This is a genomic window from Arthrobacter sp. TmtSoilC77, from assembly GCF_059739415.1.
This window is the reverse complement of the sequence record NZ_AP046050.1, coordinates 450,017-565,359: the sequence shown is the minus strand read 5'-3', so window position 1 is coordinate 565,359 and position 115,343 is coordinate 450,017. Positions and strand designations below refer to the sequence as shown.

The 115,343-nt window shown below is 62.4% G+C and carries 103 protein-coding genes (2 of these 103 running past the window's edge); 39 read left to right on the top strand and 64 right to left on the bottom strand.

The window, feature by feature from the left end; translation table 11 throughout:
* The 9 genes in view from AC6I99_RS02740 to AC6I99_RS02700 are tightly spaced (at most 58 nt apart) and all read right to left on the bottom strand, a layout consistent with a single transcriptional unit that may run on beyond the window.
* Positions 1-524 carry the 5' portion of a nuclear transport factor 2 family protein gene (locus AC6I99_RS02740; protein ID WP_224094053.1) on the bottom strand. 247 nt of this gene lie to the left of the window's left edge, so 524 of the gene's 771 nt are visible here — the first part of the coding sequence; it begins with the start codon at positions 522-524; its stop codon lies off the left edge, out of view.
* A 10-nt stretch (positions 525-534) separates the two neighbouring features.
* On the bottom strand, positions 535-1,560 hold the full coding sequence (locus tag AC6I99_RS02735; protein ID WP_497946783.1) for a sugar phosphate isomerase/epimerase family protein: 1,026 nt from the start codon (positions 1,558-1,560) through the stop codon (positions 535-537).
* A gap of 18 nt (positions 1,561-1,578) precedes the next feature.
* Positions 1,579-2,682 carry a sugar phosphate isomerase/epimerase family protein gene (locus AC6I99_RS02730; RefSeq protein WP_497960147.1) on the bottom strand — a complete coding sequence of 368 codons (1,104 nt, stop codon included), beginning with the start codon at positions 2,680-2,682 and terminating at the stop codon, positions 1,579-1,581.
* Positions 2,679-3,074, bottom strand: a complete 396-nt coding sequence (locus AC6I99_RS02725) for a C-glycoside deglycosidase beta subunit domain-containing protein (RefSeq protein ID WP_497960146.1) — start codon at positions 3,072-3,074, stop codon at positions 2,679-2,681. The genes AC6I99_RS02730 and AC6I99_RS02725 overlap by 4 nt, the downstream gene beginning before the upstream one ends.
* 52 nt (positions 3,075-3,126) lie before the next feature.
* Entirely contained in the window at positions 3,127-4,737 is a 1,611-nt protein-coding gene (gene carA, locus AC6I99_RS02720; RefSeq protein ID WP_497960144.1) for a c-glycoside 3-oxidase CarA, read from the bottom strand.
* Complete coding sequence (locus tag AC6I99_RS02715; RefSeq protein ID WP_224094047.1) at positions 4,734-5,510, bottom strand: TIM barrel protein; 777 nt, start codon at positions 5,508-5,510, stop codon at positions 4,734-4,736. The genes carA and AC6I99_RS02715 overlap by 4 nt, the downstream gene beginning before the upstream one ends.
* Positions 5,511-5,568: 58 nt before the next feature.
* Positions 5,569-6,405 (bottom strand): carbohydrate ABC transporter permease, encoded by an 837-nt coding sequence (locus AC6I99_RS02710; RefSeq protein WP_224094046.1) that lies wholly within the window; start codon positions 6,403-6,405, stop codon positions 5,569-5,571.
* Positions 6,406-6,407: 2 nt separating this feature from the next.
* Positions 6,408-7,367 (bottom strand): carbohydrate ABC transporter permease, encoded by a 960-nt coding sequence (locus tag AC6I99_RS02705; RefSeq protein ID WP_224094044.1) that lies wholly within the window; start codon positions 7,365-7,367, stop codon positions 6,408-6,410.
* Between the two features lie 58 nt (positions 7,368-7,425).
* Entirely contained in the window at positions 7,426-8,712 is a 1,287-nt protein-coding gene (locus AC6I99_RS02700; protein ID WP_224094043.1) for an ABC transporter substrate-binding protein, read from the bottom strand.
* A 257-nt stretch (positions 8,713-8,969) separates the two neighbouring features.
* On the opposite strand from AC6I99_RS02700, the gene AC6I99_RS02695 reads away from it, so the two are divergent.
* The gene (locus AC6I99_RS02695; RefSeq protein ID WP_224094042.1) at positions 8,970-9,911 is read left to right on the top strand and encodes a LysR family transcriptional regulator; all 942 of its coding nucleotides are present in this window, start codon (positions 8,970-8,972) and stop codon (positions 9,909-9,911) included.
* A gap of 42 nt (positions 9,912-9,953) precedes the next feature.
* Here AC6I99_RS02695 and AC6I99_RS02690 read toward each other — a convergent pair whose 3' ends face one another.
* The 4 genes from AC6I99_RS02690 to AC6I99_RS02675 all read right to left on the bottom strand — a co-directional run bounded on the left by AC6I99_RS02690 (position 9,954) and on the right by AC6I99_RS02675 (position 14,393).
* Entirely contained in the window at positions 9,954-11,432 is a 1,479-nt protein-coding gene (locus tag AC6I99_RS02690; protein WP_497960142.1) for a C-glycoside deglycosidase beta subunit domain-containing protein, read from the bottom strand.
* A 26-nt stretch (positions 11,433-11,458) separates the two neighbouring features.
* Complete coding sequence (locus AC6I99_RS02685) at positions 11,459-12,754, bottom strand: C-glycoside deglycosidase beta subunit domain-containing protein (RefSeq protein ID WP_497960140.1); 1,296 nt, start codon at positions 12,752-12,754, stop codon at positions 11,459-11,461.
* A gap of 91 nt (positions 12,755-12,845) precedes the next feature.
* Positions 12,846-13,769, bottom strand: a complete 924-nt coding sequence (locus AC6I99_RS02680; protein ID WP_497960138.1) for an NADP-dependent oxidoreductase — start codon at positions 13,767-13,769, stop codon at positions 12,846-12,848.
* 51 nt (positions 13,770-13,820) lie between these two features.
* The gene (locus tag AC6I99_RS02675) at positions 13,821-14,393 is read right to left on the bottom strand and encodes a TetR/AcrR family transcriptional regulator (protein WP_497960137.1); all 573 of its coding nucleotides are present in this window, start codon (positions 14,391-14,393) and stop codon (positions 13,821-13,823) included.
* A 98-nt stretch (positions 14,394-14,491) separates the two neighbouring features.
* Here AC6I99_RS02675 and AC6I99_RS02670 point away from each other — a divergent pair, with 98 nt between their 5' ends.
* Positions 14,492-15,769: an MFS transporter gene (locus AC6I99_RS02670; protein ID WP_497960135.1), complete on the top strand. Its 1,278-nt coding sequence runs from the start codon at positions 14,492-14,494 to the stop codon at positions 15,767-15,769.
* A gap of 196 nt (positions 15,770-15,965) precedes the next feature.
* Positions 15,966-16,397 (top strand): YybH family protein, encoded by a 432-nt coding sequence (locus AC6I99_RS02665; protein ID WP_497960133.1) that lies wholly within the window; start codon positions 15,966-15,968, stop codon positions 16,395-16,397.
* Here the strand turns inward: AC6I99_RS02665 and AC6I99_RS02660 are convergent.
* The 7 genes from AC6I99_RS02660 to AC6I99_RS02630 form a co-directional block, all read right to left on the bottom strand.
* Positions 16,394-17,788 carry an MFS transporter gene (locus tag AC6I99_RS02660; RefSeq protein WP_497961911.1) on the bottom strand — a complete coding sequence of 465 codons (1,395 nt, stop codon included), beginning with the start codon at positions 17,786-17,788 and terminating at the stop codon, positions 16,394-16,396. The two genes, AC6I99_RS02665 and AC6I99_RS02660, sit on opposite strands and share 4 nt — an antisense overlap.
* A gap of 280 nt (positions 17,789-18,068) precedes the next feature.
* Complete coding sequence (locus AC6I99_RS02655; protein ID WP_224094034.1) at positions 18,069-19,358, bottom strand: adenylosuccinate synthase; 1,290 nt, start codon at positions 19,356-19,358, stop codon at positions 18,069-18,071.
* Between the two features lie 226 nt (positions 19,359-19,584).
* Positions 19,585-20,118, bottom strand: coding sequence for a hypothetical protein (locus AC6I99_RS02650; RefSeq protein ID WP_497960132.1), 534 nt, complete (start codon positions 20,116-20,118; stop codon positions 19,585-19,587).
* Positions 20,115-20,801: a hypothetical protein gene (locus AC6I99_RS02645; protein ID WP_497960128.1), complete on the bottom strand. Its 687-nt coding sequence runs from the start codon at positions 20,799-20,801 to the stop codon at positions 20,115-20,117. The genes AC6I99_RS02650 and AC6I99_RS02645 overlap by 4 nt, the downstream gene beginning before the upstream one ends.
* Positions 20,788-21,327, bottom strand: coding sequence for a signal peptidase I (locus tag AC6I99_RS02640; protein ID WP_497960127.1), 540 nt, complete (start codon positions 21,325-21,327; stop codon positions 20,788-20,790). The genes AC6I99_RS02645 and AC6I99_RS02640 overlap by 14 nt, the downstream gene beginning before the upstream one ends.
* Positions 21,324-21,983 carry a SipW-dependent-type signal peptide-containing protein gene (locus AC6I99_RS02635; RefSeq protein WP_497960125.1) on the bottom strand — a complete coding sequence of 220 codons (660 nt, stop codon included), beginning with the start codon at positions 21,981-21,983 and terminating at the stop codon, positions 21,324-21,326. The genes AC6I99_RS02640 and AC6I99_RS02635 overlap by 4 nt, the downstream gene beginning before the upstream one ends.
* Before the next feature lie 3 nt (positions 21,984-21,986).
* Positions 21,987-22,604: a SipW-dependent-type signal peptide-containing protein gene (locus AC6I99_RS02630; protein ID WP_497960123.1), complete on the bottom strand. Its 618-nt coding sequence runs from the start codon at positions 22,602-22,604 to the stop codon at positions 21,987-21,989.
* A 384-nt stretch (positions 22,605-22,988) separates the two neighbouring features.
* On the opposite strand from AC6I99_RS02630, the gene AC6I99_RS02625 reads away from it, so the two are divergent.
* Positions 22,989-23,621 carry a uracil-DNA glycosylase family protein gene (locus AC6I99_RS02625; RefSeq protein WP_224094028.1) on the top strand — a complete coding sequence of 211 codons (633 nt, stop codon included), beginning with the start codon at positions 22,989-22,991 and terminating at the stop codon, positions 23,619-23,621.
* A gap of 368 nt (positions 23,622-23,989) precedes the next feature.
* Here the strand turns inward: AC6I99_RS02625 and AC6I99_RS02620 are convergent, their stop codons facing one another.
* The 5 genes from AC6I99_RS02620 to AC6I99_RS02600 form a co-directional block, all read right to left on the bottom strand.
* Positions 23,990-24,412: a DUF3151 domain-containing protein gene (locus AC6I99_RS02620; RefSeq protein WP_224094027.1), complete on the bottom strand. Its 423-nt coding sequence runs from the start codon at positions 24,410-24,412 to the stop codon at positions 23,990-23,992.
* Positions 24,412-25,431 carry a class II fructose-bisphosphate aldolase gene (gene fbaA, locus AC6I99_RS02615; RefSeq protein WP_224166240.1) on the bottom strand — a complete coding sequence of 340 codons (1,020 nt, stop codon included), beginning with the start codon at positions 25,429-25,431 and terminating at the stop codon, positions 24,412-24,414. Before fbaA ends, AC6I99_RS02620 begins: the two co-directional genes overlap by 1 nt.
* A gap of 178 nt (positions 25,432-25,609) precedes the next feature.
* Positions 25,610-26,542: a putative endonuclease domain-containing protein gene (locus tag AC6I99_RS02610; protein WP_497960121.1), complete on the bottom strand. Its 933-nt coding sequence runs from the start codon at positions 26,540-26,542 to the stop codon at positions 25,610-25,612.
* Positions 26,543-26,674: 132 nt separating this feature from the next.
* The gene (locus AC6I99_RS02605; RefSeq protein WP_224094022.1) at positions 26,675-27,361 is read right to left on the bottom strand and encodes a TrmH family RNA methyltransferase; all 687 of its coding nucleotides are present in this window, start codon (positions 27,359-27,361) and stop codon (positions 26,675-26,677) included.
* A gap of 77 nt (positions 27,362-27,438) precedes the next feature.
* Positions 27,439-28,755 carry a hypothetical protein gene (locus AC6I99_RS02600; RefSeq protein WP_497960119.1) on the bottom strand — a complete coding sequence of 439 codons (1,317 nt, stop codon included), beginning with the start codon at positions 28,753-28,755 and terminating at the stop codon, positions 27,439-27,441.
* 301 nt (positions 28,756-29,056) lie between these two features.
* Here AC6I99_RS02600 and AC6I99_RS02595 point away from each other — a divergent pair, with 301 nt between their 5' ends.
* Together AC6I99_RS02595 and AC6I99_RS02590 are read left to right on the top strand one after the other, a co-directional pair.
* A complete protein-coding gene (locus tag AC6I99_RS02595; protein WP_223935648.1) occupies positions 29,057-29,887 on the top strand; it encodes an HAD-IIA family hydrolase in 831 nt (276 codons plus the stop codon).
* Positions 29,888-29,905: 18 nt separating this feature from the next.
* Complete coding sequence (locus AC6I99_RS02590; protein ID WP_497946794.1) at positions 29,906-30,658, top strand: tyrosine-protein phosphatase; 753 nt, start codon at positions 29,906-29,908, stop codon at positions 30,656-30,658.
* 72 nt (positions 30,659-30,730) lie between these two features.
* Here AC6I99_RS02590 and AC6I99_RS02585 read toward each other — a convergent pair whose 3' ends face one another.
* From AC6I99_RS02585 to AC6I99_RS02570, 4 genes are all read right to left on the bottom strand, one after another.
* Positions 30,731-31,867: a thioesterase domain-containing protein gene (locus AC6I99_RS02585; protein WP_497946795.1), complete on the bottom strand. Its 1,137-nt coding sequence runs from the start codon at positions 31,865-31,867 to the stop codon at positions 30,731-30,733.
* A gap of 105 nt (positions 31,868-31,972) precedes the next feature.
* Positions 31,973-32,557, bottom strand: a complete 585-nt coding sequence (gene pyrE / locus AC6I99_RS02580; protein ID WP_216922127.1) for an orotate phosphoribosyltransferase — start codon at positions 32,555-32,557, stop codon at positions 31,973-31,975.
* Between the two features lie 36 nt (positions 32,558-32,593).
* Positions 32,594-33,850 (bottom strand): FAD-dependent oxidoreductase, encoded by a 1,257-nt coding sequence (locus AC6I99_RS02575; RefSeq protein ID WP_497946796.1) that lies wholly within the window; start codon positions 33,848-33,850, stop codon positions 32,594-32,596.
* Complete coding sequence (locus AC6I99_RS02570; protein ID WP_224094010.1) at positions 33,843-35,126, bottom strand: MFS transporter; 1,284 nt, start codon at positions 35,124-35,126, stop codon at positions 33,843-33,845. Before AC6I99_RS02570 ends, AC6I99_RS02575 begins: the two co-directional genes overlap by 8 nt.
* 48 nt (positions 35,127-35,174) lie before the next feature.
* Between AC6I99_RS02570 and AC6I99_RS02565 the strand changes: the two genes are divergently transcribed.
* The 4 genes from AC6I99_RS02565 (at position 35,175) to AC6I99_RS02550 (ending at position 38,822) form a co-directional block, all read left to right on the top strand.
* Positions 35,175-35,996, top strand: a complete 822-nt coding sequence (locus AC6I99_RS02565) for an IclR family transcriptional regulator (protein WP_497946797.1) — start codon at positions 35,175-35,177, stop codon at positions 35,994-35,996.
* Positions 35,997-36,091: 95 nt separating this feature from the next.
* The gene (locus AC6I99_RS02560; protein WP_497960117.1) at positions 36,092-37,231 is read left to right on the top strand and encodes a cupin domain-containing protein; all 1,140 of its coding nucleotides are present in this window, start codon (positions 36,092-36,094) and stop codon (positions 37,229-37,231) included.
* Positions 37,231-38,055 carry a fumarylacetoacetate hydrolase family protein gene (locus AC6I99_RS02555; RefSeq protein ID WP_309929597.1) on the top strand — a complete coding sequence of 275 codons (825 nt, stop codon included), beginning with the start codon at positions 37,231-37,233 and terminating at the stop codon, positions 38,053-38,055. The genes AC6I99_RS02560 and AC6I99_RS02555 overlap by 1 nt, the downstream gene beginning before the upstream one ends.
* The gene (locus AC6I99_RS02550; RefSeq protein WP_497946800.1) at positions 38,055-38,822 is read left to right on the top strand and encodes a maleylpyruvate isomerase family mycothiol-dependent enzyme; all 768 of its coding nucleotides are present in this window, start codon (positions 38,055-38,057) and stop codon (positions 38,820-38,822) included. Before AC6I99_RS02555 ends, AC6I99_RS02550 begins: the two co-directional genes overlap by 1 nt.
* Here AC6I99_RS02550 and AC6I99_RS02545 read toward each other — a convergent pair whose 3' ends face one another.
* From AC6I99_RS02545 to AC6I99_RS02465, 17 genes are all read right to left on the bottom strand, one after another.
* A complete protein-coding gene (locus AC6I99_RS02545; RefSeq protein WP_497946801.1) occupies positions 38,823-39,836 on the bottom strand; it encodes a LacI family DNA-binding transcriptional regulator in 1,014 nt (337 codons plus the stop codon).
* Positions 39,837-39,992: 156 nt separating this feature from the next.
* Positions 39,993-41,276, bottom strand: coding sequence for a multiple monosaccharide ABC transporter permease (gene mmsB / locus AC6I99_RS02540; RefSeq protein ID WP_497946802.1), 1,284 nt, complete (start codon positions 41,274-41,276; stop codon positions 39,993-39,995).
* A gap of 5 nt (positions 41,277-41,281) precedes the next feature.
* Positions 41,282-42,811 carry a multiple monosaccharide ABC transporter ATP-binding protein gene (mmsA, locus tag AC6I99_RS02535; protein WP_223935636.1) on the bottom strand — a complete coding sequence of 510 codons (1,530 nt, stop codon included), beginning with the start codon at positions 42,809-42,811 and terminating at the stop codon, positions 41,282-41,284.
* Positions 42,812-42,955: 144 nt separating this feature from the next.
* A complete protein-coding gene (chvE, locus tag AC6I99_RS02530; protein ID WP_224166225.1) occupies positions 42,956-44,080 on the bottom strand; it encodes a multiple monosaccharide ABC transporter substrate-binding protein in 1,125 nt (374 codons plus the stop codon).
* A gap of 371 nt (positions 44,081-44,451) precedes the next feature.
* Positions 44,452-46,737, bottom strand: coding sequence for a gluconokinase, GntK/IdnK-type (locus tag AC6I99_RS02525; RefSeq protein ID WP_497946803.1), 2,286 nt, complete (start codon positions 46,735-46,737; stop codon positions 44,452-44,454).
* Positions 46,727-47,956, bottom strand: a complete 1,230-nt coding sequence (gene manD, locus AC6I99_RS02520; RefSeq protein WP_224093992.1) for a D-mannonate dehydratase ManD — start codon at positions 47,954-47,956, stop codon at positions 46,727-46,729. Before manD ends, AC6I99_RS02525 begins: the two co-directional genes overlap by 11 nt.
* Positions 47,957-48,110: 154 nt before the next feature.
* Positions 48,111-49,475, bottom strand: a complete 1,365-nt coding sequence (locus AC6I99_RS02515) for a mannitol dehydrogenase family protein (protein WP_497946804.1) — start codon at positions 49,473-49,475, stop codon at positions 48,111-48,113.
* Positions 49,472-50,878: a glucuronate isomerase gene (gene uxaC / locus AC6I99_RS02510; protein WP_497946805.1), complete on the bottom strand. Its 1,407-nt coding sequence runs from the start codon at positions 50,876-50,878 to the stop codon at positions 49,472-49,474. Before uxaC ends, AC6I99_RS02515 begins: the two co-directional genes overlap by 4 nt.
* A 92-nt stretch (positions 50,879-50,970) precedes the next feature.
* Positions 50,971-52,017 (bottom strand): LacI family DNA-binding transcriptional regulator, encoded by a 1,047-nt coding sequence (locus AC6I99_RS02505; protein WP_497946806.1) that lies wholly within the window; start codon positions 52,015-52,017, stop codon positions 50,971-50,973.
* A gap of 239 nt (positions 52,018-52,256) precedes the next feature.
* A complete protein-coding gene (locus tag AC6I99_RS02500; RefSeq protein WP_497946807.1) occupies positions 52,257-53,423 on the bottom strand; it encodes a Gfo/Idh/MocA family protein in 1,167 nt (388 codons plus the stop codon).
* Positions 53,424-53,447: 24 nt separating this feature from the next.
* Complete coding sequence (locus tag AC6I99_RS02495) at positions 53,448-54,308, bottom strand: sugar phosphate isomerase/epimerase family protein (RefSeq protein ID WP_497946808.1); 861 nt, start codon at positions 54,306-54,308, stop codon at positions 53,448-53,450.
* A 62-nt stretch (positions 54,309-54,370) separates the two neighbouring features.
* The gene (locus tag AC6I99_RS02490) at positions 54,371-55,246 is read right to left on the bottom strand and encodes an ATP-binding cassette domain-containing protein (protein WP_497946809.1); all 876 of its coding nucleotides are present in this window, start codon (positions 55,244-55,246) and stop codon (positions 54,371-54,373) included.
* A complete protein-coding gene (locus AC6I99_RS02485; protein ID WP_497946810.1) occupies positions 55,243-57,132 on the bottom strand; it encodes a dipeptide/oligopeptide/nickel ABC transporter permease/ATP-binding protein in 1,890 nt (629 codons plus the stop codon). The genes AC6I99_RS02490 and AC6I99_RS02485 overlap by 4 nt, the downstream gene beginning before the upstream one ends.
* Positions 57,129-58,070 carry an ABC transporter permease gene (locus AC6I99_RS02480; protein ID WP_224093987.1) on the bottom strand — a complete coding sequence of 314 codons (942 nt, stop codon included), beginning with the start codon at positions 58,068-58,070 and terminating at the stop codon, positions 57,129-57,131. Before AC6I99_RS02480 ends, AC6I99_RS02485 begins: the two co-directional genes overlap by 4 nt.
* A 6-nt stretch (positions 58,071-58,076) precedes the next feature.
* Positions 58,077-59,612 carry an ABC transporter substrate-binding protein gene (locus AC6I99_RS02475; protein WP_224093979.1) on the bottom strand — a complete coding sequence of 512 codons (1,536 nt, stop codon included), beginning with the start codon at positions 59,610-59,612 and terminating at the stop codon, positions 58,077-58,079.
* A 236-nt stretch (positions 59,613-59,848) separates the two neighbouring features.
* Positions 59,849-60,856, bottom strand: a complete 1,008-nt coding sequence (locus tag AC6I99_RS02470; RefSeq protein ID WP_497946811.1) for a Gfo/Idh/MocA family protein — start codon at positions 60,854-60,856, stop codon at positions 59,849-59,851.
* Between the two features lie 50 nt (positions 60,857-60,906).
* On the bottom strand, positions 60,907-61,752 hold the full coding sequence (locus AC6I99_RS02465; RefSeq protein WP_497946812.1) for a sugar phosphate isomerase/epimerase family protein: 846 nt from the start codon (positions 61,750-61,752) through the stop codon (positions 60,907-60,909).
* A gap of 212 nt (positions 61,753-61,964) precedes the next feature.
* Here AC6I99_RS02465 and AC6I99_RS02460 point away from each other — a divergent pair, with 212 nt between their 5' ends.
* A complete protein-coding gene (locus AC6I99_RS02460; RefSeq protein WP_309929571.1) occupies positions 61,965-62,984 on the top strand; it encodes a LacI family DNA-binding transcriptional regulator in 1,020 nt (339 codons plus the stop codon).
* A gap of 508 nt (positions 62,985-63,492) precedes the next feature.
* Here the strand turns inward: AC6I99_RS02460 and nadE are convergent.
* The gene (nadE, locus tag AC6I99_RS02455) at positions 63,493-64,314 is read right to left on the bottom strand and encodes an NAD(+) synthase (RefSeq protein WP_497946814.1); all 822 of its coding nucleotides are present in this window, start codon (positions 64,312-64,314) and stop codon (positions 63,493-63,495) included.
* Between the two features lie 197 nt (positions 64,315-64,511).
* The gene (locus AC6I99_RS02450) at positions 64,512-65,228 is read right to left on the bottom strand and encodes a FadR/GntR family transcriptional regulator (protein ID WP_497946815.1); all 717 of its coding nucleotides are present in this window, start codon (positions 65,226-65,228) and stop codon (positions 64,512-64,514) included.
* 285 nt (positions 65,229-65,513) lie between these two features.
* Between AC6I99_RS02450 and eat the strand changes: the two genes are divergently transcribed.
* The 13 genes from eat (at position 65,514) to AC6I99_RS02385 (ending at position 80,365) form a co-directional block, all read left to right on the top strand.
* Positions 65,514-66,944, top strand: a complete 1,431-nt coding sequence (gene eat / locus AC6I99_RS02445) for an ethanolamine permease (protein ID WP_497946816.1) — start codon at positions 65,514-65,516, stop codon at positions 66,942-66,944.
* Between the two features lie 50 nt (positions 66,945-66,994).
* Positions 66,995-68,377 (top strand): glutamine synthetase family protein, encoded by a 1,383-nt coding sequence (locus AC6I99_RS02440; protein ID WP_497946817.1) that lies wholly within the window; start codon positions 66,995-66,997, stop codon positions 68,375-68,377.
* Positions 68,358-69,128 (top strand): gamma-glutamyl-gamma-aminobutyrate hydrolase family protein, encoded by a 771-nt coding sequence (locus tag AC6I99_RS02435; RefSeq protein ID WP_497960114.1) that lies wholly within the window; start codon positions 68,358-68,360, stop codon positions 69,126-69,128. The genes AC6I99_RS02440 and AC6I99_RS02435 overlap by 20 nt, the downstream gene beginning before the upstream one ends.
* Positions 69,125-70,495, top strand: coding sequence for an aldehyde dehydrogenase family protein (locus tag AC6I99_RS02430; RefSeq protein ID WP_497960113.1), 1,371 nt, complete (start codon positions 69,125-69,127; stop codon positions 70,493-70,495). The genes AC6I99_RS02435 and AC6I99_RS02430 overlap by 4 nt, the downstream gene beginning before the upstream one ends.
* A gap of 31 nt (positions 70,496-70,526) precedes the next feature.
* Complete coding sequence (locus tag AC6I99_RS02425) at positions 70,527-71,309, top strand: 3-oxoacyl-ACP reductase (RefSeq protein ID WP_224093969.1); 783 nt, start codon at positions 70,527-70,529, stop codon at positions 71,307-71,309.
* Between the two features lie 302 nt (positions 71,310-71,611).
* Positions 71,612-72,280: a PadR family transcriptional regulator gene (locus AC6I99_RS02420; RefSeq protein ID WP_497960111.1), complete on the top strand. Its 669-nt coding sequence runs from the start codon at positions 71,612-71,614 to the stop codon at positions 72,278-72,280.
* 90 nt (positions 72,281-72,370) lie between these two features.
* Positions 72,371-73,129, top strand: coding sequence for a MerR family transcriptional regulator (locus AC6I99_RS02415; RefSeq protein WP_497960108.1), 759 nt, complete (start codon positions 72,371-72,373; stop codon positions 73,127-73,129).
* A gap of 44 nt (positions 73,130-73,173) precedes the next feature.
* Entirely contained in the window at positions 73,174-73,776 is a 603-nt protein-coding gene (locus AC6I99_RS02410) for a TetR/AcrR family transcriptional regulator (protein WP_497960107.1), read from the top strand.
* Between the two features lie 108 nt (positions 73,777-73,884).
* Positions 73,885-74,721 (top strand): sulfurtransferase, encoded by an 837-nt coding sequence (locus tag AC6I99_RS02405; protein WP_497960106.1) that lies wholly within the window; start codon positions 73,885-73,887, stop codon positions 74,719-74,721.
* 84 nt (positions 74,722-74,805) lie between these two features.
* Entirely contained in the window at positions 74,806-74,964 is a 159-nt protein-coding gene (locus tag AC6I99_RS02400; protein WP_497960104.1) for a hypothetical protein, read from the top strand.
* Between the two features lie 234 nt (positions 74,965-75,198).
* Positions 75,199-76,710, top strand: a complete 1,512-nt coding sequence (locus AC6I99_RS02395; RefSeq protein ID WP_497960101.1) for an aldehyde dehydrogenase family protein — start codon at positions 75,199-75,201, stop codon at positions 76,708-76,710.
* Positions 76,711-78,351 carry a GMC family oxidoreductase gene (locus AC6I99_RS02390; protein ID WP_497960100.1) on the top strand — a complete coding sequence of 547 codons (1,641 nt, stop codon included), beginning with the start codon at positions 76,711-76,713 and terminating at the stop codon, positions 78,349-78,351. It begins immediately after the preceding gene.
* Positions 78,352-78,730: 379 nt separating this feature from the next.
* Positions 78,731-80,365 carry an APC family permease gene (locus AC6I99_RS02385; protein ID WP_224166204.1) on the top strand — a complete coding sequence of 545 codons (1,635 nt, stop codon included), beginning with the start codon at positions 78,731-78,733 and terminating at the stop codon, positions 80,363-80,365.
* A 69-nt stretch (positions 80,366-80,434) separates the two neighbouring features.
* Here the strand turns inward: AC6I99_RS02385 and AC6I99_RS02380 are convergent, their stop codons facing one another.
* On the bottom strand, positions 80,435-81,655 hold the full coding sequence (locus AC6I99_RS02380) for an acyl-CoA dehydrogenase family protein (RefSeq protein WP_497960096.1): 1,221 nt from the start codon (positions 81,653-81,655) through the stop codon (positions 80,435-80,437).
* A 137-nt stretch (positions 81,656-81,792) separates the two neighbouring features.
* Here AC6I99_RS02380 and AC6I99_RS02375 point away from each other — a divergent pair, with 137 nt between their 5' ends.
* The 3 genes from AC6I99_RS02375 to AC6I99_RS02365 all read left to right on the top strand — a co-directional run bounded on the left by AC6I99_RS02375 (position 81,793) and on the right by AC6I99_RS02365 (position 85,063).
* Positions 81,793-83,511: an AMP-binding protein gene (locus tag AC6I99_RS02375; protein ID WP_497960094.1), complete on the top strand. Its 1,719-nt coding sequence runs from the start codon at positions 81,793-81,795 to the stop codon at positions 83,509-83,511.
* A 24-nt stretch (positions 83,512-83,535) separates the two neighbouring features.
* Positions 83,536-84,045 (top strand): MarR family winged helix-turn-helix transcriptional regulator, encoded by a 510-nt coding sequence (locus AC6I99_RS02370; RefSeq protein ID WP_224095074.1) that lies wholly within the window; start codon positions 83,536-83,538, stop codon positions 84,043-84,045.
* A gap of 115 nt (positions 84,046-84,160) precedes the next feature.
* The gene (locus tag AC6I99_RS02365; RefSeq protein WP_497960092.1) at positions 84,161-85,063 is read left to right on the top strand and encodes a hypothetical protein; all 903 of its coding nucleotides are present in this window, start codon (positions 84,161-84,163) and stop codon (positions 85,061-85,063) included.
* A gap of 447 nt (positions 85,064-85,510) precedes the next feature.
* Here the strand turns inward: AC6I99_RS02365 and AC6I99_RS02360 are convergent, their stop codons facing one another.
* Positions 85,511-86,782: an FG-GAP repeat domain-containing protein gene (locus tag AC6I99_RS02360; protein ID WP_497960088.1), complete on the bottom strand. Its 1,272-nt coding sequence runs from the start codon at positions 86,780-86,782 to the stop codon at positions 85,511-85,513.
* Positions 86,783-87,038: 256 nt separating this feature from the next.
* On the opposite strand from AC6I99_RS02360, the gene AC6I99_RS02355 reads away from it, so the two are divergent.
* The gene (locus AC6I99_RS02355; protein ID WP_497960087.1) at positions 87,039-87,716 is read left to right on the top strand and encodes a TenA family protein; all 678 of its coding nucleotides are present in this window, start codon (positions 87,039-87,041) and stop codon (positions 87,714-87,716) included.
* A gap of 241 nt (positions 87,717-87,957) precedes the next feature.
* On the opposite strand, the gene AC6I99_RS02350 is transcribed toward AC6I99_RS02355, so the two are convergent.
* From AC6I99_RS02350 to AC6I99_RS02320, 7 genes are all read right to left on the bottom strand, one after another.
* A complete protein-coding gene (locus AC6I99_RS02350; protein ID WP_224095062.1) occupies positions 87,958-88,254 on the bottom strand; it encodes a DUF4190 domain-containing protein in 297 nt (98 codons plus the stop codon).
* A 129-nt stretch (positions 88,255-88,383) separates the two neighbouring features.
* Entirely contained in the window at positions 88,384-89,163 is a 780-nt protein-coding gene (locus AC6I99_RS02345; protein WP_497960084.1) for an enoyl-CoA hydratase, read from the bottom strand.
* 39 nt (positions 89,164-89,202) lie between these two features.
* Positions 89,203-90,126 carry a 3-hydroxyisobutyrate dehydrogenase gene (mmsB, locus tag AC6I99_RS02340; protein ID WP_224095060.1) on the bottom strand — a complete coding sequence of 308 codons (924 nt, stop codon included), beginning with the start codon at positions 90,124-90,126 and terminating at the stop codon, positions 89,203-89,205.
* 71 nt (positions 90,127-90,197) lie between these two features.
* A complete protein-coding gene (locus tag AC6I99_RS02335) occupies positions 90,198-91,268 on the bottom strand; it encodes an enoyl-CoA hydratase/isomerase family protein (protein WP_309929530.1) in 1,071 nt (356 codons plus the stop codon).
* Complete coding sequence (locus AC6I99_RS02330; RefSeq protein ID WP_224167443.1) at positions 91,268-92,767, bottom strand: CoA-acylating methylmalonate-semialdehyde dehydrogenase; 1,500 nt, start codon at positions 92,765-92,767, stop codon at positions 91,268-91,270. Before AC6I99_RS02330 ends, AC6I99_RS02335 begins: the two co-directional genes overlap by 1 nt.
* Positions 92,768-92,935: 168 nt before the next feature.
* A complete protein-coding gene (locus AC6I99_RS02325) occupies positions 92,936-94,333 on the bottom strand; it encodes a cryptochrome/photolyase family protein (RefSeq protein WP_497960081.1) in 1,398 nt (465 codons plus the stop codon).
* 93 nt (positions 94,334-94,426) lie between these two features.
* Positions 94,427-94,768 (bottom strand): hypothetical protein, encoded by a 342-nt coding sequence (locus tag AC6I99_RS02320; protein WP_497960078.1) that lies wholly within the window; start codon positions 94,766-94,768, stop codon positions 94,427-94,429.
* 300 nt (positions 94,769-95,068) lie between these two features.
* Here AC6I99_RS02320 and AC6I99_RS02315 point away from each other — a divergent pair, with 300 nt between their 5' ends.
* Complete coding sequence (locus tag AC6I99_RS02315) at positions 95,069-97,228, top strand: amylo-alpha-1,6-glucosidase (RefSeq protein WP_224095054.1); 2,160 nt, start codon at positions 95,069-95,071, stop codon at positions 97,226-97,228.
* A gap of 131 nt (positions 97,229-97,359) precedes the next feature.
* Here the strand turns inward: AC6I99_RS02315 and hxlA are convergent, their stop codons facing one another.
* Both hxlA and hxlB read right to left on the bottom strand, forming a co-directional pair.
* A complete protein-coding gene (gene hxlA / locus AC6I99_RS02310) occupies positions 97,360-97,983 on the bottom strand; it encodes a 3-hexulose-6-phosphate synthase (RefSeq protein WP_224095053.1) in 624 nt (207 codons plus the stop codon).
* 110 nt (positions 97,984-98,093) lie between these two features.
* Positions 98,094-98,684, bottom strand: a complete 591-nt coding sequence (hxlB, locus tag AC6I99_RS02305) for a 6-phospho-3-hexuloisomerase (RefSeq protein ID WP_497960074.1) — start codon at positions 98,682-98,684, stop codon at positions 98,094-98,096.
* Between the two features lie 148 nt (positions 98,685-98,832).
* Here hxlB and AC6I99_RS02300 point away from each other — a divergent pair, with 148 nt between their 5' ends.
* Entirely contained in the window at positions 98,833-100,125 is a 1,293-nt protein-coding gene (locus AC6I99_RS02300; protein ID WP_497960072.1) for a helix-turn-helix transcriptional regulator, read from the top strand.
* Between the two features lie 8 nt (positions 100,126-100,133).
* On the opposite strand, the gene AC6I99_RS02295 is transcribed toward AC6I99_RS02300, so the two are convergent.
* The 5 genes from AC6I99_RS02295 to AC6I99_RS02275 all read right to left on the bottom strand — a co-directional run bounded on the left by AC6I99_RS02295 (position 100,134) and on the right by AC6I99_RS02275 (position 103,917).
* Positions 100,134-100,757 carry an MBL fold metallo-hydrolase gene (locus tag AC6I99_RS02295; RefSeq protein WP_497960070.1) on the bottom strand — a complete coding sequence of 208 codons (624 nt, stop codon included), beginning with the start codon at positions 100,755-100,757 and terminating at the stop codon, positions 100,134-100,136.
* Entirely contained in the window at positions 100,757-101,860 is a 1,104-nt protein-coding gene (locus AC6I99_RS02290) for an S-(hydroxymethyl)mycothiol dehydrogenase (protein WP_309929523.1), read from the bottom strand. Before AC6I99_RS02290 ends, AC6I99_RS02295 begins: the two co-directional genes overlap by 1 nt.
* A 65-nt stretch (positions 101,861-101,925) precedes the next feature.
* Positions 101,926-102,150, bottom strand: coding sequence for a hypothetical protein (locus tag AC6I99_RS02285; protein WP_216922220.1), 225 nt, complete (start codon positions 102,148-102,150; stop codon positions 101,926-101,928).
* A gap of 6 nt (positions 102,151-102,156) precedes the next feature.
* Positions 102,157-103,071 (bottom strand): pyridoxal 5'-phosphate synthase lyase subunit PdxS, encoded by a 915-nt coding sequence (pdxS, locus tag AC6I99_RS02280; protein WP_309929518.1) that lies wholly within the window; start codon positions 103,069-103,071, stop codon positions 102,157-102,159.
* Positions 103,072-103,236: 165 nt separating this feature from the next.
* Positions 103,237-103,917: a GntR family transcriptional regulator gene (locus AC6I99_RS02275; RefSeq protein ID WP_224095049.1), complete on the bottom strand. Its 681-nt coding sequence runs from the start codon at positions 103,915-103,917 to the stop codon at positions 103,237-103,239.
* A 120-nt stretch (positions 103,918-104,037) separates the two neighbouring features.
* On the opposite strand from AC6I99_RS02275, the gene purU reads away from it, so the two are divergent.
* The 9 genes from purU to AC6I99_RS02230 form a co-directional block, all read left to right on the top strand.
* Entirely contained in the window at positions 104,038-104,952 is a 915-nt protein-coding gene (purU, locus tag AC6I99_RS02270; protein ID WP_497960068.1) for a formyltetrahydrofolate deformylase, read from the top strand.
* Positions 104,953-105,002: 50 nt separating this feature from the next.
* Complete coding sequence (locus AC6I99_RS02265) at positions 105,003-107,495, top strand: GcvT family protein (RefSeq protein ID WP_224095045.1); 2,493 nt, start codon at positions 105,003-105,005, stop codon at positions 107,493-107,495.
* A gap of 124 nt (positions 107,496-107,619) precedes the next feature.
* Positions 107,620-108,246 carry a cyclodeaminase/cyclohydrolase family protein gene (locus tag AC6I99_RS02260; protein ID WP_224095043.1) on the top strand — a complete coding sequence of 209 codons (627 nt, stop codon included), beginning with the start codon at positions 107,620-107,622 and terminating at the stop codon, positions 108,244-108,246.
* Entirely contained in the window at positions 108,243-109,133 is an 891-nt protein-coding gene (locus tag AC6I99_RS02255; protein ID WP_497960065.1) for a bifunctional 5,10-methylenetetrahydrofolate dehydrogenase/5,10-methenyltetrahydrofolate cyclohydrolase, read from the top strand. Before AC6I99_RS02260 ends, AC6I99_RS02255 begins: the two co-directional genes overlap by 4 nt.
* Positions 109,134-109,135: 2 nt before the next feature.
* A complete protein-coding gene (locus tag AC6I99_RS02250; RefSeq protein WP_497960063.1) occupies positions 109,136-109,975 on the top strand; it encodes a methylenetetrahydrofolate reductase in 840 nt (279 codons plus the stop codon).
* On the top strand, positions 109,930-112,248 hold the full coding sequence (locus AC6I99_RS02245) for an FdhF/YdeP family oxidoreductase (protein WP_497960060.1): 2,319 nt from the start codon (positions 109,930-109,932) through the stop codon (positions 112,246-112,248). The genes AC6I99_RS02250 and AC6I99_RS02245 overlap by 46 nt, the downstream gene beginning before the upstream one ends.
* A 148-nt stretch (positions 112,249-112,396) precedes the next feature.
* On the top strand, positions 112,397-112,819 hold the full coding sequence (locus tag AC6I99_RS02240; RefSeq protein ID WP_223947734.1) for a GlcG/HbpS family heme-binding protein: 423 nt from the start codon (positions 112,397-112,399) through the stop codon (positions 112,817-112,819).
* Positions 112,820-112,960: 141 nt separating this feature from the next.
* Positions 112,961-114,178: a formaldehyde dehydrogenase, glutathione-independent gene (gene fdhA, locus AC6I99_RS02235; RefSeq protein ID WP_224095036.1), complete on the top strand. Its 1,218-nt coding sequence runs from the start codon at positions 112,961-112,963 to the stop codon at positions 114,176-114,178.
* Positions 114,179-114,204: 26 nt separating this feature from the next.
* Positions 114,205-115,343, top strand: partial view of a molybdopterin molybdotransferase MoeA gene (locus AC6I99_RS02230; protein ID WP_497960057.1) — the 5' portion only. 172 nt of this gene lie beyond the right edge of the window; the window shows 1,139 of its 1,311 coding nt (coding positions 1-1,139); its start codon is at positions 114,205-114,207; the stop codon falls past the right edge of the window.

Below are 115,343 nucleotides of genomic sequence, written 5' to 3'. Positions count from 1 at the left end.
CAGATCTTCCATTCACCGTCCTGGCGGAGGAAGTCCACGGCGTACTTGCACCAAACCCAGTGGGCCCAGACCTTCTTGCCTTGTACTTCGCCTGGCGAGTACATGTAGTCCGGACTTTCCTTTGCCACCTCGGGATCCGTCAGCCCGGATTCGTTGCCGGTCATGATCCATACGCCCTTGGCGGTTTCGCCGTCGCCCGCGACTTCGATGACCGGGGTTGTGGTGTAGTGCAGGATCAGCTTTCCTACGGGATTCGGGCGGTTCCGGTGGTAGCGGATGACACTTTCGTAGTCCGTGTACTGGCCCGCGTTGGTGTACCTGGCGCGGATTCCGGGAGTTCCCGGCTTTACCCACAGGGGAATGATCTGCTCGTCCTGGAATGCGTTGTGCAGGTACATGTAGCGGTTGAAGAGGTTCTCGATCTCGCCGCGGTCGTTCGCGCGGCGTGCCAAGCGCCGGGCTTCCTGCAGTTCCATCCGGAGCTGCTGGATCTCCGCGCTGAGGTCCGTATCGATTGCTGGCATGGATGCCTCCCTAGGCCGGTACTACGGAGTCTTCAATGGCGCGCCGCATGAGTGCGTGCTGCTTCTTGACAAGGTCGATCGGGTCCGATTCGCCGAGGTCGGCAAAGGCGTGGCCCTCCCATTCGCTGGACAGGAAGCCTCTGTAGCCGCCCTTGACGAACTGGCGGACAATGCGCGGAATGTCCATGGCCGGCTCATTGCCGTTCTCGTCAATGTCGTAGAACTTGGCGTGCACGTGGAACATTTGCGGCATGATGTCCAGCCATTCCTCGGGTGCCACCAGGCCATGCATGTTGAACGCCAGGCGGGTGAACGGCCCCAGGTTTGCGGGATCGAAGTTGTTGGAGCGGAGGTAGTCCTCGAATTCCTGGTTGCGTTCCTGCATCGGCAGCGGCTTTCGCCAGATGTCCTGCATGACTGCGAAGTGCTCTTCCGGCAGCCCCATTTGCGTGAGCGTCCGGAACAGCGTGGGCGACAGGCTGTGCATGGTCGAACTGAAGTCAGCCGTGAAACCAAGGCGGTCGCTGCCGAGTTCGTCGTACATCTCCCGGATCTGGAGGATCTTGGGATCGTTCGGACCCTGGGGTGCGTGGATTTCGTAGCCGAGCTTCTGGTCGTACTTCTCAGCGAGGGGCAGCAGTCGGCGCAGCAGTTCCTTGCCTGCCGAACGGATGACGATCCTGTGGAAGCCGAGCGTGTTCGCGGTCTTCAGCTGACGCGCAAAGAAGTCGAATTCCTCGTCGGGAGTCATGTCCCGGTCCTTGCGGCGGCCCATGTCCAGGTTGGTTCCCACAGCGCTGGGGGTCAGCCCGTACCTGTCCATGCTGTCGCGCCAGAGCTTGACGAAGTCGTCGTCGACATCAGGGTAGGTGCGCAGCATCTGCGCGATATTGAATTCGACGCCGGGACCGAGCCCTTCGTCGGCCACGGCCTTGATGAGCGTCTCGGGAGTGTAAAGGCCTGCTGCAAATTCAGAGGTCAGTGAGTAGAGGGTGATGCCAAGCTCGATGCCCGAGCCTGCGATGCCTGTAGACATGGTGGTTATCCGTTCTTATCAGCCGAGGACCGGCTGGGTGAGGTGGCTGTTGAGGATGCTGCGGGCTTCGGCAGGATCCGTGATGATCCTCGAACCGGCGTTGGCAGCGGCTGAACGCTGGATGGCCTGTTCGCCACGGATGATCTCGAAGGGGTCCTGCCAGTTGTTCCAGTGCCACCCCTCGTATTCGCTGGAAATCGCGCCGGAGTAGCCGTTCTCGACGAGCAGGCGGACGAGGTCGCGGACGGGAACGGAAGGTTCCTCGCCGTTCTCGTCGATGCCGAAGAACTTGCCGTGCACGTGGCGGACGAACGGCATGATTTCCAGCCAGGTATCAATGGGGGCCGGGCCAAAGAGGCCGGTTCCATTGATCGCGAAGTCGATGCCCAGGTCCGGACGACCGTTGCGGGCGGCCAGGCCAATGAAGGCTCCGAAACGTTCGCCGTGGGCCTTCTCGGTGGTGGGTGGGCCTTCTGCGTAGAAGCCGTTCCACATGGCCACAACCTGCTGGAGCAGCTCTTCGGAGGCGCCCCGGCGCCGGTAGGCCTCAAGGAGCGACGGCGCGAAGCCGCTGACCGTGGCACCCCAGTCGGCCGTGAAGCCAAGGAGCGGGGAGCCCAACTTGTCGAAGCGGTCGCGCAACGCAAGGATCAGTTCGTGGGCACCGTGCTGGTGTGCGTGGACTTCAAGCGCCAGGGTGACACCGTACTTTTCGGCCACCGGCAACAGGCTTTCCATGGCATCGGGCGTCAGGGAGATTTGGACGCGGGCGATCGGGAAGCCCAGCCTGGAGGCGACCTCGATTTGCTTGCGCATGTACTCCACAAGCTCGTCGTGGTTCATGAGGCGGTCCCTGCGGATGCCCGTGTCAACGTTGACGGCCAGTGAGGTGGGAAGCAGTTCCACTTCGGAAACGAGATCACGGAAGTGGCCTACGAACGAGTCATCGATCCGGTCCGGGAAGCCCCGCAGGCTTGAGAATCCAATGATTTCAAGACCTGGCCCAAAACCCTCTGCGGCTACCTTGCGGATCAGGCCGTCAAGGTCGTACTGCCGGCTATGGAAAGCGCGGGTGAAGCTGTAAAGGGTAACGCCCTGAATGGGGGTGCCGAGGCCGGTCATCGCTGTCCTACCTTCATGGTCTTGGTGTCGTTCTCTTCGATGTGCAACACGCCGTGGTCAGTGGTGATGTAGGGGATGTAGAGCTTGAGGTCCACCCGTACTTCGTGGTCCGCCTCCGAATCCGTCAGGGGCAGCTCGCCAGACAGAACTGCCGAATCCAGCGGAAACCACCACTCATCCGTCTCCTCCACCAGCTCGCCAAAGCTGAACGTGCGGTTGTTCATGGTCCAGCGCAACGACTCCTCGGGAGCGGCCACACCGTCGATGGTGAGCGCGGCCCCGGCAATGCAGGAACCCGGCAGGGCCCGGTACCACGGGATACGGACTTCGACGGCGGTTCGGTCGCCTTCAGTGGTGAGCGTTCCCTGCTCGATCATGCGGTCGGCAATCATGGGATCTCCTTGTCTTGCTGCGGGGCTTGAGGCTTCCGCAGCGACTTCTTCCTTATTTAGTAATTCTATTGTCTGATTCTGACATAAGTAAAGAGTTATCCAGCTCTTCGGCGATTTTGCGGGCTCCACGCACGGCAAGGGCGACAGCGGTCAGCGTTGGATTACAGGCCGTCGCAGTAGGAATAACCCCGTTGCCGGCAACGAAAAGCCCCGCGGCTCCCCAGACTTCGCTATCCGGAGAGCAAACACTTTCCCCGTCGTCTGCACGGCCCATGCGCGTCGAGCCCTGATAGTGCAGTGATGCGCCCGGCGGCAGCGCGAAGGGACGTTCGTCCAAGGGATGTCCCACTGCCTTCCCGAGCCGCACAATCTCCGCCTTTGCCCGCTCGATCACCTCATGGTCGCGCTCCGTCAGGCGGTAATGGATGCGCATGGCCGGCATTCCGTAAGCGTCCCGGACGTCATCATCAAAGGCCACGCGATCCTCGCGCTGTAGATCCTTGGCGCAGAACAGCCCCAGGCCAACGATCGAACCGGGCACCACGGGATCGTCGTCAGCCAATGGCACCGGCGAGGCATCCAACTGCATAATCTGGCCGTGGAAAGGGACATCATCGGTGTACGGAACCCAGGCCACGCCGCTTTGCTGCGTGAGCCCGCCGCGGCCTTGCGCAGCTTCCTCCTGCGGCGCTTCCTCCCGCGGCGCTTCCTCCCGGGCAGCTTCCTCCTGCGCAGGGGCCGTGAGGCCTTCCAGTCGACTGGCAAATACCACCTGCGGTTGATCATTGAGGTAGCGGCCCAGTGCCTTCGGCCGGATACCCGAAGCCCAGAGCAGCTGGGGGGTCCGCAGCGCATCCGCCGCAACCACCACGAAGCGCGCCGCGACCGTATGGCTCCCGCCAGTCCGGCGGTCCTGGACTTCGACGCCCGCAACCCTGCCGCCGTCGAGCATTACTTTGGTGACCAGCGACTCGTCGAAGAGTTCAAAGCGCGGATTCTGCCGGGTTGCCTCGCCCATGACGACGTCGGCACCTGACCACATGAGGCGGCCGTCGGCTTCGCGGTGGACCGCAAGGGGCATGGGCTGGACGCGCAGGGCGGGCTCACGTCCCTCGTCGACCACAGCCGCCAACCGCCCGCGGACGAGATCCGAGAAGGGAGCGCCGTCAAAGGCGTGGGTGGTGACGCCCAGGAGACGCTCGGCGTCGTCCAGCAATCCGTCCATGTCCTGAATGAAGCTGATGCGCTCCTTGCCGGAAGGGCGGGGGCACGCCGCAGTCCAGTGCGCCCCCATGCCACCGACGTTGCTGGACATTGCGGCAACGGGCATGCCGTCCTCGCCGGGGAAGGCATAGCCCTCACTGAGCAAGTAGGTTCCTGGCCGCGCCCTGCGTTCGCCGCTTTTCACGGCACCTGGCGAGTTCACGGTCGCCGCGCCCGCGCCCGGGCCTTCGGAAGCAAGCTGCGCGGCGGCGCGAACATGCTCATCAGCGATGTTCTTCACATGTGCGCCCGGAGGATTGCTGACGGTTGGGCCCACCTCGAACATTGCGATGGTAGCCTCAGGCGCTTCCTCGCTCAGGATTCGCGCATAGGTGGACGCCGTAGGACCGCTGCCGACGATTACAACGTCAACCGCCGAGGGATAGGACCGCTGACTCACCGGGCGGCCACCAATTCCTGAATGCGTCGGACGGACTTCGCGGAATCGATGGTTGGGTAGTATTCGAGTCCGATCGGCCCGCTGTACCCGCTGGCCTCCAGGTCTCCCAGCCGCGCGTTCCAATCGATCGAACCGGAACCCGGCTCGCCACGGCCCGGGGCGTCCGCGATTTGAACGTATTTGATGAGGTCGCCCGCATTGGCCAGTTCCGCGGCCACATCCTCGCCTTCAACGGTGGAGTGGTAGAGGTCGTACAGGACTCCGAACCCGGGCGAATTCACGCCGCGCGCAATGTAGACGGCCTCCGACGTCCGGTCCAGGAGGGCCCCGGGATGGTCCACGCGCACGTTGACGGGTTCCAGGACCAAGGTGATGCCGGACCCCTGGATGTGGTTCACGCCCTTGGTGAAGATCTCGATGAGCTCATCGAGTTGGTCCTGTCGCTTGCGGCCGCCAAAGCCTGTTCCGCTTCCAACCACAATGCGTGGGCAGCCAAGCTGGCGCGCAACCTCGACGCCGGCATCGAGTCCCTCGTAGAAGGGTTCGTGGTTTTTGGGAGGGATCATGAACTGCATCCGCGGCTCCGCCAGCTGTGCGGTGAGCTGCACTCCGGTCTCCTCCAAGGCAGCCTTGAGTGCGGGGATGTCCTTGCCCGTTGGACCCCACATCTCAACGGCATCGAATCCCGCCGCTGCCGCCGCACGCACACGATCAGCGGCACTTTCGCCTGCTTCAGCGAACAAAAGGTCGATATTCGGCGCAAGTTTAAACATGGTTATCTCCTGGAAGTAAGGGGTGTTTTCTAAAACATGGGGTGGTGGACGGCGCCCGTTAGCCCTTCAGGCCACCGGAGAAGCCTTGGATGAAGCGCTTCTGGGCGAAGAGGAACAACGCGAGGATGGGAATCATGGACACGATCACGATCGCGAAGATGGAGTTCCACTGCGAGACCAGGGAGCCGATGAAGTAGTACATTGCCACAGGCAGCGTCTGGTTGCTGGAGCCACCCAGGAAGATCAGCGAAGTGAAGAAGTCGTTCCACACGATCAGTCCGGCGAAGATGGTCACCGTGCCCGTGGCCGGAGCCATCATCGGGAAAACTACCTTGGAGAACACCTGCGTTTTGCTGGCGCCGTCAATGGTGGCCGCTTCTTCGTAATCCGTGCCCAGGCCGCGGAAGAAGTTGGAGTACAGGAAGATGGACAGGGGCAGGAGCATGCCCGTGTACAGGACGATCAGGCCCCAGGCCGAGCCCGTAAGACCCAGGGAACGCGCGCCCATGTACAGCGGAACCGCCCCCAACTGGCCTGGCAGGATGATGGCGATCAGGAACAGGTAGTAGGCGCCCTTGCTCCAACGGCGGGTAGACCGTGAAATGACGTACCCAGTGATGGACCCAAGGGCGATCAAGCCAAGGATGCTGCCGGTGGTGATGATGACACTGTTCACCAGGCCAAGCACCACATTTGAATTGCCTTGGGCCGTCAGGACGGCGGTGAAGTTGCTGAAGTCAGGGCTCGACGGCGGTGCCAGCGGCGAGGTCGTGTAGATCTCACCATCGGACTTCAGTGCAGTGGTCACCAGGAAGTAGAACGGGGAAAGAAAGAGGAGGGCCAATGCCCACAGACCGATTTCGCGGAGAACGGTGAGTTTTGTGTAGCGGAACATTGTTAGTCCTCGGGGTTCGATCGCGTCAGCCGCTGCTGGATTACGGCGAAGAACAGGATGATGACGGCCAGCACCAGGGCCAGGGCGGCGCCGCCGCCGAAGTTGCCGAGCGCAAATGCCTGCTTGTAGACCTGCGTGGCAAGGGTTTCAGTGGCGCCTGCCGGGCCTCCGCCGGTGAGTGCCATGATGGGGTCGAAGACCCGGAGCCCCTGAACAATGCCCAGGGTTGATGCGATGGCTACGGCCGGACGGATAGCTGGAAGGGTGACGTTCCAGAAGCGCTGCCACATGTTGGCGCCGTCGATGGCCGCGGCCTCCTCGATTTCCACGGGAACGCCTGCCAGGCCTGCCATGAAGATCACCATGGCGAAACCGGTGCTGCCCCAGACCAGGACAATCAGTACTGTCCAGATGGCCCATTGCGGGTCCGCCAACCACGGCTTGGCCAGGTCACCAGCGCCGATCGAGGCGAGGAAGACATTGATGGGACCGTCGAAATCGAAGATGTACTTCCAGATGTAGGCCGTTGCCAGCGGGCTGAGGACCACGGGCATGAAGAACAACGTGCGCAGTACATACCGTGTCTTTATTACCCGGTTCAGGCCCAGGGCGATGAAGAGGCCGGCAACGTTGCTGATAAATACGGAGGAAAAGGCCAGGAAGAGGGTATTCAGCAAGGCCCCGAGCTTGGTCGGATCCTTGAAGATTGCCTCGAAGTTTGCCAGGCCAACCACTTTGAAGGAGCCGATACCGGTCCAGTTGGTGAAGGCGAAGTAGCCGCCAATTCCGGTGGCTACGTAGTGGATGGCGATGACGAGGGCGATCCCGGGGAGCGCCCACCACCAGTGGCCGAACTGCAGGGACCCACCCCGGGAACGGACCTTTCGGGCCGCTCCCGGGTTTCGCCTGCCTCGCCGGGAAGCGTCAGCTGCTTCGGTTTTCGATTGCATCGTCGCAGTCATGGTAATCCTTGCTCGTCCCTTTGAGTCGTCGGAACTTCGGTGGGGTTCTTATCCGGTCTTAGCCCCAGGCCGCATCCATGGCCTGCAGCACCTGGTCAACCGACTTCTGGCCTGTCAGGAGACCCTGAACACCCGTTGCGAGGGCATCGTAGACAGAGGAGTTCGGCCACTGGCTGTTGGGAAGCGGACCGTACTTGCCGTCCTTGATGAGGTCCCCGACGTTCTTGTAAGCGCCGGATGCGTAGTCGTAGCTGTCCAAACCGCTAACGGGGAGTGCGCCATCAATCTCCGCGAACGCCTTGGTCTGTTCAGGTTCGGCAGCCCAATCAAGGAAGGCCTTGGCAGCATCCTTGTTCTTGGAAGCGGCATTGATGGAGAAGGAGTAGTTCGCGCTGGCATAAACGAAGCCCTTGTCGGAGCTCTGCTCGGACGGAAGCGCGCGGACTGCAAAGTCGGAATTGGCCGCTGCCGTCTTGAGCTGCTTCCACGAAGGAGCAGGGATGAATCCGGCAAGGGAAGAGCCACTAGCGAGCCCCTTGGTGATGGCGTCGAAGCCGGCGCCCGCTGCGCCCTTCTGGAAGCAACCTGCTTCGTTGAGCTTGACGACGGCCTGCAGCGCGTCCTTCCAGCCTTGGGAGTCGGCGAAGGTGGTTTCCTTACTCACACGCTTTTCGTTCCACTTGGGATCCTCAGCGTAAACCCGGGAGGCCGCCAGGGACATGGCCATCAGGCCGGTGTTGGGTGCGGCTGAGCCGGCCAGGGCAAAGAATGACTTGCCGGAAGAACTGAGCGAGGAGCACTGCTTTTCCAGGGACGAGAAGTCGCTGGGGAAATCGGAAACACCGGAGGCCTTGGCTGCGGTCTCGTTGGTCACGAGCCCGACGACGGTCATTTCGGCAGCCTGCCCGTAGACTTTGCCATCCTTGCCGAACAAGGCTTCACTGCCCACAGGAACCAACTTCTTGGCCGAATCATCCAGGGGTTCCAGGAAGTTTGCATCGACCAGCGGAAGGATGCTTCGGCCTGTTCCCGATCCGGGCGACGTCACAATGACGTCCGAGGCGTTGCCGGCCTGCAGCTGTGTGCGGACGGTCTGGTCGTAGGAATCGTTCGGCTGCGCATTGAACGTGATCTTCACGTCCGGGTGCGCTGCCATGTACTGCTCGCCAAGCTTCTGGAACGGGCTCTCAATGGTGTTGGAGGTAGCGAACGTCAAGGAGAACTCCTTGGAACCTCCCGCGCTGCCGGCGGTGGTAGAGCCTGAGCAGCCTGTCAGTGCAAGTGCAGCAGCGGTTGGGATGACGAGAACGCCGAGCTTCAGTCCTCGAAAGCGGTGCTGTGTCATTTTCAGCCTTTCTGACTTCTTTGTCTTATCGGGAGCGCCGTGACCCCCGTCAATCATCAGTATGCACGGCATTTGCCAGAAAGACACATAAGTATTTCGAATGCCGCACATAAGTACGGCTGTTTCGGGTAAAGGCATGACCCTCGTATCTCTGTGAGGCCCTTCAGGTCCACAGCGGAAACGTCATCAGGGCCGTGGATACACTGGTCCTGCTACGCCTTCTGTTTCCCAAGGCCCCGACTCAAAGGATTGCCGTCGTGACGGACCACGCCCTGCTTTCCAGGCTCGACCTCAACCTGCTGACGTCCCTGGATGCCCTCATTACCGAACGCAGCGTGACCCGTGCGGCCGAGCGCCTCCATTTGAGCCAGCCAGCCTTGAGTGCTTCATTGGCCCGCCTCAGGAACCACTTTGGCGATCCGATCCTTGCCCGCCGGGGGAACACCTACGAGCTAACCCCGTTCGCCCTAAGGCTGGCCGAGCACACCACATTGGCCCTCGACGCCGCCCGCCGCGTCTTCGAGAGCCAAGCCAGCTGGGAACCGAATGAATCGGCGCGGGAGTTTTCCATCTATGGATCGGACTACGGTTTCACCACGGTTGGGCGGGTTGTTTCGGAACTCGCAGCGGAGCGCGCCCCTGGAGTCCGCTTCCGGTTCATGCTTCACAATCCCGTGGTAGTCGAGGACGCTGCCAACCGCTTGAGGGCGGCAGACGGCATGGTGATTCCCCACGGGATCCTCACGGGCCTCCCGTTCGTGGATTTGTGGCGCGACGATTGGCTTGCCGTGGTTTCAGAAACCAACCAAGAAGTGGGCGAGGAGGTCTCCATGGACAACATCGCCAACTTGCCGTGGGTCATGACCTATCAGTCGCGCTCAGCATTCACGTCCGCCGAGCGCCAAATTCAGCAGTTGGGCATTGAGCCGCGCGTGGAAGTAGTAGTGGAGAGTTTCCAGGCACTTCCCCACTTCGTCGCAGGAACAAACAGGATCGGGCTCATCCAGGCAGCCCTTGCCCCCATTGCCCGTCGCTTGGGCGGCGTCCGGATCCTGCCGCTGCCGTTTCCGGCAACACCGCTGGTCAACGCCCTGTGGTGGCATCCGGTCCACAACGCCGACTCCGAGCACATTTGGATGCGCGGCCTCTTCGAAGAAGCCGCCGCGATCGTCGCTGCCGAAACCGAGCCCAAAGCGTAGAGCCCGGCCGGAGAACCGGCCGGGCTGCAGGGAGCTCGCGCGTCAGACCTTGGCCACCGCGGCACGCATGCTGCGCCTGATGAGGTTATGCTGCTTCCGAACCAGCAGTAAGGGATCCACCTCACCCAACTCGGCGAAGGCATGCCCTTCCCATTCACTGGACCAATAGCCCCGGTACCCACCTTCCACAAACACGCGTACGAGTTCCGGGTAATCGATGGCAGGTTCGTTGCCGTCGTCGTCGATGTCGTAGAACTTCGCATGCACGTGCATGATCTGCGGCATGATGTCCGCCCAATCGCCCGGGCTGACATGTCCGTGCATGTTGAAAGCGAGGTGCGCGAAGGAGCCGAGCCGGGCGGGATCAAAGTCCCGGCTCCGGAGGTACCCGATGAACTCTTCCTGGCGCTCCCGCATTGAGGCATCCGTGGACCAGATGGCCTGCAGGCGCTCCAGCGCTTCTTCATCGAGTCCGGCCCGCGAGACGGCCCGCAACAATGTTGGAGACATGCTGTGCATGGTGGAAGAGAAATCGGCCACGAAGCCCAGCAAAGGAGAATCCAATTCGTCGTAAACGTCCCGGACTTTCATGATCTCGGGGGAATTCGGACCCAAGGGAGCATGAATCTCGTACGCCAGCTTGAGCTCCAATTGTTCGGCAAGAGGGAGCAGGCGGCGCAGCAGCTCCGGCTTGGCACTCTGGATCCGGACCAGCGGGAATCCCAGCTTCTTTGCCCCGCGGAAGAGCGTCTCCGTAAATTCGTATTCTTCGTCCGGGGTCATATCGCGGTCCCGCCGGCGGCCCATGTCCAGGTTGGCACCGAAGGAGCTGGCGTCAAAGCCGTGTTTATCGAAGGCTGCATGCCAGGACTTGGCGAAGTCATCGCTCACTGTGGGGTAAGTGGGCAGCACCTGTGAAGCGACAATTTCGATGCCGGGTCCGATTCCGAGCTCCGCCACCCTGTTCAGCAACCCATCGAAGTCGTACCATCCTGCCCGGAACTCCGCACTCGCCGAGTAGAGGGTCAACCCCAAGGAGAACGGATCCTCGTCCGCTTTCGGCGGCGGTGGCGTGACCGGCGTCGTGGTTTCAGGTGCGGGTGCGTCGCGGTCCACAACCGTCAGCTCAAGGGCCTGGCTGACGAAGTTGGGCACATACATACCCGGCCCGCCATCCTGTCCAGCCGCGATCTGCATGTATGGAAGGCGCAGCTCACCGAAGATTCGGATGGCGTGCCGCTCCCCCAGTTCCACAGGTACCGGCCGACGCGCAATAAGGCGCGGGTGCTCCTGCAGGAACCACAGGGTTTCAGCTTGCGCCGGAAGTTCCGCCAGGGCGTACGTCTTTCCGCCAAGCTCGAAGGAGAGGTCCTGCTGCGGAACCTCCTCACCGTCCACTGTCAGCTTCAGGGTTGAGACGGATGAGAGCCAGAGGCTCCGGTACCAGGGAAGGGTCAGCGACAAAGCGAGGCCTTCGGGGTGGGCTCGCAAGCTGTCTTCTTGAATCAGTCCGTTGGGCATTTGTTTCTTCTCTTACTTTGGGGTGGTCAGGCGAGTTCGGATGCGATCTTGCGGATCAGCGAATGCTGGCGGCGAACCTGCTCAATTGAGCGCCAGGGGGTCCTCTCGCCCTCGTACTCGCTGGACAAGTAGCCGTTGTATCCAGCGTCGTTCAGGGCCTTGAGGACGGGACGCCACGGAATCTGCTGGTCTTCCAGGTGTTCATCGATGTCGTGGAACTTGGCTTGGACAAACACGACGTACTGCGCGACGTCGGCAAAGTCTGCCGGATCCACTCCGATGCCGTCGAGGAAGGCAGGCCTGGTTTCCCTGGTCTCACCCTCCCGCAACGGGATGGGCCGGTCCTGGAAGATTCCAGTGTCGATCAACAGGCCAAAGTTCTTGGTTCCCGTACGTTCGATGAGGGCAATGTAATCGTCCACCACCGGGTGCTTGATGGGCGTGGGCGAGTGGATTTCGGGGCAGATAACCACCCCCAGTTCATGGGCAAGATCCAGGGAACGCTCCACGGACTCAGTCCAGATGGGGTCCGGGATCAGGTCGCTGGAGACAACTCCGATCTTGGGACGGACGAAACCAAAGCCCAGACGGTTGGCCAGCCTCAGGTCACGCTGCAACGCGGCGGCACCCTCCTGGGCAGTCATGTGCCGGCCGGGATGTAGCCGCGTATCGATCCACGAGCCGTAATTGGTCGGCTCGAGCGAGTACTTCTCCAGCAAGGCGAACCACTGGTCAATCCAGGCGGCCGTGGGCTCCGGATAGTTGGGCACATGGCCCTCCCCCAAAATCTCGACGCCGGTGGCGCCTGTATCTGCCACCGCCGCCAAGGCGGTTTCAAGGTCCAGGACCGTTCCGTAGTCATGCATGAAGCTGTAGAGCGATACGCCATATTGGAACACGCCGCCTCCGCCGCCTTCCGGCGCCAGCGTGATGTGCCGGGAAGCGCGGTGGACAGTTGGCTGATGCTCGATCGGGATGTAGGACATGCGGAGCTTCAACTCGATATGCACATCATGGACCCCTTGCGGGAGGCCTCCCTCCAACGGCACAGTCACCGTTGCGGCTTCCTCCAACTGCCAGCGCACCCCTTCGCTCGCCCAGAGTTCGCGGAGGGTGTATGTCTTCCCGCCCAGGGTCCAGAGCGGAACCTCGGCAGGTACGTCCACATGGTTTCCTACCCTGACGGAGATGCCGTCGATGAGGGAGGCAGCCATGCCGCGATAGGAAGGCATGCGCACCCTGAACTGAAATCCAGTAACGCGGTCACCTTCGTGGACATTGCGGAAGCCAGTGGCTTGAAGGAGGTCTCGTTCAAGAAGCATCTTTGCTCTTTCCTAGGTGGGATAGGAAGAGCATAACCTACTTAGGTATGAATTGAACATAAGTAAGCTTGGATCAAACTGAACTCGCGGACTAAGACCCCACTCTTACTACGATCTTTCCGCGTGTATGTCCCTCCATGTTGAGCCGGAAGGCATCCGCAGCCTTGGCTAAGGGAAGCGTCTCCGCCACCTCTACCCGGATCGCATGTTCATCTACCAGGTCAGCGAGCTGCTGCAGTTCGGCACCGACGGGATTCACCCACATCCAGGTTCCACCATGCGCCTCCACCTCACTGTCTGCAATGGATGCATGCCGGCCTCCTTCGGACAGGACCTTCAGGGTCGCCTCGAGGTTTCCACCCACAAAGTCCGCCACGACATCAACACCATCAGGCTGCAAGGCCCGCACCCTCCCGACAAGCCCTTCACCGTACGCAACAGGTTCCGCGCCAAGCGAGCGGAGAAAGTCGTGGTTCTTTGGGGACGCTGTCGCGATGACCCTCGCGCCGAGCGCCGCGGCGATCTGAACACCGAGGGATCCGACCCCGCCAGAACCGCCATGGATCAAAACCGTCTCGCCTGCTTTGAGCCCGAGACGATTGAGTACCTGGAAAGCCGTGAGCCCGGCCAAAGGAAGTCCGGCCGACTCGTTCCAATCCAGGGAGTCCGGCTTCCTGGCGAGAAGCCGCTCCGGGAGCGCAATGTATTCAGCAAAACTTCCGCCGTGAACGTAGTCCTTGCGGCCATAGGCAATGACCTCATCCCCGGGCTGAAATTGCGGGGCGTCAATTCCCACCGATTCCACAACGCCCGCCACGTCCCAGCCGGGAATGGCCGGGAACTGAAGGTCCATGAAGGAGTCCAGGTAGCCGGCCATGATCTTCCAGTCGACCGGATTTACCGACGCCGCCTTCACCTTCACCAGGACCATGCCTGGACCCACTTTGGGCATCGGCTGATCAGTCAGCTCCAGGACGTCCGGGTTTCCATACTCGCTATAGGTAATTGCCTTCATGGTTAGCGACAACTGCCTGCTCCGCGAGCCTATTCCTATCGGAGCCCAAAGTCAGAGGGCGCGGGGTGCGTTTTCCAGAACCATGGAACCCAGCTCCTTGGCCAACCGGACAGCCCCCGGCTGGGCGTCCAGGTGCGAATTGGACACCGCCCCGTCATAGAGCAGGCGGATGCGCGCTGCGACATCTGCTGGATCGGCAAACCGAGCCTCTTCGCAGAGCGAGAGGATTGCGTCGGAAAGCCAACCGCGGAACGTTTTCAGGGCTTCAGCCTCGACGCTTCCCGGAAGGGCTTCTGCGTTGGCATTGGCAAACGGACAACCTTTGTACCCGGGCGAGGTCACCGCTTCGTGAAGGGAGTCAAAGATGGCCAGCAATTTCGCCGTGGGCTCGTCAAGCCCGGCCTGATGCCTGGCTATGCGTTCGCGCCGTTGACGGTCGCGACCCTCCAAGTAGGCGGCAACGAGATCGTCCTTGCCCGAAAAATTGTAGAAGAGCGAGCCCTTGGCTACGCCTGCCTCTTCGATGAGGCGGTCAATGCCAACGGTGTGGACACCCTCGGCATAAAACAACTTGTCTGCGGCGTCGAGGAGACGCTGCCGAGCCGGAAGTTTGGTGGAGGCCATGCACAAAGCATATCAGACAGATCTGTCTAAAATTTCTTGACTTTATTGCACAGATCTGTCTAACTGGCATTAGACCGTTCTGTCTAAGGAGTCTTCACTTGTCCCGTACATTGTCACCATCCCGCCCTACGCGGCCGCCCCGCACTTTTCCAGCCAAAACGGCTTTCCCCGGGCTTGCGTTGGTCTTCGCCGCATTCTTTTTCGCGGCCGGGGCACCCACGCCATTGCTCTCGCTCCGCCAACAGGAGTGGGGCTTTTCGGCCGGCACCCTTAGCCTTGCCTTCGCCATCTACGCAATAGGCCTGTTGGCAGCGCTGCTGGTGGGAGGCTCACTTTCGGATCACCTTGGCAGGCGCCCCGTCATGCTGATTGCGCTCTACACCGAGCTGATTGCCATGATCGCCTTCATGGTTGCATCCACCATTACCTGGGTAATCATCGCCCGGGCCCTCCAAGGAATCGCCACCGGCATTGCGACCGGCGCATTCAACGCAGCCATCGCAGAGCAGGCACCGTCCCACCTTAAGAAGCTCGCTGGCGGCCTTGCGGGCGCGTCGGTGGCTGGTGGTCTTGGCATTGGAGCCCTCATAACGGGCGCCGCGGTTCAGTTCACAGCGGACGCCAACCTGCTCATTTTCGCCATTCTCACCGGCGTAATGATCCTCGGCATCGTTTTTGTCAGCTTCACCTCCGAAACGGCAGTGAAACGCCCAGGTGCAGTCCGTTCCCTCACCCCGCGCCTGAGCATTCCCGGCAAAATACGCCGAGAGTTCGCCGCAGGCCTCCCCCTTCACATCGCCGGGTGGATGTTTCCAGCCTTCTTCCTTGGCCTCTCGCCAGTGCTGCTCCGGCTCCACTTTGCGCTGGACGGTGGCCTGGTGGCGGGTTTCACCGCTTTCCTTGGCCCGTTCTCAGCCGCGGTGGCAACCTTTGCATTTGGCCGCCATCCTGCCCGACACAGCTCACTGGCCGGGGTCTCCTTCATTCTGCTCGGGATCCTGGCGGTCCTCTTCGGAATCAATGCAACCTGGCTGCCCGCGGTCTGGATCGGGGCAGTACTGGGCGGAATTGGGTTCGGCGGATCGTTCGGTGGACAGATCCGGCTGATCGCACCGCACATTCAGCCGCATCAGCGCGCCGGCGTATTCGCCAGCATTTACGCGGCCGCTTACCTTGCCTTCAGTCTGCCAGTGATCATCGCCGGCCAACTCGCACCCGTGTGGGGCCTCGTGCCAACTTTGCTTGCATACGGAGTGACCCTCTCTGCCTTCGCTGCCGTGGGCATCGTCATCCAAGCGGTGCTGTTGAAGTCTGAGTCCACCCCCAAGCCTGCCCCGGCGCGTTCCACTGTGACGGCCAGCAGCCGGCCGGATTAGTACCTGCCGCCGACTTTGCGGGAGTACGACGGCGGGCGGCGGCTCATCAGCGCAACGCCGCCTGCCGCCGTCGAGCGTTCCAAGCCGGATGCTTCACGTCCGTTGACCGTCCGTTTCCGTTGACTGGCCGTTTCCGTTGACTCGCCGTTGCTGAGGGAGGACGCTGTGAGAAACCCGCCCTTGTGGAGGAGGAACCATGGATCCCCGGGAGGAATTCCTTGCATGGGCTGAACCTGCCCTGCATGCTGCGGAGGCCGCTCTTGTCACTGGGGACCCCTCGCGCCGCATTGAAATGTGGTCCCACCGGGAGCCAGTAAGCCTGTTTGGAGCAGTGGGCGTCTCCACCACAGGGTGGACCCAGCTGGAACCGACATTTCGGCGGGTAGCAGCCCGGCTTGCAGGAGGCCGAGACGTCACGTTGGACGTTATGGCGTTCGACGTCGTGGGAGACATGGCGTACACCGCCGCCATAGTCCGCTTCACCGGCACAATTGACGGAAGCGCTCCCCGCCCGTTCGCTCTTCGAGCCACCAGCGTCTTCCGACGCGAGGAAGGTGAATGGAAAGTCATCCACGAACACACCGACTTCGTCAGCCCGGAAGACACGCTGCCCAGCGACCCGTCCTAATCCTGCGAGGGCGCAACGACGGTCTTGGCAGCTGCCTGGGCCGTAATGGAACTGTCCGCCTTGGAGGGCATCGCGACGACGGCAATGACCGTAAGCACGGCACTCACCAGCACGGCCAGGAAGACAGCGGTGGAAGCGGACACCGTTGTTTGCGGATCGGGGCCGCCGCTGGGGCCGCCTGCGTAAATGGCATTGGCGATCGCACCGTAAACGGCCACACCAATCGAACTACCGATGGAACGGGCAAAAAGATTCGTGCCGGTGACTACCCCGCGTTCGTTCCATTCAACGCTCGACTGCGCCGCGATCAGGCTCGGCGTCGCGACCAACCCGAGTCCCAGGCCAACAATGAAGCAGGCCACGGCCACCAACAACACGTTGGGTGATGAGGCGGTGAGGGCAAGCACGGCAGCGCCGATGACCGTCACGGAAATACCGATCAAAGCCGTCCTTCGGAACCCGATCCGGAGGTAGAACCGGCCAGCCTGGGAAGCGCTGATTGGCCAGCCGATCGTCAAGGCTGCCAAAGCGAGTCCGGCAAACACCGGGGAAGTCGCCAGCGCTCCTTCGAGGAACGTTGGGACGTACGAGGTGAGACCAAGCATGGCTGCGCCGACGCCAAAGGAGATCAACGCCGTCGTCACCAGTAGCCGGCGGGAAACAACCCACGGTGGGAGGACAGGCTCAGCCGCCTTCCTTTCCACGAAGAGGAAGGCGATGAACACCAAGGCCCCGACGGCAAAGACCGTGATGCTTATGGAGGAGTTCCAAGGCCAGGCTTGGCCGCCCTCAAGCGCTCCCAGTATGAGCAGGCTTAGAGAGACCGTTAGGAGCCCTGCTCCCAGGTAGTCGACCCGGTGTTTCGTCCGCTCGACGTTCTCGTGGAATGTGCGGACCAGCATCCATCCCGCCAGAAGACACAGCGGGATGTTGATGAAGAAGATCCAGCGCCAGATGCCAAGCGAGGAAAAAATGCCACCCAGCGTCGGTCCCACCACGGAAGAAACGGCCCAGACGCTCGCGAGGTAGCCTTGGACTTTCGCCCGCTCAGCGAGTGTGTAAATATCCCCGGCGATAGTGATCGACACCGGCTGCACGGCTCCGGCGCCCAGGCCCTGAAGCACACGGAAAGCGATGAGGGCGGGCATGCTCCAAGCCAGCCCGCACAAGATGGAACCCAGGAGGAACAGGCCGATGCCGCTGAGGATGATCGGCTTGCGGCCTACGACGTCAGATAGTTTGGCGTAGACGGGCACGGAGACGGCCTGCGCCAACAGGTACGCCGAAAAGAGCCAGGGAAAAGACGTGAAACCGCCGATGTCATCCACAATCGATGGCACCGCCGTGGCAACTATCGTCGCATCAATGGCCACCAGCCCGGTCGAGAGCATTAGGGCAATGAGGATGGGTCCCCGACGGGAACGGAACCCGACTCCGTCGGCAGTAGTTTCTGTAGTCACTTATCCCGTCCCGTCGTGATCTCGGCGTGTTCGCGAACATAGCTTTCGGCCCCGAATGGCGTAACGGCGAGGGCCGCCGAAATAGTCCCGAGGCACGAACCGGAACGCCCTCCGTCGATCAGCGGAGGGCTGGCAATAACGACGGCGGGCCATCCGCTGGCTCCAACGTGGAACCAGGGGTGACCCGCCGTCGTCGTAAATTCAGAAAAATCTAGTCGTTGATCAGATCGTGAACCACGATGGTCTGGTCCCGGTCAGGGCCGACGCCGATGGCCGAGAAGCGCGTGCCGGAGAGTTTTTCCAAAGCCAGCACGTAGTTGCGGGCGTTCTCCGGAAGGTCTTCGAGCGTGCGGGCGCCCGTGATGTCCTCGGTCCAGCCGTCGAAGTACTCGAAGATCGGCACTGCGTGGTGGAACTCGGTCTGCGTCATGGGCATTTCGTCATGACGGACGCCGTCAACATCGTAGGCAACGCAAACCGGGATCTGCTCGATGCCCGTGAGGACGTCCAGCTTGGTCACGAAGTAGTCCGTGAAGCCGTTGACGCGGGAAGCATGGCGGGCAAGGACGGCGTCGTACCAACCGCAGCGGCGGGGACGGCCGGTGTTCACACCGAACTCGCCACCGGTCTTCTGCAGGTACACACCCATCTCGTCGAACAGTTCCGTGGGGAACGGGCCGGCGCCAACGCGGGTGGTGTAGGCCTTGATGATGCCGATGGAACGGGAAATCCGCGTGGGACCAATGCCCGAGCCAACGGAAGCACCGCCCGCCGTCGGGTTGGATGAGGTGACGAACGGGTACGTGCCGTGGTCAACGTCCAGGAACGTGGCCTGGCCACCTTCCATGAGTACAACCTTGCCCTCGTCCAACGCGTTGTTCAGCTCCAGCGTGCTGTCGATGACCAGCGGGCGCAGGCGCTCAGCGAAGGAGAGGAAGTACTCAACGATCTCATCCACCACGATGTCGCGGCGGTTGTAGACCTTGACCAGGAGTTCGTTCTTCTGGCGCAGCGAACCTTCCACCTTCTGGCGGAGGATGGATTCGTCGAACACGTCCTGGACGCGGATGCCCAGGCGGGCAACCTTGTCCATGTAAGCCGGCCCAATGCCACGACCCGTGGTACCGATGGCACGGCTGCCGAGGAAGCGCTCCGTGACCTTGTCCAGGACCTGGTGGTACGGCGCCACGAGATGCGCATTGGCCGAAACGCGCAGGCGGGACGTGTCCGCTCCACGGGCCTCAAGGCCGTCAATTTCCTGGAAGAGTGCCTCGAGGTTCACCACACAGCCATTGCCAATAATGGGAATGGCATTGGGGCTCAGAATGCCCGCGGGAAGGAGCTTCAGCTCATACTTCTCACCGCCAACCACCACGGTGTGCCCGGCGTTGTTACCGCCGTTGGGCTTGACCACGTAGTCAACACGGCCACCGAGCAGATCGGTAGCTTTGCCTTTGCCTTCGTCGCCCCACTGGGCTCCGACGATCACGATAGCGGGCATGGGATCCTCCCCCATTCTTTCGGGCGAGACCAAGCCGGATGGCCAGGACTCGACGCCGTACATGAGAATGCCCCGACCTACCGGTGCAGCCTGCCGCGGGCGGCGGCGTACGCAAGAGTTTCGGGGCTCTTACCAGCCAAGTTTAGCCGATGGGGCTTCAAACTCTGGCGTCAAGAAGCCTTCCGAGGACGTTTTGCCCAAGTTTTGGAGTACCCGGGATGACCATTCAGAGATTGGTGCAGGATCCTCCGATGCCGGCGACCAGGCCTGCATTGGCCCTGACCGACACGGGCGTGGACTTCCACCCGGCCGCTGAGATGTAGATATCCACTTGAAACTGCGTGTTGAATCCAAGAATGCCGCCGAGGAGTGTGGCCGGAATGTCCGTGGTGTAGCCGGCTGAAGAGCCAGTGGTATTCGCAGTTCCCGGATATCCCTGGAGTGTGGTCACGGTGGATCCTGCCGTGACCAGGTGAACGTCAATGACGGCGTCCGTCAGGTTTGGGTATGTGGCCGGGGGTTTCCAAAAGACCCTGACGTAAGCGCCGGCGCCGAGGAGCGTCGGGTGATATTCGCAAGGCCCATTCAACGTAGCCGGGGGAATCGTGATGGTCCCAAAGCTGCCCCTGCCGAATTCGCTCCGCTGCCAGGACGCATCGGTCATGGGCGGCGGGCTTGAGGCGGAGATGAGCAGGGACGGGAAGATCAGCAGGGACAAGGCTACTGCCACGGAACCGAGCCGACCGGGCCGCTTCTTCATGCCTGAGCACCCCGCAAGCGGGCAAGAGCGAAGCCTGTGGCTACCGCAAGCACGCCCAGCATCGCTGCGCCACCCAGCCTGGCGCCGGTATCGGCCAAGCCAATGGACGACGGCGGCCCGCCCGGACGTGCGGTGACCGCACCGGGGACGGAACCTCCAGCCGCGTCGCCCGAACCAAGAACGCCCAGCACAATCTGTGTGCGGCCACCTTGGAACTCTGCGGGAACGTCCTCCGCGAGCGCCGCGCTCACAAGGATGTGCGACCCGTTGGACCAGGTGCTGCCATCTTTCATGAGGTCGATCCTCAAGCCCTCGGCGAGATGCAGCCCCGTGGGCTCAAGCAAGCTCCGTTCACCGCTCGCGCACATGGCGCCGTTCCATGGCTGTTCACAGGAGCGCAACTGCACGCTGAGGTAGTCCCGGAGCCCCCTGGATTCACCATCCGGGCCTGCAGTTTCGGTCGGCTGGATCCACACTTCCAGCAAACCGGCGCCCTCACCCCGCGCATGCACGTCCACCGCCCAATCCGCTGTCCCACCAGGGGTGAGACGGTGCACCTCCCCGGTCGGACCGGCGTCGAGCTCCAACCAACCGGAAGGTCCTTCCTGCGCGTTGGCTGGTACGGCAGCACACAACAAGAGAGCAAGCAGCCCGGTAAGGGCCCCCAACCTAGGCAGCAGCATGTTGCCCTCTTTTGCGGCGCTGGCCGCGCCGGGATCCGCTTCGAGGCCACAGCACCCAACTCACCAGCGCCGCGACGCAGACCGTGGTTGCGCCCAACACCACCGGGTTGGCCGCTGCAGCCAGGGGATACGCCAGACCGGGGACGGACCAGAGCACAATCCGGACCCGCTCCACGACGTAGGGCGCCGGATCAGCCTCGGCGTTGGCGTCGCCTTTCATGGTGATAGTGCGGGCAGCTCCCTCCGCAGGCCCAACGCTCTGGATCCTGTGCGTGATGGGCAGCTTTCCGGGCCGGTCAACCGTAACAACGTCACCTGTTTTGATCTCGGCAGCCGGAATCTCGCGAACCACGGCCAGCGAACCTGCAGGGATAGTGGGAGACATGGAGCCGGTTTTAAACAGGATCAGGGTGATGTTGAACGCCACCGCGAGAACCACTGCGATAAGGCAGACAGCGCCGCCCGCGGCAGCCAGGTTCAGCAGCGTCTCCCGCAAGCGGCACTCAAACCGGCCAGGCCGGCTCATGAGCTTGAGGTGGCAGTAAACTGCCAGGTCGCGGTTGCTGTCTGCCCCTGCAGCGCATTGTTCGCGCCCGCCGGAAGCGACACTTCAAAGCAGAACTGCGTGGCTTCCCCGGGCAGGGTCGCAGTGGCCGCCGCCAGCGGATTAACGACGCCGACTGCCTGGCCCATGGTCAAGGGTTTGACGCCGTCGCTGCCCACCACGAAATCGGGGCTCCCAGTGAACGACGACGCCTGGCACGTGGTTGACCGCACGACCCGATACCGCAGCGCCGCACCCAGATCCGCAGTTCCAGTCCCGCTGCTGGTCACCACGGGAATCCCGAGCACCACCTCCCCCGCCACGGACTTTGCTTTGGTCCTGATAGCGAACGGCGCATAGAACACCGTGCCGGGGCTCATCGCGGTGGCATTGAACACCAAAGTGGCACCGGGTGAAACGTCGTTGGTGCTCCATGTCCCCAAGGCGTCATAAGGGCTGGTGACATTGGATTCAGTCTGGAAGACGCTTGCGCCGAATGAACTGCTTGCGAAGTCACTGTCCGTCCACGAAGCCAGGGTCACGGAGCTGCCAAGTCCCAATGCCAGGCCTCCCGCAAGCAGTGCACGGATGCGAAGAAGGACCACACCTCGCTTGGTCTTTGCTCGTCGATAGCCCATGGATCACTGCGATTGGGCGGCGAATTCCCAGGTGGTTGTCCCGGTTTGGGATTGGACAAGGCCCGCATCGGCGGTAATCCTGAAGCATAGATTTACCGGCGCCCCAGGGTCCGTGCCGGCTCCCTGCGCGAGCGCGAAAGTGATGCTGCCCGGCGTCGTACCCAACGTTTGGCCGGCCGTCACCAAAGTTGCCGTGACGGGTTCAGTACAGCCGAAGTCATCTGATTGGGTGAGGGAATATGTCAGGCCAGCCAGGGAACCGGTGGATGCTTTGGTTGAGACAGTGACAGTGGCGTCGTAGCTGGACGCAGCATCCAAGCGGACGGCGAATGGTGCGGTGACCACATCTCCGGGCGAGAGATTGGTGGGGCTGGCCGTAAAGCCAAGAGTTGCCGGGCCCGTCACAGGATTCTCGCCAAACGCCGTTCCATCCGTGCTGCCCTGAAGATTGAAGGTGCCCGCCGTAAACGTGCCTTTGGCAAATTCGGAGTCGTTCCACGCGGCCAATGTGATCGCCGCACCAATTCCGAGGACCAAACCACCCGCCAGGATCGCGCGGACCTTTGGAGCCTTGCCGGGACGCTGCCCTGATTCTGGTGACGCTTCTGTTGTTGCAACCACGTTTACCCCCGAGGTAGATGATGCGAATGATGCTCGATCGAAGACTCGTACCTGGCGTCGGAGGTTCCAGAATGGGTCCCCCAAAACCATTAGCCCCAACCCATCATCTGTGCAGGTCAAAGTCAACGACCCTGACCTGCACAGATGGGTTAATGTTCAAGCTCGACAACGCCCCGGAATCCGCCTCCCGCCGTCGAGACGTTCGCCACGCTGCCGGGCAACACGCCGCGTCTCATTTGGGGGCGCGCCGAAACAGGGTGCTCCCGCGCCCATAGTCCGGTAAGGTTAGTTAGCCCCCAACAGCACCCTTTGAGGTTCGGCAGCGGCATGCCCGCGGCCCCTTGGAAAGGTGCGCGCAGTAACACCTAGGAGACCAAACCCCTGATGCAAGACCTGGCGACTGAATCACCCGAAGAACTCCTCTGGAACCGCCGCTACGAACCCCACATCGCCGAGGTCAACGGTCTGTGCGATTCCCTGAAGGAACAGAAGCCAGGCAGCGAGGTCCTCTACATCGACCCCGCCCACAGCATGGATGACTGCCGCATCGTCAGCCTTTTCTCCAACCAGCGCACCAACACCGGCGAGGGTTTCATCACCCCCGGTGACGAAGAAGCAACCACCCGGATGCTCGGCATGCAGTGGCAGCTGGGTCTCCGCCCCGAACTCATGATGCCGTGGAACGCGTACCCCTGGATCGAGCCCAACGAGGAACCGGGCAAGCTGACGCCGGCCAACATCACCGAAGGCCTCAAGCCACTCCTTCGCTTGCTCGCGATCCTGCCGCGTACTTCAGCCCTTGTGGCACACGGCAATGAGGCACACCGCCTTGCCGACCAACTGATGAAGGCCGCCCCTGCCAGCATCGCCCGCCGCGGCTTCAAGACCTTCAAGGTCCGTTCCCTTGGTGGCCGCTCCTTCGCAGGCACACCCGCCCGCCAGCAGGAATACCTTGACGCCATCCATGGCGCCTACGCCGAGGCCATGGCGCGCACGGGCATCCCGCGCAAGGCTTAGCCTCCCCCTTCGTTGCGGGGCCCGCTCTGCGCCCTTGGGACACGCCCAGGCACGCAAAGCAGGCCCCACTACGCACTAACGACGGCGGCCCCCACCTTTTGGTGAGGGCCGCCGTCGTCGTTGGGGTGCTTGTGCTGGGAAGGTGAAGGCGTTAGCCGACCAGCATGCTGCGCAGGTCCCCGTCACGCACACGCCGCTGGTGGTTCCCCTGGGCCGCCCGCGCTTCGCACCCAACTGAGTCGCATTTGTGCGCGTTTAGAAGGCTTAAAACGCGCACAAATGCGACTTACTTGGGTGGGTAACGACGACGGCGACCCTCACCTTTTTGGTGAGGGCCGCCGTCGTCGTTTGCTTTAGTAGCGCAGGCGTTAACTGGCCTCGATCGCTGCCTTGGCCTTCGGGTCTGAGTCGTTCAGGAACTTCTCGATCCGCTCCGGCTCTTCGGCCTCGCCAATTGCAGCTGCGGCACGACCCAGTGCGTAGAGCGCCCGCAGGAAGCCCTGGTTGGGCTCGTGCTCCCACGGGATCGGTCCGACGCCGCGCCAACCGTTGCGGCGCAGCGAGTCCAGCCCCCGGTGATAGCCCACGCGGGCGTAAGCGTAGGAGTCGATGGTGCGGCCCTCAGCCCAGGCTTCCTCGGCCAGGATTGCCCACAGAAGGGACGACGTGGGGTTTTTCTCCACGAGGTCCAGCGCTTCCTTGCCGAGAGCCAGGTGCTGGTAAATCTCGGTTTCGGCGGGCAGGAGCGTGGGCTCCGGCCCCATCAGGTTCTTCCGGAATTCGTCGGACATTAGAAAGTCTTGCCGACCGATCCGAGCTGCTGGGCTGCTTCAACGATGCGCGCGGCCATGCCGGCTTCGGCGGAAGCGCCCCAGACGCGGGGGTCGTAGGTCTTCTTGTTGCCCATTTCGCCGTCGACCTTCAGGACGCCGTCGTAGTTGGAGAACATGTGGCCGGCAACCGGGCGGGTGAACGCGTACTGGGTGTCGGTGTCGATGTTCATCTTGATCACACCGTAGGAAACGGCGTCGGCAATTTCCTGCTCGGTGGAGCCCGAGCCGCCATGGAACACGAGGTCGAACGGGTTGTCCTTGCCGATCTTGGCGCCAACCTCGGACTGGATCTGCTTGAGCAGCTCGGGGCGGAGCTTGACGTTGCCCGGCTTGTATACGCCGTGCACGTTGCCGAAGGTCAGGGCGGTCAGGTAACGGCCGTTTTCGCCGGCACCCAGGGCCTCGATGGTAGCGAGAGCGTCTTCGGTGGTGGTGTAGAGCTTCTCGTTGATTTCGTTCTCAACGCCGTCTTCTTCGCCACCGACGGTGCCGATTTCGACCTCGAGGATGATCTTCGCGGCAGCTGCGCGCTCAAGCAGTTCGCGGCCGATGCGCAGGTTCTCGGAGAGGGTCTCGTGCGAGCCGTCCCACATGTGCGAGTTGAAGATGGGGTCCTTGCCGGCCTTGACGGCTTCCTCGGAAGCCGAGAGCAGCGGAAGAACGAAGTCTGCGAGCTTGTCCTGCGGACAGTGGTCCGTGTGCAGGGCGATGTTGACGTTGTAGTTCTTGGCAACTTCGCGGGCGAACGCGGCGAAACCGAGGGAACCGGCAACCATGTCCTTGACCGAAGCGCCGGACCAGTAGGCTGCGCCACCGGTGGAAACCTGGATGATGCCGTCGGATTCGGCCTCGGCGAAACCGCGGATCGCAGCGTTCAGAGTCTGCGACGACGTCACGTTGACCGCGGGGAAAGCGAATCCGCCAGCCTTTGCGCGGTCGATCATCTCGGAGTAAATCTCTGGGGTTGCAATGGGCATGGTGACTCCTATGCTGAATTCGTCTGTGGGTTGGTAACCCTGGAGTAGACCGCTTACGGCTAGCTCCCATCCTAGCGATATCCGCCGGGACGCCGTGTTTCGGGTCACTGGGGCTCTTAACACTTCCGCCGAGTTGGCATTTAATGACAATCCTGCGCGCTGACATTGGCATTAAGTGTCATCTCGCGCGCCAGCCACGGCTCTCCAATGCACGGCGTACCTTATGCACGACGGCGGGTCTGTCGCCTTGGAGGTCGTGCGTGGAGATCCGGACCTCCAGCCAGCCATGCGCGAGGGACCTTTCCTGGCGCTCGATGTCCCTAAGGTGCTGGTCCGCGCCGCCATGATGTTGGCCGTCGTATTGAAGGGAGACCTTGAACTCGCGGTAGGCGGCATCCGGCCACAGCACTGGCCGGCCAAGGGCATCGCGGACAACGTGGTTGAGTGTGGGTTCCGGCAGGTTCGCATTGACCAAGAGCAGGCGCATCAGCGTCTCCGGGGCAGAATCCGCCCCCACCCGGATGAGTTCCAGTGCTGCGCGGGCCGTCCGTACGCCACGCATGCCTGGATGGCGGCGGACGATCTCCGTCAGATCCTCGATGCTGCACAACGCTTCCTTGGGCACTGGGAAATCGGGGCCATGCGAACACACAAGGTGGTCACCGGCCACAACCAGGTCCTCCAAGGGCAGCAGCGCGGCCAAGTCCAACCACGTCCGCGCCGGCGAGGTGAGCCTGACGCCGTCGTACTCGACCACTTCTTCCGGAAGAAGCGTGAGGAGGTGTCCGGCCACGTTGACCCGCCGCGGAAAACTGAACCCCCTCCGCCGGGCCAGATGAATGCGCCAATCCCCGCTGCGGTTGCCTGGCAGGGGGACACCCCAAATCCGGGCGGCGGACAAGGAAACCAGGATTGAGGAATCGTCCAGGTCCGTGTAAGCCCTCAAGGCGGATGACCCGGAAGCGGCGGACACGGCCGGCATACGGACTCCCCGGGAAACCACCAATAAGTCCTTGGCACGTGTCCGGGACCGCGTAACGCCGGCTTTGTCCGATGCACGCACAGAGAAGGAACCCGTGGTCAGATGTTTCGGAAGTGTCGCCCTGCGCATGCCCCATTTTGGCTCCCCTGAGCGGCCTCCGGGAGGTTATCCACAGGCTGGCCACCCACGCACTCCGCGAGATGGCATTTGATGACAATCCGCGGCGCTTGGATTGTCATCAAATGCCATCTCGGCGGGAGGCTACGAGACCGGCTGCTGGAACACGTGCCGGCGGACCCACGCGTGCATCGCGATCGCCGCAGCCGAGGCGGCATTCATGGAACGCGTGGAGCCGAACTGCTCAATGGACAACGTAGCAACAGCGGCCTCATGGACCTCGGGTGTGAGGCCCGGGCCTTCCTGGCCAAACACAAGGACGCACTTCTCCGGGAGGTCGTAGGTCTCCAGCGGCACGGAATCCGGGAAGATATCGATGCCGATCACGGCAAGCCCCTCCCCCTGCGCCCACTGGACAAAGTCCTCGACAGTGGGGTGGTGGCGGACGTGCTGGTAGCGGTCTGTGACCATGGCCCCGCGACGGTTCCACCGGCGTCGACCAATGATGTGGACTTCTTTGGCGAGGAACGCGTTGGCTGTCCGCACAACCGTTCCGATGTTGAGGTCGTGCTGCCAGTTCTCGATCGCGATGTGGAATTCGTGCCGCTTGGAATCCAGGTCCGCGACGATCGCCTCGTGCTTCCAGTACCTGTATTGATCCACCACGTTGCGGCGGTCACCATCCCTCAACAGGTCCGGATCCCAGTGCTCGCCTACCGGCCACTCGCCTTCCCAGGGCCCGACGCCGACCTCCGGTTTCGCTTCAGCCTCGCCATCCGCTGTAGGAACCTCGGAAGTGGGCAGGGCTGTGTTGGGAGGAAGGTCAGTCACCCCTCAACTTTAGCCCTGCCCGGTCGGCGCCTCTTTGCCAAGGCGCCTCTTTGCCTCTTCGCCTCTTTGCCCGGCGCCTAGACCAACTTCCACTTGTTGATGCGGTACGAGTTGGCCAGCTGCTCCATCAGGCCAGGGTGGGCATCCCAGTAGGTTTTGTGCCCGCTAACGCCCAGCATCTGCGGAGTTCCCCATGGTGTCACCGAGAACAGGTTGACTGCCTGGATTTCTTCCCCACGCGCATTGGTGCAGGTGAAGCCGATGACCACGGCGGCGCCACGACGGAATTCGCGGATCTCGGGCATCGAGGTCTTGAAGTCCGAGGTGCACTTGTGGCCCACCAGGTTCTGGGGCAGCTCTGTGGCCGTCATGCCCTTGTAGCGGGCCTCAATATCTTCGATCGCAGCCTTGATCTCTTTCGGATCCTTGCCGAACTTGCCTTCGTCGGACTCGGCGAAGAACGCGTAAGCGAGGGCAATGCCGTCGCCGTCCGCCTCCACCGTGCCTTGGGCCTTCTTCTGGATCTCCTCACCCGTGGTGGGGTCCTTGGTGATCCCGAAGGATTCGTCGTGGGTCCACTCGGCCAGGTACTGGAAGGACGATTCGCCCGTGACCCACTTGCTGAACAGCGGGTCGCCGTCGGCGGGGACATTGGTTGGGCCGGCGAATTCTTCCCACACGCTGGGCAGCGGGATGGCACCCTCCGGAATCTCCGAGGAGGCGGTTGCGTCGGCTGAAGGCTCGTTGGACGGCTCGGCCGCTGCGTCGGACGCTTCGTCCGAGGCGCTGGTGGAAGGCACGGGCGTCTCCACGGCCACAGGTTTGGTCACCGAAGGAATCAACCATGCGAACACGACCACCAGCGCAATAATCACGACGACGGCGATCCCGCCGAGGATCAGGAACAGAGCCTTCTTGTTGTGGTCGCCCGGGCCCTGGCTGGGTCCCCCGGGCTGACCAGGGTAGCCGGGCTGGCCAGGGTAGCCGGGCTGACCGGGGTAGCCAGGCTGGCCGCTGGCTTGCTGGTCCGGGTATCCGGGCTGGCCAGGGTATCCGCTGCCCGGCGGCGGGAAACCGGGCTGACCCTGCTGCGCCTGTGGGTAGCGGTGCACCGTTTCGGCGAACTCGCCGTCAGGGTGGCCCTGCTCGGTTGGGAATTGCTGCGCGGGGAAAACCTGGGTCACTGCAGGTTGTGTGGGGAGAGCCTGGGTCTGACCGTCCTGCCCGGGCGCCACGGACTGAGCCGAAGGCGGCTCCTGTGCTTCCGGCCGATACATCGGCTGGGTCTGGCCCGGCTGATACTGCCGATACTGCTCCTGGCCGGTTTCGTAGCGCGGCTGCGGCACGCCGTCGGGATTGTACGGAGGCTGCGGCACTCCATTGTTGTTGCTCATGACAGGCCCTTTCAAACGTGTTGAGTACCGGCGTATCCGGGGATATCCGGTTGTCGATCCAGTGCTGGGGACCTGCTGACGTGCGGCGACACAAAAAATCCACCATGTCGATCCCCCGACCCACGGTGGTGGCACGCCTGTACCGGAACAAGCGTAGTTCAGTCCGTCGAGTAGCAGGCGAGTCACGGCGGTTTTCCACATGGGTAGAACTACCCACATAGAGGAATGCCTGGGATGTTTAGCTGCTCGAATAATGAAAGACTGGGAGGCAGTGCATGACCAACCCCAGCCGGAGGCAAATATGGCAGAAGAATCCACGCCCCACACGTCCGCATCGGTGTACCGGAACGGCCACGAAATCGAATGCTGGCTCACGGACATGGACGGCGTGCTGGTTCATGAAAACCAGGCAATTCCCGGTGCAGCCGAGCTCATCCAGCGCTGGGTGGATACGTCCAAGCGCTTCCTTGTCCTGACCAACAATTCCATCTTCACCCCGCGCGACCTCGCAGCCCGCCTCCGCGCCTCCGGGCTGGAAGTTCCGGAGGAGAACATCTGGACGTCGGCGCTGGCCACGGCCCAGTTCCTCAAGGACCAGGTCCAGTCTTCTGATTCCGGCAACCGCGCCTACACCATCGGCGAGGCCGGCCTCACCACCGCCCTGCACGAAGCCGGGTTCATCCTCACGGACACGGAACCTGACTTCGTGGTGCTCGGCGAAACCCGCACCTACTCCTTCGAAGCGATCACCATGGCTGTCCGCCACATCCTGGCCGGCGCCCGTTTCATCGCCACCAATCCCGATGCCACCGGCCCTTCCAAGGACGGCCCCATGCCGGCAACGGGCGCAATCGCTGCAATGATCACCAAGGCAACCGGCCGGGAACCGTACATCGTGGGCAAGCCGAACCCCATGATGTTCCGTTCGGCCATGAACCAGATCGACGCCCACTCGGAGACCACGGCCATGATCGGCGACCGCATGGACACCGATATCGTGGCAGGAATGGAAGCCGGGCTTCACACCGTCCTGGTGCTCAGTGGCATCACCCAACGCGAAGAAATCGTGTCCTTCCCGTTCCGGCCCAACCAGATCCTGAGCTCCGTGGCCGACCTCAAGAGCCAGATCTAAAGCCAAAGGAGTCCCGTCATGGCTGTGCTCAACCTCCGTCCTCTGGCCGGTGGCCGGATACTGAGGGGGAGCCAGCCGTTTGGCCTGGATGCTGCCGCGACATCGGGGTTCCTGGCGGAGCACGGCATCCAGGCAATCATGGACCTGCGCAGCGAGCTTGAGCGTTCCTTGGTTCCGTGGTTGGTTCCGAACGGGTCCTCTCGTTCGAACGCGACCAAGCCCGACGGCGGTGGCGGGTGGACTGACGACGGTCGCCGCAAGGAAACTGTCCTGAGAGTCGAGCTCATCCATAATCCGCTGGACCCGAACGCAGTGGCGGGGTCTCTGCAGGCAGTGGAGACTCCCGAGGATCTGGGGAATCTGTATCTGGGCTGGATCCGCGTCCGGCCGGAGTGGGTTGCCGATGCCCTGCGTCCTGTCGCGGAAGGCAAGCGCACGCTGGTTCATTGTTCGCTGGGCAAGGACCGGACCGGAGTGGTGTCGGCGATCGCGCTCATGGCCGCGGGCGAATCGGACGAGGCTGTGGTGAAGGATTACACGGCCACCACGCGCAACCTTCCCAACCTGCTGCAGGTCATGGCCGAGACGTGGCGGCTCCACGTCCCCTCCACACCCGCACAATATTTCAGCCCTGACCTCATGATCCTCCAGAGCCCGGAGGCGGCAATCCGGCATTTCCTGGTCGGCTTCGCACGGGAGTTCGGGGACGCCCGCGGCTTCCTGCGCGAGGCGGGCCTCACCGCCGTCGAGGTTGAAGCGCTTCGGGGTTGAATGAGAGCGGGGTTGAATGAGAGCCGGGTTGAATGAGAGCCGCAGCCCAGCAGGAAAATCCCCAGCAAAAACCTAGGCCGGCCGGATAACCCGTCCGTTGGGCTCCTGGTACGACGGCTCGTCAGGTGCAGGTGGCAGCGGCTCCAGCTCATTCTGGACACGCTCCAGCAGGGGCCGGTAAACGTCGGCGCTCCATTGAGGGCTGGCGTGCGCTGGCCGGGCACCCTCCGTGCTGAGCACCGGGAGCTTCATGTTCGCCGCGAAGACCTTGCTCCACCCCGCCCGCGCGGACTCATAATTGACCGTGTTGTCCTTGGCGTTGCCGAGGAATGCCATTTTGGCCGGGCCGATTTTGCCGGCTAAACGCAGGCCATCGAAGTGGTAGATATACGCGGACTCCGTCTGGATCAGCACGCTGGACGGGGCGATCGGCGAAAGCTGCTCCAGGCTTTGGTCCAGGATCTGCCGCCAGGTGCGTTCGTCCTTGTGCGCCACCCGCTCCCCCAGTTCATAGCCGCCGCGCAGGACTGAAGGGATGCGGAAGCCATTCTCATAAAGGAACACCACGCCGTCGAACCAGCTCTGGTCCAGCACATCAGCGCGGCTGAAGGGACTGGAATCGAGGACTATCAGCTGGGTCTGGACACCATGCAGCTCCAGCAGACGGGCGGCAACTTGCGTGGCGAGCATCCCACCGAAGCTGTGGCCATAGAAATACAGCTTCTCCAGCCCCAGCTCGCGCACGTGGAGAATGAGTTCCCGGACGATCTCATCAACGTCCAGGCCAAGGTTGGAATACCCGACGGCGGCAAGGCGGCCGCGCTGGTGAAGGGCAGGTCGCAGTGAGTTCAGGATCCACTGTGCCTCTTCCCAGCTGGTTTTGTATCCGGGAAAGAGGATCCAACTGGCCTTGGGAAAGTAGAGATCCGAGTAGGAATCCGGGACGCGGAGGATCTTTGTGGCCCGCCGCTCGGCCTGCACGCGACGGGTAAGCAGCATGTCTCCCGCCAACGCCAGCGAGACCACTGCAGTGATGAGGAAGTTACGGCGCGATGTTCGCTTTATCCGGGAAACATGGGGCAGGATCCGGGCCCAGGCAGCGGGATCGGCAGCGTCCTCTGGCCCGGATCCGGGCATGGCAGGGCCCCGGCCCGGGAGGTTTTCGTTCACCTCCGGCGGAGCCTGGAGCTTCCCTACTTGAACGTCCACGCAGCTAGCATAGGCTTCGCGGGCACTGCCTTACAGCCCCGTAGTTCGTGCACGGTTGTTGCCCCTAAAATACGCTTTTAGGGGCATCCCCCGTACACAAACTCCCTAGTTGAGGCCCAGTTCGTCCTTGCCGAAGGCAAAGAGGTAAGGCACGCCGGTTTCGGCTTCGATCTTCTCTTTGGCGCCGGTGTCACGGTCCACGATGACGGCGACGGCAACCACATTGCCGCCGGCCTTACGGACGCCCTCGACGGCGGTAAGTGCGGAGCCGCCGGTGGTGGACGTGTCCTCGAGGACAACCACGTTGCGGCCCTCAACCGAGGGACCTTCCACCTGGCGACCCATGCCGTACGACTTCTGGGCCTTGCGGACAACGAAAGCGTCCACGGCACGGCCGGCGTCGGCAGCGGCGTGCATGACAGCGGTACCCACGGGGTCGGCCCCCATGGTGAGTCCGCCAGCGCACTCAACCGGGATCCCGGCGTCGTCGATCATTGCCAACATGACCTGGCCCACCAGCTTGGAGGCCTCGTGGTGCAGGGTGATGCGGCGGAGGTCGATGTAGTAGTCAGCTTCCTTGCCGCTGGAGAGGATCACCTTTCCGCGGACCACCGCCAATTCTTTGATGAGTTCAAGAAGTCGGGCACGGGCAGTTGCAGTGTCTGCAGCGGGGGTACTGGTGGAAGTCATGGCTTCTATTCTACGTAAGGCACCGGGCCCGGCATTTCAGGCGGGAATCCGGTCCGTCTGGCTGGAAGGCGCCGGGACCAAAGCGGGGCTACCGTCGACGTTGCCTGCGTACAGCCAGTCGTTGTACTGGAAGTCGTTGTCCTTGCGGCTCTTGAACAGCAGGTTCCGCAGTACCCGGGCCACTCCGGACACGTGCCAGGATTCTCCCCAGATCCGTGCCGTGCGCTGGACCCGGGCGGTTCGGGCGGCCCGGACCGAGTTGAAGGAGCGAATGGCCTCGTCCCACGCATCCGGGTTGACGCCGTCGGCGGTGAAGACCGTACCGTTGCTGACGTCCTGCAGCACCGCCGCATCTTCGAGGGCTTGGCAGGCGCCCTGGGCGAGGTACTGGAGCATGGGGTGCGCTGCGTCGCCCATCAGGACCATGCGTCCGGCAACCCAGTTTTCTATCGGTTCGCGATCGTACATGGGCCAGCGGATGCCCGTGCCGAGGTTGGCGAGCGCTGCTTGCACGGCGGGGACGCAGTCCTTGTAGGCGGCCTGGAGTTCGTCCACTCCCCCGTACTGTTCTTCACCGCGCTCAAACGACGGCGATTTGAAGACGGCCACGGTATTGAGCAGTTCGCCCTTGCGCAGGGGGTACTGCACCAGGTGGCAGTCCGGACCGAGGTAGACAACCACATCCTCCAGGTCCGTGGCGGGGGTTTCCGCGGTGATGGGCACCGTGCCGCGGTAGGCAACGTAGGCGGAGGAAACGGGCTGGTCTGCTGCTACGAGCGGCCGCAGCGTCGACTTGAGACCATCGGCCCCGATCACCACGTCTGCTTCATAGTCCACACCAGCCGCGGTGTGGACAACACCGCGTCCGTTTACGGTTTCAACGCTGTCCACCATGACATCGTTGACCAGCTTCACGCCCGCCGCTTCACATCCTTCGAGGAGCACGCGGTGAAGGTCGCTTCGGTGGATCACCACGTATGGGGCGCCGTAGCGCTCCTCAAACTCGCCTTTCAGGCTCTGGCGCGTTAGTTCCTCGCCCGTGACTGCGTCGCGGAACACCAGGTGCTTGGGCTGGACTCCGATCTCCAGCGCCTTCTCCAGCAAACCCCAGCGTTTCAGGACGCGGGAGGCATTGGGGGCCATCTGCAAGCCCGCGCCTACCTCACCGAACTCCGGCGCCCGTTCCACGAGCGTGACGTTGGCACCGTTTTCACGCAGGGCCAGTGCTCCGGCCAGCCCGGCCATACCCCCTCCCACAACCAGGACATCGGTGGACGTGGTGTTTTCAGACATTGCTTGCTCCTTGGGAGATTTTGGTTTTGATGGTGAATCTGACGGCGGCCAACAGGACCGCTGCAATGGCGGCGGCACCGGCGAACGCGAGGAAGTTGGAGTTGACGCCGAGACCGGCGGCAAGCAGGAGGCCACCCACCTGCGGCGCAACGACTGCGCCAATGCGCCCGGTGCCGAGCGCCCAGCCAAGTGCTGTCCCCCGCAAGTGGTCCGGATAGTGGCTCGCCACCGCAGCGATAATGAGGCACTGCGTGCCATGGGTTCCGACGCCGGCAAGCACCAAAGCGAGGTACACCACCGTGACCGGCGGCCCGGCCAACAGGACCGAAAGCCCGACGGCGGCTACTGCGGCTGCCGCTATCGCCGTCGGAATCGGACCAAAGCGTGTGCCCGCCCAAGCTGTGATGACCGAGCCGGCGACTGCGCCGAGGTTCAGCGCGAGGGCGAAGGTCAGCGCCGACCCCAGGTTGTAGCCAGCCAACTGCATGAGGTTGGGCAACCACGTACCCAACCCGTACCAGGCGAACAACGTGGCGATGGTAGCCAAGGCGAAGAGCATGCTGACACCCAGATAGGGTGCGCGGAGCAGGGAGCCGAAACCGGCGGGCTCTTGGAAGTCCTTGCCGCCGGATCCTGTGGATACGAGCGTCTCCGGAAGGTACCTCAGCCCGAGCGGCACCACGATCACCAAGGCCACCACAGCCACGAGGAACATGGACTGCCACCCGAAGGCAGGAATCATGGGAATGCCCACCAACGCAGCGATGGATCCACCGATCGGGACGCCGGACATCATCAGTGTGGCAATGGTGGACCGCCACTTTGCCGGGACCAGTTCAGCCACCAACGCGTTGGCGGACGGGACCAGCCCGCCGAGACCGATGCCGGCGAGGAGTCGCAACGATCCGAAGACAGCCGCGTTGGGTGCCAAGGCGCAGAGGACGGTGAACACCGAGAAGGCGATCGCGCAGCCGAGGATGGTCTTGCGCCTGCCCCACGAATCGGCCATGCGGCCCGCGAAGATGGCGCCGATCATCATGCCGAGGAACGCCATGGAACCGATGGTCCCTGCTGTTGCCTTGGTGAGGCCCCAGCCGGTTTCGGAAATCAGGGAGGACTGCACGGTGCCGTAGACGATGAGGTCGTAGCCGTCGAAGACCACCAGCAGCCAGCAGACCAGCACGGCGAGTGCCGGGCCTTTGGAGAAGCGCGGGGCCATGCGGCCAAGGTCGGCAGTAGGCCGTTGCGACGCTGCAGCGGGAAGTGTGTGATTCATCCCACCACTGTCAGGTGAACAGCAACCGAAGCACCATAGAATTCTGTTGTGCAGAACAAGCCCGCCACCCAGTCCAGCCGGAAGCCCGTGCAGAAGCGGCCCACGTATTCCATTGAGGCGGTAGACAACGCCCTGCAACTCCTCCAGCTTCTCCGCGACGGCGGCGCGCTCCGCCTCAAGGACGCAGCAGCAGAGCTCGGGGTGGCTCCCTCAACTGCCCACCGGCTCCTTGCAATGCTCGTTTACCGGGGCTTCGCGGTGCAGGACGAGAACCGGCGCTATGTCCCGGGACCGGCAATGGGTGTCGGCCCCGCCGGCCTCAGCTGGACCAGGCTGCTGAGGGATTTGGCGCTGCCCCATATGGAACTGCTGTCCGCACGGCTCGATGAGACGGTCAACCTGATGGTCCGTGTGGGCACCAAGGTCCGCTTCCTCGCAACAGTGGAGGGGAGCAACGTCCTGCGTATCGGAGACCGTCAGGGGACGGTCATGCCGGCGGACAAGACCTCTGGCGGGAAAGCGATGCTCGCCGAACTGGAACCCGCGATGATCGAACAACTCTTCCGCAGCCAGAATGCCGAAATAGGCGGCGACACCATCCCGGACGCAGAGTATGCCGCCTTTATCCGCGAACTGGACAGCATCCGGAACAACGGTTTCGCGGCCAACTTCGAGGGCACGGAGGAAGGAGTCAGCGCCCTCGGCATGGCACTCCACAACCGGCACGGGCAGGTGGTTGGGGCACTAACCGTCGCCACGCCTGCCACCCGGTTCCGCAAAGTGTTCGACGCCGGTTTGGTCGCCTCCCTGCGGGAAACCTGCCGACAGCTGGAGATCGACATCGCAGCCAACCCGGCAGAACCCGGATAACAAATTCTGCAGAACAGAATATCCTCGGGATCACTGGCGGTAATCCGTAGGGTCGAACTACGCCAAAACTGTTCGACCCTATCGAGGAGGCCTACGTGTCCATCAGCGCCGAGAACACGACTCATGAATCTGTGGCCGCCAGCCACGCCCTGCCGGAGCCGACCCCCGAGGAACAGGCGCAGCTGGACCAGCTGTACAAGGACTTCAAGTCGGAGAACCTGATCCCGTTGTGGACGGAAATCGGTGACCTGATGCCGATGGTCCCAAACCCGAAGGCCGTCCCGCATGTGTGGCGTTGGAACGATCTGAACCCCCTCGCCGCGCGTGCCGGGGACCTGGTGCCCGTGGGCCGCGGCGGGGAACGCCGCGCGATTGCCCTCGCCAACCCGGGCCTGGCCGGCACGCCGTACGCGACGCCGACACTGTGGGCCGCGATCCAGTACCTGGGCGGCGGCGAGACCGCCCCGGAGCACCGGCATTCGCAGAACGCCTTCCGGTTCGTCGTCGAAGGTGAAGGCGTCTGGACGGTCGTAAATGGCGATCCTGTGGCGATGCGCCGCGGCGACTTCCTGCTGACCCCGGGCTGGAACTTCCACGGCCACCACAACGACACAGACCAGCCGATGGCATGGATCGACGGGCTGGACATTCCCTTCGTCCATTACGCGGACGCCGGGTTCTTCGAGTTCGGCACCGAACGCGTCACGGACGAATCCACGCCGGACATCTCGCGCTCTGAACGCCTCTGGGCCCACCCTGGCCTCCGTCCGCTCTCCGGCCTGGAGGACACCACCAACTCCCCCATCGCCGCATACCGCTGGGAACACACCGACGCAGCCCTCCGTGAGCAGTTGTTGTTGGAGGACGAGGGCCACCCGGCCACCGTCTCCCAGGGCCACGCCGCCATCCGGTACTCAAACCCCACCACCGGCGGGGACGTCATGCCCACCATCCGCGCCGAATTCCACCGCCTCCGCGCCGGCGCCACCACCGAGCCGCTCCGGGAGGTCGGTTCCAGTGTGTGGCAGGTCTTCGAAGGCACCGGCACCGTTGTCCTGAATGGCGAAACCAAACACCTGGCCAAGGGTGACCTGTTCGTGGTCCCGTCCTGGCAGGAATGGTCGCTTCACGCCGACGCTGTTTCACAAACTTCGTTTGACCTGTTCCGTTTCAGCGACGCCCCCATCTTCGAACGACTGAACTTCAACCGCAGCTACACCGAAGGACGCAAGTAATGAGACTCCTCACCCTCCGCACCGCTGAAGGAACCAAGGCTGTCCGCCAGGACGGCGACACCCTCACCGAGATTCCCGGCTTCGCCGACGTCGGCGCGTTGCTGGCCGACCCCGCATGGGAAACCATTGCGAAGGCGGCCAACGGCGCAACGCACGCGCTCGACGGCGCCGACCTCGCCGCCGTCGTGCCTGCACCAGGGAAGATCATCTGCGTGGGCCACAACTACCGCAACCACATCAAGGAAATGGGCAGGGAAATCCCCGAGTACCCCACCCTGTTCGCGAAGTACCAGGAATCCTTGATCGGCCCCAACGATGACCTGGCGTTGCCGCAGGAATCGGACACCGTGGACTGGGAAGCCGAGCTCGCGGTGATCATCGGCAAGAAGGGCCGGCGCATCACAGAGGCGGACGCAGCCGACCACATTGCCGGGTACGCGGTCCTGAACGACATCAGCATGCGCGATTACCAGTTCCGCACCATCCAGTGGCTCCAGGGCAAGACGTGGGAGAACTCCACCCCGTTCGGCCCTGCCCTTGTCACCAAGGACGAATTCACCGCCGGCCCGCTCATGACTTCCGCCGTGGATGGCGAGATCCAACAGAGCACTCCCACCGGCGACCTCGTGTTCACCCCCGAATTCCTGGTTTCCTACATCTCCACGATCATCACGCTGAACCCGGGCGACGTGATCGCCACCGGGACCCCCGGCGGCGTCGGGCACGCCCAGGACCCCAAGCGGTACCTGCAGGAAGGCCAGCTGCTGGTCACCACCATCGAGGGCCTGGGCCAGCTAAGCAACCGCGTGGTCAAGGAAGCCTGATGGTCGCCCGCCACGATCTCGCCACCGATCCGCGCCTGCAGGAAGAACTCCTGCAGGCGCGGCGGGGAACCGCCTTCTTTGCCCGGAAGCTCAATGAACTTGCCGACTCAGAGCTCGACGGCGCGTCGCTGCTGGCCGGCTGGTCCCGCCGCCACGTTGTAGCACATGTGGGCTACAACGCTCGTGCGATCGCCCGGCTCGTGGAATGGGCCGCCAGCAGTGTGGAAACACCGATGTATGCCTCGCCCGAGGCCCGCAACCAGGAAATAAACTTCGGTGCCACGCTTTCCCCGATCGCGTTGCGGAACCTCTTCGACCACTCCGCAGTGCACCTGACCGTCGAATGGCGCGACCTCCCGGACGCGAACTGGGCCCACGAAGTCCGCACCGCCCAAGGCCGCACCGTGCCAGCATCCGAAACAGTGTGGATGCGCACCCGCGAAGTGTGGGTCCACGCCGTGGACCTGGACAACGGCGCCACCTTCAACGACATCCCTACGTCGGTCCTCGAACGTCTACTCGGCGACATCACCGGTGCATGGGAAATCCGCGGCACCGACACCGGACTTCTCATCAAGGTCAACGACACTGCCGGGAACGGCACGAGCCTTACGTTCGGCGACACCACCGCTGGAGAGCCGACGATCATCACCGGCCCCCTTCCCGCCGTCGTCGAATGGGCCGCAGGCCGCGGCAACAGCGGCATCACAGCCGCCGGACCTGGCGCCCCAACGCAGGAAATGCCGGCCGCGCCGGCATGGATCTAGCTACAACGCAGCGGGTGGAGTTGGCGGCGCCGTAGTCGAGCGGATCACCAGGCGGGGATTCACGATCTGGTCCTCGTTGCCTGCTTCACTTTCCAACTGCTGGAGTAGCGCGGACATGCAACGGCGGCCGAGTTCTTCAAAGTCCTGCTTGATGGTAGTCAGCGGAGGCAGGAAGAACGCAGCTTCAGGTTGATCGTCATAACCCACCACACTGATGTCTTCAGGGACCCGCAACCCGGCTTCCTGGAGGGCGCGAAGGACTCCCACAGCCATTTGGTCGTTCGCAATAAAGACAGCAGTGACAGTTGGCTGATCCTCGAGCTTGCGCTGTTCGATGAGCGCCAGGCCTGCTTCATATCCCGAGGCGGCATCCCATCCCCCTTGGAGAAGAACGTGCGCCTCCAAGCCCGCATTGCCGAGTGCCTCCTGCCATCCCTTGATGCGCTCAGCCGCGTCAATCCAGTGCGTCGGACCGGAAATGTGTCCGATGTGGCGGTGTCCGAGCCCGATGAGATGTTCCACCGCCAACCGCGCTCCCAAACGCTGGTTCAGTGAAGCACCCATCAGTTCGTTCCCAGTTCCGGCGCCCACGGCCACCATGGGAAACGGGACGATGACGTCACGGAGGGCGGCCAGGACATCCGGATGGGGTACGAGGATGACCACGCCCTCCACTGACTCGTTGCGGAAATGGGCGATGGCGTCGTTGATGCTGTCGCCTGTTACTTCGCGGAGGTTGGCGATACTGACGAAGTAGCCCGCTTCCCGGCCCGCCTGTTCAACTCCCAGCAAAGTATTGGCAGGTCCGTACTGGCCGGTTTCGCAGGCAAGCACGCCTATGGTCCGGGACCGCCGCGTCACCAAGCTGCGTGCGGCCGTGTTGCGCCTGTATCCAAGGCTCGCGATAGCCGATTCCACGCGTTCCTTGGTTTTGCTGCTGACATTGGGGTGGTTGTTCAGGACGCGGGAAACAGTCTGGTGCGAGACCCCGGCCAACTTGGCTACATCCCCCATGACGGGTGGCCTGCTCGGTGTTGCCCCGGGAGACATCCGCACCTCACTTTATGGATTCGTATGGCGGGCTTGGACAGGATTGGCCCGCATCCGGCTCTTCACTCTGAGCAGGACAGCTCAGCTCGAGCAGGATGCAGGCCAATCCAGGGATTCTTGCTATTTGACGTCTACCCGCACAGGTTCAGTCTTGGCAGGTTTGGTAGCTTCGGTTGCCGGAGGCGTGGTCTTCCACTTGAAGCGGCGGCTGATTGATGATCCTCCACCAGCACCTGTCCGGTTCTTGTTGAAGATGTCGAAGCCGACTGCAAGGAGGAGAACCAGGCCCTTGATGAGCTGCTGGTAGTCGGTTCCCAGACCCAGGATGGACATACCGTTGTTCAGGACGCCCATGATGAGGCCACCGATCATTGCTCCCGCAACGGTACCGATGCCGCCTTGGACGGCCGCGCCACCGATGAAGGCGGCAGCAATGGAGTCCAGTTCAAAGCCGGTACCGCCAGCAGGCTGGGCAGAGTTCAGTCGGGCTGTGAACACCAAACCAGCCAACGCGGCGAGGACGCCCATGTTGACGAACAACCGGAAGGTTACCTTCTTGGTCTTGATGCCGGAGAGCTCTGCTGCATGCAGGTTGCCACCAATGGCGTAGGTGTGGCGCCCGAAGATGCTGTTGTTCATCAATGCCGAGTACAGGATCACCAGGACTGCCAGCACGATCAGCACGATCGGCGTTCCACGGTAGCTGGCCAGGAGGAAGGTGATGATCAGCATCAGCACAGCGATGAAGCCGTTCTTGACGGCAAACCATGCCATCGGCTCGTTCTCAAGGTTGAACTTGCGCCGGACACGGCGCTCCTTGATGGCTTGGAAGAGAATGGCTGCGGTGCCGCCGACGCCCAGGATGACGGTCAGCCATTCCAGTACGGAGGTGCCTCCGGAGATATCGGGGAGGAAACCTCCACCGAGCGCCCGCAACTCGTTGGGGAACGGGGTGATCTGCTGGTTCTTCAGGGTGATGAGCGTCAGGCCGCGGAAGATGAGCATGCCGGCCAGGGTGACGATGAAGGCTGGAATGCCCACATAGGCAATCCAGTAGCCCTGCCAGGCACCCACCAAGGCACCTACCAGGAGGCAAGCCGGAATGGCCAGCCACCACGCCCAGCCCCAGTGCACGATCATCACGCCGGCCACAGCACCGATGAACCCGGCGATGGATCCGACGGAGAGGTCGATGTGGCCGGCGATGATGACCATCACCATGCCAATGGCGAGGATCAGGATGTAGCTGTTCTGGACCACCAGGTTGCTGACGTTCTGCGGTTCAAGCAGGATGCCGTTCGTCAGGACCTGGAAGAGGATAACGATCAGGATCAGGGCGACGAAGATGCCAACCTGGCGGAGGCGGCTTGTGAGGAAGCCAAGGGATTCTCGTAGGGCGGACATGTTGGCTATTCCTTCTCTTGAGTCATGAAGTGCATGAGGGTTTCCTGGGTGGCCTCGGCGATGGGGACCTCGCCGGTGATGTGCCCTGCGGACAGCGTGTAGATCCTGTCGCAAATGCCCAGGAGCTCAGGCAGCTCCGAGGAGATCACGATCACGGCTTTCCCGGCGGCTGCGAGTTCATTGATGATCGTGTAGATCTCGAACTTGGCGCCGACGTCGATGCCCCGGGTTGGTTCGTCCAGGATCAGCACGTCCGGATCCGAGAACATCCACTTGCTCAGCACCACTTTCTGCTGGTTACCGCCGGAGAGCTTGCCGGTGATGGCTGCCACGGACGGCGCCTTGATGTTCATGCTCTTGCGGTAATGGTTGGCGACGGTGGTCTCTTTGTTGCCATCAACCCAGCCACGTTTAGCCAGCTTGTTCAGCGCCGCCATGGAGATATTCCGCTTGATGTCCTCGATCAGGTTCAGGCCATAATGCTTGCGGTCCTCGGTGGCGTAGGCAATGCCATGATCGATCGCGTCGGAAACCGTGGAAGTGTTGATCTCTTCGCCGTACTTGTAGACCTTGCCCGAAACGGCGCGTCCGTACGTCCGGCCGAAAACGCTCATGGCCAACTCGGTGCGGCCCGCGCCCATAAGGCCTGCCAAGCCCACCACTTCGCCCTTGCGGACATTCAGGTTGGCGTTGTGCACCACGATGCGGCTGTGGTCCTGGGGATGCTGGACCGTCCAGTCTTCAATGCGGAGGACTTCCTCGCCGATATTCGGAGTCCGGTCCGGATAGAGGCTTTCAAGATCACGTCCCACCATGCCGCGGATGATGCGTTCCTGGGTGATCTGGCCCTGGTCCAGGCGCAGCGTCTCAATGGACTTGCCGTCACGGATAATGGTGACGGCGTCAGCCACCTTGCGGATCTCGTTGAGTTTGTGGCTGATGATGATGCTGGTGACGCCCTGGCCCTTGAGGTGCAGGATGAGGTCCAGCAGGTGGTCCGAGTCTTCATCGTTCAGTGCAGCGGTTGGCTCATCCAGGATGAGCAGCTTCACCTCCTTGGAGAGCGCCTTGGCAATCTCCACGAGCTGCTGCTTGCCAACACTGATGTGCTGGATGGGTGTGACAGGGTTTTCGCTCAGACCTACACGGGCAAGCAGCTTGGCGGCCTCGAGGTTGGTTTTCCGCCAATCCACCCAGCCGTTGTTTGCCAACTCGTTGCCGAGGTAAATGTTCTCAGCGATGGAAAGGTACGGGCTAAGAGCCAACTCCTGGTGGATGATCACGATCCCGCGCTTCTCACTGTCCGAGATACTGTTGAATTCGCAGGGTTCGTTCTCAAAAAGGATGTCGCCGTCAAAGGAGTTGTGCGGGTAGACCCCGGACAACACCTTCATCAGGGTGGATTTCCCGGCGCCGTTCTCTCCACAGATGGCGTGGACTTCGCCGCGGTTTACATCCAGGGTGACATCCTGAAGGGCCTTGACCCCGGGGAAGGTCTTGGTTATTCCTCGCATTTGAAGAATGGGTACGTTCATCGTCAATTCCCACTGACTGGTTGGAACTTGGCCTGGCCGGGGATTCGGCCGGCTCATGGTGGGTTGTGGCCCCGCCCCGCTTTAGCAGCGCTTGGCAGCGCTTGGCAGCGCTTCGGCAGCGGGACCACAACCCGAAGGAAGTGCTTACTTGACGTCGGATTCCTTGTAGTAGCCCGAGTCGATGAGTTCCTTCTTGTAGTTGTCCTTGGTGATGATGACGGACTTCAGGAGGAAGGCCGGAACAACCTTGACCTTGTTGTTGTAGGTCTTGGTGTCGTTCGTTTCCGGCTCGTTGCCCTTGAGCACGGCGTCAACCATCTTCACGGCCTGAGCTCCGAGCTGGCGGGTGTCCTTGAAGATCGTGGAGTACTGCTCGCCGGCGATGATGGACTTCACGGAGCCCTTTTCGGCGTCCTGGCCGGTAACTACCGGCAGCTTTCCGGTGGAGTAGCCACCCGTGCTGGTCAGGGCCGAGATGATGCCGATGGACAGGCCGTCATACGGGGAGAGCACACCGTCCAGCTTGGTGCCGGAGCTGTAAGCCGAGGTCAGGATGTCTTCCATGCGCTTCTGGGCAACGGGTGCCTGCCAGCGCAGGATGGCTGCCTGCTCGAACTTGGTCTGGCCGCTGGGAACCTTCAACGTGCCTGCATCCAGGTACGGCTTGAGGGTGTCCATGGCGCCAGTCCAGAAGAAGTTGGCGTTGTTGTCATCCGGGCTTCCGGCGAAGAGCTCCACGTTGAACGGGCCCTTGCCTTCAACCTTCTTGCCACTTGCGTCCACCAGGCCAAGGCCGGTGAGCAGTGACGTAGCCTGCTGGACACCTACGGTGTAGTTGTCGAAGGTGGTGTAGTAGTCAACGTTCGGTGTTCCGTTGATGAGGCGGTCGTAGGCGATGACCTTAACGTTCTGTTCCTTGGCCTTGGCCAGGACGTCGGTCAGCGTGGTGCCGTCAATTGCTGCGATGATCAGTGCCTTGGCGCCCTTGGTCAGCATGTTCTCGATCTGGGAGACCTGCGTAGGGATGTCATCGTTGGCGAACTGAAGGTCAGTCTTGTAACCAAGGTCCTTCAAGGATTTCTCAACGTTGGCGCCATCGGCAATCCAACGCTCGGACGTCTGGGTCGGCATCGAAATGCCTACCAGCGAATCGCTGGGCTTGGCGGTGCTGCTGGATTCTGCAGCTCCTCCGCGGCTCCCGCAGCCCGTGGCTCCCACGGTCAAGGTAAGGACAACCGCTACGGCGCCCAGGAGTTTCTTTAATCTCACGATGCTCTCCTTCCGCGGCAGCTTTGCCGCGAACTCTGATGCAGCCGGAGCATCTGCGCATCCGGCACGGTGAAGCTGGGTTGGCCTGTGTGCTGGGGGCGGCACATGCCACTTCAAGGTGATACGACTGCCATTGTGAACGCTAACAATACCGTCGGTCAAGTGGATTGGATCACAATTTGGTTATAACGCTACTCGGCAGTAATCCCTGCGGGAAATTCTTGACTTGAATCGTTGTTAGCGTTCACAATTGGCCCGCGTTCGTGTTCCCTGGGAAAGGAAGAGCCCGGCACCGCCTTGTGGGCAGTGCCGGGCTTCCAGTGCTCCACCGTGATGACGTGGAGGAGCACGTCCCCGCCGAAAGTGGGGAGCTAGAGCCGGGTGTCGAACGAATCGCAGAAGACGTTCTCGTTGAACGTCCCCTGGAACTCGGACTTACCTTGGATTTTCAGGATGGTGGCACGGATGGCCTCGCGCGTTCCTGCGTGAGCGTGAATGGCGGTCTTGACCATGGGTACATCGATCAGATGGTTCGGCTGGTTCAGGGAAACAAAGACAGTGGGAACTTCGGTGGCGTACCAAGGAATTTCAGCAGCCATGGGCGAGGACCACTTGATCCGTATTGCCGCTTCCTGCGCGAAGCCCTTGACGTTGGCAAACACGAATGCGGCGTCGTACTTCTCCGCGTAGTCGCCCGTTGCTTCCTCGGCGAGCACCCTCATGAAGTTCATGCCGGGCTCCCCCGCAGCTTCACGCTGCTCCGCTGTTTTGAAGACATGCACTTCAAAACCCGCGGATTCCAGTTCCTCCTTGACCGTGTCCAAATAAGCCAGCGGATCTGCGCGGGTAAAGTCCGCCCCGCCCGAAATGCCATAGAGCCGGATGCGTTTGTGCGTCCCGGGCGTGATGGGCAGGTTCCGGACTGTGTCCTTGACAAGCGTGACGGTCTTGTCCGCAACGTCTGCGGCAATTGCACGGTGCGCGTCGCTGCCGATGACGGCCAATGCTTCTGCGGACGGCACCAGCCTTTCGCGCTCAATCCGGTGCAATCCCAGTGTTGCCTTCAACCCCAGGATCCTGCGCAACGCATCGTGGAGACGGGCCTCCGTGATGACACCGGATTTGTAGCCGTCCACCATGTATTGGAAGTCCTCGTCGGGATTGCGGAAGAAGAGGAACATGTCGCAGCCGGCCGCGATGGTGGCAGGCACCAAATCGCGCCGCTTCATTGCCTGCGTCAAGCCGACCATGAGCGAAGCGTCCGTGAGCACCAGCCCGTTGAAGCCGAGCTCGCCTCGCAGCAGGTCCTGCAACAGTTCAGGAGCGAGTGTCGCCGGCAACACCTCGGAGTCCGACAGCCCGGGACGGAAATGTCTGGAGACCTCGGGAGCACCGATGTGCCCTACCATGATCGACTGCACGCCGTGCCCGATCATTTCGCGGTACACGTGCCCGTACGTCTTGTTCCACTGGTCATAGTCGAGCGTGTTGTAAGACGTGACCACATGCTGGTCGCGTTCATCAATACCGTCGCCCGGGAAATGCTTCACGGCGCAAACAGTTTGTGACTCGCTGATTCCGTCGAAGTACGCCTTGGCACGCTCCACCACAATCTCCGGCGTATTGCCGAACGCCCGGGTGGAGATGACCGTGTTCCGCCAGTTGTAGTGGATGTCCACGATCGGCGCGAACGCCCAGTTACAGCCCAGCGCGGCCGTTTCGACGCCGGCAACCTGGCCCATTTGCCGGGCGATTGCCTTGTCCGGGTGTGAACCCGCCTGCAGGTGCGTGGCCACAAACGTGCCGTCGTCGCAACTGCCCGCTCCGCCCATCTCCGGGTTGGAAGCGATGAGCAGCGGGATGCGGGTTTTGGACTGCGCGTAACGGATGTGTTCCTGGACGGCCGCCGAGGGACCCGGCCGGTAGCGCATGCCGCCCACATGGAATTTCTCCAGCACACCATCGAGGTACTCCGGGGAGTAATCGTTGTTGTGGTTGATGAACAGTTGCCCGATCTTCTCCTCGAGGGTCATTGAGCCGATGGTGTTCTCCACCCATGCGACAGCTTCGTCATCAAGATGGAAGGGAGCAGCTTTGAGGTCCACCAGGAATGGCCTGGACGGCGCTTCAGCAGGTCCACTCAAAGCCAGGGTCACTTCATCCACGATCTCCTCCACGGATAAGGCGATATCCAGGACTATTCCGGCTTCGTCGTCCTGCAAGGGCTCCAAAGTAGCTAATTGTGAATCAAGGAGCGAGGCTGGCATGAAGTGGCCGGGTCGGGCGTTCATGCGTTCATTCAGCAACTCTCGCGTGCCGTACAGGTGCACGAAAACCACGGATGGATCGCCGCTGCGGATGATGTCCCGGTAGGAGCGCTTGAGGGCGCTGCACGCGATCACCAGAGCAGCGCCCGACGCCGTGAAGCGCCTGCCGATTTCGGCCAACCAGGGTGCCCGGTCGTCGTCGTTCAGCGGAGTACCCGAGGCCATCTTGTCGATGTTTGATTGCGGGTGCAGCGAATCGCCGTCGAGAAATTCAGCGCCGAGGCGTTCAGCGAGGTCGGCGCCCACGGTGCTTTTGCCGCAGCCGGCCACGCCCATCACCACGATGTGGTGCCGGGCGTCGCCTGCCGAAGGAACCGGCTTACCAGTCATGGACCGTGCCGTCCACGAGGCGGTTGTACGGCAGGTATGCCTGCTGGTACGGGAACGCAGCGGCCGCTTCCTCGTTGAACTCGACGCCGATGCCGGGCTCGTCCCCGGGGTGCAGGTAACCGTCCTTGAAGGTCATGGACTGCTGGAAGACTTCGTTGGTCTTGTCCGAGTGCTGCATGTATTCCTGGATGCCGTAGTTGTGGATGGCCAGGCCAACGTGCAACTGGGCGGCGAAGCCCACCGGGGAGATGTCCGTGGGGCCGTGGAAGCCGGACTTGATCTGGTACTGGGCGGCGAAGTCCATGACCTTCTTCAGCGGGGAGATACCGCCAAAGTGTGTGGAGGCCGCACGGACGTAGTCGATCAACTGTTCCTTGATGAGGGTCTGGTAGTCCCACACGGTATTGAAGATTTCGCCGATGGCCAGCGGCGTTGTGGTGTGCTGGCGGACCAGGCGCAGGCCTTCCTGGTTCTCGGCCGGTGTGCAGTCCTCCAACCAGAACAGGTCGTACGGTTCCAGTGCCTTGCCAAGCTTGGCCGCCTGGATGGGTGTCATGCGGTGGTGGCCATCGTGGAGCAACGGAATTTCCGGGCCGAACTCATTCCGGACGGCTTCGAATACCGTGGGCAAGTGGCGCAGGTACGCGCGGGTGTCCCAATCCTCCTCCAACGGGAAGTTTCCGCGGCCTGCGGGCTCGTAGTCGTACCGCTCGCCAGACGCCTGGGCTTGGGCGGCAACCCCGTACACAGCCTTGATGCCCGGGACCGCGGTCTGAATTCGGATGGACTTGTACCCGAGTTCCAGGTGCTCGCGCACCGAGTCGAAAAGCGAGGGAATGTCCGAGCCGGAAGCATGGCCGTAGGCGCGCAGCCCGTTCCGGGACGCGCCACCCAGCAACTGGTAGACCGGCATGCCGGCCACCTTGCCCTTGATGTCCCACAACGCCATGTCCACCGCAGCAATCGCGGCCATGGTCACCGGGCCCCGGCGCCAGTAGGAGCTGCGGTACAGGAACTGCCACGTGTCCTCGATCCGGTGCGGATCCTTCCCGATCAACAGCTGCGCAACATGCTCCTTGAGATAAGCGGCGACGGCGAGTTCCCGGCCGTTCAGCGTGGCATCACCAATACCCGTCACACCATCCTCGGTGGTGATACGCAGGGTGACGAAGTTCCGGGAGGGGCTGGTCACGAAGACTTCAGCGGCAATGATTTTCACAGCTTTTCCTTTCGGGATTGGGCTGGGTTGAAGGGTTCCTTCTCGCCTCAATGCGATATTCACCACAAATACTGAATACGAGTCTAGAATTGTTTGCCATATTTGGCAATCGGTTGCCAGTGCGACAACCGCGCGAGCCTCGGAAAAGGGAAGCCTAGGCTGCAGTTCCTGTCCCGGCACGGTGAGTGGCCCAAACCGAGGTCAGCTCCTGGATCAGCTCCACGACTCCTGGCTCATCGGCAAGGTCTGGATCCAAAAGCCGCAGCAACGCCGCAACCCGGGCACGTCCGGAGAGTTCATTGGCAGCCGCAATGCCTGAAGCCCTGGGATCCTGAAGCCCAGGATTCACCGCGATGTAGGCAGACCACACCGCGATCATTCTCGCCGCAGCAGTGCCGCTTCGCCCCGCGGCGCGCTCCGCACGGAGAACCGGCAGTGCACGCATCCGGAGCTTGGTGCTGCCATCCATGGCAATCTGGGCCAGATGATGTGCGATCCGGGAGTTTCCAAAACGTTCAAGCAATGCAGTCCGGTATTCAGGGATACGGAGTTCCCGCCCGGGAAGGTGCCTGGCGGCTTCGTCCCAGAATTCCTCTACCACTTCGCGGCATACCGCATCGCCCAGGGCCTGGGCCACTGTGGTGTGGCCGCGCAACTGCCCTGCGTAAGCCAGGATGGAATGCGCGCCGTTGAGGAGCCAAAGTTTGCGGTTTTCGTAGGGTTCGATGTCATCCACGAAGACCGCTCCAGCGTCTTCCCAACGTGGACGCCCGAGGGGGAAATGGCCGCTCAGCACCCAGTTGCGGAAAGGTTCAGTGACCACCGGGGCTTCGTCCCGGTACCCGCACTGCTTACCGACCAGGGCAACATCGTCAGCCGTAGTGCGGGGCGTGATGCGGTCCACCGATGTGCTGACAAAGCTGACGTTGTTGTCGATCCAGGCGGCGAGTCCGGGGTCCAAGCCCAGGGCGATTTCCGCTACGCCCGCACGGGCCACGTTTCCATTGTCAGAGAGGTTGTCGCAGGAAACCACAGCGAGGGGTCCGGCGTCGGTCTCCCTGCGGGCGGCGAGGCCAAGGACCAAGCGGCCCAACGGCGTCGTGGGTTGCTCCCCCGCGACCAACCGCGGCAGGTCATCCGCGCCGTGTGCGTAGGCGGCCTCCGTGATGGTCAGTGTTATCACCGCTGTTTGCGGTGCTGAGACCAGTTCAACCAATCGTTCAATGTTGGCGCCGTCGATGGCTTCTACAACGCTGCCTACAACCTCAAAGGAATCCCCTGCATCGGATCGTTCCACCAACGTAAAGAGACCGTCCTGGGCCGCAAGGACCTTGGCGGCATCCGGACGACGCCCCGTGAACGAGGCGATGCCCCAGTCCCCTGCGTCGCCGGCATGCTGTGTGTACCAGGCCTGGTGCGAACGGTGAAAGGCCCCGAGTCCCAGGTGCACAATGCGCACGGGAGCCTTTTCAACAGCTTTGACCTCACGGTTCAATCGCCTGAGCCCATCGACGCTCATAGTTTGAACACCCTGCGTGGCGAGGAATCGACGACGTCGAGAATCAGCTCGTGGGCGCGGGCTTCAGTCACGCGGTGCTCGGCTACAAGGCGCGCAAGGAAGGATGCTTCAATCCTGCGTGAGGCGTCATGCCTTGCCGGGATTGAACAGAACGCGCGGGTGTCATCGATGAAGCCCGAGGACCGCGAGAAACCTGCGGTTTCCGTTACTGCGGAGCGGAAGCGCAACATGGCATCCGGAGCATCGAGGAACCACCACGGCGCACCGATGAAAACAGACGGATAGAAACCGGCCAACGGCGCGAGTTCACGGGAAAAAACGGTCTCATCGAGGGTGAAGAGCACCAAGTGGAAATCCTTGGCCGTGCCAAAGTCCTGCAGCAACGGACGGATCGCCTCGGTGTAGTTCACCGCGAACGGAATATCGTGGCCGGTGTCCGCACCAAAGGACTCGAACGTGGGGCCATGGTGATTCCGGTACGAGCCAGGGTGGATGGTCATCACCAATCCGTCGGCCACTGACATGCGTGCCATCTGGTACATCATGTGGGCCTCGAACGCGTCACGATCCTCGGCTGTAGCCTTGCCAGCACGGGCAAGTTCAAAGAGTGCTTCAGCTTCTGCGGTTTGCAGTTTGAGCGTGGCAGGCGTGCGCACGCCGTGATCCGCCGAAACTGCGCCATGCTCAACAAAGTAGCGACGGCGGTTTTCCAGGGCCGCGATGTAGCCTGCATAGCCCGTTGCGCCGTCGGCGGCAGTTTCGATCAGACGATCAACGTTGGCCTTCCAGCTGGGATGCGCCACGTTCAGATAAGCATCCGGTCGGAACGTTGGAAGCACCCGGCCGTTGAAGCTGGGGTCATTGGTGAGGGCCTTGTGGCTGGCAAGGTTGTCCAGAGGATCATCCGTGGTGGCCAGGACCTCAATGTTGAAGTCCTTGAAGAGCTGGCGAGGACGGAAGTCCGGCTCTACCAGCTTGGCCGCGATCGCGTCATAGCTGGCGTCAGCCGGCATCTCACTGAGGTCTGCGCCGAGTTTGAACACTTCGTGGAATTGGGTGCGCAGCCAGTACCCGGAGGCAGTGCCCTCGAACAGCGGCCAAGCCTGGACGAACTGCCTCCAAATCTCCCGCGAATCAGGCGCGGACGCTGTACCTGTGAGCAACTGATCCATCGGAACACCGTTGGCGTGGATCAGGCGGGTGACGTAGTGGTCCGGGCTGACCAGGAGCGCTGCAGGGTCAGGGAAGGGCGTGTTCTGTTCAAGGACAGCGGCGTCAACGTGGCCGTGCGGAGAAATGATGGGCAGGTCCTGGACGCGCTCCAGCAAGGAGCGCGCGATGCTGCGCGTGCCGGGATCTGCGGGCAGGAGCCTGTCAGGGTGTGCTGCGATGGACTGTGACATAGGTCAATCTTGCGGTTCACCTTGCCATCTTGTCAACCGGTTGCCAAAAATTGCCAACTCGTTGCAACAATCATTTGCCTAAACACTGGGGACTAGCTCAGCAGCCTTCCACTGGAGCCCCGCACAACGAGCTCGGTCTCCACGCTCACAGCTTCGCTGGGGGCATCGTGGCCTTGCAACATGTCCAACAGGATGGTCACGGCACGCGTGCCGCATTCCCCCAAGGGTGAACGCACGGTGGTCAGTGCGGGGGTGGTGAAGTCTGCGCCGAAAATGTCATCGAAGCCAACGATGCTGATTTGGTCCGGAACGCGCATGCCGCCAGCCTGCAATTCCTGCATCAAACCGATGGCCAGGAGGTCGTTGTAGGTGATGACGGCCGTAGCTCCGCTTTCCAGGACGTCGCGCGCAACTTGCCTGCCGCCGTCGACCGTTGGTTTGGAAGATTCCAAACGGACGGCGCGCAGCTTGGACCACTCGCAGGCAGCTTTGACGCCCTCCCAGCGGCGGCCCGTCATCCAGGACTGGGCAGGCCCGGCGACGTAGGCAAGATTGGTGTGCCCATTGGCTGCCAAGCTGCGCACGGCCTCGCTGATGCCCTTGTTCACATCCGGAACGACGCACGGGACGCCGTCGATCTTGCGGTTAATGACCACCACAGGCTTGTCCGCTGAAAGGGCCCGGATGTGGTCGTCGTCCATGCGGGGACTCGCCAGGATCAGTCCGTCGACCGTGCTCAACAGACGGCGCGCCGCAGTGACTTCGGTCTCTGGCGACTCAGCGGATTCCGCCAGGACCAGCGTGTAATCGCGGGCCGATCCGGTGGTTTCGGCACCGCGGATGATGTCGAAAAAGGTGGGATTGGTAATGTCCGCGACAATCAAACCGATGGTCTGCGTGCGGCCAGTGGGAAGCGCGCGGGCGAACGGGTTCACCTGGTAGTTCAGCTGCGCAGCCGCGTCCTCGATAATTTTCTGCGTCTTGGCACTGACCCTGCCCGGCTTGCTGAGGGCACGCGACACCGTCGACGGGTTCACGCCCGCGAGCTTGGCGATGTCGTAGATCGTGGCGGAGGACTTTTCCCCCCGGCCACGCTTAGTGGGTGCAGTTGCTGCTCCGGTGCTCGTCACGTCAGTCACCGCTTCATCCTAGACCGCTTGGCAACAAAAACGGCCGGTTGCCATCGAGGAATGCCAAAAACCCAGTGGGATGTGAGAGAGGAACGGTAAAAACCCAGTGGGATGTGAGAGAGGAACGCTAAAAAGCCAGTGGGATGTGAGAGAGAAACGTCAAAAACCCAGTGGGATGTGAGAGAGGAACGGTCTGTCCGGATACTCCCTCACATCCCGGCGAGCCTCTACCGGCGCTCTACCGCGCTCTAGCGGCGCTCGGGGAACTTGCCCTCTTCCGCGATGCGCTTGTTGAGCTCCTGCAGGAATTCATCCTCGTCAAAGTCCAGCGAAACTTCCTTCCCGGTCCAGCTGGAGAGGTGGATGGCATTGGCCAGGCGGACGCCGTTGATACCGTCCGAGCCCGGAGCAAGCAGAGGAGTCCCGTCAAGGATGTTGGCCGCAAAGTTCTCCAGGACACCGGCGTGCTGGCCGCCCCACGCAGACTCGAACTCGATGACCTCGCTGCTGTACAACTCGTCGCGGTTCAACTGGCCCATAAAGAGCTTGCGGACGCCCTCCGTATCCATCGAATCACTGATTTCCCGCTCCGGCTTGACCAGCCGGGTGACTGTGGCCACCTTGCTGTCCTCCACCACGATCTTGCCCTGGTCACCGAGGATTTCGAATCTGTCGGTTCCCACGATGTCGTGGGTGGCCGTCACGAAAACGCCCGTGGCGCCGTCGCCATAGTCCACTACTGCGGTGACTTCATCCTCGACTGCGATATCGCGGCGGAAGCCGTACGCCACCTTGGAGTAGACAGACTGGGGGACGCCACAGATCCACTGCCAGAGGTCCAGCTGGTGCGGTGCCTGGTTGACCAGAACGCCACCACCTTCGCCTCCCCAAGTAGCCCGCCACTCGCTGGAGTTGTAGTAACCCTGCGGCCGCCACCAGTTGGTGATGATCCAGTTGGAGCGGCGGATCTTGCCGATCTCGCCGTCATCGACGATTTGCTTGAGCTTCTTGTAGAGCGGGTTGTTGCGCTGGTTGAACATGATGCCGAAGGAGAGCTCAGGCTTGGAAGCGGCGAACTCGTTCAGTTCCTTGACCTGCCTGGTGTAGACCCCGGCTGGCTTCTCCACCAGCGCGTGAATGTCGCGCTTGAGTGATTCGATGCCCATCTCGGGGTGCAGGAAGTGCGGCACGCAGGTGATGACAGCATCAACGGCACCGCTTTCCAGCAGCGCAATGTAGTCCTCATAGAACGGGACATCCGGGTACTGGGAGGCCGCAAGTTCCTTCTTGGCAGGATCGACATCGCAAATGGCGCCGATCTCCATGTTCGGGACCAGGCCGTCCGTAATGAACTTGGCGTAGGCGCCACCTTGCTGGCCCAGGCCGATGATGCCGAGGCGTACTTTCTTGCTCATGAATGCAATCTCCTGTGTTGAAATCTAGAAAAGGTCAGCGTGGCCCATGGCCACCAGGTTGTCGTACGAGGTCTGGAGTGCGTCCCAGACGGTCCGGCCGTACAGTTCGTCCTGCTCCACAAGCAGATATTGGGCACCAGCGGCCAGGGCGGCAGGAATGATGGATGGGAAGTCCAGGTTGCCTTCGCCCACTTCAGCGAACTGCACCACATTCCGGAACTCCGCCATGAATCCGGGAAAGTCGCCCTTCTCCAGGAGCCCGAAGGACGATTCCGGCATCTGACCGATCCTGTAGTCCTTGAGGTGCACCATGGCAGTCTTGCCGGCGTACTTTTGGAGGGTGCGGACCGGGTCCAGGCCTCCGCGCTGCACCCAGTGGACGTCAATCTCCATGCCCATGGCCGGGGAGTTCCCGGCGATGATGTCCAGCATGTACCTGCCATCAAACTTGGCGAATTCGATGTGGTGGTTGTGGTAGTACAGGCCGATGCCGTGCTCCTGCAGCCGCTCTGCGTAGCCATTGGCCTGCTTGGCGAATTCCACCACCGAATCCAGGGATTTCATCGCTCCGAACGGAAGCATGCCGATGCGCAGCAGCGAGGTATCCAGACGCTTGGCATCGTCCACGATCTTGTCGAAGTTCTCTGCCAGTGACTCCACCGGCATGCCCTTGCGGCCTTCAATGTTGACTGAAAGCGCGGCGATATCCATACCCAGCTCCGTGCGGGACCGATCCAGCTCGCCCACATTCTCCGGAGTCATCGGGATCTGGGAAATCTCGACGGCGTTATAGCCGATCGCACTGACCTTGCGGAGCGTTTCGAATGCTCCGACGTCAGCAAAACTGTCCTTCAGCATCATGGCTTGGACGCCTATTGTGGCCACTTTTTCCTCCGGGGTTTCCGGGCCCTTCCGGACCCTGGATGTGTCATGGGATGCCGGGCTGTTCAGGCCACGGCACCTTGCTGTTCGATTTGGCTAAGTTGGTTTGCGAGCAGCCGGTGGCGGTCTGCCCGGCGCTGTTCCTGGCGGTCAGGATCCGGCACGGGCGAGGCGAGCAACAGTCGCTGGGTGTAGGGGTGTTCAGGATCGCGGGTGACCACCTCGGCGGGGCCTTGCTCCACGATTTCACCGTGGTACATGACGGCCACGCGGTGGCTGATGTGCCGCACGACGTCGAGGTCGTGGGACACGAACAGGTACGAAACCCCGGTGTCCCTTTGGATCTGCAGGAAGAGGTCCAGCACCCGGGCCTGGGTGGAGAGGTCCAATGCGCTGACCGGTTCGTCGCAGACAATGAGTTTGGGTGACAGTGCCAACGCCCGCGCAATTGCAACACGCTGGCGCTGGCCGCCGCTGAACTCACGCGGTAGCCGGTGGATCGCGTCCGAGGGCAGGCCCACCTGGTCCAGCAGTTCCTTGACGCGCTTCTTGGCCGCTGCAGGTTCCATGCCCTGAACGCCCAGCGGTTCAGCCAGGATGTCTCCAATTTCCAGCGCCGGGTTCAGCGAAGTGTAGGGGTCCTGGAACACCACCTGAAGGTCCCGGCTCAGCGTCCGGCGTTCCTTGCGCGAGGCGTTGCTGATGTCGTTGCCTTCGAAAATCACCTTTCCGGACGTGACGGGTGCGAGGCCCAGAACAGCCCTGCCCAAGGTGGTCTTGCCCGATCCGGACTCCCCCACCAGGCCAAGGGTCTCGCCTTGGCCAATGCTGATGTTGATGTCCGTAAGGGCCCGGAAGGGCTTGGCCCTGAACCGCTTGCTGGGGTACTCCACCACGAGGTTGTCCACGGATAGTAGCGGGGAGCTTTGTACGGGGCTCATGCGACGGGCTCCTTGTCCTGTGATACAAGCATCGTCATGGGGGTCTTTCCTTCGAGCATGGATCCAAGAAGGGTCTGGGTGTATGGCTCTTTCGGGTTTCGGAGGATATCCCGGACGGTTCCCTCTTCAACAAGCCGCCCGTTCTGCATGACAACAACACGGTCGCAGAGGTCGGCGACAACGCCGAAGTTGTGGGTCACAAGGATCACACCGATGTTCAGACGCTGCTGCAATTCGCGGAGCAGGTCCAGCACATCCGCCTGGACGGTGACGTCCAGCGCCGTGGTGGGTTCGTCAGCGATGACCAGGTCCGGTTCGCAGCTGATGGCACCGGCGATGAGCACGCGCTGGGCCATGCCACCGGAAACCTCGTGCGGGTAAGCGTTGAAGGTCAATTCCGGGTTGGCAATGCCGACGTCGGTGAGCAGTTTGAGCGCACGCTGGCGGGCTTCTGACTTCGAGATTCCCAAGACACGGACCATGGGGGTGACCAGCTGGTAGCCAATGGTGAAGGCCGGGTCCAGGTTGCTCATCGGTTCCTGCGGGATGTAGGAAATCCTCCTGCCGCGCAGCTTGGACAACCGCTCCTGGCTGACGCGGTCCTCGCCCGGGGCCACGGTGTAGCTGCCGTCGAACTGAATGGAGCCGCCCACAATCCTGGCGTTGTCCGGGAGCAGGCCCAGGATGGAGAACGCGGTCTGGGACTTGCCCGAACCCGATTCGCCCACAATGCCCAGGATCTCGCCGCGGTCCACGTGGAACGAGACGTCGTCCACCACCTTCTTGATGGAACCATCAGCCTGCGGATATCCGACGCCGAGGTTCGTCACCTTGACCAGGTGATGCTCAGTTCCGGCCTCGACGGCGGCCACGGATTTGCGTGACTGGCGCGCCTTGGCGGGTTCCGCCGTCGTGCGTTCTGCAGCGTTGCCTTCGGCTTTGGCGACCTTCTTCTTGCGGTGCTTGATCTTTTCGCCGTCTTCCAGGGCATCGCGGATAGCGTTGCCAAGCAGGACGAGTCCACCGATGGTGAGTGCCATGGCAAGTGCCGGCCAGAGAAGCAGGGTTGGCGTGAGATAGACGTTCTTGAATCCCTCCGAGAGCATGACGCCCCACGTTGCTTTGGTGGGATCACCAAGGCCCAGGAATTCAAGGCCGGACTGGATGGCGATGGCCACCCCCGCGATTGCTGCGGTCTGGATGATGATGGGTGCGCGGACCACGGAGAAGATATGGCGCGCGATGATGCTCAGGTCCGAAAGGCCGGAGACACGTGCGGCATCCACGTAGAGCTCGTTGCGGACCGACTGGACCGCGGTGCGTGTCAACCGGAAGTAGGACGGGCTGATGAGGACACCGAAGGCGATCATGGAAATCCACACGGATGGACCGAACGCCGCGCGGATGGTGAGCAGAACGATCAAGCCGGGCAGGCTCATGAGGATGCTGACCACCCAGTTGGAGACCGCTTCGAACTTGCCCGCGTAGTAGCCGGCGATCAGGCCTGCGGGAAGTCCTATGGCGATCGCCACGCCTGCGCACAGCAGGGCGGACAAGAGGGTGAGCTGGGCGCCGAAGAGCAGGCGGCTCCAGGTATCGCGGCCTGCACTGTCAGTCCCCAGGATGTTCACGGAGTCCGCCGGTGCCAAGGTCTTGGTGATGTTCGCGAAGTTCTCCTCAAACGGAGCCAAGACCGGGGCGAAAATAGCCAGCAACGCAATGCTTCCCAGGATGACCAGCGAGGCGATACCCAGGGGGTTCCTGAGGAGGCGGCGCATCATTCCGGAACGCACCACGGTACCGCTTTGTCCATCGGGGGCCTTCGCTGCCACACCCATGGAGTCGGGACTTGCGGAAATTGCCGCTGAATCTACGGAATCGCTCATGACACACGTACTTTCGGGTTGAGCCAACCATTGAGAATGTCCACCAGGAGGTTCACCACGATGACCACCACCACGGTGTACATCACCACTCCCATGACTACGGGAAGATCGGACTGGCCTGTTGCGGTAACTGCGAGGGGACCCATTCCTGGAAGGGCGAAGATCTGCTCGATGATCACCACGCCTCCCAGCATGCCGATCAGTTGCAGGCTCAATACTGTGAGGCCTGCCGGAGCGGCGCTGCGGAGCACGTGCTTGAACAGGATTTCACGCTCGCCAATGCCACGGCTGCGCAAAGTCCGGACGTAGTCACGCTCGAGCTGCTTGATCACGGCACTGCGGATTTGCTGTGCCCCGCCGGTCACTCCATTGATGAGCAGGGCGATGACCGGAAGGGTCATGGAGTACACCCAGGCCTCGGGTCCCACCTCGGGAGAGATAGTGCTGGTAGCCGGGAAGAGGCCCAGCTGGATGGCAAGGATAGTCACAAGGAACACGCCGATCACGTATCCGGGGATGGAGTCGCCGATGATGGCGCCAACCTGGACTGCCCTGTCAACCCAGCCGCGCTTTACCGCTGCAGCAACGCCGATCAGGGCTGCGCAGATGGCGATCAGGATCATTGCGGCGAAAACCATGGTCATGGTTACCGGGATCCGGGTGGCCAGGGAGTTGGCCACCGGCTCCGAGGTGAACCAGGAGGCTCCAAGGTTTCCGCTCAAGGCATCGCCCAACCAGGCGAAATAGCGCGTTGCAAGTGGCTGGTCGAGACCGAGCTCCTGTTCCTTCATGGCCACCTGTTCAGGTGTGGCTTGGTCACCCAGGATATTTTGGGCGATGCTTCCGCTGGAGGTGTACAGCAGGATGAAGGTGAGCGCCGAGACTACGAACAACACCACCAGACCGCTGCCCAGCCTTTTCGCAATGAACTTGATCATGGGTTCCTACTTGGCGGGCGAGTAGTTATAGATGGACGGAACGGCCTGCTGTACTTGCGGGGTGACGTTCACTTTGTCGTTGTGGTAGTACATCTGGTTCACGCGGAAGAGCGGGGCGAACCATGCCTGTTCCACAACGTACTTGTTGACTTCCTGGGCCAGCTTGCCGGCCTCTTCGCCACCGGTGCGCACAGCCTGGATCTTCGCCTCGAGTTCAGGTGTGGTGGTCTTGAAGGGGTTGTACAACGCCTTGGTGGAGACGATCTGGTCGATCGCAACGGTAGGTTCACCCTGGAAGAGGTTGAAGAAGAGCGCCTGGTACTTCTGTGCCGCGACGTCAGCGGTGAACGTGTTGGTGATGGCCGCGCCCGGTTTCAGGGTGATTCCAACGTCCGCGAGCTGTTGCTGCATGACAGAGATAAGGGTTTCAGCTCCGGGCAGGGTGGGAACGTCAAGGGTTACCTTGCCCTCGAAGCCGGAGTCCTTCAACAGTTGCTTGGCCTTGGCGGGATCGTAGCTGTAGTAGTTCTCCAGCTCCTCCGTCCAGGCGCCGCTTTCCTTGCCGAACGGCTGCGAAGTAGGCGTGCCTTGGCCCAGCATTACCTGTTCCAGAATGGTCTTGCGGTCGAATGCATAGTTGATAGCCTGGCGGACCTTGACGTTGGCAAGTGCGGGGTTCTTTGTGCCGTCCCGATCCAGAAGAAGCAAACCGGACCAGTCAACCTGGTTGGTTTCGAGTTTCATCTTGGCACCCTCTGCCTGCTTGCCGTTCTTGGGATCCAGGAGCGTGGCATCGATCTGGCCGGAAACCAGGGCGTTGGTGCGGGCCGTGGGATCGGTGAGGATCTTCAGGGTCAGCTTCTTGTACTTCTGCAGGTCCTTGTTCCAGTATCCCTCGCGGGCGGTGAAGACCGTCTGGGAATCTTTCACCGAGGCCGCTTTGTCCATCACGTACGGTCCGGAACCAACGGGTACGGTCTTGATCGCATCAGTGCCGAGCGCTGCGGGGCTGCCCATCAGGCCGGCGGCTTGGCTCAGGAAATACTCCAAGGCCGGCTCTGGAGCGCTGAGGTTGATGTCGATGGTGTCCTCGTCCACCACGGCGATGTCCGATACCGATCCGAGCTGGGCCATCTGCGGGCCGTTGGCCTTCTTGAAGTGGTCCAGGTTGGCCTTGGCTGCTGTGGCGTCGAACTTGGCGCCATCGCTGAACGTGACGTCCTTCCGGAGGTCCACGGTGAGCTTGGTATTGGTGTCGTTGTACTTCCAGGCGGTGGCCAGCATGGGGCTGAGCTTGCCGTCCGGTTCGCGCAGGATCAGGGAGTCATAGGCTGCCTGGTACGGCTGTAGTGCGTGGCCGACGTGAGCCTGGGCAGGATCCCACGAAGTGATGTCACGGAGCGTGCCCAGCGTCAAGGCCGTGATGGATTTTCCGCCACCGGCGTTTGAACCAGCTCCGGCTCCTCCGCCGCCACATGCGGTGAGCGCCAGGGAGGCGCTGAGTACGAGGGCGGCTGCTGCCGCCTTTGGACCTAACTTCATTGTCGGCTCCTAATGAGTCTTTGGCCTGACGCGAATCAGAACGAAGGTTGTGGCGTGGACCACATTTTTATCGGTGTGGGACTTACATTACGGAAGGAATCCCAGCTTGGCAACCGATTGTCAAAAGTTTCTGAAAATGTTGCCAAGTTGCCAGGATGTTGGACTCGGTTCCCTGAATTGGAGGCGAAAATGGCCGGAAACTTCGGGCCGGAATCGCCGGCAGACCCGGCTGCGGTTCAGCTCACCAGCTCCAACTGGTCCGGATAGCTCTGCGCATAGATGTCCTTGACGATCCGGAGCGACTTGGCTGCCTCTGCCGGACTTATCCAGAAAGGCCCCTCGTCCTCGAGCCCGGTGTAAAAGTCTTTGATCAGCAACTCATGCGAGACGCCCCAATAGGACCTGCCGCCCGTTTCCGCCACCCGCTCCGGGATGACATCCACGGTGCCGTCGTCGTAAGTCACCGTGAGGTCGCCGCGCAGGCTGAGCGTCGCCTTTTCGGTCACGATGTCCAACGAGACCGGCGCATTGACCGCATTGGCCAAAGTTGCATAGAAGACACTCCGCGCGCCGTTTACGTGCTCGGCAACAAACTCCGCGGTGTCTTCCACCTCAATCACGCCGGCCAGCGATCGCGTCGAGGCCCGGCCTTCCACCTTGGCAACATCGCCAACCAGCCATTGAAGCAAATCGACAGTATGGATTGCCTGGTTCATCATCAGGCCACCCCCACCCTCCAGCCAGGTGCCGCGCCAAGGCCGGTCGCGGTAGTAGTCGCCGTTCCGGTGCCACATGACTGTGGCCGATGCGCCGATTACCCGACCCAGCCCCCCGCCGTCGAGCATTTTCCGCATTGCCTGGGACGTCGCGTTGTAGCGGTTCTGGAAGCAGACGGCGATCTTAGCCGGGCTCCGTTCAGCCGCATCAATGAGCCGCTTCCCCTCTGCAAGCGTGTGCGCGAGTGGCTTCTCGACGATCACATTGACGCCGCGCTCCAGGCAATCGGCTGCCAGTGAGGCATGGAGGTGGTGTGGGGTACAAAGATGTACGACGTCGGGACGCGCCTTCTCCAGCATGTCCAGATAGTCCGTGTACCCCGGCACGTTGTGGGCGCCTGCTGCCCCTTGCAACCGCCCGGGATCGGTATCGCAGACACCGACCAACTGGACGTCGTCCATGGTTGAGATCGCCGAAAAGTGGATCGTTGAGATGTCACCGCAACCGATGACTGCCGCTGTAGGCATTTCCTGCTCCTTTGAAGGATGGTGCTGGTGCGTTGCGGCCGAGCCGGCTGTCAGGCCAGTTCGACGCCATTCCTGGCTGCCAGGCTCGCGAAAGCCCTCGCAGCAATGCCGAAGGCTACGGGTCCGGAGTACCCACCCAGCTCGTGGGCGTTGGCGAGGTGCGGCTCCAAGGAGGCGAAGCCTGTGAAGCCGTCGGCCTTGAGTGCGGCAATGGTGGCATCCAGTTCGCCGTCACCCTGCCCGGCAGGAACCACCTCACCCGTATCGGCCAAGGCATCCTTTACCTGCAAGTACTCAAGGTACGGACGCAGCATCGCATAGCCCTCGGTGTAAGGCTTGACGCCTACCTGTACGAAGTTGGCGTTATCCCACGCCACCCGGAGCGCCGGGGACGCCACAGTCTCCATGATGTCCAGCACCCTCTCGGGCGTATCGCCGTAGATGCCCTTTTCGTTTTCGTGGAGCAGGACGATTCCACTGGCTTCGGCCTCGGCAGCCAATGCCCTCATGCGTTCCATGACGGCATCCCGGATTTCTTCCTGGCTCTGGCCTTCGGCGCGGTAGAAGGAGAAGATCCGGACGTACTTGGCGTCAAGGCCCTTGGCCACTGAGATGATCTGGCGGAGTCGATTGACCTCATGCTCCACGGGAAGGCTGACGTCCACCTTGCCTATGGGGCTGGCAACGGCAGAGACTTTGAGGCCTCTTTCGTCAAAAATCCCTTTGAGCCGCTCCACTGCTTCCTTTTCCAGCTCGGACACGTTCACGTCCCAGGCGCTGCGGACTTCGATATGGCTGGCGCCGAGGGCCAGGAGTGCAGCGGCCTGGATTGCGGGATCGGGGTCTATCTCATCGCCGAAACCGGACAGGCTCCACACGGCATTGGGTTGAGTCACGAAATCTCCTAGATATTGCCTGTGGCGGCTGGTTCCGCGCGGCGCCGCAAGGGTGCGGTGACACAGTTCACAGGCGGTGCTGTTCCCTGAGTTTAGCCAACTTGGCATCCTCATGACAACCGATTGCCACAATCTGCCATGCTGTGGCATTCTTGATAAACGGTGTGGCAGCAATCACAGCCGGATGACCCGTTGTTCAGAGAGGAACACCCATGGCGACACAACCCGTGGCATCAGACCGGCCCGCCACCATCCATGACATTGCCGCCCTGTGCGGAGTCGCTGCATCTACTGTGTCCCGGGCGCTCACCAACCCGGACCGCGTCAATATCCGCACCCGGCAACGGATCCAAGCTGCCGCCGTCGAACTTAATTACACGCCGAACTCCCAAGCAAAGGCACTGAGCTCCGGCCGGACCGGAGCAGTTGGGGTGCTGGTGCCCGATATCACCAACCCGTTCTACTTCGACCTCATCCGCGGAACGCAGCTGCAACTCAAGGCTGCAGGGTACACACAGTTACTCGTGGACACCGAGGAATCCGATGAAGTTGAGGCCAGCACCCTGGAGCAGCTGCGCAAGAGCGCTGACGGCGTGATCGTTGCAGCCTCCCGCTTGAATGACGAGTCCCTCGCCGCTGCTGCCGCCAAGATGCCCATGGTCACCGTGAACCGTGACGTCGTCGGCGTTCCTGCCGTCATCATCGATACCCCATCCGCCATGCCGCAGGCGCTGGACCACCTTATTTCCCTGGGGCACACATCCGTGGCCTACGTAGCCGGGCCGGTAGTCTCGCAGTCGAGCGCCCGGCGCTGGGCCTCGCTGTCCGCAGCGGCCGAGGACCGTGGGGTGGATGTTCGCAGCCTAGGCCCCTTTGCTCCAAAGACGCAGTCCGGCGCTGCCGCTGCCGATGCCGCTGTCCACAGTGGAGTGACTGCCTGCATTGTCTTCAACGACCTCATAGCAATCGGCATGCTGCAGCGGCTTCGCGAACGCGGCCTGCGCGTGCCCGAAGATATGAGCATCGTGGGTTGCGACGACATCTTTGGTGCCGACTTCTGCAACCCACCTCTGACGACCATGAGCTCACCCATCGAGCAAGCCGGCCGGGTGGCGGTGTCCATGCTGCTGGCCCAACTGAACCCCTTGGCAGGAGGTGGCAACCGCAGCCGCTCCGTCATGCCCACCCATCTCACCGTCCGCGGCTCCACAGGTCCGGTCTCGTCCGGCTAGGTCGGAGGTTTTAGGGAACGTTCTCTCACATCCTGCCGCCCTTGACGGATCGTTCTCTCACATCCTGCCGCCCTTTAGGGATCGTTCTCTCACATCCCGCCGCCCTTTAGGGATCGTTCTCTCACATCCCGCCGCCCTTTTAAGGATCGTTCTCTCACATCCTGCCGCCCTTGACGGATCGTTCTCTCACATCCCGCCGCCCCACAGGCAACGTTCTCTCACATCCCGCCGGCCCACAGGCAACGTTCTCTCACATCCCGCCGGCCCACAGGCAACGTTCTCTCACATCCCGCCGCCCTACAGGCAACGTTCTCTCACATCCTGCACGTCGGCACTCAACGCGTTTGTCCCACGTCGGGCCGTGCGGCCGTAAGGTTTTCGTGGGACTGCGTGATGGGAGCTCCGCGTCGAAGCCCGGTGCTATGTGCGAGCGCATCGGCCAAAAGCACGTTTGATGTGAGAGAACGACCGCCAAAAACCTATTGGATATGCGAGAGGAAATGCGGGGCTATTTCCACCACGTGTCGAAGATGGTGACCGGCACTGTGCGCTTGTGGCGCGTGCGGAGATACTTCTGCTCAATGATTTCCGCAACGCCGTCGGAAACTTCGCGGCCTTCAAGGTAGTCGTCGATTTGGTCGTACGTGACTCCGAGCTCGTCTTCATCGGTACGGCCTGGTTTGTCGTCCAGCAGGTCAGCCGTGGGCACCTTCTGCCAAAGTCGCGCGGAAGCGCCCAACTCGGCCAGGAGTTCGCGGTTCTGGCGTTTGTTCAGACCGAACAGCGGCAGGATGTCCGCACCGCCGTCGCCATATTTAGTGAAGAAGCCCGTGACGGACTCGGCGCCGTGGTCTGTGCCGATCACCAGATAGTTGTGTTCGCCGGCGATTGCGTACTGGGCAACCATGCGTGCGCGGGCCTTGGTGTTGCCTTTGTGAAAGTCGGAGATTTCAGCGCCAGTGGTTTTCTCGAACTCTTCCTCGAATCCGTCCACGGCGCGGGAGATGTTGAAGGTCCGTTCGGTTTTGGCCTTGATGAAGTCCAACGCGGCTTGGGCATCGTCTTCGTCGTGCTGAATACCGTAGGGGAGCCTGACCGCGACAAAGTTCGCGTTAACGCCTTCAGCTTCCAATTCCTCGACTGCCAGCTGTGCCAAGCGACCGGCAAGAGTGGAATCAAGCCCCCCGGAGATGCCCAGCACAAAGCCGTTTGTGCCCGTGGCTTTCACGTATTCCTTCAAGAACGTGACCCGTTTGCGGACCTCCTCTTGGGGGTTGATCCGGGGCTGGACGCCCATTTCCTCGATGATCTTGGCCTGGAGTTCGCGCATGTGTCCAACACTAGTCAGCCGCATGACAAAGGCTCAACCATATTGCGACGCGATTCGACGTCCTTTGATTCGACCTGGGCGGCCTCGGATGTGAGAGAACGATCACCGAAAAGCCGCACGATGTGAGAGAACGATCACTGAAAAGCCGCACGACGTGAGAGAACGACCGCCAAAAAGCCGCAGGACGTGAGCGAGGATCAGGCGAGGAAGCCGCGCAGCAGTGAAGCCGTTCCTTCCAGGTGTTCGATGGTGGCCCGCTCGGCGGCGGGGGCATCGCCGCGCAGGATCGCTTCGGCGATCTCGGTGTGTTGTTCGTTGGCATGTTCCAGGTTGGTGCTGAGCAAGGGGATCCGGTCCAGGAGCTCGTTGAGCCGGGACCGTGTTTCGGCCACGGCGCCTACCAGGCTTGCGGAGCCGGACAATTCGGCAATCGCGATGTGGAACCGGGCGTCGCGCGGACGGTAGCCCAGGGCAGGGGAAGCGCTGACTTCAGAGAGGCAGACCTGTAGGTGTCGGCGGGCAGCTGCGGAGAGGTCCGCTTTGGCGGCCAAAGCAGCGGCGGCAGGCTCGATGATGGACCTGAAGAGCAGGACGTCCTCCACTTCGGCGGGGTCGAGCGGTCCTTGGTCCGGCTGGCGCTGGACTGCCGTTGTGGAAACGTATGTTCCGCCGTACCGGCCGCGCTGGACTTCCAGATAGCCGGCGCTTTGCAACTCCCCCAAGGCGTCGCGAAGGGTGGCGCGGGAGACTCCCAATTGTTCGGCCAGTTCGCGTTCGGGCGGCAGTTTCTCGGCCGGAGCAAAGATCCCCAGCTTGATGGTCTGCAGGATGTGTTCGATGGTCTCTTCGAACGCGTTGCCGCCCCTGACTGGGCGCAGCATCGAGAACGACGGGCCAAACGGTGAGTCCGGCACGGCATCTCCTTCCACGGAATGCGGGCTGCGCCAACCAATGAGGCCATTCATAGGGCGCTGCTGCCTCCATGCTACCCACGCCGAGCAATAAAGGTCATCAAAGAAACCATTGGACACGCCTCGAATTGTGATCCAAGTCATCAGGTTTTTCAGAAAAGTCTTGACTCGTGGCGAATCACGCTCCAGACTTTGAAGCACACTTTGGACTGAAAACAGTCCTTTAGGATCTGATTGATCCCCCGCTCGACTTTTCCCAGAAGCATTCCTCAGACGATAGGAACACGCATGGAAACAGTGCACCAGCCGCCCGGCGGCGAGGATGAGTATTTGAAGCACCGGCGCCTCAAACGGGGTGCCGCCGGATGGGTTCTCCTCGCGGGACTTGGAGTGGCCTACGTGATCTCCGGCGATTTCGCCGGCTGGAACCTGGGCCTGGCACAAGGAGGCTGGGGCGGCCTGCTGATCGCTTTCCTTCTCATGGCCGTGATGTACACCTGCATGGTTTTCGGGCTCGCTGAGCTCTCATCAACGCTCCCGACGGCGGGGGCCGGCTATGCGTTCGCCCGCCGGGCCCTGGGACCACTCGGTGGATTCGCAACCGGCATGGCGGTCCTGATCGAATACGCGGTGGCACCGGCAGCTATTGCCACCTTCATCGGCGGCTATGTGGAGGCACTTGGTCTCTTTGGCCTCACCAACTCGTGGCCGGTCTACCTGGTCACGTACGTCATCTTCATCGGCATCCACATCCGCGGAGTCGGCGAAGCCCTCAAGATCATGTTCGCCATCACCGCGGTGGCCACCATCGCCCTGGCCGCCGCCGTCGTCGGCCTGCTTCCAAAGTTCGATTCGGCCCGGCTGTTCGATATTGTTCCCGATGGATCCGCAGGCTCCAGCGCGTTCCTGCCCATGGGTATCAGCGGCATCCTGGCTGCGCTGGTCTACGGAATCTGGTTCTTCCTTGCGGTGGAGGGCGTTCCCCTCGCGGCTGAGGAAACGTCGAATCCAAAGCGAGACATGCCCCGTGGAATCATTGTGGCCGTCATCATCCTGGTCGTTTTTGGCGCGCTGATGCTGGTTTTGGTACCCGGCGCAGCTGGCTCCCAAGCCATGAGCGAATCCGACAACCCGCTGCCTGAAGCCCTACGCATCGCCTATGGCGGCAACACCTTCCTTGCAGACTTCATCAATTACGCGGGACTGGCTGGTCTGGTGGCGAGCTTCTTCTCCATCATTTACGCCTATTCACGCCAGCTGTTTGCCCTCTCCCGGGCAGGCTACCTCCCCCGCTGGCTCTCCCTCACCGGCAAACGGCGCACCCCGTACTGGGCATTGATTGTTCCGGGCACCATTGGATTCCTCCTCGCGGCCATCACCCAGGATGGTGCCTTGCTCATCAACATCGCCGTCTTCGGCGCGACGGTTTCCTACGTCCTGCTGAACCTCTCGCACATCGTCCTTCGCAAGAAGGAACCCAACCTGGACCGCGGTTACAAGACGCCGGGCGGGATCGTCACGACGTCGATTGCCCTGGTCCTGTCCGCGGTGGCAGTCGTGGCGACGTTCGTCGTCGACGTCTTTGCCGCTTCCATTACGGCAGCGATTTTTGCCGCTGCCCTCCTTTACTACTGGCTCTACAGCCGGCACCGGATCGTGGCGGGCGCACCCGAGGAAGAGTTCGCCCAACTCGCCATGGCCGAGGCCGAGCTGAAGTAGCAGCCAGCAGAACCTGACATCCACTCACAGAACCACACTGCGGAGACATCATGAATTCCCACATCCAAGAGTCCAGCCGGAACCGGCAGCTCACCGTCGACGAACTGCGCGAAGCCGTAGCAAGGGGCGAGATCGATACTGTCATTGTCGCCATCACCGATGCGCTGGGTCGCCTCCAGGGCAAACGCTGCGGTGCGCGTTCCTTCCTTGAAGACGTCCTGGATCACGGCGCGGAGGGCTGTAACTACCTGCTCGCCGTGGATGTTGAAATGCAAACCGTGGACGGCTACGCGATGTCGTCCTGGGAGACCGGCTACGGGGACATGGTGATGCTGCCGGACGTTTCAACACTCCGGAAGGTCCCTTGGCTCGAAGGCACAGCCATCGTGCAGTGCGATGTCCTGTGGACAGACCGGACGCCCGTGGCAGCATCACCACGGCAGATCCTGAAAGCGCAGATCGAACGGCTCGAAAAGCTGGGCTACCGGGCCCACGTTGGCACCGAGCTTGAGTTCCTGATGTTCGATGACTCATACAACCAGGCCTGGCAGAAGAACTACACGGGCCTTGCGCCGTCGACGCAATACAACGTGGACTACTCGCTCCTTGCCACAGCCCGGTTGGAACCAGTGATCCGCTCCATCCGCAACAACATGGAAGCCGCGGGTCTGGTGGTCGAGTCGTCCAAGGGCGAATGCAATCTCGGCCAGCAGGAAATCACGTTCCGCTTCGATGAAGCCCTCGCGGCCTGCGATAAGCACACGTTCTACAAGAACGGCGCCAAGGAAATCGCCGACCAGCACGGCAAGAGCATCACGTTCATGTCCAAGTTCAACGAGCGTGAAGGCAACTCCTGCCACATCCACTTCAGCCTCACCGACCTGGACGGGAACCCGGTACTGGCGGGCGACGGCGAACACGGCTTCAGTCCCCTGATGGAACGCTTCGTTGCGGGTCAACTCGCCGCGCTGCGCGAACTCGCCTACTTCCTGGCGCCCAACATCAATTCCTACAAGAGATTCGTGGAAGGCAGCTTCGCCCCGACGGCGATCGCCTGGGGCCTGGACAACCGCAGCTGCGCGCTCCGCGTGGTGGGTCACGGCCGCGGCCTCCGCACCGAGAACCGCGTGGGCGGCGGCGACGTGAACCCCTACCTCGCCGTGGCTGCAATGATCGCCGCAGTCATCCATGGCATCGAGAACGATCTCCAGTTGCCGGCAATCACCAAGGGCAACGCTTACGAATCCGATGCGGAACGGCTGCCCACTACGTTGCGGGACGCGCGGGACCTCCTGGCCGAGAGCAGCATTGCCCGCAAGGCTTTCGGCGACGACGTGGTGGACCACTACGTCCACGCCGCCAACGTTGAGCTCACCGCTTACGACAGCGCCATCACAGATTGGGAGCGGGTCCGTGGCTTCGAACGTCTCTGAAACTTACGGGCAACCGTACAAGCCCAGGATCGCGCTCACCAGTTACCTTCAGGAGGCCTCCTGGGGAGTGTGGAATACGACGGCGGCAATCCTCCCGGGAACGTACGTGGAGGCAGTGGTCGCAGCCGGAGCAACACCAATCCTGCTCCCTCCGCTGGGCACCGACGAATCCGTGCTGGACCTGGTGGACGGCTTGATCGTGGTGGGAGGTCCCGACGTCGATCCTTCCCTCTACGGCGAGCCGCCGCACCCAGCTACCAAGCCGCAGCCGCTGCGGGACGCGCACGATTCCGCCCTGATCCGTGCCGCACTTGAGCGCCAACTCCCGCTGTTCGCGATCTGCCGCGGAGCGCAGCTCCTCAACGTCGTACTGGGCGGGACTTTGATCCAGCACATCCCCGACGTCATTCCAGACAGCAAGAGCCAGCCGGCACCTGGGGTTTACGGAGAAGCATCCTTCACAACTACCCCGGGCAGCCTCATCCATCACCTGCTGGGCGGCTCCGCCACCTCCCCGTGTTACCACCACCAGGCCCTGGACTCCGTGCCGGACACGCTCCGTGTAACGGCCAGGTCCGCCGATGCCTTGGTCCAGGCCGTTGAAACCACCGAAGGCGGCTGGGTTCTGGGTGTTCAGTTCCATCCGGAACAGAACCCCAACGATCTCCGGCTGTTCCGCGGGTTCGTGGAAGCTGCCGCCGGCTACCGCTCAGACCAGACCGCAACCATGAAAGCGATGTCCCCCGCATGACAGCAACAGTGTTTGATGTGATCAATCCGGCCACCGAGGAGGTCATCCAGACTGTTCCCTTGGCTGGCCAGGCAGAAACGGACGCAGCCATTGCCAAGGCAGCCGCCGCTTACGAGACGTGGCGGGCAGTTGCCCCCGCGGACCGGGCGCTGCTGCTGCGACGGTTCGCTGACGCCGTCGACAATGACCTGGAGAACCTCGCGCAACTTGAGGTGCGCAACGCGGGCCACACCATTAGCAACGCGCGATGGGAAGCGGGCAACGTCCGCGACGTCCTCAATTACTACTCGGCTGCTCCGGAACGTCATTTCGGACGGCAAATTCCCGTGGCCGGCGGGGTCAACGTGACCTTCCATGAGCCGCTGGGCGTTGTTGGCATCATTGTTCCGTGGAACTTCCCGATGCCCATTGCAGGGTGGGGATTTGCCCCCGCACTGGCCGCAGGCAACACTGTTGTGCTCAAGCCGGCGGAGGTCACGCCGCTGACAGCCATCCGCCTGGGCGAGCTGGCCCTTGAGGCCGGCATCCCCGACGGCGTCTTCCAGGTGATTCCCGGCAAGGGTTCCGTGGTGGGCCAGCGGTTCGTCACCCATCCGGCGGTCCGCAAGGTGGTTTTCACCGGTTCCACGGGCGTGGGAAAGCAGATCATGGCCGGCTGCGCCGAGCAGGTGAAGCGCGTGACGCTTGAGCTGGGCGGCAAGAGCGCCAACATCATTTTCGACGACGCCGACCTTGAGATGGCTGCGGCCGCCGCCCCCGGTGGCGCTTTCGACAACGCCGGGCAGGACTGCTGCGCACGTTCCAGGATCCTTGTGCAGCGCAGCGTCTATGAGCGCTTCCTCGAGCTGCTGGAACCAGAGGTCCTGGGCATGCGTGTCGGAGACCCCGCAGATCCGGCCACCACAATGGGTCCGCTGATTTCGGCCCAGCAGCTGGGCACGGTTTCCGCTTTCGTGCCCGACGGCGCACCGGTCGCCTTCCAGGGGAAGGCGCCGGAAGGGCCGGGCTTCTGGTTCCCGCCGACTGTACTGACCCCGGATGTAAAAGCCCCGTCATTCACCGACGAGATCTTCGGGCCGGTTGTTGCCGTGGTGCCGTTCGACGACGAAGCAGACGCCATCCGGATCGCCAACAACACGGAGTACGGCCTGTCCGGCTCGATCTGGACGTCCAAGGTGGACCGCGCATTGCGTGTAGCCCGGGGCGTCGAGTCCGGCAACCTCTCAGTGAATTCGCACTCGTCCGTCCGGTACTCCACGCCTTTTGGCGGCTTCAAGCAGTCCGGCCTTGGCCGCGAGCTTGGCCCCGACGCGCTGGATGCCTTCAGCGAAGTCAAGAACGTCTTTATTTCCACCCAGTCCGCCTGAACTTTTTCCACTTTTTCCAAGGAGAGCACCAATGCAATCAGTAGTTTCGAACCGTCTCGCAGGCCGCAGCGCAGTCATCACCGGCGGTGCCAGTGGCATCGGCCTGGCCACAGCACGCCGGATGGCCGCTGAGGGCGCCAACGTCGTCATCGCCGACATCGAACCGACGTCCGGAATCGCCGCTGCCAATGAAGTGGGCGGCCTGTTCGTCAAGGTGGACGTCACCAGCGAAGAAGAGGTGCGCAACCTCTACGCCCAGACCAAAGAGACCTACGGCAGCGTGGATATCGCCTTCAACAACGCCGGTATCTCCCCCGCGGACGACGCTTCCATCCTCGACACCGGAATCGACGCCTGGCGCAGGGTGCAGGAGGTCAACCTGACCTCCGTCTACTACTGCTGCAAGTACGCCATCCCGTACATGCAGGAGCAGGGCAAGGGCTCCATCATCAACACGGCGTCGTTCGTGGCCGTCATGGGAGCGGCAACGTCCCAGATTTCGTACAGCGCCTCCAAGGGTGGCGTGCTGTCCATGAGCCGCGAACTCGGCGTCGAATTCGCCCGTCAGGGCATCCGCATCAATGCCCTCTGCCCCGGCCCGGTGAACACTCCCCTGCTGAAGGAACTCTTCGCCAAGGACCCCGAGAAGGCAGCCCGGCGGTTGGTGCACGTGCCCCTGGGTCGCTTTGCGGAACCCGAAGAGCTGGCCGCGGCTGTCGCCTTCCTCGCCAGTGACGACGCTTCCTTCATCACAGCCTCCACGTTCCTGGTGGACGGCGGGATCTCGGGAGCTTACGTCACTCCCCTTTCGTAGGCTTTCCCAAGAACCCCGACGGCGGGTGCGGACTTCACGTGAAGCCCGCACCCGCCGTCGGACTTTAACGTTCTCTCACATCCCAACCGTCCCCACCCGATGCTCGCTCACATCCCAACCGTCCTCACGCGATGCCCGCTCACATCCCAACCGTCCCCACCCGATGCTCGCTCACATCCCAACCGTCCCCACCCGATGCCCGATCCCCAAAAAGACTATTGACGTTCCGATAGTTACCGATATATCGTTAACTATCGCCGATATTCCTTCGGCGAACCACTAACCGAAAGGATGATGCTGTTATGAAAGGCATCCACAATCACGACGAAAGCTCGTTCCCGGAACACGGTTCCGGACTTCCCGAACACGGCCATGGACGCGGCCGCTTCAATCGCGGCAAAGGGCGCCGGGGTCCCCAAGGACACGGCGGACCCGGCCGCGGGCCAGGCTTCGGCCCGGGATTCGGGCCTGGCGGATTTGGTCCCGGCGGGTTCGGCCCCGGCGGATTCGGTCCCCGCGGGTTCGGGCCGGGCGGTCCCCGTCGTAACCGAGGCGACGTCCGCGCTGCAATTCTTTCCCTGCTCGCCGAGGCTCCTTCCAACGGCTATGGACTGATCAAGACCATCGCCGAGAAGACCTCCGGAGCCTGGCGTCCCAGCCCCGGGTCCGTCTACCCCACGCTGCAGCAGCTGGTTGATGAAGAACTCATCGCAGCCGTGGGCGAGGGGCGCAGGACGGAATTCACTTTGACGGACGATGGCCGGGCCTACGTTGCAGAGCATGAAGAAGAACTTGCCAACGCCTGGAACACCGAGGCTGACGGAAACATGCAGGAGTTCCACCAAAGCATCGGGAAACTGATGGGCGTCGTCCACCAGTTCCGCGCCGCGGCAACCGACGAACAGCGCAGGGCGGCGATCGAAAAGCTCGATGAAACCCGCCGTGCGCTCTACCTGATCCTGGCCGACTGATTCCTCCAATCCACTCCCTTGACCTTGACGTAACGTCAACCATTACTGTCAAAGGACAAGCCAGGAACGCGAAGGTCGGACGGAGGACACATGGACTGGTCGATCCAGGAAATTGCCAAAATGGCAGGGACCACCAGCCGCACGCTGCGTCATTACGACGATATTGGGCTGCTCAAGCCAAGCCGGACCGGTCATAACGGCTACCGCTATTACGACGGTCCGGCCTTGGTGCAGCTCCAGCGGATCCTCCTGCTCCGGAAACTTGGACTGGGCTTGCCTGCGATTGCCGACGTGCTGGCCAGGGAGACCGACACCGTCAAGGCGTTGAGCGGCCATCTGGAATGGCTTGGGCAAGAGCAGGACCGCCTGTCGCGGCAAATCGCGTCGGTGCGGCAAACCATTGACACATTGAAAGGGGATGGAAAGTACATGGCACAGGACATGTTTGACGGCTTCGACCACACTCAATACAAGGACGAGGTAGAGGAACGCTGGGGCAAGGACGCTTACGCCACCAGTGACGCTTGGTGGCGCGGCATGAGCGCCGAAGAAAAGCAGCAATGGAAGGACCGCTCCCGCCAACTGGGTAGCGACTGGATCTCCGCTGCCACATCCGGCATCGCGCCGGATAGCGCTGAAGCACAAGAACTGGCAAGGCGCCACGTGGAATGGCTCCGCGGAATCCCAGGCACACCGTCCGCCACACCCGGTGGAGACGTGAAAGGCTACGTCACAGGCCTCGGTGAAATGTACGTTGCTGATCCTCGATTTGCCGCGAACTATGGCGGCGAGCCGGGAGCCACGTTCGTTCGCGATGCCCTGCGGGTTTACGCGGAGGAAAACCTGTAGGCAGCCAGGATGCGCCGATTCGGGTTTGGCAATAGTCTGGCCGAATGGGTACAAGCACCGTAAAGTCCAGCGAACAGGTTGACAGGCAGACACGTATTCTCGAAGCGGCCCTGGACCTCCTGTCCCGCCACGGCATTTCGGGCATCAACATGCGAGCCGTGGCGCGTGAAGCAGGCGTGGCGCTTGGGCTCGTGAACTACTACTACGAGGACAAGTCGAGCCTGATCCGCGCGGTTCTGCACCGGATCGAAGAGCACGACCTCATGCTCGTGGAGCCGGAGCCGGCATCAACCCCTGAGGAGCAACTCCGGGAGTCACTTCGGCGCGTTGCGGACCCTGATCTCCTGACTACGCCGTACCTGTCCCTCCGCCTCCACCTCTGGGCCCTCGCCCAGGCTGACGAGGACTTTGCACGGATCAACGCGGCGGCTTTTGACCGGTATCTGGTCGGGCTTGCCACACTCATAGGGAATGCCAGACCCGGGCTTTCTGCTGATGAGTGCAGGGAGCGCGCAGCAGACATCGTCGTCGTGCAAAACGGCATGTGGCTCACCACGCTCCTGGGCATAGACAAGGCTGCTATCGAGCGAGGTATTGCCCGCACGGAGCAGATCGCTTTCGCCCCTTCGCGGGGTAACGACGGTTGAACACAGGCATAGGGGATTCTGCGGCGACGGTCGCGACCGCCCTAGGCAAGCGTCCGCATAATGGGACGTTTTTGCTCGAATAATGGACACGTCCTTTAGCCTGCATGTATGGACGATAGCCGGACAACCCAAGAGGACCTTCCGCCCTTTGTTGATGCCGCATGGCTCAAGGCACACCGAACCAACGTTGTCACCGCTGATGTTCGGTGGTACCTCGACGGCACGTCGGGTCGTGCAGCGTACGACGGCGGCCACCTTCCAGGCGCGCTGTTCGTGGACCTGGATTCATGGCTGTCGGGCAGTTCGGGACCACGCGGCCTGAACCCTCTTCCCGACCCTGAAGTGTTCGCGCAGGGAATGTCTTCCCTGGGAATCGGCGACTCCACGACCGTCGTCGCCTATGACGATGCGGGAGGAGTCATCGCAGCACGGCTCGTATGGATGCTACGCGCCCTCGGGCATCGGGCGGCGCTGCTCGACGGCGGGATTGCCGCGTGGACAGAAGCGCTGGAGACGACGCCCGCCAAGCCGACGCCCGCGACTTTCACGCCGTCACCGTGGCCGAAGGAGCATCTCGCCCGGCTTGAGGACATTAAGGCAGGGGCTGCCGGGATCATCGTCGACGCTCGAAACGCCGACCGCTTCGACGGAAGCCTCCAACTGCCCACCGATCCCCAGGCCGGACACATCCCCGGCGCCGTGAACGTCCCATGCCGCGAGAACCTCGGTCCTGACGGACGCCTGCGCCCGATCACTGAGGTCCGACGAGCGTTTGCGAAGGTTGGGATCGAAGATGCGACTGCCGTTATCTCCTACTGTGGATCAGGCGTCACGGCATGCCACAACCTTCTCACCCTCGAGCATGCAGGACTCGGCCGCGGCCGCCTCTACCCAGGTGGATGGTCAGAGTACGGAGCCGAGGCTCGCCGAGCCGAGCTTGGCTGACAGACGCCGTACGAGTACCACTGGTCCACGGAAATCGCTCGTGGTTTGCGTAGCATGGGGGCTCAACGACTATTGGGGGTAGTAATGAATTTGGGTCCAGCCTTCGGAATTATGGGCATCCTGTACGCGGTCTTCATGATCGCGGTGGCCGCCCTGGCCGTGTACGCCCTGGTCTTGGCCGTCATCTTCCTACGGCTGAGGATCGCTGAGTTGAAGAGGGCAGCACGGGCCGGGGACAGCTGATTCCGCTGCGCGCTTTCGGCTTAACGTGTGCCGGAGAGCCAAGAATCGAATACTGCGAATAGCTTCCGGACCACGACGGCGCCCCTCCGGCAACGGTAGGGGCGCCGTTGTTGTGTCCGCGCCGGAATGGCAGTAGCTGTACGTGGTCATCGCCCCAAGACGCAGCCCGAAATCTTGAACATTTGTTCATACTGACTCTTGAACAGATGTTCAAGATGAACTAATCTGCATCGTATGACCCAAGCCACATTCTCCGATTCCGCATCCACTCTTTTCATCAACGGCGCGTGGGAGCCGGCCGCGTCCGGCGCGGTGCGCCAGATCCACAACCCGGCCGACGGCGAACTGGTCGCCACGGTCTCCGAGGCGGGCCGCGAAGATGCTGAGCGCGCCATCTCGGCAGCCCGTGCAGCCTTTGACTCCGGCGTATGGTCCTCTGTTCCAGCGCCCGATCGCGGTGCATTTCTGCTGAAGGTCGCCGCGGAACTGCGCGAACGCCGGGAGAAGTTCGCCCGCGCTGAATCGCTGGACACCGGCAAGCGGATCATCGAAAGCCGTATCGACATCGATGACATCGCTGCCTGCTTCGAATATTTCGGAAGGCTCGCCGGGCAGTCGGCAGGCCGCATAGTCGATGCTGGGGACAACGCCGTCGTCAGCAAAATTGTCTACGAGCCCGTTGGTGTCTGCGGCTTGATCACGCCGTGGAACTACCCGCTGCTGCAGGCTGCATGGAAGATCGCTCCCGCGTTGGCCGCTGGCTGCACCTTCGTCCTCAAACCCGCCGAGCTGACTCCATCCACGGCAATCCTTGCCATGCAGTTGCTTAAGGACCTTGGCCTGCCCGACGGCGTCGCCAACCTCCTGACAGGCCCCGGAGCCAAAGCGGGCGCACCCCTTTCAGAGCACCCTGACATTGACCTGGTCTCCTTTACCGGCGGCCTGGAAACCGGCAAACGTATCGCAGCTGCGGCCGCCGGAACCGTCAAGAAGGTCGCCCTGGAACTTGGCGGCAAGAACCCCAACGTCGTGTTTGCCGACGCGGACTTCGACGCCGCCGTCGACAATGCGTTGAACGGCGCGTTTGTGCACTCGGGCCAGGTCTGCTCTGCGGGGGCGCGGTTGGTTGTGGAGGAATCCATCGCCGAGCGTTTCGTCGACGAGTTGGTCCGCAGGGCAAAGGACATCCGCCTCGGCGGCCCCTTCGACGATGACGCCGAAACCGGACCGCTCATCTCTGCAGAGCACCGCGACAAGGTCCACGAGTACGTCCAGCGCGGCATTGAAGAAGGCGCGCGACTGCGGACCGGTGGCGCGCCGCCGGAAGGGGAGAAGTACGACGCCGGTTTCTACTACCAGCCGACCATCCTGGACCGCGTCCAACGGGGAATGTCGGTTGTGGTTGACGAAGCCTTCGGCCCGGTAGTGACCGTGGAGACCTTCCGCACCGAAGACGAAGCCGTAGCCACCGCGAACGACACCATTTACGGACTGGCCGGCGCCGTCTGGACCCAGGACGCCGGCAAGGCGCAGCGGGTAGCAGGCCGTCTGCGGCACGGCACCGTTTGGATCAACGACTACCACCCTTACCTTCCGCAGGCCGAATGGGGCGGCTTCGGCCAGTCCGGCGTCGGCCGCGAGCTCGGTCCCACCGGCCTCGCTGAATACCAGGAAGCAAAGCACATCTACCAGAACACCAACCCGCAGGTAACGGGCTGGTTCGCTGACCGCAGCAAGGAGAAATAGATGCACACCGAGAACATCGAGAAACTCAACGACCGGGGGTTCGACTACGTCGTCATTGGCGGCGGCTCGGCCGGGGCCGCTGTAGCCGCACGCCTGAGTGAGGATCCTTCCGTTTCCGTGGCACTTGTTGAAGCCGGTCCGGATGACCGCGGCCTCCCCGAGATTCTGCAGCTTGACCGCTGGATGGAACTGCTGGAGTCGGGATATGACTGGGACTACCCGGTGGAACCGCAGGAGAACGGCAACTCCTTCATGCGCCACGCCCGGGCCAAGGTCATGGGCGGCTGCTCCAGCCATAACTCCTGCATCGCTTTCTGGGCCCCGCGCGAAGACCTGGACGAGTGGGAGTCAAAGTACGGCGCCACCGGCTGGAACGCCGCCGCGGCCTGGCCGTTGTACCAGCGGCTGGAAACCAATGAGGATGCAGGCCCGGACGCTCCCCACCATGGCGACTCGGGGCCCGTGCACCTGATGAACGTTCCCCCGGCGGATCCCACCGGCGTCGCGCTCCTTGATGCCTGCGAGCAGGCCGGCATCCCCCGCGCTAAGTTCAATGACGGCAGCACTGTGATCAACGGGGCAAATTTCTTCCAGATCAACCGCCGTGCGGACGGGACGCGTTCCTCCAGCTCCGTCTCCTACATCCACCCCATCATCGAACGCGAAAACTTCACGCTGCTGACCGGCCTGCGGGCGCGCCAACTGGTGTTCGACGCGGACAAGCGCTGCACCGGCGTCGACGTCGTTGACTCGGCTTTCGGCCGGACCCACCGGCTCACAGCGCATCGCGAGGTGATCCTCTCAACCGGAGCCATCGACTCGCCCAAGCTCCTCATGCTGTCCGGCATCGGCCCGGCCGCGCATCTGGCCGCACACGGCATCGACGTGGTGGTCGATTCCCCCGGCGTCGGCGAGCACCTCCAGGACCACCCGGAAGGCGTTGTCCAGTTCGAGGCCAAGCAGCCCATGGTGCAGACCTCCACCCAGTGGTGGGAGATTGGCATCTTCACCCCCACTGAAGAGGGCTTGGATCGTCCGGACCTGATGATGCATTACGGCTCTGTCCCGTTCGACATGAACACCCTTCGGCACGGCTACCCCACCACGGAAAATGGCTTCAGCCTCACCCCGAACGTCACCCACGCCCGTTCCCGCGGAACCGTCCGGCTGCGCAGCCGGGACTTCCGCGACAAGCCGATGGTGGACCCCCGTTACTTCACGGATCCGGAGGGCCACGACATGCGGGTCATGGTTGCCGGCATCCGCAAGGCACGGGAAATCGCTGCGCAGCCTGCCATGGCCGAGTGGGCCGGCCGGGAGCTCTCCCCTGGTATCGAGGCACAGACGGACGAGGAACTGCAGGATTACATCCGCAAAACGCACAACACGGTGTACCACCCGGTCGGTACTGTCCGGATGGGTCCCGTGGACGATGACATGTCACCGCTGGATCCCGAGTTGCGGGTCAAGGGCGTTACCGGCCTTCGCGTTGCCGACGCCTCCGTCATGCCGGAACACGTCACTGTCAACCCCAACATCACCGTCATGATGATTGGTGAGCGGTGCGCGGACCTCATCAAGGCCAGCCGGACGGTTGAATCAACGACGGCGGAGGCGGACTTCAGCTTGACCCCCGCCTGAGGCGCGATTGCCAGTGAAAGCACCGGTGGAGGGTGCGTTCAGCGCCCCCACCGGCGTTTTCCATGCCCACGTTTCAGCGCCCGCGAGCACTTACGCCTTGAATGGGCGCCCGCATTATCTTGAACATTTGTTCATAGACAAGTCTTGAACGCCTGTTCAATCTGAACTAACCTCTTCTTATGACCCACGCCACACCTATACGGTCGCGGCTTGGCGGGCAGGCCTGGACTTCGACCACCTCGAAGGCCCAGCCAGCCCCGTTACAACCATGGGGGAACAGCCGGAGGCACATAGTGGTGCCCGGCCTATTGATTTCGACTGCGACCAATGGCGGCCGCAGGTCATCACCATTCGGTGCACGTCTGAGTTAGGAGTTCGAATGTCAGAACCCAGCAAATTAGGACCCTGCAAGAGCGATGCAAGCGGCATGGACGAGTTTGGCTATGCGCAAACCCTTGACCGCAGCATCGGTAAGTTCGCCAGCTTCGCCGCCGGCGTCAGCTACATCTCCATCCTCACCGGCGTTTTTCAACTCTTTTACTTCGGCTTTTCCACGGCTGGGCCTGCCTATGCGTGGTCATGGCCCATCGTCTTCGTCGGCCAGCTGATGGTGGCACTGTGCTTTGCGGAACTGGCCGGCCGCTACCCGGTGGCTGGATCTGTCTACAACTGGGCCAAACGGCTCTCAAGCGGAACATGGGCCTGGCTGGCGGGCTGGTTGCTCCTGCTTTCCTCGATCATGGCGCTGGGATCAGTTGCCTTGGCCCTTCAAATTACCCTGCCGCAGATCTGGAGCGGCTTCCAGCTCGTGGGCGATGGAACCGGGCCTTACGACTTCGCCGTCAACGGCGTCATCCTTGCCAGCATCATGATCGGCATTTCCACACTCATCAACGCTTTCGGTGTGAAACTCATGACCATGATCAACAGCGTGGGCGTATTCGTGGAGCTGGTTGCGGCCGTCCTGCTGATAGCGGCGCTGATTTGGCATTCAGTGCGCGGACCGGAAGTCCTCCTGGATACGGCCGGATTCGGCGAAGAACATCCCCTGGGCTTCTTCGGGGTGTTCATGATTGCCGCCATGGCCTCCGGCTACGTCATGTACGGGTTCGACACCGCAAGCTCCCTGGGCGAGGAAACCAAGGACCCCAAGCGCACGGCTCCCAAGGCTATCCTGCGTGCCGTTACGGCGTCCTTCCTCTTGGGAGGCCTGCTCCTGCTTGGCGGAATCCTAGCTGCGCCGGATCTGTCCGATCCCAAGCTGGGAGCTGCAGATGGCGGACTCCAGTACATCGTTCTTTCGGTGCTGGGAGGCCCGTTCGGCAAGGCCTTCCTGGTTTGCATCGTGGTGGCCGTAGTGGTCTGCACACTGGCCGTGCATGCAGCAGCTATCCGCATGATGTTCGCCATGGCCAGGGACAACAACCTTCCCTTCAGCCGCCAGCTCAGCAAAGTGCACCCCACGCGGAAAACCCCCACAGTGGCCGCCATCGTCATCGGTGCAGTGGCAGTGATCCCGCTGATCGTCAACATCTCCCAGCCGGCCATCTTCACCATTCTTTCCAGCATCAGCATCGTCCTGATCTACCTCTCCTACCTGCTGGTCACCGTTCCGATGCTGCGGCGCCGGTTCCTTAAGAAGTGGCCCCTGAAGGACGACGGATCAGAACCGGGATTCAGCCTCGGCAAATGGGGCCTGCCCGTGAACATCCTGGCAGTGCTCTGGGGCGGCGCGATGACGGTGAACCTGATCTGGCCACGGCCGGAGATCTACAACTCGGTACCGCCCTTCGAGTGGTACCTGCAGTGGGGCGGCGTCATGTTCGTTGCTGCGGTGATCATCGGCGGAACGCTCCTTTACCGCCTCCGTATCAGGCACCGGACAGGGGTTTTGGCCGAGCACGCCGCTGCGGCTCCCTCCCCCGAACCAGCCTCCGCTCAGCCAAACTCCGCCGAGCCAAACTCCGCCGAGCCAAATTCCCCCGAACCTGTCCAGGTCCTAACCCAAAGTTGATAGCAGTCTGACACTGAGGGCATCTCTTCGCTTGCGTTCCACGAGCGAAGAGATGCCCTCAGTGTCGTTCTAGACGAATGCCGACTTTCCCGTTACGGCCCTGGCCACGATCATGGAGTTGATCTCGTAGCTGCCCTCGTAGGTGTACAGGATTTCGGCGTCGCCGAAGAGCTTTCCCATCTCGTAATCCGTGGTGATGCCGTTTCCTCCCATCAGGGACCGGCCCATAGCCACGGACGAGCGCGCCAAACGCGTTGTGGTCGCCTTGCACATCGCGGCCTGCACCATTTCCAGCTTTCCCGCCTGCTGGATGCGGGCCAGTTCCACCATCAAGGACAGTGAGGCATTGGCGTTGCCCAGGATGTCCGCGAGTTGCTGCTGGATGAGCTGGAACCGGGCCAATTCCTTGCCGAACTGTTTACGTTCCAAGGCGTAGGACCTGGCAATATCGAAGGCCGCCAATTGGATGCCCGCAGCCTGCCACCCCACCCAGGCCCGCGAGTCCCGCAGCAGGTCATTGGCCCGGGAGAATGCCGTGGCGCCGGGCAGCAGGTTATCCGCAGGAATCCGGACGTCGTCCAGCGTGATGTCCGCATTCTGCATGATGCGGAGGCCGATCTTGTTGGTGATCTTGGTGGCCGAGTATCCTGCCCGGTCCGTCTCCACAATGAAGCCCTTGATCTGGTGATCAGACACGTCACGGGCCCACACCAAGGCGAAGTCGGCGATTGTCCCCGCTCCGATCCAGCGCTTGGCACCGTTGATGACCCATTCACCGCCGTCGCGCCGCGCCGTCGTCGAGAGTCCTCCGGCGATGTCCGAACCGTGGTCCGGTTCCGTGAGCGCGAAGGCGCCCAACTGTGTGAAGGCCTCCAGCCCGGGCAGCCACTTCCGCTTTTGTTCGGGAGAGCCGAGTTCATGGATCATGCCGACAATGAGTTCGTTATGGATCCCCACGAGCGCGGACAGCGACACGTCTGCCCGGGCAATCTCGGTGTACATGAGGCCCTTGAACAGCTTGGAGGAGCCGTCGGTCTGCAGCCCGCCGAGCCCGTATTTTGCCATTTCGGCCAGGAGCCCGAACGGGAACTCTTCGCGGTTCCAATATTCGATGCTGGCAGCGCGGATCCGCGTTTGGAGGAACTCCCGCACCTCCGCGTACCGCGCCTGCTCCCCCGCAGGAAGCAGGTCCACTACATGCATCAGGTCCGCCTCCGGATAAGGAGGGAGGACTTTCCGTGTCGGTTCGCCGCTGGTAACGGTGCCGGCAGCTGCTTTTTCGTCGAGCATTTGACCCCTTCGTCATGTCCAACGCAGGCTCTTCCAAACCCTTGGATGTCCTAGTATATTGCAAGGTGATGTGGACCACTAGGCGGGGTGCTCCGGCGACGGCGCCGAGGCACTAATCCCCCAGCGAAAGGCGGACTATGACAGTCACAGAAGACTTCCGTGCGGCCCGTGACCGGCTGCTGGAACTGCGCGAGGATTACAGGCAGGCCCACAGGGAATTCGAATGGCCACGTTTTGACGAATTCAACTTCGCCCTCGATTGGTTCGACCAGATCGCTGCGGATCCGGAACGGGGAAACAAACCGGCACTGGTCATCGTGGAGCAGGACGGCAGTCCCACACGGCGCACATTTGCGGACCTTTCGCGACGGTCCTCCCAACTCGCCAACTGGCTGCGCAGCGAGGGCGTCAAACGCGGGGATCACATGATCATCATGCTTGGCAACCAGGTGGAGCTTTGGGAGCTCATGCTTGCCGGCATCAAGCTGGGCATCGTCATGATCCCCACCACCACCCTCATGGGCGCCCGGGATCTCCAAGACCGCGTAGAACGCGGCGGGGCCAACTGGGTGGCCGTGGGTAGCGCCAACATTGGGAAGTTCGCGGACGTGGCGGGCGATTACACGCTCATTGAGGTCGGGGCGGACCACGCCAACGCCCAGGCGCTGCAGTACGCGGATTCGTACGACGCCAGCACGGACTTCACGCCCGATGCCCCCACCAAAGCGGACGAGACACTGCTCCTCTACTTCACGTCCGGCACCACTTCGAGGGCCAAGCTCGTGGAGCACACCCACACCTCCTACCCCGTGGGCCACCTTTCCACGATGTACTGGATCGGCCTTGAACCCGGCGACGTGCACCTCAATGTCGCCTCCCCCGGCTGGGCCAAGCACGCCTGGTCCAACGTCTTCACACCCTGGATCGCCGAGGCCTGCGTCTTCATCTACAATTACGAACGCTTCAATGCGGCCGCCCTCATGGACCAAATGGGTCGCGAAGGAGTCACAAGCTTCTGCGCGCCGCCCACCGTCTGGCGCATGCTCATCCAGGCGGACCTCACTCAGCTGGCCCTGCCGCCCCGGAAGGTGGTGTCCGCCGGCGAACCGCTGAATGCGGAAGTCATCGGCCAGGTGGAGGAAGCGTGGGGCGTCACCATCCGCGACGGTTTCGGCCAGACCGAATCCACCGTCCAGATCGCGAACACGCCAGCACAGCCGGTGAAGATCGGTTCCATGGGCCGGCCGCTGCCCGGATATGACGTCGTCCTGGTCGATCCGCTGACCGGCAAGGAAGCCGACGACGGCGAACTCTGCCTGCGCTTGGACCCCCGGCCCGTGGGGCTCATGAAAAGCTACTTCGGTGACGAAGCGAAAACAGCAGAGGCGTTCCGCGACGGCTACTACCACACCGGCGATATGGCCAGCCGGGACACCGACGGCGTCATCACCTATGTGGGCCGGGACGACGACGTCTTCAAATCCTCCGACTACCGTTTGTCGCCCTTCGAACTCGAAAGCGTACTGATCGAACACCCCGCCGTGGCGGAGGCCGCCGTCGTACCTTCGCCTGACCCTGTGAAGCTGTCGGTGCCGAAAGCGTTTGTGGTGCTCGCCGCCGGCTACGAACCCGGACCCGCCGTTGCCGAGGACATCCTGCGATACTGTCGCGAGCACCTGGCGCCCTTCAAACGGATCCGGCGTCTCGAATTCGGCGAACTGCCCAAGACCATTTCAGGCAAGATCAGGCGTGTGGAACTTCGCGGCACGGAAGTGGCGCGGCACGGAAGCGGACCGTTGCCGGCAGGCCTCGGCCTGGAATACACCGAGGAAGAGTTCCCGAATCTGAAAGACTAGCCACCCGAGCAACGAAGGAGGCCCATGGGCACCCCACTCCCCCGCGACCCCATCGCCGACGCCCAACGCAACTGGGAACGGCATGGTTGGGGCGATGTCGCGGCGCCCATGGCTGCCATCACCGCGATCATGCGCACCCAGCAGATCCTGCTTGCACGCATCGAGACGGTCCTCAAACCGTTCGGCCTGACCTTCGCACGCTACGAACTCCTCGCGCTGCTGAGTTTCGCCCGCAGCGGCGCACTCCCCATGAACAAGGCGAGTGCGCTGCTGCAGGTGCATCCCACCTCGGTGACCAACGCCGTCGACCGTCTCGAAAAGGCCGGCCTGGTGGCCCGCTCGCCGCACCCCACCGATGGCCGCACCACCCTGATCGAGCTCACTGCCGAGGGCCGCACCCTCGCCAAGAAGGCGACGGCGGCACTCAATTCCGAGGTTTTCGGCAAGTCAGGCTTCGGCGCCGACGACGTCGATCACCTCATCCGCGTCCTGGGGACTTTCCGCAGGGATGCCGGGGACTTTACGGAGGAGTGACTCAACGCGCCAACGGGCGTATCCTAAAGCTCCATTGCCGCATTGGGGGGTGGAGCGTTTGGCCAAGAACCCGGGACAACGCCGCAATATACTTCTGCGCCCTTTCCTCCTTGCCATGCTTGCCTCATCTGCATGGATGCTGTGGTTGACCGGCCCTTCAGCAGCCGCCGCGGATATCCTTCCCGTCATACCTCCGCTACCGAGCAGCACCACGCCGCTCACGCAGACTCTGCAGGCGCCCTCGGTCACATCTTTGGCCGATTCTGTGGACCCGACGGCTCCTGATCTTGATCCGCTGGCCGAGGCTTCCGCAGTTCCCGTGCTGCCTGCGGCTCCCGAGCTGCCTGAGGCTCCCGCGCTCCCTACGGTAACCGTCCCCCAGGTTCCGGATATCTCTCAGGTTCCGGTCGTCGGCCAGGTTCCCGAGGTACAGAAACTTCCTGTGGTGGAAGGAGTCCTGGAGCTCCTGCCCGAAGTCTCAGACGTACTTCCCGTGCCCGAGGTGCCCGCGCTGCCGGAAGTGCCTAGCTTGCCCGATGTGCCGGACTTGCCCGGGATTGCCGACCCTCCGCTTCCTCCATTGCCGGGCACCACGCCAAACCTGCTCGACGGCGTCGCCCCGCCTGAGGTTTCGCTCTCCCCGGAAGCCACAACCTCACCGTCGGGCGCTCCGGCGCTGCCACTCGCCGTCGTACTCCAAACCACGCAGGCAGCGGCGCCGCTGCTTGGAGGCCCCAGCCTCCCCCAGCCCATACCGGCTTTTGATCCAGCAGGGGTTCCGCCCGCCGCGATGCTCGCACCCGGCAGCCCGGTTCCCGGCGCACCGCTTTATCCGGTACCGGCGCCAAGCACCGCAGGCGTGTCCGGAGGGGGCGGCTCAAGCACGTCGCCCCCCGGGGCGTCCGACATCCCGGAGGTCCTCTCACCGCTGCCGCCTCCGAGAGCCGGTCCAGTGACGGACCCGCAGCGAACGGCATCACCACAACCCTCGTTCGATCCCGGGTCCCGACCTGACTGATGCGGTGGCTCCTGCTTTGGCAGGCACCACCACCTGCGCCAACCGACGCAGGCATAAGACATCAGTCAGGAGGCACCCATGCTTCGCAAAATCCAGGTCCCCGTCCGCAATCACGCAAAGGCATCCGCCAGCCGACGTATCGGCTTTTGGCCCGACTTGGTCGGCAACTGGCCGGACCCGATGCACGCGGAAAGGAGCCGGATAGTCTGCTGAGGGGCGGCACACCGCCCAGGAAAAACGACGCCGGCCGGATGGTCAGTCTGACTGCCCGGCCGGCGTCGTGCTGTCCGATGGCGCACGTTTCCGACGAGGCTTCGTGGGCTCCCGGGACCATCTTCCCCATATTGATGGGCTTGCTGACCGGACTAATTACCGGACGGGTGCGTGCTCGGGATGACGGTTAGGACGGCGAGCCATTTCTCTCGGGCATCCCTTTCGAGTGGGCTATTAGATCAAGGAGCGGAAGATGTCCCATCCGGTGCCGATGGTTTCGGCGGTGGGAACGAAGCCGGTGTACTTGAGCAAGTCTCCGTTCGGGTTGATGGCGATGGTGTCGTTCCGTGTCACCGTGTGCCCCCAATGTATTGCCTCGCCCAGGTTGTGGGTGAAGCTGCCGGCGCCGATGATTTCCGACATGACCTCCCAGCCGGGACCCCAGGTATTAGCCCCTTGCCAGCCTCCTTGGCCGTCTGATCTGTAGTGGTGCATGTAGCCGGCGTGGTCACGTCCGAGGATGTCCACGGCACCGTCGCCGCTTAGGTCGCCGGAGGCAATGATCTTGTCGAAGACCTGCCAGCCGGTGCCCACAACGTCCGGCTGCTTCCAGCCGCCTTCACCGTCGCCGGGGTACAAGTGGAGATCGCCCCGTGCATCGCGGGCGAGGACATCGTTGTTGCCGTCCCCGTCAAAGTCACCCGGACCCACGATCGTGTCGAACATGTTCCAGCCCGTACCGACGACAGATCTGTCCAGCCAGCCTCCGTGGCCATCGCCCGGGTATTGGTAGAGGTCTCCCTCCGCGTCGCGAGCAAGGATGTCGTTGTTGCCGTCCCCATCGAAATCGCCAGGTGAGAAAACGATGTTGAAGATGTTCCATCCGGTGCCCACGAGCCTGGGCTGGTCCCAGTGCGCAGTCTCGTAGCTGGGGCACACTCCGGCGTCGCACGATCCGAGGGTGTAAGTGTAGGTCCGGGGATACAGGACCAGTTCCCCGGTGTCCGTGCGGCCCAGCAGCTCGAAGTTTCCCCGCCCGGTCCAGCCCATGGCCCGGTTGGACGCCGCAATGGGCTCTGTCTCCTTGCTGTGCAGCAGCGTGTTCTCATCGCCCCTTAGGGAGTCGCCGCACTGTTGCTTCTCCGGAGTCGTCGCGTAGACGTTGAAGGAGAGGCGGTTCCCGCGGTCTTCCGGCAGAATTTTTAGGGGTTCCACTTGGCGTTCCGCCGGAAGGGGTGTGCCATTGCTCAGCCATTCAATCGTGTAACCATCCGGCGCTGCCCCGGTCTTGTCGCAGCCCGAGAATTCCCCCGGCGCACCCATCCTCAGCTCTGATCCCACGAACGGCATTCCCACCATGGACACAACTCCGTCCATATCAATATGGTGGAGCGGTTGGGCGCCTGCCGCCGTCGCCGGGACACCGCCGCTGCTCGCCAAACCGATCACGAGAAGCGCAGCCATGGCACTCCGCCGTGCGACACGCTTGAAACCGTTTGCGATCATATTTCCCCCTTGAAGACGTGTCACAGACCTTCCGCCTGAACGGCATGTTTCCGCCAAGGCTACATGAGCGCCCGGTACCCTTTTCGGAAGCGAGCCATGGCTTAGGAATCGGATTATGGGCAGACGCTAAGAATTGGAGCACTACCCCCCTCTGGCCTTTGAGCCGTGTGGGCGACGCCTGTCGCGCCGCGTCATGCAGCCGTAACCACCACCGTCGGCTGCTAGCGTGCAGGTCTGACACTTCAGGAGGAAACACGTGGGCTTTGCCGAAGAACTCAAGAACGGCTGCATCAACAATTGGGACGCCGCAATCAACCATCCGTTTGTGGATCAGTTGCTCGGCGGGAATCTTTCCGACGACGACCTTCGGCGCTACCTTGTGCAGGACTACCAGTTCTGCGATGCCTTCATAGCGCTCCTCGGGCAGGCTGTGGCGTCTGCTCCATCGTTGTCCTCACGGCTGGTGTTCGCACGGGTCCTGGGAGCATTCGCATCGGACGAGAACACGTACTTCCAGGACTGCTTCGATGAACTGGACGTTGCGGACGCTGACCGGATCGGGCCTGCTTTGGGAGCCGTGACCCGGGACTTTGATTCCCTCATGCGCAGCGCCCTGGCTACCCGCTCCTATCCGGACGTCCTCGCTGTCCTCCTGGTTGCCGAGTGGCTTTACGGGGACTGGGCTGCGCGGGCCGGAGATCCTGAAATGTGGCCAGCCGCGCCAAAGCACTCGGAGTGGATCCGCCTCCACAACAATCCCGAGTACAACGCCTGGGTGACATGGCTACGGGAGGAGTTCAACGCCGTCGAGCCTGTAGATCCGGAAGTTCGCGACCGCGTTACGGAGATGTTCCGCGAGGCTGTGCGTTTGGAGCTCGCTTTCTTTGACGCCGCCCTTGTCCCGTCAGGCGCCCCGTCATCCGTCCCTGCTTAGAGAGCAACAAGTTCTCCACCGGTGAACAATCCGCACCGGGCGGTTCCGGCTCAACCTGATCGCGCGCGTAGGAGCATGCCACAGCGATGTCGTCCAGGTCGGTCCAGTGCCAGCTGTCCGGGCAGTGGTGGTTATCGCAGAATTGCCACGTCATTTCGTTCCTCAGTCATCGCCCTGTTTGTCCTTATATAGGACCGCTCCGGGGCGGGATCGTGACGAGGAAAGTATCGTGACCTGCGTCCTACTGGCGGGTCACTGAAAACGAAAAGATGAGAGCCGACACGAGGGCCAGGGCGGCAATACCGTAACCGACAACCAAGGCTGCAATCGCGAAGGGCCGTCCGCGTTCTCCACGTTGCTGGATCTGGTTGAGGGCGACGTGGCCTGCGCCCACAACGAAGACTGCGATGACGGCCATCCCGGCGAAGAACAGACCCACGAGAGCCAGCACTGCCATCGCTGCTGCCACGATGGCTTGGCGGTTGATCGGTTGGACGGATGCTTCCGTTTGGCCGGTTTGAACGATCTCCGTTGACATGTTCTCTCCCCATTTGTCGGTGCCAACGAGTCTATCCTCGTGCATGCCATAACTGCGTTGCGGGGCCCACTCTGCGCGCTTCGCGTCGGATTTGAAGCGCAGAGCAGGCCCCGCAACGTAAAGAAACTCCTAGCGGTGCTTGAACTCGGGCTGCCGCTTCCCGCTGAATGCGGCCATGCCTTCCTTCTGGTCCTCGGTGGCGAACAGCGAGTGGAACACCCGCCGTTCGAAGAGCACTCCCTGGGCCAGACCCATTTCAAAGGCGGCATTGACGGCTTCCTTTGCCACCATGGCCGCGGGCTTGGACTTGGAAGCGATGACCTCGGCGGCTTTCACAGCCTCGTCAATGACTTCAGCTGCCGGGACAATCCTGGACACAAGGCCTGAGCGTTCAGCTTCCTCGGCGTCCATGAAACGGCCTGTCAGGACCATGTCCATCGCTTTGGCCTTCCCGACGGCACGGGTGAGCCGCTGGGAGCCGCCCATACCGGGGATGACACCCAGGTTGATTTCCGGTTGGCCGAACTTGGCGTTGTCCCCGGCAATGATGAAGTCCGCCATCATCGCCAGTTCGCAGCCACCGCCCAGGGCAAAGCCGGAGACGGCAGCAATGACGGGGATCCGGAGCCGGGTGAGGTCCTCCCAGCGGCGGAACCAGTCCGCCGCATACATTTCCATGTAGCTCTTGGAGGACATCTCCTTGATGTCGGCGCCTGCCGCGAACGCCTTGGCGGATCCGGTGATGACCACGGCGCCGATGTCAGGATCGGTGTCCATTGCGGTGACTGCGTCCACAAGTTCGTTCATGAGTGCTGTGTTCAGCGCATTCAACGCTTGCGGCCGGTTCAACGTCACCAAACCCACGCGGCCCCGACGTTCCACCAGGATGTTCCCGTACTGCTCCGTCATGCTCTCCCTCTCACTCAACGTCGTCATGTACAGAATCTCTCACACAGACTTGTCGCGTATGTCCGTGATGATGCCTGAGAAGTCACGTCCGGCACCCTCGCCCGCGGCGTAGGCATCGTAAATCCGGGATGCCAACGGTCCCATTTCCGCTGCAACTCCAGTGCTTTCCAACGCATTGACGGCCAGCCGAAGATCCTTGGCCATCAGTGCCCCCGCAAAACCGGGCTGGTAGTCGCGGTTGGCGGGGCTGGTGGGGACAGGACCGGGGACAGGACAGTTGGTGGTCAGGGCCCAGCACTGTCCGGAGGCGTTGGAAGCGACGTCGAACAGTGCCTGGTGGGTGAGTCCAAGTTTCTCCCCGAGCACGAAGGCCTCTGCGACGGCAATCATGGAAACGCCCAGGATCATGTTGTTGCAGACCTTGGCTGCTTGCCCTGCACCGTGGTCGCCGCAATGCACAATCCTCTTGCCCATGAGTTCCAGGATGGGTTTGACGGTCTCAAAATCCTCAGGCAAAGCGCCCACCATGAAAGTCAGGGTGCCGGCCTCGGCGCCCACCACGCCACCGGAAACCGGCGCATCCACGGAACGGTGGCCCGCGTCAACAGCAATGACGGCTGCCTCCCGCGCCTCGTCAACGTTGATGGTGGAACAATCCAGGAACAAGGTATCCGGTGCGGCTACTGACAGCAGCCCGGGCCCGTCAACCCCGCGGTACGCATCCAACACGTGCTTGCCGCTGGGCAACATGGTCAACACCACGGCCGCGCCGTCCACGGCTTCCTGCGCCGTGGATGCCATGGGAATTCCGTGGGCCTTGGCGGCCTCGACGGCGGCCGGCACAGGGTCATAACCGATCACATCGTGTCCGGCTTTGATCAGGTTGGCCGCCATGGGCCCGCCCATATGGCCGAGTCCGAGGAAAGCGATGAGTCCCGTTGCCGATGCTGCGTTCTCTGTCATGTCGTCTCCTTCAACTGGCTAACAAACTGGCTGGACAAGCGGCTGGACAGGCGGGCTGCACAAGCCGGCGGTCACGTGGCGTCAGCTCCCAAGGCGGCGAGCCCCAACTCGCGGTCGCCGAGCGGCGCAAAGTAGCCCTCGACGTCGGACTCGCGCACCTCAGCCAAAGTGGGAGGCTTCCACTGCGGGTTCCGGTCCTTGTCCACCACCTGTGCACGGATCCCCTCCCGGAAATCAGGCCCGGCCAGGCAGCGCAGTCCCACCCGGTATTCCTGGTCCAGCGCTTCCTCCAGCGACATCCCCGGCACACGCCGCAAGGATGCCAAAGTGACCTTCACAGATGTGGGCGACTTCGTCTCAATGGTGTCGGCCGCAGAAGCTGCCTCGGGCGAAGATTCCCCCAACGAGCGCAAACTCCGTACGATCTCCTCCGCGTCGTCATAGGCGTAGGCGGCATCGATCCACTCCCGCTGGCCAGCGATGGCCGAGTCCGGCGCCGCTTGGGCAAAACGCCCGACGGCGGCCTCCGCCGTCGAGCTTTCCAGCGCCTCTGCCAGCGCCGCGAGGTTTTCGGACGGCACAAAGTGATCCGCGAGGCCAAGGAACAAGGCATCGGCCCCGGAGAGGTGCGCGCCCGTCAGCGCGGCGTGGGTTCCCGTTTCCCCCGGCGAGCGCGACAACAAAAAGGTGCCGCCGACGTCGGGCACGAACCCAATGGTGGTCTCGGGCATGCCTGTACGCGTCCGCTCAGTAACAATGCGCACCGAGCCGTGCGCCGAAACCCCCACGCCGCCGCCCAGCACCAACCCGTCCATGAAGGCGACATAGGGCTTGGGGTAACGGGCAATGAGCGAGTTCAGCCGGTACTCGTCGGCCCAGAACTCCGCCGTTTCCGTTCCGCCGTGCAGCATGTCCTTGTAGATGGCAACAATGTCTCCGCCGGCGCATAGCCCGCGGTCGCCAGCGCCGCGCACCAGGACGGTTGCTACGGCGTCGTCGTCAGCCCAGGCAGCCAACTGCTGGAGCATGGCTTTCACCATTCCCGCGCTGAGGGCGTTGACTGCCCGGGGCCGGTTGAGCGTTACGATGCCAAGATGGCCGCGGCGCTCAAAGAGAACTTCGTCTGTGTCCAAAGCCCCCATCAGCTACCTGCCGGCATGATGAAGCTGGCGCCCTGTCGAATGCCGGAAGGCCACCGCGACGTCACCGTCTTGGTCTTGGTGTAGAAGCGGAAGGCGTCGGCGCCGTGCTGGTTGAGGTCGCCGAAACCGGATGCCTTCCAGCCGCCGAAGGTGTAGTACGCGATCGGTACAGGAATGGGGACGTTGATGCCCACCATGCCCACTTCGACGCGGCTGGCGAAGTCGCGGGCGGAGTCGCCGTCGCGGGTGAAAATTGCGACGCCGTTGCCAAACTCGTGCTCACTGCAGAGCCTTAGCGCTTCGTCGTAGTCAGCCGCGCGCAGCACGCTGAGGACGGGGCCGAAGATCTCTTCCTTGTAGATCTTCATGTCCTTGGTGACGTTGTCGAAGAGCGTGGGACCAACCCAGAAGCCGCCGTCGTAGCCTTCCACTGTGAGTCCACGGCCATCGGTGACCAGGGTTGCGCCTTCGTCAACGCCGGACTGGATGTAGCCTTCGATTCTTTCCTTCGCGGAGGCAGCAACCACAGGCCCGAAGTCCGAGTCCTTGTCCAGGCTGTGGCCGACTTTGAGGTGTTTGACGCGCTCGGTCAGCTTGGCCACCAGGGCATCGGCAGTCTGCTGGCCAACGGGAACCGCAACGGAAATCGCCATGCAACGTTCACCGGCGGAACCGTAGCCCGCGCCAATCAGGGCGTCGGCGGCCATGTCCAGGTCTGCGTCGGGCATGATCACCATGTGGTTCTTTGCCCCGCCGAAGCATTGTGCGCGCTTGCCGTGCGCAGCCGCGGTGGCGTAGATGTACTGGGCGATCGGCGTGGAACCAACGAAGCCAATGGCCTTGACGCGCGGATCCTCAAGCAGGGCGTCGACGGCTTCTTTATCACCGTTGATCACGTTGAAAACGCCGTTGGGAACACCGGCTTCGCTGTACAGCTCGGCAAGCCGCAACGGAACGGAGGGATCCCGTTCGGAGGGCTTGAGGATGAAAGCGTTGCCGGCTGCGAGCGCGGGGCCCGACTTCCAGAGGGGGATCATGGCTGGGAAGTTGAACGGCGTAATACCGGCAACCACGCCAAGCGGTTGGCGCAGAGAGTGCACGTCAATGCCCTGCCCCGCGTTGTCCGAGAACTCGCCCTTGAGCAGGTGCGGCGCCCCTGCGGAGAATTCGACTACCTCGATGCCGCGCTGGATGTCTCCCTTGGCGTCGGCGAACGTTTTGCCGTGTTCGGAGGACAGGAGCTTTGCGAGCTCGTCAATGTTCTCGTTGACCAAGTCAACAAACTTCAGCAGGATGCGTCCCCGGCGTTGCGGGTTCATCGCCGCCCATTCGAGCTGGCCCTTCTCGGCATTTGCAATCGCGTTGCGGACCTCGTCCGCGCTGGCCAGCGGAAGCCGCGCCTGCACTTCGCCCGTGCAGGGATCGAAGACATCGCTGAACCGTCCGGACGTGCCGTCGATCCTCTGGCCGTCTACGTAGTGTGAAAGCTCGCGCACCATGGTGGAATGCTCCTTTGCATCGTGAATGACTGCCGTGCGGCTGGTTCCAGTAATCGGCAGGAACGCCTCAGCGACTGTGAGCCAGGTCATCTCTGAACCGAATATACTCGGACTTCCTACTAATTTCCAGAGGCGGTTTTTCGGACCCTGTCCAACAGCGCACAGTAGCTAGTGCACCTCTTTGAGTCCCTTGTAGGCGTCCAGCGCATCCTGCCGGGTGGTCTTGAGATCCACGATTTCCTCCGGGTAATCCGGTGTGCCGAACTCCTCGATCCAGCGGGCTATGTACTTGCCCTGGGGATCGAATTTGGTGCGTTGCGCCTGCGGATTGAAGATCCTGAAAAACGGCGAAGCGTCCGCCCCTGAGCCCGCCACCCACTGCCAATTCGCAGGGTTGGATGCCGGGTCAGCGTCCACCAAGGTGTCCCAGAACCACTGCTCGCCGAGTTGCCAATGTATGCCCAGGTTCTTCACCAGGAAGCTGGCCGCGACCATCCTCACCCGGTTGTGCATCCACCCTGTCTGCCAGAGTTGCCGCTGCCCGGCGTCCACCAAGGGGAAACCCGTGCGGCCCTGCTGCCAGGCCCGAAGCTCCTCTGCTGCAGACTCGTGACCTTCTTGAGCATTCGCGGGGCGGGAGCCATCGCCATCCGGCCAAGCCCACGGGAAGTGGTCGAACTCTTTGCGCAGGTTCGCTGTGGCCAGGTCCGGGTTATGGAAGTACTGGTGCCAACAGAACTCACGCCAGCCGAGTTCGGAGGCGAAAATACCTCTGCTTTCCGAGCTATTGGAAGCCAGGGCATGCCACACCTCGAACGGGCTGAGCTCACCCCAACGCAGGTATGGCGAAAGACAACTGCTGCCATCGACGTCCGGTCGATTACGGCCTTCGCTGTAATTTGCGAGTCCGTCCGCCGCGAATTGCCTAAGCCGCTGGTGTCCGGCAGCAGATCCCGGCGTCCATGCCTCCCCCAACCCTGTGGACCAGTCAGGGTTGGTAGGCAACAGGTGCCACGATTCCAACGAATCACAGCCTGTCAGTTCGCCCGCGTAGCCGTGGCCGGACGCCGGCACAGCCAACGGGTCCCGGAAGTCCTGCGCTGAAACGGTCCGCCAAAAAGGAGTGAAAACCTTGTACTGCCCGCCGGTCTTGGTGGTGACTTCCCACGGCTCATGAAGCAGGGACGCTTGAAAACTCTCCACATGCATGCCGGCCTCACGAGCCCACGTCTTGATCCCGGCGTCCACCATCCGCTCAGCGGGGCCGTACCGGCGGTTCCAGAACAGCGCGCCGGCGCCGACCGCCGTCGTGATCTCCTGAACAACCGCGGCAGCCGGTCCCCGACGCAACAACAGCGGTATTCCGAGCGCCGCGAGATTGTCCTTCAGCGCGGCCAACGAGTGGTGGAGCCACCAGCGTGCGGCACCGCCGTGCGGCCGGATGCCGGGCGATTCTTCGTCCAGGACGTAGAGTGCCACCGCCGCGCCATCATCGACGGCGGCACGCAAGGCGGGGTTGTCCCTGACCCTCAGGTCGTCGCGGAACCAGACGATGGATGGCCTCAAATTACTACCCTCTTCCGAATCGGCATACAGCTGATGCCCCTGGGAAGGCATCCTAAGGGCATCAGCTGAACAACAAACCCGGAACTCAGGGGGTTACCTCAATGAGGGAACCGAGTCCTCATTTATTTGACTGAATTCGGGGGCGCTGGTGTCGGTCTCAGTCCATACGGGGACACTGTTCATGACGTAGTCCCTGGCTGCAGGACCCACCATGTTCAGGCCGGGGTAGACGCGCTGGCCATGATTCTTCCTGGCACGCAATCCTTCAAGTTCAAGGGCGGTCCTGAAAGCGGAATCGGGAATGGGCACTTTGCGTCCGAGGACGCACCAGCTGATGTAGAGGCCGTAGAGGGTGTCGAAATCCAGACCCTGCTCGGTGTCGTCGTCAAACACCACACAGTCACTGAGGAAACTACTGATTTGGGTGTCGGTCATTGCGGGGCCTCCGGTGGCGGAAGTAAAAACGGGCCGCCGGGCTGCATCAGCGAATGTCCTGTTCACCCACTATAGTCCTCCTGGGGTTCGCCTGTACCGGAAAGTAGGTTAACTCTGGATGCATTCTCTGCAGCGACACCGTCAAACGAACCTTCAACCCTCTGGTGCCCACCGCCGCATCGGCGTAGCTTCGGATACGTCCACACATGCGGCTGCACACCGGTCCCTCGGGCGAGCCAGGCAACGGTTTGCGTGGGCACTGTGGCTGATTGACTGTTCCGCTGATTGGAAGGCACAGACGTGGCTGGATGGAATGCCGATACTGCCGCCGGGCCCCTTGGTTCCGGCACGGTCACGCTGGTGGAAGGCTCGTCCTTCTGCATTTCTGCCGCCAACGGAGACATCCGCCCTGAGCTACCGCAGGGTGTGTTCCACCTGGACACCCGGATCCTCTCCAAGTGGGAATTGACGGTCAACGGACAACCACTCGAGCCACTGGCCGCGGAGACCAAGGAACCTTACCGGGCGCTCTTTGCCTCCCGGGTGCCCCGTTCCGATGGATACGCGGACAGTCCGCTGCTGGTGGAGCGGCTGCGCGAGGTCGGGGCCGGAATCCTGGAAAAGATCACAGTCCGGAATTACTCCACCAAAGCGGCGGATTGCCGGATCCTGCTGACGGTCGAATCTGACTTCGCGGACCTTTTTGAGGTGAAGGAGGCCAGGATTACCCGCCACTGGACCGAGACCCGGCTTCCTGAAGGCAATTCACTGGAAATTCGCGGCAAATGGGAGGGTTTCCGAAAAAGCGTCGTCATCCAGGCTGAAGGTGCGGGTGCCGGAGCAAAGGCCTTGGGCTTCACCGCGAAAATTCCCCCTTTTGGGAGCTGGAGTACCCGCGTGAGCGTGGTGCCCACTGTTGATGGAGCCGGCACGCCGGTGCCGTTCACCCATCCAGCCCAGGGTGAGCTCTCCCCCAGCGACAGGCGCAGGCAGGAGTGGGTAGCCAGGATCCCTGCCTTGCAAATCAGCAACCACTCCATCGAAAGCACCCTCCGCCGCAGCTATGAGGACCTGGGCGCCCTCCGGATCCAGGACCCGGAACATCCAGACAGGGTGGTGGTTGCTGCCGGCGCGCCGTGGTTCATGACGCTGTTTGGCCGCGACTCGCTGTGGGCTTCGGAAATGGCCCTGCCGGTGGACCCGTCACTGGCCTTGGGCACCCTGCGAACGTTGGCCGACCGCCAGGGAACGGTGGTGGATCCGGTCAGCGAGGAAGAACCGGGCAAGATCCTCCACGAGGTGAGGCTCGACGTCTCCAGCGGCCTCGCTCTCGGCGGAAAGTCCGCGTACTACGGCAGCGTTGATGCAACCCCACTCTTCGTGGTTGTCCTGGGATCGGTCAGCCGCTGGGGATTCTCCAAGGACACCATCGCCGCCCTCCTGCCGAACGCCGACCGCGCCCTTGAGTGGATCCGTGATTACGGCGACCGGGACGGCGACGGCTTCGTGGAGTACGCGCGGCCCAACGAGCACGGGCTCATCAACCAAGGATGGAAGGACTCCTGGGACGGCATCAACTTTGCCGATGGCACCCTCGCTGAACCGCCCTTGGCGCTGTGCGAAGTCCAGGCGTACGTGCACGGCGCCTATACGTCGCGGGCCTGGATGGCGTACGACGCCGGCGACCTCACCTTGGCTGCAGAACTTCAGGAACGCGCTGATCGCCTCAAGCAGAAGTTCAACGAAGAGTTTTGGCTTCCGGACAAGGGCTATTATGCCGTTGCATTGGACCGCGACAAGCGGCCTGTGGACGCATGCGCCTCCAACATGGGCCACACCATGTGGTTTGGCTTGATGGATGAGGACAAGGCCCCCTCTGTTGTGGAGCACCTGATGTCCCCGGAGATGTTCAGTGGTTGGGGAATCCGGACGTTGGCAAGCAACATGGGCGCCTACAACCCGGCCAGTTACCACAACGGCTCAGTCTGGCCGCACGACAATGCGTTGATTGTCCAAGGACTGCTGCGGTACGGATTTGTGGAAGAAGCACAACGGATTGCCACAGCCTTGCTGGAAGCCGCCGAGTATTCAGGCGGCCGGCTCCCGGAACTCTTCTGCGGATTCGACCGGAAACAATTCAGCGAACCAGTTCCGTATCCAACCGCCTGCTCACCCCAGGCATGGGCTGCCACAACGCCCATTCAGCTGGTGATGGGCCTCATGCGCTACGACGCCCACATATCGTTGGGCGGCGTCTGGCTGGATCCTGTTTTGCCGCCGTCCTTCGGAGACCTCCACATCGGCAACGCCCCCATGGGAAGTGACCGCATCACCATCGACATTGTCGGCTCGAAGCCCACGGTCCAAGGCCTGCCGGAGGGCTTGACGTTCCGCCATGCGCAGCGGCCTTGGCTCACGGAGCTACTGGAACAAGCACACCTACGGGGCCCGGAAACCTGAGGTCCGACAAAACTGAGGGCCGGAAATGTGGGGCCCATGTGGGGCCCAAAAAAGCGAGCCGCCCGGAAAGTCCCTTTGAAAGGGTACTTTCCGGGCGGCTTCAAGCGGGTTCAGTGAGTGGGCAACAGGCCTTACTGGATGGCTGCTTTGAGTTCCTTGGCGGCCAGTTCCGGATCAAGGGCGCTGTAGATGGCGCTACCGGCCACGGCTACGTCGGCACCGGCCAACTGCACGGCCTGGATGGTGGAGAGGTTGACGCCGCCTGCAACCGAGAACGGTACACGGGCTTCTTCACCGGCGTTAAGGAGTCCGCGAAGATCGAAGCCGGGCTGGGCTTGCTCGTCCAGGCCGGCGTGGAATTCGATGAACTTGGCCCCGAGAGCGCGGGCTTCCTTCGCACGGGTGACCTTGTCGGCAACGCCGATCAGGTCAACCACGATGCCCTTGTTGTGCGTCTGGGCTGCCTTGACTGCACCTGCAATGGTGGAGTCGTCTGCCGTTCCGAGCACTGAGACGAGGTCGGCGCCGGCCTTGAAGGCGATGTCGGCTTCGAGTTCTCCAGCGTCCATGGTCTTCATGTCGGCGAAGACGATCTTGGTGGGGTGTGCTTCCTTGATCGCGGTCACCGCGGAGAGGCCCTCCGCCTTGATCAGCGGCGTGCCCAGTTCGATGATGTCAACGTGCTCGGCGACTTTGCCGGCCAGGTCCAGGGCTGCCTCGGTGGTGAGGAGGTCAAGTGCGACTTGGAGTTTCATAGTGTTCTTACTTTCTTTGTGGGTTGTGTTGAGTTGGTGCGGTCCCAAGTAGGTAGCAGCAGAGCCCCTTTTGAGCGTCCATAACGGCCTCTGCTGCTACTTAGTTGGGCTTACTCGAGGTTGGCGTGACGCAGCCAGAGCTGTTCAGCGGGTTCGTCGGCGGCGTCCCAGAGGGTCTGGAAAACCGACTCCGCGGCGAGGAACAGCGCCTGCTCGAAAAGGCTGCCGGAGTACTGGCGCGAAATATTTGAACCGTGGTCCGTCTTTTGGGCCGCCGGGATAATCACCAAAGCGTCGGCCAGCCCGGCCAAGGGCGAGTCTGCATTGGTGGTGATGGCTGCAACCTGTGCACCTGCTTCAAGTGCGGTCTGGGCGGCCTTGACCACACCGGACGTCGTACCTGAACCGGATGCAACCACCAGGAGGTCTCCGGAACTGATGGCTGGCGTGGTGGTGTCACCGGCGACATGGACGGTCAGGCCGAGGTGCATCAGCCTCATGGCCGCCATCCTGAGGACCAGGCCGCTGCGCCCTGCTCCTGCAAGGAACACACGTCCGGCACCCTTGATCCTGTCCGCAAGATGGGCCAACTGGGCGTAGTCAATGCCGGAGGTAGTGTCAGCGACTTCGCCCAGGATCAGGGATACATTGCCGGCTACGTCCGCGCTCGTGGCAGTTGCTGTTTCTGCGGTGACGTTCACATTCACTCCTTCGTGGGTAGGTGCTCAAGCCTTTCGGGCCTATAGACAAGTCTTCCGGGCAGTTCGGGTAGGGGGAACGCCGAAAACGAGCAGTTCATACCACCCTTTTGGGTAGTTAACGTGGCTCCTCTTCGTTTAGGCTGCATCCATGACCCAGCTGGCAGAGACCAAACGCCGCCCGGATAGCGGATCCCTTCCGTGGCAACTTCTGGACGCCATCGCAGATATCGCGCAAGCACCCCTGATGCGTATTGCAGAGAGCCTGCGTGGCGCCCTTGCACCCTTCATCAAATGCAGCGCCCTGGTGATCTTTACCGAGGACTGCACGGGCCGGCCGCAAAAGAAGGCGGGCGAGGAAAGCATTGTCAGCAGGGTTTCCATCCCGGAACTGGACCGTGTAAGGGCCGTGATTCCAGGCGGTGGCCCCTGGCGGGGCAAGGCTGTTGTCGCCGGGAAAGAGCGGGAGGTATTGGCCTTGGGCTATGCGCCCAGCAACGCCCTCCTGGTCCTCACGGATCCTGTCGAAGGCCAGACAGAAGATGCCGGGCGTGTCCTCTCCTACCTTTGGCGGCTCACTGCGGCCCGTATCCAGGAGAAGGTCTCTGACGCGCCGCCGTCGTACCTTCTGGAATCCCGCGCCGCATCAGCGGAGCGGATCCGCGTAACTGCCGAGTTGGTGGATCAACACTCCACCACATTGGAAACCGTGCTGGCCGCGTTGAGGTCCAACTCCATGGACGACCACGCGGCCCGTACAGCCGTCACAGACATGACCGTCAAGGCCCTGATCAGCCTGCGGACCTTGAACGACCGCACCAGTGATCTTGTGGAGGAGCCGGTCAGCACGGCGTTCGAAAGGCTTCGCGAGGACCTCCGGCCGCTGATGCACTTCAGCAACATCGATATCCAGTTCATCGAACCGCCTGCGAACGGCAGGGCGTTGCCAGGGGAAGTAGCCCACGCCGCCCGCGCCGTGGTTCGAGGCCTGGTCCTGGCCATCGCCGAGCAACCTGACGTGCATCGTGTCCGGGCACAGTGGGACTGCGACGGCGAGAACCTGCTCATCAACGTCCGTGACGATGGCAGGGGCGAGCTATCCCCCGAGGCCCCCAACATCGAACGCCTGCGCCAACGCGTGCAAGCCGTTAACGGCAGGATGAGCCTGGATGTCATGCAGGGCTGGGGAGCCGACATCTCGGTTGTGTTGCCGTTGGATGCACCGTCAGCTCCGGCAGGGGATGTCGTGGCTTGGGGCCTTGCGGCGAGGGAGCTGGAAGTCCTGCAATTACTGGCGGCCGGCCAACGTAACCGGGCAATCGCCGCTGAACTCAATGTCAGCGAAAATACTGTGAAATTTCATATCCGGAATCTCTTCCGGAAGCTCGACGTCCGGTCCCGCACTGAAGCCATCGCTTTGGCGCACAGTGCGGGGCTCCGGTAGTCGGCCGCTTAGTCCTGCTTTAGGAGGGCCAGCGTCCCGCGCTCGGCTCCGATAGTGGTGTTGTCCCCGTGCCCGGTACGCACCACCGTGTGGGCGGGCAGGGTCAGGAGGCGTTCCCGGATGGATGCCAGGATGGTGGGGTAATCGCTGTAAGACCGCCCGGTTGCTCCCGGACCACCGTTAAACAGGGTGTCTCCGGTGAAGACCGTGTCCTGTTCCTCCAGCAGGAAGCACGTGGACCCGGGCGAGTGGCCGGGCGTGTGGATGGCCCGCAATTCAGCTCCAGCGACCGTGAAAACGTCGCCGTCGCTGAGGTACTTGTCCGGCGTGGCGTCCGGATACACGTGCTCCCACAACACCAGGTCCTCGGGATGCAGGTAGATGGGCGCTTGAACGGCGTCAGCAACCTCCCGAACGGCCCCAATATGGTCGTTGTGGGCGTGGGTCAGCAGGATGGCCAGGACTTTTCGGCCCTGCACCTGCTCGATGATGGCCTGGGCATCGTGCGGGGCATCGATGATGACGCATTCCTGCTCATCCCCCACAATCCAGACGTTGTTGTCCACGTCCCAGGTGCCGCCGTCGAGCGAAAACGTTCCGGAAGTGACGCGGTTCTCTACGGTGACGGCCATCAGAGCGCCACCGCCGGTTCGATTTCCACTACGGAGCGAAGGACTTTGCCCTCCTGCATCCGGGCGAAGGCTTCCTCCACCTGGTCGATCGTGATGCGTTCGGTCACGAAGGCGTCCAGGTTCAGGTTGCCTTGCTTGTAGTGCTCCACCAGCATCGGGAAGTCGCGCGAAGGCAGGCAGTCGCCGTACCAGGAGGACTTCAAGGAACCGCCGCGGCCGAAGACATCCAGCAGCGGCAACTCCAGCGTGGCGGTGGGCGAAGGAACGCCGACCAAAACAACGCGGCCTGCGAGGTCGCGGGCATAGAAAGCCTGCTTGTACGTCTCGGGACGTCCGACGGCGTCAATCACCAGGTCTGCGCCGTTGCCTCCCGTCAGGGCCCGGATAGCTTCTACCGGATCCTCGATGCTGGAGTTCACTCCGTGGGTGGCTCCCAGGGACTTGGCCATGTCCACCTTGTTGGCATCGATATCCACGGCAATGATGGTGGTGGCACCAGCCAACCTGGCGCCGGCGATCGCGGCAATGCCTACGCCGCCGCACCCGATGACGGCCACGGACTCACCACGCTTGACCTCGCCGGTATTGATGGCCGCACCGATGCCGGCCATCACGCCGCATCCCAGCAGACCCACTGCGGCGGGATCAACCGAATCATCTACCTTGGTGCATTGACCCGCAGCCACGAGGGTCTTCTCGGCGAAGGCGCCGATTCCCAGTGCGGGCGAAAGCTCAGTGCCGTCCTCCAGCGTCATCTTCTGGGTAGCGTTGTGGGTGTTGAAGCAGTACTGCGGCTGGCCCTTGGCGCAGGCACGACATTGACCGCACACCGCACGCCAGTTCAGGATGACCCTGTCTCCGGGGGCGACGTCCGTGACATCCGGGCCGACCGCGCTGACCACGCCTGTGGCCTCGTGGCCCAGAAGGAACGGGAAATCGTCCGAGATGCCACCCTGCTGGTAGTGCAGATCGGTGTGGCACACACCGCAGGTGAGAATATCCACCAACGCCTCACCCGGCCCTGGATCCGGCACCAAAATGGTCTCCAACGTGACGGGAGCGTTCTTTTCCTTGGCGATGACAGCTTTTACTTTGTGAACCACGATCGGTTCCTTTCTCGGGTCGCGGAGAACTGGCAGTAGTTTGGATCAGGCACGGACGACAATCATCACACCCACACCTGATAACCGGTTGACTTATCGAACAGCCTCCTTGTGGATGCCCCGGCAGCTGCGATCCAAAGGACGGAGTCGTCGTCGGACGCCTGCTCAACCACGCCGGTCATGACAAGGTCGTCCGAGAGCCAGACCTCCACAGTATGGCCTGTTAACTGTGCCCAGTCCTTGCGCAGGCCGCGCCCGGTGATTGTCCTGTCCGGTTTCGCCCCCAACATCGCACGTCACCAGCCGCGTTCTGCCAGGCGGTGGGGCTGCGGGATTTCGTCGACGTTGATGCCGACCATCGCTTCGCCCAGGCCGCGGGAGACTTTGGCGATCACATCGGGATCGTCATAGTAGGCGGTGGCCTTCACGACGGCGGCAGCGCGCTCTGCGGGGTTGCCGGACTTGAAGATGCCGGAGCCAACGAACACGCCGTCGGCGCCGAGCTGCATCATCATCGCAGCATCAGCCGGGGTTGCAATGCCACCAGCGGTGAACAGGACAACGGGAAGCTTGCCCGTGGCAGCCACTTCCTTGACCAGTTCGTACGGGGCCTGCAGTTCCTTGGCCGCAACGTAGAGCTCGTCCTCGGGAAGGGCCGCGAGCTTGGCGATCTCGGAACGGATCTTGCGCATGTGCCCGGTGGCGTTGGAAACATCCCCGGTGCCGGCTTCGCCCTTGGAACGGATCATCGCCGCACCCTCGTTGATGCGGCGCAGGGCCTCACCAAGGTTGGTGGCACCACAGACGAAGGGAACGGTGAAGTTCCACTTGTCGATGTGGTTGATGTAGTCGGCCGGGGTCAGGACCTCGGACTCGTCGATGTAGTCCACGCCGAGGGACTGCAGGACCTGGGCTTCGACGAAGTGGCCGATCCGGGCCTTGGCCATGACCGGGATGGACACGGCGGCGATGATCTGATCGATCATGTCGGGATCGGACATGCGGGACACGCCACCCTGGGCGCGGATGTCGGCGGGTACGCGCTCGAGCGCCATGACGGCGACGGCACCGGCGTCCTCGGCGATACGGGCCTGCTCGACGTTAACGACGTCCATGATGACGCCGCCCTTGAGCATCTCCGCCATGCCCCGCTTGACGCGGCCCGAGCCAGTGAGCGTGATGTGTTCGAACGGGCGTGGTGTAAAGGTCACGTGATACTCCAAGGGACTGAAGCCTGCGATTCATCACAAGCTCCCGGAACTGCGCGCCCGGCCAAGAGCCAGGAGAACACCTGATATCCGGGTGATATATTAGTTAGAGTTCAGTATGCAATCGCCGAAGCCGGGAGTCAATCTCGGATCGCGCCAGGCAAATTCCTATGCTGCGAAAAGTGCCGTGCGGACGGCGTGCTCAAAGCCCGTGACGTGCGCCTTTGCAAGCTCTGCGGCCTTCTCCTCATCACCATCGATGACCGCGCGCAAGAGGTCCAGGTGTTCGCGCACGTGATGCTCAAGGTCCGGTAGCCGATCCAGGACCATGCACCAAATTCGGGTGGCCAGGTTGTCATAGCGGATCAGGACATCCTCGAGATGTGGATTCGCCGCGGCTGCGTAAATGCCCTGGTGGACGCTGGCATCCAGGCGCAGGGTCTCCACTACGGAGGCGCCGGCAACATCGAAGTCCTCCACAGCCTTCATGACGTCCCGCAGATGCTGCCTCGTAGCCGCAGAAGCCACGCGCGCCGCGCGTGCCGCGGCCAGTGGCTCCAGTTGCGTGCGGATCTCTGAAATAAAGGCCAAGTCAGTCACGTCCACGCGGGTGGCAAAGGTGCCGCGGCGCGGATATGTGACCACCAGACGGTCCAGTTCCAACCGCTTCAAGGCTTCGCGCACGGGAGTGCGCCCAATCCCGAGGTCCTTCGCCAACTGGTCATCATTGAGGAGATCCCCGGGCTTGATGTCCAGCATCAGGAGCCGGTCGCGCAAACGCTCATACGCGACGTCGGCCAAGGATTTCCTGCTGGTATCGTCCGAGATTGCCAGAGTTCCAAATGCCACAGTGCCAGCCCTTTCCGCAGTTCCCGAAAACCTATTGACCTGTCCTTGAGACCAGTATACGCTGATTCCCAATCCTAATATATCAGTACGGGACTCAAGAATATATCTAAAGGAGGAGACATGACCCTCGTGGCGACAGACTCACCAACAAGCATCCTGCCCCAGCCAGCAGCGCTCAATGACGAGCAGGCTCAGAAGTTCGTACTCACATTGTCGTGCGTCGAGCGCGCCGGAATCGTGCAGGCGGTCACAACCTTCCTGTTTGAGCGCGGCTTCAACATTGACGAACACCAGCAGTTCGACGACGGCATCCGCCAGACGCTGCACCTTCGCACCGCCTTTTCCGGCTCCCCCGACTACTCGGCGGACCGGCTTGAGGAAGAGTTCAGTGCAATCGCTGACCGCTTCGACATGAAATTCAGCTTCCACGACCAGACAAAGAAGCGCGTGCTGGTCATGGTGTCCAAGTTTGGACACTGCCTCAACGATCTCATCTTCCGCTGGCGCGGCGGCAGCCTGGGCGGAGACCTCGTAGCTGTTGTTTCAAACCACGAGACCCACCGCGCCATGGCCGAGGCAGCCGGACTGCCCTTCATCCACATCCCGGTCACGCCTGACACCAAGGCCGAGGCGGAGCAGAAGCTCCTGGAACTCGTGGATGAGTACAAGGCCGACCTGGTGGTGCTTGCCCGCTACATGCAGGTCCTCTCCGATAACCTGTGCCGCTCCCTCGAGGGCCGGGCCATCAATATCCACCACTCGTTCCTGCCCGGATTCAAGGGCGCCCGCCCCTACCACCAGGCCTATGATCGTGGCGTGAAGCTTGTTGGAGCAACCGCGCACTATGTCACGGCAGACCTCGACGAGGGCCCGATCATCGAGCAGGAAGTCATCCGCGTGGACCACAGCTACGGCCCCAACGCGCTCTCAACGGTGGGCCAGGATGCTGAAGCACTGGCACTGTCCAGGGCTGTCCGCTGGCACTGCGAACACCGCGTGCTGCTGGACCAGACCAGCACAGTCGTCTTCCGGTAAGACACCCTCCCCACCGTCCACACACACGAACTTCAGCAGGAGAAACTTTCATGACATCGACGCCTCGCATTGTCATCATCGGCGCTGGGATTGTCGGCACCAACCTCGCCGACGAACTGGTCACCCGCGGTTGGAACAACATCACCGTCCTGGACCAGGGGCCGCTGAACATGCCCGGAGGGTCCACGTCCCACGCACCGGGCCTGGTCTTCCAGACGAACCCTTCCAAGTCCATGGCATTGTTCGCCAAGTACACGGTGGAAAAGCTGCTCTCACTCACCGAAGACGGCCAGAGCTGCTTCAACCAGGTGGGAGGCCTGGAAGTCGCGACTACAGAGACCCGCCTGGCTGACCTGAAGCGCAAGCTCGGCTACGCACAGTCGTGGGGCATCGACGGCAAGATCCTCTCCCGCGAGGAATGCAAGGAGCTCTACCCCCTGATCAACGAGGAAGACATCCTTGGTGGCCTTCACGTTCCCACCGACGGCCTGGCCTTGGCCGCCCGCGCGGTCCAGCTGCTGATCAAGCGGACCGAAGCTGCCGGAGTCAAGTACCTCGGCAACACCGAAGTCACGGGAATTGAGCAGTCCGGCCGACGCGTCACCGGCGTCCAGACCGCCGATGGCGTCATCCCCGCCGACATTGTGGTTTCCTGCGCCGGCTTCTGGGGTGCGAAAATCGGCGAGATGATCGGTATGTCCGTACCGCTCCTCCCGCTGGCCCACCAATATGTAAAAACGACGCCGGTTCCGGCCCAGAAGGGCAAGAACGAACTACCCAACGGCGCCCAGCTGCCCATCCTCCGCCACCAGGACCAGGATCTCTATTACCGCGAGCACGGCGAGCGCTACGGAATCGGCTCCTACGCACACCGCCCCATGCCTGTGGATCTTGACGAGCTGGGCAGCTACGAGCCCAGCAGCATCAGCGAACACAACATGCCTTCGCGCCTTGACTTCACCCTTGAGGACTTCCTCCCCGCGTGGGAAGCAACCAAGCAGATCCTGCCGGCACTGCGCGAAAGTGAGATCGAGGATGGCTTCAACGGCATCTTCTCCTTCACTCCTGACGGCGGTTCCCTGGTGGGCGAATCCAAGGAGCTCGATGGCTTCTTCGTCGCCGAAGCCGTGTGGGTGACCCACTCTGCCGGCATCGCCCGCGCCGTTGCCGAGGTACTGGTTGACGGCAAGTCGCAGATCGACCTTGGAGACTGCGACATCCACCGCTTCGAAGAGGTCCAGCTGACGCCTGAATACGTCAGCGAAACTTCGCAGCAGAACTTCGTGGAAATCTACGATGTCCTGCACCCGCTCCAGCCCAAGCTCTCCCCCCGCAACCTTCGCGTCAGCCCGTTCCACGCCCGCCACAAGCAGTTGGGTGGCTACTTCCTTGAGGGTGGCGGATGGGAGCGCCCGTACTGGTTCGAGGCCAACGCTGAACTTTTGAAGGAAATGCCTGACGAGTGGCAGCCGCCTGCCCGCGACGCCTGGTCCGGAATGTTCAGCTCGCCGATTGCTGCCGCCGAGGCGTGGAAGACACGCACGGCCGTGGCGATGTACGACATGACGCCGCTCAAGCGCCTTGAAGTCAGCGGCCCGGGCGCCCTGAAACTGCTGCAGGAACTCACCACGGGAGACCTGGCCAAGAAGCCGGGCGCTGTGACCTACACGCTGCTCCTGGATGAGGCCGGTGGAATCCGAAGCGATATCACCGTGGCCCGCCTCAGTGAGGACACGTTCCAGTTGGGTGCCAATGGCAACATTGACACCGCCTACTTTGAGCGCGCTGCCCGTCACCAGACTGAAAACGGCAGCGCCGGCGATTGGGTCCAGGTTCGGGACACCACCGGTGGCACTTGCTGCATCGGCCTGTGGGGTCCGCTGGCCCGCGACCTCATGAGCAACGCCAGCAGCGACGACTTCACTAATGACGGCCTGAAGTACTTCCGTTCCAAGCAGGTCACCATCGGCGGCGTCACCGTTACCGCCATGCGGCTTTCCTACGTTGGTGAACTGGGCTGGGAGCTTTACACCAGCGCGGACAACGGCCAGCGCCTGTGGGATGCGCTCTGGAAGGCCGGCCAGCCGTTCGGCGTCATTGCCGCAGGACGCGCCGCCTTTAGCGCACTGCGCCTCGAAAAGGGCTACCGCTCGTGGGGCAGTGACATGACCACGGAGCACGACCCCTTCGAAGCAGGCCTCGGCTTCGCCGTAAAGATGGCCAAGGAGAACTTCGTCGGCAAGGCCGCCCTTGAGGGACGCACGGAGGAAAGCTCGGCACGGCGCTTGCGCTGCTTGACGGTCGACGACGGCCGTAGCCTTGTGCTGGGCAAGGAGCCTGTGTTCTACAAGGACCAAGCGGTCGGCTACGTCACCAGCGCCGCCTACGGCTACTCGGTGAAGAAGCCAATTGCGTACGCGTACCTTCCTGCCGCTGTTTCGATTGGTGATTCCGTAGAGATCGAATACTTCGGACGCCGTATCCAGGCGACAGTCACCCAGGACCCGCTGTACGACCCCACCATGAGCAGGCTCCGCGGCTAAGGCCTGGCGGACGCTTCAGTTAGCCAGCGGCCCGGACTCATCCCCTCGCAACGGGGTCCGGGCCGCTGTCTTACCCGTTCTACTTCAGCCCGGCCTTACTTCGTCAACCAGCCCAGGAAGACACATGATCAGTTCAGAAACCATCAACGACTACCTTGCCAGGCTCGCTTCGCGGCAGCCCACCCCCGGCGGAGGTGCCGCCGCCGCCCTTCACGCCGCCCAGGGCGCCGCCTTGGTGGCCATGGTGGCCAGGTACACCACGGGTGAAAAGTATGCGCAGCATGCAGAACCCGTTGCCCGCATCACCAGCGCTGCGGACCATTTAATTGTTGAAGCGCTGCGCCTCGCAGACGCCGATGAGCACGCCTTCCAACGAGTAATTGATTCGTACAAACTCCCGTCCGGGACCGGGGAACTCAAGGCCGCGCGCGCTGCCGGCATCCAGGATGCCCTGGTCCAGGCGGCACACACACCTGCCCAGCTGATCAACCTGGCCGGTGAGGTGGTGGAACTCGCCACGGAACTCTTTGACATGGCCAACCCCAATGTCATCAGCGACGTCGCGGCAGCAGCAGATGCTGCCCGTGCCGCAGCCACAACCGCACGTGTCAACATCGACATCAACGTAGTGGCCATCAAGGATGGCGAAGCCCGCTCGCGCTTGGCAGAACAGACCGACGGCCTTGAGGAAAAAGTGGTCCTCGCAGCTGATTCCCTCGTCAAGCGCGTACGCGAAAGGATCCTCGCGTGAGTACTGAAATGCTTTCCGGAAAGGGACTGGCCGCCCTCATCCAGCAGCGTGCGCAGGATGAGGCCCGCCTCCTTGAATATGAGGGCCAGCGCCCTTCACTGGCCGTGGTGGTGGCAACGGACGACGAGTCCACGCACTGGTACGTCCGCTCCATTGAGCGCGCCGCGGAGCGCGCCGGAATAGGTTGCCGGATCCTGGACCTTGGGCATGATGCCACGGAACAGGTGCTGGCGAGCGTGTTGAAAGACCTCAGCGCTGAGCAATCGGTCAACGGCATTATTCTTCAAACGCCGTTGCCCGCGGGTGTTCGAACAGACGCGCTCGTGGGGCTGATCGCTCCGGAAAAGGACATTGACGGCGCCAACCCGCTCAGCCTGGGCCGCCTGGCCGTGGGTCAGCCCGCCTTCGCCCCCGCAACCGCACAGGCCGTGGTGGAACTGCTTGAGCATTTCCAGGTTCCGCTCGCCGGACGGAGCGTCGCCGTCGTCGGGCGTTCCGCTGTGGTGGGAAAGCCGCTGTCCCTGCTGCTGCTCGAAAAGGACGCCACCGTCACCATCTGCCACTCCAAATCAGGGGCGCTTGAGCGCTATACCCGGCCCGCCGACGTCGTGGTTGTAGCCGCAGGGCGGACCGGGCTGCTGACGGGCAGCCACGTTTCGCCGGCGTCTGTAGTGATCGACGTCGGTACGAACGTCCTTCCCGACGGTTCCCTGGTGGGAGACGTGGACGAGGCCAGTGTCACCGGAGTGGCGGCTGCCCTGACGCCGGTGCCCGGCGGGGTGGGTTCAGTCACCACGGCGTTGCTGCTCCTCCACACCGCTGAAGCGGCCCGGGCACAAGCACGGCTTCTGGAGAAGCCGGCCTTGGTTTCGGGAACCGCTGGATAGCCATGGAAACGCCGATCCGCCTGGAGGTTAGTCCCTCCGCTGACCTTGCCCGGCAACTGCCTCCCGCCTACGAGGCGCCGGGGATGGTCAGCGTGACCTGCCTGCCGCATCACGGTCCGGCCAGGACGGTCGCTGCGTCGATTGAGCTTGCCCGGCTGGGCTACCATGTGGTCCCGCATCTGGCAGCCCGGAGCATCGCCAGCCAGGCAGAGCTGCACCAGTTCCTGCGTCAATTGCATGACGAGGGCGTCCGGGAACTTTTCCTCATTGCCGGGGACCGCAGCGTACCTGCCGGCCCGTATTCCTGGAGCGGCCAGCTCATGGAAGACATCAAGGCTTTCCCGGAAGATTTCTCCCTTGGCATCGCCGGCTACCCGGAAGGCCACCCGCAACTGAGCGCAGAACAGTTGCGGAGCAGCCTGGCCGGCAAGTCATCCCTGGCGTCGTCCATGGTCACGCAAATGTGCTTCTCGGCGGAATCCATCAGCTCATACCTGCAGGAGTTGCACCGGGCCGGATCCCGGCTTCCAGTCTGGGTGGGCGTCCCCGGGCCGGTGTCCGTGCAGAAGCTGCTGGCCATGGGTGCGCGATTGGGTGTGGGACGCTCACTCAAGCTGGCCCGCAGCACAGGAATGGCCAAGGCACTCCTGCGCGCTGGTGACGTCATGCGCTATGACAGCTCCGGGCTGATCCGGGAAGTTCATCAGGCCCTCGACGGCCATCCGCTGTTTGCCGGCATCCACGTCTACAGCTTCAACGACCTCAGCCGCCTACCCAGATTTGAAGGGAAGATCGCATGGCTTCCAAAGCCCCCCGTGAAAACATCGACGAGTCAAAGCTGACCGTCACCAAACCCAAGACAAAGGCTGTCGGCATTCCAGCCGTTGCCAACGCACTGAAAATCTCCCTGGAGCAAATGGGCCCGGTGCGAAGCGTACAAACGCTGCTGGCAGTCAACCAGATCGATGGATTCGACTGCATGGGCTGCGCTTGGCCGGAACACGAGAAGCGCAACGCGGCAGAGTTCTGCGAGAACGGGGCCAAGGCCGTCGCCGAGGAAGCCACCCGGCGCCGTGTCACGCCAGAGTTCTTTGCCCAGCACTCCGTTGCTGAATTGAAGACCCGCGATGACTACTGGCTGGGCCAGCAGGGCCGGCTGACCCACCCTATGTTCCTCGATGAAGGCGCCACCCACTACACGCCCATCGAATGGGACAAGGCATATGACCTCATGGCCGAGGAACTCAGGGGCATGGAACACCCCGATCAGGCCGTCTTCTATACCTCCGGCCGAACCTCAAACGAGGCCGCCTTCGTCTACCAACTCCTGGTGCGCGGCCTTGGCACCAACAACCTTCCGGACTGCTCCAACATGTGCCACGAGTCCTCAGGCTCCGCACTGGTGGAAACCATCGGCATCGGCAAGGGGTCGGTCAGCCTGACCGACCTGGAGACGGCATCACTCATCTTCGTAGCCGGGCAGAACCCAGGCACCAACCACCCGCGCATGCTCAGCGCCCTGGAGAAGGCCAAGAAGAACGGCGCGGTCATCGTGTCCGTCAATCCCCTCCCCGAAGCCGGACTCCTGCACTTTGAAAACCCCCAACACGTAGCAGGGATGGTGGTGGGAACCCAACTGACGGATGACTTCCTCCAAATCCGTGCCGGCGGCGATCAAGCCCTCTTCCAGGGCCTCGGTAAATACCTCCTGGAAGCCGAAGCCACGGGCCGCAAAACCCCGGGCCTGGAAACCGTCCTTGACCACAGGTTCATCGAGGACCACACCGTGGGCATCGACGAATACCTGCGCTTCCTGGAAAAGGTGGAGTGGGACGACATCGTGGAAGCAACAGGCCTCACCCTGGAGCAGATCCACTCCACAGGCGAACGGCTCCTGGCCTCAAACGCCACCATCGTCTGCTGGGCCATGGGATTGACCCAGCACAAACACTCAGTACCCACCCTCCGCGACGTCGTTAACGTCCTGCTGCTTCAGGGGAACATCGGCAAGCCCGGCGCCGGAGTTTGCCCAGTGCGCGGCCACTCAAACGTCCAGGGCGACCGCACCATGGGCATCTTCGAGAAGATGCCGGAAAAGTTCCATGACCGGCTGGACAACGAGTTCGAGTTCCTGTCACCACGGGAGCACGGCTATGACACTGTTGCCGCCATCCGCGCCATGAGGGACGGAAAGGTCCGCTTCTTCATGGGGATGGGTGGAAACTTTGTTCGTGCCGCCCCTGACTCGGACGTTACGGAGCAAGCGCTCGCCAACACACGGTTGAGCGTCCAGATCTCCACAAAGCTGAACCACTCGCACCTGTCCACGGGCAAGCGGGCTTTGATTCTCCCAACACTTGGACGCACGGAGAAGGACACGCAGCGGACCGGTGACCAGAGGGTTACCGTGGAAGACTCCATGAGCGCAGTCCATGCATCCCGGGGACGCCTCAAGCCTGCGAGCGAGCACCTCCACTCGGAAGTTGCCATTGTGTGCAATCTTGCCCACCGGCTCTTCACCGATGGCACCGTGCGCCTGCCCAACGCCCCCAAAGCCGCGTGGCTGTCGATGCGTGATGACTACTCGCTGATCCGCAAACACATCGAGGCCGTCTTCGATGGCTTCGAGAACTTCGAAGAGCGGATCCAGCACCCGGGCGGCTTCGTGCTGCCGCACCCGCCGCGCGATGCCCGGAAGTTCGATACCGCTTCAGGCAAAGCACACTTCACAGGCAACGAGCTTGAATACATCAAGGTCCCGCCCGGCAGGCTGGTGCTCCAAACGCTGCGGTCGCACGACCAGTACAACACCACCATCTACGGCAAGGACGACCGCTACCGCGGCATCCATGGTGGGCGGAGGGTGGTCCTCATCAACGAGTCCGATATCGCGGAGCTGGGGTTTGCTGATGGCGAGATGGTCCACCTGATTTCAGAATTCCAGGGAACTGAACGCCGCGCAGAAGACTTCCGCATCGTTTCGTACTCCACCCCCAAGGGGTGTGCCGCTGCGTATTACCCGGAAACCAACGTCCTTGTACCGCTGGACTCTGTTGCCGATACCAGTGGGACGCCGACGTCCAAGTCCGTCATCGTCCGGCTCGAACGGGCCTGAATGAGTCTGGACACAGTGTGATACCTGCCATAGTATGTGACTGATATATCTTTCCTATTGGATCAAAGATATTAGGAGACCAGGCGCCGGAGCCCGCGCCCACCAAGAGCAATTTGCCCTCATGAAGACATCTATCAATGGAGAAACAATGTCTGATATCACCCAAGTCCAAGCTGATGCTGTACTGGCCGCGGCGCGCGATGCCGCGCGCGGAACCGAAACAGCAATGAACATCGCCGTGGTGGACGCCGGCGGCAACCTCAAGGCCTTCACCCGCATGGACGGGGCCTGGCTCGGCAGCATCGACATCTCCATCAAGAAGGCACGCACCGCCCGCTACTTCGACATGCCCACGGGCGCAATCGGCGAGCTTTCGCAGCCGGGGGGACCGTTGTACAACATCGAGGTCTCCAACGGCGGACTCATTACGTTCCCGGGTGGCATCCCCCTGCGAGGGGAGGACGGCACTGTAATCGGGGCGATCGGCGTCAGTGGCAGCACGGTAGAGAACGACCACACCGTGGCGTCCGCAGGAGCAGCAGTAGAGCTTCAGGGCGCGGCCCGGCCGTAAGCAAAGAAAAAACTGTCCAATTGTCCGTGAATGGTGCTTCGGTGGCCTGAAACCTGGGGAGGTATTTCCTCATCGAAGCACCGCTCTCGGGCAATTGGGCAGCATTCATTTTCCGTATCACCACATGCCCAAGGAGTGTCCATGTCTGGAAACCGAGCAGTCGCCTACAAGGAACCCGGTGTCGTCGAAATCATCAACACTGACTACCCGACGTTCGAACTCAAGGACGGACCGGGCGTCAACCCGGCCAACGTCGGCCGGAAGGTACCGCATGGCGCGATCCTCCGCACGGTGACAACCAACATCTGCGGTTCCGACCAGCACATGGTCCGCGGCCGCACCACAGCCCCGCAGGACCTGGTCCTCGGCCACGAAATCACCGGCGAAGTGGTGGAGGTGGGTCCCGACGTCGAGTTCATCAAGGTGGGCGACATCGTCTCGGTGCCGTTCAACATTTCCTGCGGCCGGTGCCGGAACTGCAAAGAGCAAAAGACCGGGATCTGCCTCAACGTCAACCCTGACCGCCCGGGCAGCGCTTACGGCTATGTGGATATGGGCGGCTGGGTAGGCGGACAGGCCGAATACGTGCTGGTTCCCTATGCCGACTGGAACCTGCTGCGCTTCCCGGACCGCGACCAGGCCCTGGAAAAGATCATGGACCTGACCATGCTCTCGGACATCTTCCCCACGGGCTTCCACGGCGCCGTTACGGCCGGCGTGGGCGTAGGGTCCACGGTGTACGTCGCCGGTGCCGGCCCTGTGGGTCTGGCTGCCGCCGTCGGCGCCCAGTTGCTTGGCGCCGCCGTCGTGATTGTGGGCGACATGAACGAAGACCGGCTGGCACAGGCGCGCTCGTTCGGCTGCGAAACCGTCAACGTCTCAAACGGTGACCCGAAGGAGCAGATCGCGCAGATCCTCGGAGTGCCGGAAGTGGATTGCGGCGTGGACGCGGTTGGTTTCGAAGCCCGGGGCCACGGAAGGGACGCCTCGCACGAGGCTCCAGCCACCGTGCTGAACTCCCTTATGGACATCACCGCAGCCGGCGGCTCCCTGGGTATCCCGGGCCTCTACGTCACGGGCGATCCGGGCGGAATCGATGAAGCAGCCAAGCACGGCTCCCTCTCGCTCTCACTGGGTACCGGCTGGGCAAAGTCCTTGTCCTTCACCACGGGCCAGTGCCCGGTGATGAAGTACAACCGCCAATTGATGATGGCGATCCTCCACGACAAGGTCCAGATCGCCAAGGCAGTCAATGCCCAAGCCATCCCCCTTGAGGACGCTCCCCGCGGCTACGCCGAGTTCGACGCCGGCGCGGCAACAAAGTTCGTACTGAACCCGAACGGCTACGTGAAGGCTTAGTACGCAAACACCAGGAAGGGGGCATCATGCTCGCGCAGGAAATTCTCTGCGGCACTTCGCCAACATCCCACGTGCCCTGCGAGCGGATGCCTGCCCCAACGTGGTCCGAAGCCCGGCAGATGGCCTTCGATTGCGCTGTTCCGCTTGCGTCAGCGTCTGTACCACTGGCGGACGCGATCGGTAACGTGCTGACCACTGATGTGACGGCGTGCCAGGACCTTCCGCACTACGCGTCCTCTGCCATGGATGGCTGGGCCATTCATGGCAGAGGACCGTGGGAGATCACGACGCCGGGGCTGCCGCTGTCACCGGGACAAGCCAGCGTCATTGCCACCGGTGGCCTGGTTCCGGAAGGTGCCGTGGCGGTACTTCGGAAGGAGAGCGGACACGCCTTCGACGCCGGATACGGGCTGCAGCTCGCACTGAAACCCGACGCGAAACCCGGTGAGACGCTCCCCGGCCGGCATATACGGCCAGCCGGTGAAGAAGCCCGGGCCGGCGACGTCCTCGTGCCCTCCGGCACACTCCTTAATCCTGCCCACATTGCCCTTGCTGCCGTAGCAGGCCACGACGAACTGCAGGTGCAACGCAAGCCGCGGGTCGCCGTCGTGCTTACCGGCTCCGAGGTGGTGACCTCGGGTGTGCCGGCAGCGGGGCAGGTTCGCGACACCTTCGGCCCGCAACTCGGCGCAGTGATTTCCCAGCTGGGCGGAATTCCAGCCGGCCAGCAACGGATCGGCGACTCATACGAAGAGTGGCTGTCCGCACTTGACTCTCCGCCCGGAGGCGGACACCCGGATGTCACGATCACCACCGGCGGCACCGGCAAATCCGGAACTGACCACTTCCGCGCCGCAGTGGCCGCGCTCGGTGGGCGCCTACTGCTCGACGGCGTCGCTATGCGCCCCGGTCATCCTGCAGTATTGGCTGAACTCCCGGACGGCCGCTTCATCATCGGCCTCCCAGGCAACCCCCTGGCCGCAATGATGGCCCTCATGACCATCGGCGAACCACTGCTCGCTGCCCTCCAAAACAAGCCTTTCCGGACAGCTGGCCACCTCACGTCCGCGGCGGACGTCGATCCGGGTCCTGGCCGGACACAACTCATCCCCTGCACCTTCGTCCACGGGCTCGCTTTTCCTGCTTCACACACGGGTCCCGGCAT

Excerpts from the sequence above, each read along its gene's own strand:
- AC6I99_RS02320 (WP_497960078.1), bottom strand. The coding sequence starts at position 94,768 with ATGACCGACACCCAAATCAGTAGTTTCCTCAGTGACTGTGTGGTGTTT.
- AC6I99_RS02640 (WP_497960127.1), bottom strand. The coding sequence starts at position 21,327 with ATGAGCCGGCCTGGCCGGTTTGAGTGCCGCTTGCGGGAGACGCTGCTG.
- AC6I99_RS02300 (WP_497960072.1), top strand. The coding sequence starts at position 98,833 with ATGACCCAGCTGGCAGAGACCAAACGCCGCCCGGATAGCGGATCCCTT.
- AC6I99_RS02700 (WP_224094043.1), bottom strand. The coding sequence starts at position 8,712 with ATGACACAGCACCGCTTTCGAGGACTGAAGCTCGGCGTTCTCGTCATC.
- AC6I99_RS02345 (WP_497960084.1), bottom strand. The coding sequence starts at position 89,163 with ATGACGGAGCAGTACGGGAACATCCTGGTGGAACGTCGGGGCCGCGTG.
- AC6I99_RS02260 (WP_224095043.1), top strand. The coding sequence starts at position 107,620 with ATGATCAGTTCAGAAACCATCAACGACTACCTTGCCAGGCTCGCTTCG.
- AC6I99_RS02425 (WP_224093969.1), top strand. The coding sequence starts at position 70,527 with ATGCAATCAGTAGTTTCGAACCGTCTCGCAGGCCGCAGCGCAGTCATC.
- AC6I99_RS02675 (WP_497960137.1), bottom strand. The coding sequence starts at position 14,393 with ATGGCCTCCACCAAACTTCCGGCTCGGCAGCGTCTCCTCGACGCCGCA.
- AC6I99_RS02430 (WP_497960113.1), top strand. The coding sequence starts at position 69,125 with ATGACAGCAACAGTGTTTGATGTGATCAATCCGGCCACCGAGGAGGTC.
- AC6I99_RS02485 (WP_497946810.1), bottom strand. The coding sequence starts at position 57,132 with ATGAGCGATTCCGTAGATTCAGCGGCAATTTCCGCAAGTCCCGACTCC.
- AC6I99_RS02620 (WP_224094027.1), bottom strand. The coding sequence starts at position 24,412 with ATGTCCGACGAATTCCGGAAGAACCTGATGGGGCCGGAGCCCACGCTC.
- AC6I99_RS02395 (WP_497960101.1), top strand. The coding sequence starts at position 75,199 with ATGACCCAAGCCACATTCTCCGATTCCGCATCCACTCTTTTCATCAAC.
- AC6I99_RS02385 (WP_224166204.1), top strand. The coding sequence starts at position 78,731 with ATGTCAGAACCCAGCAAATTAGGACCCTGCAAGAGCGATGCAAGCGGC.
- AC6I99_RS02410 (WP_497960107.1), top strand. The coding sequence starts at position 73,174 with ATGGGTACAAGCACCGTAAAGTCCAGCGAACAGGTTGACAGGCAGACA.
- AC6I99_RS02475 (WP_224093979.1), bottom strand. The coding sequence starts at position 59,612 with ATGAAGTTAGGTCCAAAGGCGGCAGCAGCCGCCCTCGTACTCAGCGCC.
- AC6I99_RS02375 (WP_497960094.1), top strand. The coding sequence starts at position 81,793 with ATGACAGTCACAGAAGACTTCCGTGCGGCCCGTGACCGGCTGCTGGAA.
- AC6I99_RS02365 (WP_497960092.1), top strand. The coding sequence starts at position 84,161 with ATGCTTGCCTCATCTGCATGGATGCTGTGGTTGACCGGCCCTTCAGCA.
- AC6I99_RS02635 (WP_497960125.1), bottom strand. The coding sequence starts at position 21,983 with ATGGGCTATCGACGAGCAAAGACCAAGCGAGGTGTGGTCCTTCTTCGC.
- AC6I99_RS02690 (WP_497960142.1), bottom strand. The coding sequence starts at position 11,432 with ATGCCCAACGGACTGATTCAAGAAGACAGCTTGCGAGCCCACCCCGAA.
- mmsB (WP_497946802.1), bottom strand. The coding sequence starts at position 41,276 with ATGTCCGCCCTACGAGAATCCCTTGGCTTCCTCACAAGCCGCCTCCGC.
- AC6I99_RS02645 (WP_497960128.1), bottom strand. The coding sequence starts at position 20,801 with ATGCTGCTGCCTAGGTTGGGGGCCCTTACCGGGCTGCTTGCTCTCTTG.
- AC6I99_RS02330 (WP_224167443.1), bottom strand. The coding sequence starts at position 92,767 with ATGGTGCGCGAGCTTTCACACTACGTAGACGGCCAGAGGATCGACGGC.
- uxaC (WP_497946805.1), bottom strand. The coding sequence starts at position 50,878 with ATGTCACAGTCCATCGCAGCACACCCTGACAGGCTCCTGCCCGCAGAT.
- AC6I99_RS02350 (WP_224095062.1), bottom strand. The coding sequence starts at position 88,254 with ATGTCAACGGAGATCGTTCAAACCGGCCAAACGGAAGCATCCGTCCAA.
- AC6I99_RS02490 (WP_497946809.1), bottom strand. The coding sequence starts at position 55,246 with ATGAGCCCCGTACAAAGCTCCCCGCTACTATCCGTGGACAACCTCGTG.
- AC6I99_RS02525 (WP_497946803.1), bottom strand. The coding sequence starts at position 46,737 with ATGACTGGTAAGCCGGTTCCTTCGGCAGGCGACGCCCGGCACCACATC.
- AC6I99_RS02625 (WP_224094028.1), top strand. The coding sequence starts at position 22,989 with ATGCAAGACCTGGCGACTGAATCACCCGAAGAACTCCTCTGGAACCGC.
- AC6I99_RS02610 (WP_497960121.1), bottom strand. The coding sequence starts at position 26,542 with ATGCGCAGGGCGACACTTCCGAAACATCTGACCACGGGTTCCTTCTCT.
- mmsA (WP_223935636.1), bottom strand. The coding sequence starts at position 42,811 with ATGAACGTACCCATTCTTCAAATGCGAGGAATAACCAAGACCTTCCCC.
- eat (WP_497946816.1), top strand. The coding sequence starts at position 65,514 with ATGGAAACAGTGCACCAGCCGCCCGGCGGCGAGGATGAGTATTTGAAG.
- fbaA (WP_224166240.1), bottom strand. The coding sequence starts at position 25,431 with ATGCCCATTGCAACCCCAGAGATTTACTCCGAGATGATCGACCGCGCA.
- AC6I99_RS02420 (WP_497960111.1), top strand. The coding sequence starts at position 71,612 with ATGAAAGGCATCCACAATCACGACGAAAGCTCGTTCCCGGAACACGGT.
- fdhA (WP_224095036.1), top strand. The coding sequence starts at position 112,961 with ATGTCTGGAAACCGAGCAGTCGCCTACAAGGAACCCGGTGTCGTCGAA.
- AC6I99_RS02730 (WP_497960147.1), bottom strand. The coding sequence starts at position 2,682 with ATGACCGGCCTCGGCACCCCCATTCAGGGCGTTACCCTTTACAGCTTC.
- AC6I99_RS02685 (WP_497960140.1), bottom strand. The coding sequence starts at position 12,754 with ATGCTTCTTGAACGAGACCTCCTTCAAGCCACTGGCTTCCGCAATGTC.
- AC6I99_RS02470 (WP_497946811.1), bottom strand. The coding sequence starts at position 60,856 with ATGCCTACAGCGGCAGTCATCGGTTGCGGTGACATCTCAACGATCCAC.
- AC6I99_RS02390 (WP_497960100.1), top strand. The coding sequence starts at position 76,711 with ATGCACACCGAGAACATCGAGAAACTCAACGACCGGGGGTTCGACTAC.
- AC6I99_RS02250 (WP_497960063.1), top strand. The coding sequence starts at position 109,136 with ATGGAAACGCCGATCCGCCTGGAGGTTAGTCCCTCCGCTGACCTTGCC.
- AC6I99_RS02515 (WP_497946804.1), bottom strand. The coding sequence starts at position 49,475 with ATGAGCGTCGATGGGCTCAGGCGATTGAACCGTGAGGTCAAAGCTGTT.
- AC6I99_RS02370 (WP_224095074.1), top strand. The coding sequence starts at position 83,536 with ATGGGCACCCCACTCCCCCGCGACCCCATCGCCGACGCCCAACGCAAC.
- AC6I99_RS02555 (WP_309929597.1), top strand. The coding sequence starts at position 37,231 with ATGAGACTCCTCACCCTCCGCACCGCTGAAGGAACCAAGGCTGTCCGC.
- pyrE (WP_216922127.1), bottom strand. The coding sequence starts at position 32,557 with ATGACTTCCACCAGTACCCCCGCTGCAGACACTGCAACTGCCCGTGCC.
- AC6I99_RS02600 (WP_497960119.1), bottom strand. The coding sequence starts at position 28,755 with ATGAGCAACAACAATGGAGTGCCGCAGCCTCCGTACAATCCCGACGGC.
- purU (WP_497960068.1), top strand. The coding sequence starts at position 104,038 with ATGACCCTCGTGGCGACAGACTCACCAACAAGCATCCTGCCCCAGCCA.
- AC6I99_RS02460 (WP_309929571.1), top strand. The coding sequence starts at position 61,965 with ATGGCGACACAACCCGTGGCATCAGACCGGCCCGCCACCATCCATGAC.
- AC6I99_RS02415 (WP_497960108.1), top strand. The coding sequence starts at position 72,371 with ATGGACTGGTCGATCCAGGAAATTGCCAAAATGGCAGGGACCACCAGC.
- AC6I99_RS02550 (WP_497946800.1), top strand. The coding sequence starts at position 38,055 with ATGGTCGCCCGCCACGATCTCGCCACCGATCCGCGCCTGCAGGAAGAA.
- AC6I99_RS02710 (WP_224094046.1), bottom strand. The coding sequence starts at position 6,405 with ATGTTCCGCTACACAAAACTCACCGTTCTCCGCGAAATCGGTCTGTGG.
- AC6I99_RS02735 (WP_497946783.1), bottom strand. The coding sequence starts at position 1,560 with ATGTCTACAGGCATCGCAGGCTCGGGCATCGAGCTTGGCATCACCCTC.
- AC6I99_RS02285 (WP_216922220.1), bottom strand. The coding sequence starts at position 102,150 with ATGTTGGGGGCGAAACCGGACAGGACAATCACCGGGCGCGGCCTGCGC.
- AC6I99_RS02725 (WP_497960146.1), bottom strand. The coding sequence starts at position 3,074 with ATGATTGCCGACCGCATGATCGAGCAGGGAACGCTCACCACTGAAGGC.
- AC6I99_RS02405 (WP_497960106.1), top strand. The coding sequence starts at position 73,885 with ATGGACGATAGCCGGACAACCCAAGAGGACCTTCCGCCCTTTGTTGAT.
- hxlA (WP_224095053.1), bottom strand. The coding sequence starts at position 97,983 with ATGAAACTCCAAGTCGCACTTGACCTCCTCACCACCGAGGCAGCCCTG.
- AC6I99_RS02480 (WP_224093987.1), bottom strand. The coding sequence starts at position 58,070 with ATGATCAAGTTCATTGCGAAAAGGCTGGGCAGCGGTCTGGTGGTGTTG.
- AC6I99_RS02265 (WP_224095045.1), top strand. The coding sequence starts at position 105,003 with ATGACATCGACGCCTCGCATTGTCATCATCGGCGCTGGGATTGTCGGC.
- mmsB (WP_224095060.1), bottom strand. The coding sequence starts at position 90,126 with ATGACAGAGAACGCAGCATCGGCAACGGGACTCATCGCTTTCCTCGGA.
- AC6I99_RS02650 (WP_497960132.1), bottom strand. The coding sequence starts at position 20,118 with ATGAAGAAGCGGCCCGGTCGGCTCGGTTCCGTGGCAGTAGCCTTGTCC.
- AC6I99_RS02680 (WP_497960138.1), bottom strand. The coding sequence starts at position 13,769 with ATGAAGGCAATTACCTATAGCGAGTATGGAAACCCGGACGTCCTGGAG.
- AC6I99_RS02545 (WP_497946801.1), bottom strand. The coding sequence starts at position 39,836 with ATGGGGGATGTAGCCAAGTTGGCCGGGGTCTCGCACCAGACTGTTTCC.
- AC6I99_RS02360 (WP_497960088.1), bottom strand. The coding sequence starts at position 86,782 with ATGATCGCAAACGGTTTCAAGCGTGTCGCACGGCGGAGTGCCATGGCT.
- AC6I99_RS02380 (WP_497960096.1), bottom strand. The coding sequence starts at position 81,655 with ATGCTCGACGAAAAAGCAGCTGCCGGCACCGTTACCAGCGGCGAACCG.
- AC6I99_RS02245 (WP_497960060.1), top strand. The coding sequence starts at position 109,930 with ATGGCTTCCAAAGCCCCCCGTGAAAACATCGACGAGTCAAAGCTGACC.
- AC6I99_RS02665 (WP_497960133.1), top strand. The coding sequence starts at position 15,966 with ATGGATCCCCGGGAGGAATTCCTTGCATGGGCTGAACCTGCCCTGCAT.
- AC6I99_RS02500 (WP_497946807.1), bottom strand. The coding sequence starts at position 53,423 with ATGAGCAAGAAAGTACGCCTCGGCATCATCGGCCTGGGCCAGCAAGGT.
- nadE (WP_497946814.1), bottom strand. The coding sequence starts at position 64,314 with ATGCGCGAACTCCAGGCCAAGATCATCGAGGAAATGGGCGTCCAGCCC.
- AC6I99_RS02400 (WP_497960104.1), top strand. The coding sequence starts at position 74,806 with ATGAATTTGGGTCCAGCCTTCGGAATTATGGGCATCCTGTACGCGGTC.
- AC6I99_RS02570 (WP_224094010.1), bottom strand. The coding sequence starts at position 35,126 with ATGAATCACACACTTCCCGCTGCAGCGTCGCAACGGCCTACTGCCGAC.
- AC6I99_RS02240 (WP_223947734.1), top strand. The coding sequence starts at position 112,397 with ATGTCTGATATCACCCAAGTCCAAGCTGATGCTGTACTGGCCGCGGCG.
- AC6I99_RS02440 (WP_497946817.1), top strand. The coding sequence starts at position 66,995 with ATGAATTCCCACATCCAAGAGTCCAGCCGGAACCGGCAGCTCACCGTC.
- AC6I99_RS02595 (WP_223935648.1), top strand. The coding sequence starts at position 29,057 with ATGGCAGAAGAATCCACGCCCCACACGTCCGCATCGGTGTACCGGAAC.
- AC6I99_RS02655 (WP_224094034.1), bottom strand. The coding sequence starts at position 19,358 with ATGCCCGCTATCGTGATCGTCGGAGCCCAGTGGGGCGACGAAGGCAAA.
- AC6I99_RS02295 (WP_497960070.1), bottom strand. The coding sequence starts at position 100,757 with ATGGCCGTCACCGTAGAGAACCGCGTCACTTCCGGAACGTTTTCGCTC.
- AC6I99_RS02705 (WP_224094044.1), bottom strand. The coding sequence starts at position 7,367 with ATGACTGCGACGATGCAATCGAAAACCGAAGCAGCTGACGCTTCCCGG.
- AC6I99_RS02575 (WP_497946796.1), bottom strand. The coding sequence starts at position 33,850 with ATGTCTGAAAACACCACGTCCACCGATGTCCTGGTTGTGGGAGGGGGT.
- AC6I99_RS02335 (WP_309929530.1), bottom strand. The coding sequence starts at position 91,268 with ATGGGGGCTTTGGACACAGACGAAGTTCTCTTTGAGCGCCGCGGCCAT.
- AC6I99_RS02590 (WP_497946794.1), top strand. The coding sequence starts at position 29,906 with ATGGCTGTGCTCAACCTCCGTCCTCTGGCCGGTGGCCGGATACTGAGG.
- AC6I99_RS02660 (WP_497961911.1), bottom strand. The coding sequence starts at position 17,788 with ATGCTCTCGACCGGGCTGGTGGCCATTGATGCGACGATAGTTGCCACG.
- AC6I99_RS02715 (WP_224094047.1), bottom strand. The coding sequence starts at position 5,510 with ATGTTTAAACTTGCGCCGAATATCGACCTTTTGTTCGCTGAAGCAGGC.